The organism is Enterococcus sp. S86.2, from assembly GCF_059834485.2.
On the sequence record NZ_CM206813.1, the window covers coordinates 634,384 to 749,726 of the forward strand.

The window sequence follows — 115,343 nt, forward strand, 5'->3', positions numbered from 1 at the left end:
GCCCAATTGGCACAAGTTTCGAATATGCTGCAATCTATGGCAGCCGCAGCTGAACGTGTTTTTGAATTCTTAGGTGAAGAAGAAGAAGCACAAACAGTCGAAAATCCAGTGAAGATCGGTAAAGTTAAAGGTGAAGTGGACTTTGAACATGTACACTTTGGTTACACACCAGATAAAATCATCATTAACGATTTCAGCAGTCATGTTGATCCTGGGCAAACTGTTGCCATTGTTGGACCAACTGGTGCTGGTAAAACAACAATGGTCAAATTGTTGATGCGTTTTTACGATGTGAATTCAGGTGCCATTAAAATTGATGGGCATGATATTCGCGATTTCAATCGTGCCGACTTACGGGAAAATATCGGGATGGTCCTACAAGATACGTGGTTGTTTAAAGGAACCATTATGGACAACTTACGTTATGGGAACTTAGATGCAACAGATGAAGAAGTTTACGCAGCAGCAAAAGCAGCTCATGTTCATCACTTTATTGAAACATTGCCTGGTGGCTACAACATGGAGTTAAACGAAGAATCTTCTAACATCTCCCAAGGACAAAAACAATTGTTAACCATTGCCCGAGCAATCTTAGCCGATAAACCAATTTTGATTTTAGATGAAGCGACATCTTCTGTTGATACACGGACAGAAGTCTTAATTCAAAATGCTATGAACAATTTAATGGCCGGACGAACTTCCTTTGTTATCGCCCACCGCTTATCGACAATTAAAGATGCCGATAAAATTCTTTACATGCAAGATGGGGATATCAAAGAACAAGGTACCCACGAAGAATTATTAGCCAAAGGTGGCTACTACGCACAACTTTACAATTCTCAATTTGAAGAGTTGGCAGGCTAGATTAAAATTTATTTAGAAATACAATGACGCCCCACACTTAACTTAATTGTTTAAGTGTGGGACGTTTTTTTATGACAAGGATCGTTTAAATCAATTTTTCTAAAATGATTTATAAAACACGAAACAAAATTTAGCGTTAGTATAGTTAATCAGGAAAGTGATGACTAGAATAAAATAATCACGAAAGTTCAGAAAATAAGTCTACAAAATTATTTGGTATAATAAAATAGTACAAAATACTGATGAATAGAGAGAAAATATGAAGACTGCAATTGTTTACACGACAAAACAGGGGACGACAAAACAAGTTGCCACACAACTTGCTGCAAAGATTCCTGATGCTGTTGCACTCCCTTTAAAAGGAACTGATTTCAATGAATTGAAAATGTATCAGACAATCATTATCGGCTCGCCTGTAACTGCCGGCATGATTAGTAAAGAAATGAAAACTTTTATGACAACCTATCAAGAAGAATTGAAACAATATAGACTGGGATTATTTCTTTGTGGGCTACAGCCAGAAAAGGCGACAGAAGTTTTTGAGCAAAATTTTCCTACAGAATTATTACAACACGCCACTATAAAAACATTTGTGGGTGGTATTTATGATCCGAAACAATGTCCTTTTTTTAGTAGACTTATTATAAAAAAGGTAGCGGGATTAACCAATTATACTAATCTGCTTAAGCATGAAAAAATTGACGAATTAGCTAAGATATTTAGTTAAGTCTGCAATCGAATATTGTTAAAAAAAATTTAAAAAATTTATGTTATACTGAACTCATCTATCACGAGAAGCTGAGAGAACAGGCTCTATGATGCTTCAGCAACCTGCTAAAAGCAAGGTGCTCCATCCTGCCCAAAGGAAAGATAGGAGGAATTTAAGATGAAAAAAAGATTTACAGGACAGTATGCAACGTATTTGAAAATTGTCGCATGTGGTGGCCCGAAGTGTTTTGCTGAAGCCATGGCTTTTCATCACCTTAAGGAAAAGTATCAGCATTTAACGATTGATCCCGCTGATATAGTTGCGATTAAAGAACAAATGGCAGAAGAAAAAGAAGAAGGAAAACGAGAACTTGAACAAATGAAGGCGCGGCTACTTCAACCGGAGAAAAGTGCTAACAATTTTCTCTCAAGTAATAACAGAACGCCAATTCCGCCAGAGCATTTGCCGGATAATGTAGTTCCCTTTAGACCTAGAAAATAAAGCAATCTATCAAAAAAGTTCAAAAAGACATGGATTTTAGTCTTTTTGAACTTTTTTATTTTCATCTTCAGTGACAACTTGCCGAATTAATGCCAATAATTCCTCCATAATTGGCGTTACGATACTGCTGTTGCGATGGACGAGAGAAATCAGAAATTGCGGCTGTGTTAAATCCGATAAGTCAATCGTTACTAAGTTATCATCAGGACTAACGGCAAGTTCAGCTAAAAAGCCGATTCCCATGCCAGACTTAATCATACCTTTTAAGATATCCAAATCATCACTTTGATAAATAATTTTTGGATCTGTGTTACTACTTTTGCTTAAGCGAGCAAAGGCATGGTGATGTACATATTGTTCACTTAGTAATAAAAATTTTTCATCCCCCAAGTCAGCGAAAGCTACTGTTTTCTTGGTAGCTAGTGGGTGTGTTGGTGCAGCCACAATCTTGAATTTTTTCTTAGTTAAGATTTCGGTATTTAAAGAATCTTCATGAATGGCATCTAAAGAGCCGATTAAGCCAACATCCAGACGGCCTAATTTGATTTGGCGTAATAAGTTTTCAGAACCTTCTCGTTGAATAATGAGATGGGGAAGGATATCTGCTTGTAAAAGTTTCGGAGATAATTTTGGAAAATAATAATTGCCGATAATCGGTGGCAATCCCAAAGGCAATTTTTTTGCCGTGAAATGTGTCATCTCTTGTTTGGCAATTCGCAACTCCCGCAAAATACTATTTACATGTAATAAAAATTGGCGACCGGCTGAGGTCAAGGTGATATTTTTGTGAGCCTGATTGCGATTGACCAAACTGACATTTAGCTCAGTTTCTAAGCGTTTAACGGCATAAGTAATCGTCGGTTGGCTAACATGGTAAAAGTCGGCTACTTTAGAATAATTTTTTTCTAAAGCTAGGCGTTGAAAGTATTCTAAGTCACGAATATTCATGATAAAGCCTCCTATTTGCTTGGAATGGATAGTTCTTGATAGTCTTATCATATAAATTAAATTTATCATAACTGCAGCTTTTGACTATAGCAAGGAATAAGGATTAACCTTGTCATTGTCAACGAGGGATAACCGCAAAATTAAGAGGAGGCTTTCAAAATGAAAGGTATGGAAATTTTAAACAATCCATTTTTAAACAAAGGAACAGCTTTTACTAAAGTTGAGCGTGAAAAATTAGGTTTAACTGGGATGCTGCCAAGTCGTATTCAAACGCTAGAAGAGCAAGCAGTTCAAACTTATGCACAATATTTAAGTAAACCTAGTGATTTGGAAAAGCGGATTTTTCTAATGAACATTTTTAATACGAACCGCACATTGTTTTACAAATTGATGGGACAACATATCGTGGAATTTATGCCAATTGTTTACGATCCAACGGTGGCAGATTCGATTGAACAATACAATGAATTATTCGTTGAACCTCAAGATGCAGCTTTTTTATCGATTGATGCACCAGAAGATATCGAAGCAAGTTTAAAAAATGCTGCTGCAGGCCGCGATATTCGCTTAATCGTTGTAACGGATGCAGAAGGTATTTTGGGCATGGGAGATTGGGGTGTCAATGGTGTGGATATCGCCATTGGTAAATTAATGGTTTACACCGCCGCTGCAGGAATTGATCCAAGCCAAGTATTACCTGTTTCGTTAGATGCGGGAACAAATAATGAAAAATTGTTAAACGATCCTTTGTATCTTGGCAATAAACACCAACGGATTTATGGTGAAAAATATATGGATTTTGTTGATAAATTTGTTCAGGCCGCTACAAAATTATTTCCAGAACTGTTGTTACACTGGGAAGATTTTGGCCGTAGCAATGCTGCCACAATTTTAGAAAAATACCAAGATAAAATCACAACCTTTAACGATGATATTCAAGGTACTGGTATTGTGGTTTTGGCAGGTGTTTTAGGAGCGATGAATATTTCCCAAGAAAAATTAAGCGATCAAATTTTTCTAACCTTTGGTGCTGGTACGGCCGGTGTTGGAATTGCCAACCAATTGTTAGATGAGCTAATGCGGGCAGGTTTAAGTGAAGAACAAGCGCGTGCCCGTTTTTATTTGGTGGATAAACAAGGTCTATTATTTGAAGATACAGCTGATTTAACCAATGGACAAAAAGCTTTTGCCCGTAAACGGAGTGAATTTTCTACTGATTTGGATTTAACCAATTTAGAAAATGTGGTGAAGGCTATTCACCCTACGGTTATGATTGGAACTTCCACACAACCAGGTGCTTTTACCGAAAGTATTGTGAAAGAAATGGCTGCTCACACCAAACGTCCAGTTATTTTTCCATTATCAAATCCAACAAAATTAGCTGAAGCAACTGCAGCAGACTTGATTAAATGGACGGATGGGAAAGCCTTAATTGGAACTGGTATTCCAGCAAAAGACGTGGAATATAATGGTGTTACTTATCAAATTGGTCAAGCCAACAATGCACTAATGTATCCAGGTCTTGGTTTGGGGATCATCGCCTCTACCGCCAGTCGTGTAAATGGAGAAATGTTATCCCAAGCAAGTCATGCTTTAGGCGGAATCGTAGATACGACACGACCTGGCGCACCTGTTTTACCACCAGTAGCAAAATTAGCAGCATTTTCTGAAAAAATCGCCGAAGTAGTTGGTCAAAGTGTTTTAGATCAAAAACTAAATAAAGAAGAAATCAGCGACATTAAAACTGCTGTTAAAGCAACAAAATGGATTCCTGAATATTAAAAGAGAGAAGGGTTTATTGTGGTTTTCTTCCAATCTATTCAAAGTGTCATTAGCATTATTTTGATGATTGCTTTGGGCTATATTTTGAAAAGACAAGGTTGGTTTGACGAGAATTTTGGCAAAAATATTTCAGGACTAATTACAAAAGTAGCCCTGCCTGCTTCAATTTTTGTCTCGGTTTTAAAGTATTTAACTAAAGACAGTTTGATTTCTTTGTCAGGGAGTTTATTATTTCCCCTCTTAGGAGTTGTAATTGGCTATCTTATCGCGTATCTGTTAGTTAAAATTATGAAGATCCGGCCGGGACGACGAGGGATTTTTATGAATGCAGTGGTAAATGCCAACACGATATTTATTGGCTTACCATTAAACATCGCCCTTTTTGGGGAAAAAGCTTTGCCTTACTTTTTGGTTTATTATGTTACCAATACGGTGTCGACTTGGGCCTTTGGTGTGTTCTTAATTTCCAATGATGATCCAACGAAGGAAAAAGGTAGTAGTAAAGCAAAATTGAATTGGAAAAAGTTACTGCCACCACCTTTATTAGGCTTTATTGTGGCACTAATCTTTTTGATCTTTAGCATTCCAGTACCAAGTTTTATAAATGCAACGCTTGGTTACATTGGAGGTATCGTGACACCATTGTCGCTACTTTATATCGGGATTGTCTTATATGATGCTGGATTAAAAAGTATCCGCTTTGACCGCGATACCGTGGTTGCTTTAATTGGTCGCTTTGTTTTGTCACCGATTATTTTAATTGGATTAATCAGCTTGGGGTCTTCTATGTTTGGCATTCACTTGGTCAGCTTGCTGAAACAAACACTAGTCGTTCAATCGGCAACACCAATGTTAGCGGTCTTGCCAATTTTGGCAGCAGATGCCCATGGAGATGTTAAATACGCCACAAATCTAGTCACTACCAGTACCATCTTATTTGTTGTCGTTGTCCCAATTTTAATGACAATCGTGCAATATATCTAGTAAAAGTAAGATCATAAAGTTGAAATAAACTCAAACACAGCGCTATTTTTATGCTTGATTCAGGAGCAGTAAGAAGAGCTTGCGTGTTTGAGTTTTTTTGTTGTTAAAATAGACAGTTCAAATTCAATTATTAAATAATTATTTTATTTTTTGCTTTTATTTTAAAGGATAAGCTACAATGAAATTAAATAAAAAAATAAAGTGAATTGGAGGAGTAAAAAATGAGCGAGTACTATTATATTTTATCGCTATATAAGAATAAAAAACGCTATTTAACAAAACTTATTCTTTTATCTGCGCTTTTATTAGGCGTGGCAAGTTTTATTGCAGCACTGGATATATTTCGAATTAGTCCGTTTATCTGGTACGTAATTGCAATGGGGATTGTTTTATTCCAAATGAAGAAAATGAAGCCAGAAAGTGAATATTATCATCAATTGATCGAATTCTTGCAAAATTATCAGCCTGAAATTTTACAAAATGACGTGCTGGTTTTCTTTGTTGATTATCAATTAAAGCATTACTTTGATTACGAAGCGGGCCAATTATTTGCTAGGTTAAAAAATAAAAATACTACAGATGACGCGCAAGCAATTGCTGATTTGAATGAGATTATTGGCGAAATTACCGCTTACTATAATTATATTGCCTACGACCAACAACTAAAAGAAGATATCGAGATTTCCTTGCAATGGTATCGAAATTCGATTGAAAACCGCAAACAAGACTTGGTGTAAAAAGGGGAAATACATATGAAGTTAAAACGCGATGTTATCGGAGTAGTACTGGCATTTATGAGTGCCGGCTTTGTCGCAACGGGGATGAATGCCAGCGCTTACCAAGAAGTTTATGATACACAGGCTAAACAAGAACAAAAAGTACAAAAAGCGATTGCTTCAGAATTTATTACGCCACAAGATAAAAACGAATTAAAACAAACAGTGGTCGCTTTTGATGAAGCCAAAACTAAAGAAAATCGTGATTCACTACAAGATAAAATTAAGCAACAAAAAAAATTACTCGCAAAAATTAATAGTAGGCTAGAAATAAATGAAGCCAAAACAGCAGCTCACGAATATAACAAGATAATTGACGAATTAGGTATGTTAACGAAAAAAAGTCAGGAAGTTTTCATTGAGAAAGCAGATGAGCAGCAAGTTGAAGTTCTGGCAACAGAGCTTGCTGAAATTGCCGCACCGAAAAAGGTAAAACCAGTGCGGCAACTGGCTAAAAAAACAACAGCATTAGCAGAAAAAATGTCAGATAACCAAACTGAAATGAAAAATTTCGTTGCGAATCTAAAAGTTGATAACCAAGCAGCTGTGGCACTACAAAAAAATAAATTTTTAGCTAAAACAGATAAAAATGAATTAGGAAAACTACAAAAAGAAAACGAAAAATATTTTAAAGATGCTGATGATCTAATAACGCTGCAAAGTCGGCGCGAAGCTTCTAATAGCCTACTTTTTACATTACAAGACCGGGCAAAAGATACCGAACAAGATTTTAGTGAAAATGAAGAAGTCGCACGTAAGTTAATTCAAGCTGCAAATGAATTATTAGCTAAAGGGGACTTAAATCCCACTGAAAAAACAGAATTAAACCAAGTCAGGACAGCACTAAATGACGCACTGGGCCTAAAAAATTACCAACCGGGGGATTTATCCAGTAACTATACAGCCTTAAAAACAAATTATGATAGTTCGTATAAAGTAAGTAATGAGCGCAAAATAGAAGCAAAGCGCAAAGCAGAAGAAGCTGCTAGAAAGAAAGCCGCGAAACGTAAAGAAGCACAAGAAAAGGCAGAGCAACAAAAAGCAGCACAGGTACAAAAAGGGGAAAACGCCGCAGCAAATAATGAAATACCGGCCCCAATTCCAAGCACCACCAGGTTATAAGTTCTTAAAGGTAGAAAGTAGCAAAACTTACGGGCAAGTAAAAAATCCTGGTAATTTTCGTCTAATTACAGAAGCTGAAGCAGCAAATTATACGCCAGGGCATGGAAATGGCTCAGCTAAGCAGTAAAAAAATAAACTTAGGAACACTCTTTGTTCTTAAGTTTATTTTCTATTTCCCGATGTAATCTCTTTCATTAACTGATAAAATTGAAATAAGAGAAAGTAGAAAGAGGTTTACTATGACACAATTTAAAATTGCATTTTTTGATATTGATGGAACACTAGCTGACAATGAATTGCCCCATGAGATGGGAATTTTGCAAAGAATTCCAGCATCAGCTAAAGAAGCATTACGGCAACTAAAGCAAAATGGGATTGAGCCTGTCATTGCGTCAGGGCGAAATCATTTGATGCTGCGGGAATTTGCAGCAGAGTTGGGGGTAGAAAGTTTAGTTGCTTCTAATGGTACACAGGTTTTGTATAAAGGAGCAGAGCTAGCGCTTCATCCAATCGATCAGCAAACATTGAAAGCGACGATGGCGGAATTTGATCGGCAGAAAATTCGTTACATTATTGAAACACCGGAACGTTTTTTAGCAACAAGTATGGAAGTTGCGACAGAAGATGCTGCTGCAAAATATATTGAATATGTTAAAGATATTCAAGAATTACCGCAAGATGTTATTCAGTTAATTGTCCGCATGGAAGATCGTAACTATATCCAAGTGGAAAATAATTTACTGATAGCTGAAAAAGTGGCACCAGTCGTAATGGATGTTCACTTAGCTCAAGTTTCAAAGGCAACGGGTGTACATGAAATATTGGAAAAATTAAACATTCAACCAGAAGAAGCCTTGGCTTTTGGTGATGAGGAAAATGATTTGGCGATGTTTGATGCTGTCGGTTATCCGGTCGCGATGGGAAATGCCTGCCAAGCGCTAAAAGCTAAAGCGAAGTTTGTAACCAAAAGAGTCGGAGATGACGGGATTTGGCATGCGTGTGAGATGCTAGGGCTAGTTAAATAAAGAAAACACCTGCTTGAAGTTTATGTTTTTTGTAGCTACCTCAAAAATTAGACTAAGATCTAATCTTTAGCGGTCGCTACATTTAAGCATAAATATCAGCAGGTGTTTTATATTTTATTCAAACTCTTCGTATTCGTTAGGATCTTGGTCGTTAATCCGACCGTCGGGCTTATTTAAAGCTGTAATTGCCGCGATCTCATTTGGCATTAAAGCAAAATCAAAAATATCAAGATTTAATCGTTGATGAATTAATGAACTTGCTTTGGGAATTGGGATGATCCCTCGTTCATAATGCCAACGTAAGATGATTTGACCGGCATTTTTATTGTATTTTTTCGCTAAATCTTGAATTAAGGGTTCTTTTAAAGAAGTGCTAGCCCGACCTAGCGGACTCCAAGCTTCCGTAATAATACCGCGTTTTTTATTTTCTGCGAGCATTTTTTCTTGTGTCCAATAAGGATGAAGCTCGATTTGATTAACTGCAGGTGTCACTTGTGTATCTGCAATAATTTTGTCCAAATGCTCTGGCTCAAAATTGGAAACCCCGATGGAACGAACTAAGCCCATTTTTTGTGCGGTAACGAGTGCTTGCCAGGCTTCATGATAAAGCCCTCTTTTTGGTAAAGGCCAGTGAATTAGAAAAAGGTCAAAATAATCCAATCCCATCCGACGTAAGGACTCTTGAATTGACAATAAAGCATCTTCGTAATGATGATATTTTCCCGGCAACTTTGAAGTGACAAAAAATTCTGCTCTTGGTATACCAGAGCGTCTAATAGCTTCACCAACAATGCCCTCATTATCATAGTTTGTGGAAGTATCAAGCGCACGATAGCCATCACGAATGGCACTTAGAATTTGTTGCATGCCATGATCGCCACGAATTTTATACGTCCCAAAACCAAGAGCAGGAATATAATTTCCATCGTTTAAAACAAGATTTGGTACTGTCATGATTTTTCCTCCTTAAAATGTGCTTTTTTTTAACTTACCACTAAATTGATTTTGAGTGAAATGATAGGTCGTGGCTGATTAATCTTTTATAGTCAAAGTGATCATCACTTTCCTTGTCATCTTTTTTAATAATCGTTACAATTAGATTAGAAAAAAATGAGTGGAATGAAAGAGAGGGTGCGAAAATGAAGAAGATATTTCTCTTGTTGGGAACGTTACTTGTGTTAGCAAGTGGTGCTTACGGCTACTTTTTGTATCAAAGTAAGCAGCTGTACCATGATTCACTCGCAGCTGCAGAGGCAGCGATTGAAAAAAAGGATTATCGTAATGCAGCGATTAACGTGGAACGGGCTCTTTTTCTTAAAAAAAATGATGAGGAGGCCCTGGCTTATAAAGCGCAGTTAGAGCCTGCGCTGGCACTTAAAGGGCAAGATCTAGACGTTGATTTTGTGACCGCACAAAGTAAAAAGATTTTGCGCATCCCCAAAGGCTCCGCTGAATTAAAAGCACAGGCTAGAGCGATGCAAGAAAAAGTTGCAGAACTTCAGGAGGAGAAAAAGGCCTTTCATAATAATCTGACGGAATTACAAGCAGCTCTGAGACAAAACGATTTGGTAAAAGCTGAAAGTGAATTGGTAATTTTAAATAAAGCTTGTGATCAAGCAGCGCATTTGGTTACTATTTGCCAAGAACGCAATACCTTGGCTTTGGAATTTGAAACGGCAGTAGCTACGAAAGAAGAGTCATTGCAAAAAGAGTTGTTGGCGGCCAAAGAACTCTTGCTGGCTGGAGACTATCTTGCAGCTAAAGAGATTGTTGTGCCGATAGTGGAAATGAAGACCGTCAAAGGATTGACGAATATTCAATTACAAGCAAAGAAATTGCAGGGAATTATTCTTCAACAAGACAAAATTGAAAAGGCGATGTGAGTGTCTGTGATGCTAGTCTATTTTATTTAAAATACTAGCCAGCATGCAAAAATACAGTAACGACTGTTCTATGATTGTCGTTGCTGTATTTTTTTGTGATATTGAGTTGAAAAAAATCAGCGTCGGATTCATTTTTTATTTGCAAAAGCGACGTAATGGAAAATTTAATTAGGGAAATCTCCTAGTGGTTTTCTTCACAATTCACGGTATAATGTCAGTGAGAATCATTCTCAATAGTCTGAGGAGATGGAATAATTTGAAAGAACTTGATTTGACGCGCAGTCTTTTTGATGTGGTAACAGAGTATCCTGAAGTGAAAGCAATTATGGCAAAGATTGGTTTTGCTGCGATTGAAAAACCGGGGATGCTACAAACTGCCGGTCGTTATATGACAATTGAAAAAGGTGCCCGCCTGAAAAAAATACCATTGTCGCAAATTATTACTGCTTTTGAAGCGGCAGGATTTACCGTGACAGGAGGAAAATAAATGGAACGTACACGCGCACAACGCCAAGAGCGAATTGTAGAAATTTTAGCTTTACTACATGAGGGTGGCTCCTTTGCAGAAGCCAAGGATTTGTTTAATCAAGAATTTGATGGAGTCGATGTAACGGAAATTACCGCGGCCGAAAAAGCATTAATTAAATCTGGTTTGAATCCAGCTGAAATACAACGATTATGCAATATTCATGCTGCTGTCTTTAAAGGGGCAATCAATGAGATTCATCGTTCTAATTTGGAGCATGAACAACCAGGACATCCCATTCACACGTTAAAATTGGAAAATCAGGTGTTGCAGTCTTTGCTGACAGATGAAGTGGATGAGCTATTAAAGAAAATGAAAAAAGGTGATTGGTCAAACAAGGAGCGTTTATTGGCTGCTTTAGAAGATTTGGGTCAAATCGAAAAGCATTATGCCCGCAAAGAAACGTTGATTTTTAGCTATATGGAAAAATATGGCATCACTGCACCACCACAAGTTATGTGGGGGGTGGACGACCAAGTACGGGCAATGTTAAAAGATTTGATCCAGTACGCTGGCAGTGAAAAAGCGGCATTTAATCCTTTATCTGAAAAATGGCAAGCACTAAAAGAAGAAATCGAAGAAATGATTTTTAAAGAAGAAGAAATCATGGCGCCGATGACATTAGATGTTTTTAGTTTGAAGGACTGGGAAGAAATCGCCAAAGACAGCTTTGAGATTGGGTTTGCCTTTATTCCTGAGCCACTGGCTTTTAAAGCAAGTCAAAAGGCTTTGGCAGATGAACAAGATCAAAAACCAGCCCGCTTAGCTGCGATTGCGCAGGCCAAAGAGACAACAGCAGAAATTGCTGCAGGATTAGCACACGATGCTATCACCCAAGAAACTCCAACCAAACACTACGATTGGCAAGACCAAAGCTCAGCTGAAAATGTAGTTTTCCCCACCGGAAGTTTAAAACTAGAGCAGCTACTTGCAATCTTTGAAGTGCTACCAGTAGATTTAACTTTTGTAGACAAAGACGATCGGGTACGTTTTTATTCGGAAGGTCAAAAACGCGTCTTTCCACGAACCCGTTCAGTGATTGGTCGGGAAGTGGTGAATTGTCATCCTCCCAAAAGTATGCATGTAGTTGAACAGATTTTAAATGATTTTAAAAGTGGCATACGACAAACTGCCGATTTTTGGATTGATTTAAAAGAGCGAAAAATATACATTCGCTATTTTGCGTTACAAGATGAAGAAGGTAAGTATATGGGATGTTTAGAAGTCACGCAAGATATTACTGAAATTCAAGCTATCAACGGGCAAAATCGTCTACTGGATCAAAAATAATACTAAAAAACCTAGCGTAACTTTTTTATTATGGAAAAGTTACGCTAGGTTTTTTGTTGTTAAGAGATGAAAAAATTTTCAGGCCAATATTTTTGCCAATGTTAGCGCAGTTTTATTTATACAAGAACTTTGAAGATAATAAGCTAAAAGGGTAAAAAGACAACAAGTTTTTAACATGAGCATTTTTTTAAGTAAGCTTAGCTAAATTTCTACGGTTCTTATTTAGCTAAGATAAACCGCAATTTCTTAACAAAATTGATTGTAAGCAAGTTTTGGCTAAATAGGTTGGCTACGCTCAAAGCGTTGGTACAATTTGGCGGCTAGTAGTGCAAATAAGCCTGGTCCTAAAATTAACGTGAGCACATTGTTATATTCACCGGCTTTCAGAGGTTCATAGACTTGAAAAAAAATTGCGACTGCTACACAGAGGCAAACACTGATAGAAAGCAGATGATTGACTCTTTTATCAGAAATTAAAAGTTCTTCTTGTCCGACGATATTTTTTCTAATGAAAAAAGGAAAGCTTGCGGCCACCACAAAATAGGGTAATGCGCGGGAAACATTGGTCATATAGGTAAGTTGATTGAATAGATTTCCGATAATTTGATTGTTAAAAGATAATGCGGCAATACAAATACTAATCACACCTGCTTGTAGCCAGAGGGCATTATCTGGCATTTGTTTGTGGTTGAGTTTAATAAAAGACTTCGGCCATATTTCTTTTGGCGTGCCGGTAATTAAGCTTTTTAAAGGTCCGTAAGTAATGGAAGAAAGCAGCCCTAAGTAAGCTGTTAATAAGGTAAAAGCTGTATAGCGAATATAAAATTGATACAAAAGATTCGTCTGCCAGTAATTAAAACCGAAAGCTTGTGCCAATGATTTTGCTAAGCTACCAGTTAAGCCATACATCAAATTTCCCAAGTGCATTTGATTGGTTTGACGTAAAGCTGTGATATCGTTTGTTCCACTCCATAAAATGATGCCTAAGATGTATAATAAAGCGATAATTCCTGCACTGAAAATAACCGCTTGAGGAAATTTTTTGCGGCTTTCTTTGGTTTTATCTGCTAAACTAGCGACAGTATCTAAACCACCAAATGCTGTGATTGCAAAGATGAAAAAGGGTAATTGGCTAAAAAAGTGGTCATACGTTCCGGCAAAAAAGCTGGGTGCCTGCCAACTTTTAACTAAGTTTGGAATAAAATTGGCAGGTTGTAATACTAATAAAGTCAGGTTACTAAAAAGCGAAAGTAGTAAAAGTGCAACCATGGCCAAGCTACTGATTTTTAAAAAAGATAAAATAGTTTTAAACCCGCGACTTAATAAATAGGTTAAACATAAAACAGCAAGAATAGCTAAAAGTGCTAACCAGACTTGGGCGGGCAAGTTGAACCAATTCATTTGGCCAGTCATATCACTGCCAAACAGCAAAATAGATAAAGGAATCATCAATTTCATAAAGAGACTGACCATCCAAGTGAAATAACTGCAATACCATAAAAAAGCAGTAATAAAGGCAACTTTAGGGGAGAAGGAATCTTTTAACCAATCATAAATAGTGCCTTTTTGATGGGCGTATTTTTTGCTGTATTGCGCTACAATAAGAGCATAGGGGATAAAATAGCAAAGTGCGCTAATAATAAACCATGCCAATGATTTGGTCCCCAGCATAAAAAAGGCAGTCGCCATACTTGAAAATGAATAAACGGTAGTAATAATAAGCAACATTAATGTTGTGATGGACATGTTTTTTTGCATCAAGTGATTGCCTCCTCGTAAGATTACGGTATTATATTAGTGAGTTTTGTAACAAACTACAAGTTGGTTGTTGAAATATAGGGAATTGGAGTAGCAGATGAAAGATATAGTAAATTGGTTGCAAGAAAAAAGAAGTTTATGGCGCTGCGATTTTGTTGGGATTGCGGTGAATTGTGCACCTGCAAATGCCCCACAAACTATTCGTTGGCGTTATGTTAGCGGAAATAAAAGTGAAGCTTATCAGAAGATTCGTTTGAAAGTTGGGCGTGGGATTGCCGGAATGGTTTGGAAAACGGGACGTCCGCAAGCAGATGAAGCTATTTTTAGTCAGCCGGATAAATTATTAGAGTACCCGATTGCCAGAGTGGAAGCATTGGATAGCATGCTGGCCGTTCCAGTCACCGTAAAAAACGAAGTGATCGGTATTTTGGCGATTGGTTTTCGCCATACTCACGCCTTTACCCCCACTGAAATAAAAGCTGTAGTGACAGCCGCTGAAATATTAGCACCAACTTTAAAGGAGTTGGAGTCATGATTATGTTTGAGGAAAATCTTTTTGCTCAATTGTCTGAAGCTATCTGGCTTTTAGCAGACAATAAATGGCACCGGACATTAGCGGCAAAAAAATTAGAAAAAAGCTATCGTCTTGACTTGGCAAAAATAATTGCGATTGCCAAAGGAGAGAATACCACTTCTGAGCTTTTGCCTGAAAAGAAAAGTAATTTTTTTGTTGTAGGTGAAATTACCCCAGCTGGCTTTCCTCTCATTTTACTAGATCAAGATAAAAATCCCCATGAATTTTGGGGGCAAGTTACTTTTGGCAAGCAGGCAACTTTGCTTCAAATTACCTTACAAAAAGCCTCAGATAATGTGAATTCGCTTTTTGGGTATTTAAATGACGCTAGAGAAAGTGAACGGAAAAAAATTGCCAAAGATCTACATGATGGGATTGCCCAGAGTATTTACAGTTTGATGTTGGAAACAAGGGGGTTAAAGTGGATAACACCAGAAATGCAACCTGAAAAGTTGCAAGCCATTGACCGCCATTTTGCTGAGGTACTTGAAGAAGTTCGCGATTTAGCTGGTGAATTGCGTCCCATGTCCTTAGATGCCTTTGGTCTTGTACCAGCATTGGAGCAATTTATTGCCCGCACAGAAGAAATGACGGGATTTGAAATTGACTTAACGGTTACAGGAGAGCAAGCTTCCTTATCTGAAACTGTACGGACGACTTTATATCGCGTGGTACAAGAAGCAGTGGCCAATGCTATGAAGTATGCGGGTGTGAATCAAGTGCAATTAACTTTGACTTTTCAAACTTTTTTAACAATTGAAATTGTTGATTATGGTCGGGGCTTTCATTTACTGCAGGAAAAAAAAGGCTTAGGTTTAATGAACATGCAAGAGCGAATTCACGCCTTAAATGGCAGCTTTAGTTTAGTTACTGAGCCAAATCAAGGTACAAAAATAAAAATTACGGTACCATTAGAGCATAGTGCTGCCGCAAAGAATTAGAGGAGGAGCGCCATGAAAATTTTGATTGCAGACGATCATGCCTTGGTTCGTAACGCATTGGCTTTTATGATTAATGCACAAGCGGACATGGAAGTTATTGGCGATGCTGCCGATGGCAACGAGGTCTTCATGAAAATTGAAAATTTGCCGGTAGATATCGTTTTGCTAGATATCAGTATGCCTCCAGGAGAAAATGGGTTGGTTACGACTAAACGGGTCAAAGAAGCGCATCCTAACGTAAAAGTTATTCTTTTGACAATGCATGATGAAGAATCTTATATACGTGGTGCATTAGCGGCACATGCGGATGGTTTCGTATTAAAAAGTGCCACTGATGAAGAATTATTAACGGGAATTCGTAACGTTTTTTTAGGCAAACGTTATTATGCCGGCTATGATGAAGAGGCATTAAATGAAATTGCTCATGGGCAAGAAGATCGTTTATATGCCAGCTTATCTAAAAGAGAAAAAGAAATATTACCTTTGATTGCATTAGGGTATAACAATAAAGAAATTGCCGAACGACTTTTTATTTCTGTGAAAACAGTAGAAGTCCATAAGGCCAATATTCGGAAAAAGTTGCAGTTGGATAGTTATGCTAGCTTATTGCAATATAGTTTAAAGCACCATTTGATCGATTTTTAGCAGTTTTTTTAAGGAGGAAAAGTTGTGCCAGCAAAAAAAGGGATTATATTTGTTTTACACGGACGCCAAGATCACATTGTCAAAACGAATATTGCTGCCATTGAACAGGCAGCGCGAGCAGTATCAGTTCCTTTTGCCATCGGTTTTTTAGAAGGAGAACGTCAAACGTTAGAAGATAGCATTGCAAAACTTGTTGCAAAAGGCTGCCAGGAATTTATCTTTTTGCCAGTGTTATTGTTTGCAGCTACCCACGTTAAAGTAGAGTTGCCAATGCGCGCGGGAGCTGTTTTGCCCAAAGAGGCTATTGCAACTTATTTAGAACCCCTTGGCACAACCCATGCTGTTTTGCGTTTTTTAGCAGAACAATTAGCAGCACAGCCAAAACTTTTACCACAATCGGTTTTATTAATCGCCCACGGGACGCCTCATTTTTTGGAACCTTATGCGCAGCTAGCAGAGATTGCCCAGAAATTGACGTTAATTTCTGGACGTAAAGTTTATCCTGCCAATTACCATGGTGAGCATCTTTATACAACAGTTTTAAACCAAATCCCGACACCCTTAATTGTTCAACGGCTTTTTCTCACAGAAGGATTTTTACCGACAAAAATTAAACAAGATATTGTAACAAAACGAGGAACTAAAGATACGATTTTACCCACTTTGGCGGATAGTCCAGCAGTGGTCGCAGCGATTTTAGAAAGGTTGGCAGATAGCAATGTTACCGATCATGCTTGATGTTGTCACTATGAAAATTTTAGTTGTCGGGGCAGGGAAAATTGCTACTAGAAAAATTCAAAAACTAGTGGCAGCCGGAAATAGTCCGACGGTAATTGCACCTGTTGCCAGTGATTATGTGCAAAAAGCAGCAGTGGCAAAAAAGATAACGTGGCACAAGCGAATCTACCAAATAGGGGACACTGCTGATTTTCAAATGATTTTCATTTGTACCAATGACGATAGGGTGAATCATGAAATCACAAGAGACATTTTACCAACACAACTTGTGAATGATACGACAAATAAAGCCAACAGTAATTTTTTTAATTTGGCGAGTTTTACGTATCATGATTTTGAAATTGCACTTTCTTCTAAGGGGAAAAGCCCAAGTCAAACAAAAGAGTTAAAAGAAAAATTGCAGCAAATCTTAAGAAATGAAGACAGTCTCAATAGCTGAGGCTGTTTTTTTATCTGACCGAAGGATAAGAAAAAGGTGATGGGCTACTTTGGTGTTTGCAGGAAAAGGCAGCATTTTTTTTGGTTACTTTGTGAAATAAACAACAAATATAGGGGATTCCCCAATAGGTTTCAAGGGTGATTTCTTTTATTGTGAAGCTATTAACAATAAAGGTGGAAAATCCATGAAAGAACGTTTAGTCGTAATCGGAAACGGAATGGCGGGAGTTCGAACGATTGAAGAAATTATCAGTCGTGATCCAGATCGCTATGAAGTAACTATTATTGGTAAAGAAGCTTATCCAAATTACAATCGCATTATGTTATCCAATGTTTTGCAAAATAAAATGACAGTGGAAGAAATTATTACTAATCCAATTGCTTGGTATACAGAAAACCACATTCAATTAATTAATCATGATGAAGCTGTCGGAGTCGATACTGAAAACAAAATTATTACTACCAATTCTGGACAAGTCGTTCCTTTTGACAAACTGCTTTTTGCAACCGGCTCACATCCATTTCTCTTACCGATTCCTGGTGTTGATAAAGAAGGTGTGGTCGCTTTTCGTACGATTGATGATACAGCAGCGATGTTACAAGCTGCTGCAAAATATAAAAAAGCAGTCGTAATCGGTGGTGGATTATTAGGTTTAGAAGCAGCCAAAGGGTTATACGACCAAGGAATGGACGTTACCGTCGTTCACTTAGCAAAGTGGTTAATGGAAACTCAACTAGATGAAAAAGCAGGCAAGTTATTACAAGCTGAGCTTGAAAATCAAGGATTGAAATTTTTGTTAGAACACAACACTAAAGAAATTCTAGGGGATACACGAGTAGAAGGGATGCGCTTTAGTGATGGTAGTGAGATTGCAACCGACTTAATTGTGATGTCGATTGGAATTCGTCCGGCAGTAGAGTTGGCACAAGAAATCGGCTTGACGGTTAATCGTGGAATTGTGGTAAATGACTATATGGAAACCAATTTACCAGATATTTACGCAGTCGGGGAATGCGCTGAACATAATGGTATTTGTTATGGTCTGGTGGCACCTTTATTTGAACAGGGCAAAGTTTTAGCAGATAAATTAACACAACAAGCCGATATTAAGCCTTATCAAGGTTCAACGACGTTTACTTCCTTGAAAGTTTCGGGGGCAGATCTTTATTCTGCGGGCAATGTTGTAAATACAGAAGGTCTAGAAAGTATTGAAGCTTTTGATAGTAGCAGTAAAAAATACAAGAAGATTTTCTTAAAAGACGGAAAAATTGCCGGTATCGTTTTGTACGGCGACACAGAAGACGGCAGTCGCTATTACAACATGATGAAAAAAGGACAATCTTTAGATGAGTTACAAACAATCGCAGTTTTACAAGCGATTGGCGAAGGTGCTGGCACAGGCGATGATGTTTTATCATGGGATGAGGATGAAACGGTTTGTGGCTGTAATGGTGTTTCAAAAGGCGATATTCTCCGTTCAATCCGGGAAAAAGGATTAACCAGTGTCGCTGAAGTTGGGAAAGTTACAAAAGCGGGAACTTCATGTGGTAAATGTAAACCGCAAGTACAAACTTTGTTAGAAGCTGAACTGGGCGATAGTGTTACAGCGGCAACAGGAATCTGTGGTTGTACAGATTTAAATCGAGATCAAGTGGTAACACAAATTTATGCCAAACATTTGTTGAGTACCAAAGAAGTATTTGAAACCCTCGGCTGGAAAAATAAAGAGGGCTGTCCTAAATGTCGTCCGGCGGTCAATTTCTATTTAAATGTAGCCTGGCCAAAAGAGCATGAGGATGAACGTGAATCGCGAGTTGTAAACGAACGGATGCATGCCAATATTCAAAAAGATGGAACTTTTTCGGTTATTCCCCGGATGCGTGGTGGTCAAACAACACCGCAACAATTATTAAAATTGGCACAAGTAGCGGAAAAATACAATGTCCCATTGGTCAAAGTCACCGGTTCTCAGCGCATCGGCCTTTATGGTGTGAAAAAAGCTGACCTGCCAAAAATATGGGAAGAATTAGATATGGTTGCAGCCCAAGCTTATGGCAAAGTATTCCGCTCTGTTAAAACTTGTGTGGGGAAAAACTTCTGTCGTTTTGGTACCCAAGATACAATGGGCTTAGGGGTAAAATTGGAAGAGACATTTGAGTATTTGGATACGCCCCACAAATTTAAAGTCGGTGTTTCGGGTTGTCCCCGCAGCTGTGTCGAATCGGCGGTAAAAGACTTTGGGATTATCGGTGTGGAAAATGGCTTTCAAGTAATGATTGGCGGCAACGGCGGAACAGAACTTGTCGAAGCCAAAATGTTAGGGACTTTTGAAACAGAAGCTGAAGTCATTGAACTTTGTGGTGCAATGTTGCAATATTATCGTGAAACAGGCGTTTACGGTGAACGGACAGCGCCTTGGGTTGAACGGATGGGCTTTGATAATGTGAAGACCGTCTTATTGGATACGAAAAAAAGAGTAGAGCTATGGACAGCATTACGTGAATCATTAGAGGCAAAAGGTCAGCGGGATCCGTGGGGACCAATTACAAAAGATGTTGATTTACGAGAAAAAATGTATACGATTGAAAAACCGGAAAAAGTGGAGGTTTCGTAATGAAAGTTTTAGCCACCAAAAAAAGTAAACTCATTCCACGAGTGGGGCGTTCGGTCACCCTTAAGGATGAAAAAATTGCGATTTTTACGACTTCTGAAGGGAAAATTTACGCTTTAGCTGATTACTGTCCCTTAACAAAAGGACCGATTTTAGAAGGCATGGTTGCAGGGGATTACCTCTATGAACCGATGCGGGATTACAAAATCTCCCTTATTGACGGTAGGATTCAAGAACCTGATGAAGGTCAGATCAAGACTTTTCCAGTTATGATTGACGAAGATGAAGTTTACGTTGAAATCTAAATTTGGCGTGTGTAACTCAAAATGACAAAAATACCCAAACTTAAGCTTAGGTGGCGACAATTTTAACTTTTGTGACCTAAAAAATGGTTTGGGTATTTATTTTAGAAAGGAAACATCATGAAAAAAGCGTGCATTTTGCTAACTCGTTTAGCTGGCTTAAATGAATTGGATCAAGCTTTTTTTATAGCCAAGGGTTATCAGACGCAAATTTTACCTTTAACTAAAATTTCTTTACGAAAATTATCCGCTAACGAAATTGCAGAAATTAAAGCAACCCAGTGGCTTTTTTTTACAAGTCAAGTCCCGGTTGAAAGTATTTTAAAGCATGCCCAATCTAGTGTGAAAATCGCTGTAATTGGACAAAAAACTGCCCAAGCAGTGATAAATGCAGGTTTTACCCCTACTTTTATTAGTCCCAAAGAGACAAAGGAAATGCTGTTAACGACTTGGCAAAAAGCCTACCCTAAAAAAACACGTATTTTATATCCGAAAAGTCAATTGGCAGATAATAATGTGGAAAAGATGCTGGCAAATTACGAGGTACAGAGTTTTATTGCGTATGACAACCTTTTTCCACTGACGAGTCAAAAAAAGTTAGAAAAGGTGTTGGAGACAAAAAAAATCACCGCCGTATATTTTACGAGTCCTTCTGCTTGGAGACGTTTTATTAAGGTTTATAAAAATTATTCGGCTTTGCCGTTACAGTTTGTTGCTATTGGCGAAACAACAAAAAAAGCAATTGAAAAAGCCGGGTATACTGCACGATTGAAAAGTGACGTAGAAAAGATTGATTAAAATAATTGTTAGAATTTTCTTGACAATTAAAAAGTAGCTGTATACAATAAATGCAATAAATAAAAGTGATGACAAGAAATAGTAAGTAAAAATAAGAAGACAGGAAGTTGCCGGTAATTGAGAGGCGCGCAATTATTTTTACTGAATTCCTCTTTGAACTTCGCACCGAATCAAGTAGGCTGCGACGGATGGTGTGCCTTCGTTAAATTTGCCAGGGTATAAGTATTTTTGTACCTAATGAGGTAGTTTTGCGCAAGCAGACTATAAAAAAAGGTGGTAACACGAGTCTATTTCAAGACCCGTCCTTTCAAATTGAAAGGATGAGGTCTTTTTCTTTGTATTTAAATCTTAAAATAAAGGGGTAAAAGGACATGTTTAAAGCAATCAGTAAAAAAATTAACGCAGAGTCAGTAAAGTCATTAGCAAAATTATCAGAAGCAGAGGCGGCGCAAAAAAAAGCACGTGATTTGGAATTAGAAAAAATTATTACCGGTGAAGATCAACGTATTTTGTTAATCATTGGTCCGTGTTCAGCCCATGAAGAAGAAGCTGTGATGGAATATGTACATCGTTTAGCAAAATTGCAAGCAGAAGTCGCTGATAAAGTATTCATGGTACCACGCATTTACACGAATAAGCCCCGAACCAATGGCGATGGCTACAAAGGCCTGTTGCATCAGCAAAATCCCAATGGAGAAAGTAATTTAATTCGCGGGATTGTTTCCGTACGTAAATTACACAAACGTGTTTTAACTGAAACAGGTTTAACGACTGCTGATGAAATGCTTTACCCTGAAAACTTAGAGTTCGTTGAAGACTTGGTAAGTTATATTGCAGTTGGTGCCCGCTCTGTAGAAGATCAGCAACATCGTTTTGTGGCCAGTGGTATCAATCAGCCAACGGGGATGAAAAATCCTACGAGTGGAAATTTAACTGTTCTATTCAATTCACTATATGCTGCGCAACAAAAACAAGAGTTCATTTATAATGGCGCAGAAGTGGAGTCTTCTTCTAACCCATTAGCCCACGTTGTTTTACGAGGGGGACTAAATGAAGTAGGGAAAAATATTCCCAATTATCACTATGAAGATTTAATCGAAGTTACAAATCGTTATGAAGCAGGAAACTTTAAAAATCCTTTTGTGGTAGTGGACACCAATCACGATAATTCTGGTAAACAGTATTTCGAACAAATTCGAATTGTCAAAGAAACCTTAGAAAACCGCAAGTACAATCAAAAAATTAAAAAAATGGTTCGTGGCTTTATGATTGAAAGTTTCATAGAAGATGGTCGTCAAGAACCAGATGGAACCGTTTTTGGTCAATCGATCACCGATCCTTGTCTCGGCTGGGAAAAAACAGAAGAGTTAGTTCGCTACATTGCAAAACATGTCGAATAAATTTTTGAAGTAACAAATTGATGCAGGAAACAGGCAATAAAATAACCCAAGATAAAAAATAAAATTTATCTTGGGCTATTCTTTTGCCTAAAAAGGTGGGAATTATCACCCCTTAATTTTTTATTATTATTTTATAGCTATCATTTATTTTGTATAAGATAACTTTACCCAATTAATTAAAATAAGGAAAAAGCATCATTGTTAGCGGTAATAATTTGAATTTTCAGAAATTAAAAACTTTTAAAATCGCGTTCTATCAAGGTATTGCTGTAAAAGGAATTTCAATAATTATTCAGCTTATCTAAAAAAAATTACAAAAGAAACGTATGATTTTTGACTAGAATAACTTATAATATTGTTATCGTATAAAGAGAGGATAGAGATATGAAGAACAAGAAAAAACGTGATTTAACAAAAATGCGTACGCCCCATACTTATGTCATTATTTTTATGGTTGTTATCGCGGCGTGGCTATTGACGTTTATTGTACCAGCAGGTAAGTTTTCTACCACTGAAGTTGAGTACAAAGATGCCAATGGGGAAGTAGCAACACGGACGGTCTTGGAGCAAGATACCTTCCGCTATGATTATCCGTTAAATAAAGAGTTTGTTTTTGATAAACTAGAAGATTTAGCGGGCAATCAAAATGAATTAGAAAAATTAGATGTTGCCAAAGAAGATGTTGAAGGTGTCATAAAAGACGGGGAAAGTAAACTTTCTCAAGAAACACTAGATGGCATTAATCTGACCGATGATGCGCTGTATAAATTATACGGTGACAAAATTTATGATAAGTCAGAAAAGCTTCACAAGACAGCTAAGATTTGGGGAACCGATGATTTTAATGGTTTTGGTTTCTTGAACTTTGTTTTTGAAGGATTAGTTTCTGGTGACAAGTACGGTTCAGCTGTTGGGATTGTTGCTTTAATTCTCGTCGTCGGTGGTGCCTTTGGGATTATTATGCGTACAGGCGCGATTGATGCTGGTATTTTTGCCTTTATTTCCAAAACGCGTGGTCTAGAACGGCTAGCGATTCCGTTATTATTCTTTGCCTTTTCTTTTGGTGGTGCCACTTTTGGGATGGCCGAAGAAGTTATTCCGTTTTCAATGGTGATGGTGCCTTTTGTCATAGCGCTGGGGTATGACTCTATTGTGGCGGTCACCGTGACTTATGTTGCCTCGCAGGTGGGGAATGCCGCTTCTTGGATGAGTCCATTTAGTGTGGCAGTTGCCCAAGGGATTGCCGGAATTCCAGTCTTATCTGGTGCAACCTTCCGTTTAGTTATGTGGTTTGTTATTACCGCACTTTCTGCACTTTACTTATCATTATATGCAGAACGTATTCGTAAAAATCCAATGAAATCAGAAGTTTATGAATCAGATGCGCATTTCCGTGATCAAATTCAAAAAACGACAGATGAAAAGAAACCTTTCTTATTAGGTCACAAATTAATTTTGTTGGAAATGTTAGTTGTTTTAATTTGGATCGTTTGGGGAGTAACCCAAGAAGGATATTATATTCCTGAAATTGCATCTCAATTCTTTGTAATGGGCTTAGTTGCCGGTATTATTGCAGTATTGTTCAAACTGGACGAAATGGGTTGGAATGATATTGCCAAAAGTTTCCAAAGCGGTGCGGCTGATTTAGCTGGCACAGCGATCGTTGTAGGGATGGCAAAAGGAATTCTACTTGTCTTAGGTGGTTCTGATGCGAACATGCCATCTGCATTAAACACAATGTTACACGGCGTTGGTGGTTTATTAAGCGGTGTTCCCGCGATGGTTGGTGCTTGGGCAATGTATGTTTTCCAAAGTTTATTCAACTTAGTCGTAACATCAAATTCAGGACAAGCAGCTTTAACAATGCCAATTATGGCGCCATTGGCTGACCTTGTGGGCGTTTCTCGCCAAGTTGCAGTTTTAGCTTATCAATTAGGTGCAGGGTTTGTTGATGCCTTCACACCAGTTTCAGCAAGTTTAATTGGGGTTTTAGGTGTCGCACATATTGAATGGGCCAAATGGGCGAAATTCCAAATCAAGATGCAAGGTTTCTTCTTTGTATTAGGGTCAATTTTCATCGTGATCGCAATTGCAATTGGTCTACAATAGCACGCAATTAACTTCCTCTTTTTAGAGGGAGTTTTTTTGTTGTAGGGTATAATGGATAGGATAAAAAAAACGACTTTCAAAATCAAATTTTGAAAGTCGTATTGTTTTGTATTAGATAATTTTTTTATTTTTATAACGACGGCGGAATAAGTTGATATCCACTACTTTATCGGTTTTATCCGTCTTTTTTTCGGCTGGGGTATCAGTCGGTGTTTCAGCTGGCTCTTTTGGAACAGTTGTCCGATCGGGTGTAAGATAGTCATTTTTTTCTTCTTGTTGCACAACTTCATTTTTTTCGACCGTAATTTGTTTTTCAAAATTAAAATTGCCATCAAAATTTTCAAAGATTTGGCGTTTATTGGAAAGATGATAATAAACAATTTCTGGTGGCACACCAACACGAGCAGGGATCATTGTGGTGCCAATACCGGTGTTCACAGATAAAATTGTATTTTTCGTTGGTAAGTACAGGCTGTCAGTATAGTGCTTTGCGCCTTCTGTTTTGATGTATAAATACGGTAGTCGGATTTGACCACCATGACTGTGACCAGATAAAACCAAATCGTATTGTTCCAAATTATTAATAGCATCAATTTGATCAGGCTGGTGGGCTAATAAAATATGCCATTCAGCTAATGTTGATTCAAAATTATAGTTGGGTTTCCCACCACTTAAATCATCAATTCCGACGATATTCATGGAAATCTTCGCATCAGAACCAAAAACTTCTTCATTAACTAAGGTAGTAAAACCAGCTTCTTTTAATACTTCTTTGACAAAGTATTGGCCACCGTGCTTGTAATCATGATTGCCTAATACTGCAATTTTTCCCATCGGAGCTTTTAGACGTTTTAATTTTTCAATTAAGCGATCGGTTTGTTTTTTTGGCCAATGCTTATAATCATCAATTAAGTCACCTGTAAAAACAATGATATCTGGTTGCATCTCCATGACAGAACGAATGATTTTATTCATCTTGCGTGGCTTGAACCAGCGAGAAAAGTGAAGATCGCTAATATGAGCAATTGTTACATCGCCTTCATGGGCGAACATGTCATAAGCATCTGAAATATCCAATACCCGTTGTTTATTTTTGCGAATGAGGTAATGCCGTTGTTTGAGCCTGCTAGGTTCAATGAAAAATGCATAAATTGAAAATACTAGTAAAATAGCGATGATACCTAGAATTAACTGCACAAAACGGCCCCCTTTAAAATTCTGCTAACTAGTATAGAATATAAGATAGTTTGAGAAAAAGCAATCGAACATCAGATAAGATTTTGCTAAATTTAGATGAAAATTATTTCGTTTTTGTTACAAATAAAATAAACGTCTCCGAAACGTTGACAGGAGACGCTGTAAATGATTTAAAATCTAAAAAAGCACAGTCTCACTTTAATTTTCGAAGTTTTTTTGAAGGATTGTGACGCAAACGGCTGTTCTTTTTTGGAATGATAAATAACAACATTTCATAAGGTGCGGCAATGAGAAACCACATTAGGGACCAACTTGTGAAATCTTGACGATAGAAGTTTTGCAATAGGAAATGAAGCGTAAATATCCCGATTAGTAACAAACTATTTTTTAACCAAAAAGGATTGCCAAAATCAAACGTTAATAAGAGCGTCGTAAGTAACGGCAGTCCGTAAAAGAAAAAAGCGGTGAGGTTCAACTGCCAATTGCGTTTTAATTCCAGGAAGGATAAAACGAATAAAACAGTCGATAAGAGAATTCCTAGTGGCGGAAATAAACTTGTTAAAAAGAGATAAATTGAACTATATAAAAGCATCAGGGGGCCTTTAACAAGTGCTGCAATGGCGATAAAGCTAAAAATTAACAGCAGTTGTCCAGTAAAACTAAATTTTAATAAGAGACCAAATAAAGCTAAAATAGCAAAATGGCTCCAAGTCAAAACTTGATCTTTGGTATTTTTTTTATACTTTTGGCGCAGATATTGTGCCAACTGTGGATACTTATGGTTGAAATTTTCCATGTTTTAACTCCTTTATATAAAAAATCAAACGTTGGTGTAAGAGAGTGCTTAAAGCAAGGTTGTAAGTGATAAAAAATCGATGAAATGATTTTTACGATACCTTTGTTTGGTAACTTGTGAAGCGGGGAAATCATTTTTGGTAAGCTTAATTTCTAACAAAAAAGCTACTTTAATTATAAAGAGTAAGGAGAATTATAAATCGGACTAAAGGCGGATTTATTGCAGGAGACAATGTTACAACCGCTCCTACTAAAAAGATGGAATTGCTAAAAATCAGAAGGTTGGCAGTCATTTTATCCCTAATTTAAGAATTGTGGGCATTTACTTAATCTTTTGTGGTGTGGGAGATTTTTTTCTTTTCAGCCGAGTAAACTAAATTTTTACAAAAGTCATTTTTTTGCGGGGCCTTTACTTTAGACACAAGCGGTTTTGTGCTAAAGTTACTAATGAAATGACAACAAGTGGTAAATTTTTACAGTAGACTGTCACCACTTGTGTTTGTTTAGCGTAATGTTACGAAATGATATTAATGAAGGATGTGAACTTGGTGATTTTTGATTCTCATACACACTTAAATGCCGAACAATTTAATGAAGATATCCCAGAAACGATTCAACGAGCCAAAGAACTTGGCGTCACTGAAATGGCAGTCGTGGGATTTGATACGCCAACAATTGACAAAAGCTTAGCTTTAAGTCAAGAATATACTGACATATATAGCATTATTGGCTGGCATCCAACTGAGGCAGGTAGCTATACAAAAGAAATTGAAGAAAAATTGCAAACACAGCTAACCTTACCTAAAGTGGTAGCTTTAGGGGAAATTGGATTGGATTATTATTGGATGGAAGATCCAAAAGAAGTGCAAGAAAGAATCTTTCGCCGCCAAATTGCCATCGCCAGAGAAATGCATTTACCAATCAGCATTCATACCCGGGACGCCATTGAAGACACGTATCGTATTTTAAAAGATGAAAAAATAGCAGACATCGGCGGGATTATGCATAGTTTCAGCGGTAGTGGCGAGTGGGCAAAACGCTTTTTGGATCTGGGAATGCATGTTTCCTTCAGTGGTGTCGTGACGTTCAAAAAGGCGCTTGATGTGCAAGAAGCGGCAACGGTTGTACCCCTTGATCGTCTTTTGGTCGAAACGGATGCTCCTTATTTAGCACCGGTACCTTATCGGGGTAAACGCAATGAACCGGGCTATACCCGTTATGTCGTAGAAAAAATTGCAGAACTGCGAGAAATGCCCTTTGAAGAAGTCGCAGCACTTACACGGACTAATGCCCATCGCCTCTTTGGGATTAATCGATGAAAAAGCCAGTCATTGAAGAGATTATTGTCGTTGAAGGAAAAGACGATACAAGACGCCTGCAAGAAGTTGTCAAAGCAGACACCATTGAAACGATTGGCTCGGCCATCAATGAGGACATTTTAACCCAGATTGAACATGCCCAAGAAACACGCGGAGTCATTATTTTCACGGACCCAGATTTTTCCGGTGAGAAAATTCGCAAAACGATTATGGAAGTCGTGCCAGCTGCCAAGCATGCTTTTTTACCACGCAAAGAAGCGACACCTAATCGCAGTCATGGTTCTTTAGGAGTAGAACATGCGAGTGATGCCGCAATTTTGGAGGCGTTAAAAAAAGTTGTGACGCCTGTAACTACAAGTGAAGAAATTCCATTAATCAGTAGACAAAGTTTAATAGACTATGGTTTAATAGCGGGAGCTTCTGCCAAATTATTACGGGAAAAACTCGGCGATAAATTGCGAATTGGCTATACAAACAGTAAACAATTAACCAAACGGCTGGCAATGTTTCGCATTACCGCCGCAGAATTAGACACAGCGATGCTAGAAATCAAAAAAGAGCTGGAGGACGACCTTGAAAGACACACGTGATATTGCAACACCATCGAAGACCAAAGAAATTTTACAAAAACACGGCTTTACCTTCAAAAAAAGTTTAGGCCAAAATTTTTTAACGGAACCAAATATTTTAAGGAAAATTGTTGCCACTGCTGAAATTGACGATCGGACAAACGTCATTGAAGTAGGACCTGGGATTGGGGCTTTGACAGAGCAATTAGCCAAGTCTGCCAAAGAAGTTTTAGCTTTTGAAATTGATGAGCGACTAATTCCGGTTTTAGCAGATACCTTGCATACCTATAAAAATGTTAACGTCATTCACCAAGATGTTTTAAAAGCGGACTTGCTGAAATTGACAGCAGAAAACTTTACGGATAATTCGCTGCCGCTAAAAGTTGTCGCAAATTTACCTTATTACATTACGACGCCAATTATGATGCACTTTTTGGAAAGTGATTTACCTGTAGCTGAAATGGTTGTGATGATGCAAAAAGAAGTGGCAGATCGTATCTCAGCTGAGCCGGGCACAAAAGCCTATGGTTCTTTATCGATTGCGGTGCAATACTTTATGGAAGCCAAATTAGCCTTCATCGTTCCCAAAACCGTCTTTGTACCACAACCAAATGTTGATTCCGCAATTTTAAAATTAACGCGTCGCAGTCAACCAGCAGTAGAGGTTATTAGCGAAAAAGAATTTTTCAAATTAACGAAGGCTGCTTTTCAATTGCGCCGTAAGACATTATGGAATAACTTACTGCACGCTTATGGAAAAGATGATGCCACCAAAGCTTGGTTGACAAAAAGCTTAGAGAGTGCAGCCATTGATCCAAAACGCCGTGGGGAAACATTATCGTTAGCTGAATTTGCAGCTTTAAGCAATGCCATGATGACAATCAGTAGATAAAAAACAAAATTTGAAATTAGAATAAATGTATCTTAATCAGAGGTTATGACAGAAAAATTGTCGTAGCCTCTGATTTTGTTTTGTTTAGCGAAAAAAATAAAGGTAATAGAATAGAGCAGTGGTCTTTTTTTGAGGAGAATTTTAATAAAGGTGTACATAACTATCACCTGAATTTAACTGCATTTAAAAAATAAGTGAAATTTTTCAGACTCTTTTCGTAAAAACAAAATATATGTCTTGACACTTAAAATAAATACCACTAAAATGAAAAAGACTTAAGTGTCTTGACACGTTGGTTAGGTACGAAAAAATAAATGTTAGAGTTTTTTGAGGAGGAAAAAATGAGAAATAATTCTGTGCGTCATTTAACGATTGCTGCTTTACTAATTGGCCTTGGGATCATGATTCCAATGGTAATGCCTAAAATTGTGATTGGACCAGCATCTTTTACATTAGCTAGCCATGTGCCATTATTTATTGCGATGTTCTTTTCGCCAGCTGTAGCGATTGCAGTTGCGTTGGGAACAACTTTTGGGTTTTTAGTTTCTGGGTTACCTGTTGTAATTGCATTACGGGCCTTAACTCATGTAATTTTTGCTACAATTGGGGCATTATATCTGCAAAAAAATCCTCAAATCGTGTTGCAAAATGGCCAGTTTACTTTAGCCAATGTCCGTTTTCAAATGTATAACGTCGTTTTAGGTTTAATTCATGCGGCAGCAGAAGTGGTGGTCGTTTTAGCTTTTAACATGATTAATTTGAGTACACCAGGAACATATGATGGGGGTGTCTTTTACTTCTACTTTGTCTTATTAGGATTTGGTGGCGTAATTCACAGTTTGGTGGATTACAATATTGCGTACTTTGTTGCGGGGACTTTAAGTAAACACTTTGACATTCCGGTCTTTACCAAAGCTCTGAAATTACAAAAAGAAGTTGTTGGCAATGTGAAAACTGCCCGATAATAGCTAAAAATATTTTCCTGCCGTAAACTTACGGCAGGATTTTTTTATTTTTTTATGAGCTGAGCTCAGTTTTTAAATATCTAGCTTTACGCACTAACTCTTATTGTGAAAGAGTTGCCCCAGTGCTCTCAGTTTTTAAATATCTAGCTTCATAAACTAGCACGTCAAGAAATAAAACAAAATTTCCAAAAATTTGAGGAACAATTTCCGGAAATTTATTATTTATTTTTTACGAGCTGAGCGCAGTTTATTCAGTTTTTAATACTGCAAGCGGTTAGATTCCTAACGTTCGTTATAAAATTTTAAGCACAAAAGCTCGTTAGCTTGTTGTAGCAGTTTATTCGTGCTATATTTTAGGCGAGGTTTTTAAACCTCAAATATGACAGAGTAGGAAATAAAGCGTTAAGTGTCTGAGGGATGGGATGTTGCCCTTGGGACGAAGGATTGCATGCAATTCGCGGTTTTATTTTCGCATTCGCTGCATTATTTTATGTGGCAGCTCTATTAAGGAGATGCTGAGTTATGAAAAGAAAACTAGATGCCTATAAGATTGCGGTCATGGCAATGTTAATTGCTTTGATGGTTGTTTTATCGCAAGTTTTCGGGTTTGAAACCCAATTATTAAAAATCACTTTTAGCTTTGTACCAGAAGTGGTGATGGCGACTTTATTTGGTCCATTTTGGACTGGGATTGGGGCAGTAGTCGCCGATGTTATCGGAAATACTTTATTGGCTAAAGCACCATTTTTTATTGGCTTTACGTTTAATGCCTTTTTAGGTGGACTTATTTATGGTTTTTTCTTTTACAAAAAAGAAATTACGTTAAAAAATTCTTTTCTGTGTGTCTTAGTTAACACCGTGGTCTTTAGCTTTTGCTTAACACCACTGTGGTTATCTTTGATGTACGGCATTGATTTAACTAATCCGGGATTATGGACAACCCGCTTGATTAAAGCGGTGATCATGATTCCTTTAGAAACGATGATTATCTATATCGTAGGCCGAGCATTACCTTATCAACGTTTGGCAAAAAAACTACACTCAAATTAATCACTAACGTCCTCCATCCCAGGGCGCAGACTGTAAGACTAGTAAATATTCTAGTTTTACAGTTTTTTTGATGGTTATAAATGCTACTAAAGCAAAATCGTTTAAGCATTATCAATGCAACATGTCATGTTACAAATATACTCTCTTTATTGCTACCAAGATTTACTGCTAAGGATAAAAACGAAGATTTTATGCATATTTCACCAAAAATTTTTCGCTAACATGTTAAAATGAAAGATGACATTATACGTATCCTTTGGAGGAAATTATGAAACGATTTTTGATCATTCTTTTAGTTGCAATTATTTTAGTATTAGGTGGTTTTTTTATTTTGAATTTATTCTTTGGTTTTACAAATTATCAAACAAATGAGAAAACTTCCGTTAGTTCTACAGCTGTGGATGAAAGTGTTGCAACAACTTCAAGTAGTGAGAAAAAAGATCCGATAAAAGAAGTAGTGGCAAACATGACTTTGGAAGAAAAAGTAGGGCAATTATTTTTCGTTCGCGTGCCAGAAGTCAATCAGGTAGAAGATATAACAACCTATCATTTAGGTGGCTATGTTCTTTTTGGCCGCGATATGGAAAATGAAAGCCAAACAAGTCTGACACAAAAAATTGCAAGTTATCAAGCTGCTAGCAAAATACCATTGTTAATTGGGTCAGATGAAGAAGGAGGTTCTGTCACGCGGGTAAGTCAGAATGCTAATTTAGTCGCTGAACCTTTCGCCTCACCCCAAGCACTTTATGCCGCAGGTGGTTTTGCAGCGATTAAGTCAGATACAATTAACAAGGCAAAAGTTTTGCACGACTTTGGCATTAATGCAGGACTATTTCCTATTGCTGACGTTGCGACAGATCAGAATGCTTTTATTTATGATCGGACGATTGGGCTAGATGCACAGGGAACAAGTGAGTATGTCGAGACAGTGGTAAAGGCGCTTAAGGGAGAAAAAAGTGGTTCAACGTTAAAACATTTTCCCGGTTATGGGAATAATCGTGATTCCCATGTGGAAATTGTCCGTGATACAAGAAGCTTAAAAGAATTGCGTGAGACTGATTTTAAGCCCTTTAAAGCTGGAATTAAAGCTGGAGCAGATAGTGTGCTAGTTTCCCATAATATTATTGATGGGATTGATAAAACCAAGCCCGCTTCAATTTCAAAGGCAGTTCATGATGTTTTACGAAATGAATTACGTTTTGACGGTGTGATTATGACTGATGATATGGATATGGCCGGGCTAGCAGATTTTATTTCCCAAGCAGATGCTGGACTTGCTGCTCTAAAAGCAGGCAATGATTTAATCATGTCCTCTAGCTATCAAGTACAAATTCCAAGAATATTAACTGCTGTTAAAAGTGGGGAATATTCCGAAGAGGCGTTGGATACTGCCGTTATGCACGTATTAACCTGGAAGAAAAATTTAGGACTAATCTCATAAAAAAATTGGCACAGCTACCTTCAAAAAAATGTAGCTGTGCCAGTTTTTATTATTTTAGGATTGTTCAAATTGTGCTTGATAAAGTTCAGCGTAATAGCCATTATTTTTTAGTAAACTTTCATGAGTACCTTGTTCAACAATTTGACCGTGATCCATTACAAGAATTTTATCAGCAGCTTGGATAGTAGCAAGGCGGTGAGCAATTACGAAACTGGTTTTTCCTTTCATCATGGCTAAAAAAGCTGCTTGAATTTTTCGTTCCGTTAAAGTATCGACAGAACTTGTTGCCTCATCCAAGATTAAAAGATGCGGTTTGGAAATCATGGTCCGGGCAATGGTTAACAATTGGCGTTGACCATCGGAAATTTTCACACCACTTGTTCCAATAACTGTATCGAGCTTTTGTGGCAGACGCGCGACATAATCATACATATAAGTTTTCTTTAATGCTTCATAAATCAATTCATCTTCTGCCTTGGGATTACCATAAGTGAGGTTTTCCCGTAAGCTTGCATCAAAAAGCCACGTATCTTGTAATACCATACCGAAACTTTGTCGTAAACTATCCCGAGTCAAATGACGAATATCATAACCATCTAACGTTATTTTTCCGTGATCCACTTCATAAAAGCGCATTAATAAGTTAACCAGTGTTGATTTACCAGCACCGGTTTTTCCTACGATGGCGACCGTTTCACCAGGAGCGGCCTCAAAGTTGAAATCGTGAATTAGCGGTTGATCTTTCGTATAGCTAAAATCCACTTGAGAAAAACGAACAGCACCTTTGACGTTTTTTAAAGTAATTGCATCAGGAGCGTCAGGTGTTTCAATTTTTTGATCTAAAATTTCAAAAGTCCGGTTTAAACCGGCAATGGCCGTTTGAATTTGAGTTGTAATTCCAGAAAGTTCAATAAATGGTTTGGTAAATTGACTCGCGTAAATTGTAAAGCTGGAAATGACACCAATTGTCACCAACTGACTACCATTTAAAACTAATAGACCGCCTACAAAACCGACCGCCAAATAGGCTAAATGATCGACAAAACGTGACATGGGGTTTGTTAAAGAAGAAGAAAATTGTGCTTTTTGGCCCCGTACATTTAATTCTTGGTTAATGGCTTCAAATTTTTGTTGATTGACGTCTTCTTGCTGGAAGGCTTTAACGATTTTTTGATTTCCTACCATTTCTGTGACAAAACCGGAAATTTCCCCCACGATTTCTTGTTGGCGGGCAAAATTAGCTTGCGAGTATGTCGCAACCAGCCAACTAACGAAAAATATAATAGGTGTGGCGACTAAAACAACAATTGTCAAAACAATGCTTAAACGTAACATTACAACTAGCGCAATTAACACAATGGCAACGCCTGAGAAAAGCTGATTAAAAACCGCCGCCGCGGCAATCGCAATATTGTCCATATCGTTAGTGAAACGACTCACGATATTTCCATGGAGTGTTTGATCGTAATAACTCAACGGAAGTTTGTTTAAATGCGTAAAAGCATCTTTACGTAATTGTCCGGCGGAAAAATAAGCAATTTTATTAGACAGACGTTGAATGAAAAGTTGGCTAATGACGGTAATGAAAACAACGCTGGCAAAGAGTAAAAGGATATGATACAAAGCACTGAAATTCACTTCGTTTTTCCCTAACATTTGATCGACTGCTTGACCGATTTGATAAGTAATATAGACACTGGTGCCCCCTGAGGCAATACCTAAAATAATTGCCCCACTAATTTCTTTTTTGAAGGCTGATAAGTATGGAAGATAGCGTTTTAAAACAGACCAGTCAATTTTTTTAGGCTTCATGGGACACCTCCGCTTGTGAAGCAACAATGGCTTGATATTCTGGGCAATTCACTAATAACTCTTCATGTCTGCCTAGGCCGACTTGTTTGCCAGCATCTAAAACTAAAATTTGCTGGGCATCTTGAATAGAGCGTACCCGTTGAGAAATGATAATCAAAGTACCGTCTAATTTATTTTGGAGCGCCTGTCGTAAATTTAAATCAGTTTTGTAATCCAGCGCGCTAAGAGAATCATCTAAGATTAAAATACGTGGTTTTGCAATCACAGCTCGCGCAATCGTCAATCGTTGCTTTTGCCCGCCTGAAAAGTTCTTACCCCCTTCAAAAATTGGAGTTTGTAAGCCTTTAGGTAATGCGGCTACGAATTCTTTGGCTTGCGCTAATTCAAGGGCGGCCCAGCACTCTTGGTCGGTGGCGTCTTTTTTGCCCCATTGTAGATTTTCTTTGATCGTCCCGCTGAATAAAACTGCTGTTTGGGGGACCATAGCAATTTCACTGCGCAATTTTGTCAAAGACCACTTGCGCACATCGCGCCCGTCAATGGTAACACTGCCGGTTGTGACGTCATAAAAACGCGGAATAAGCTGAGATAAAGTTGACTTGCCACTACCGGTGGGGCCAATAATACCAAGGGTTGTTCCAGCAGCTACTTTAAAATCAATATTTTCTAGAACCAGTCCAAATTCAGGCGCAAAGCGAAAAGCAACTTGTTGAAAAGCAATCGCGCCTTTTTTACTGCTTAAAGAAGAATCTCCTGCAATTGGGAGATTACCTGCTTTAGTATCACTAAATGTAGTGATACTGGGTTTGGTTTCCAATACTTCGTTTACGCGGTTAGCAGAAGCGGCTGCCCGGGTAAAAATGATAACCAAATTTGAAACGACAATTAAAGCCAAGAGCATCTGATTCATGTAATTTACTAAGGCTAAAATTTGTCCCGGTGCCAAGTGGCCAGTGTTTACTTTAAAGCCGCCTAAATAAAAGAGAGCTAAAATTCCAATATTCATAATCAAGGTGGTCGCCGGTGTCAGAAGAGCTGAAATATTTGTTACCCGTACATAAACACTGGAAAGCTCATCTGTACGGTTTGAAAAGCGCGTGATTTCAGTGTTACGCCGCGAAAAAGCACGAATAACCCGCACACCACTTAGATTTTGGTTCACAAGTTCATTTAAGACGTCTAGTTTTTGTTGTACTTTTTGATAGAGGGGGACAGTGGTTTTAATGATAAAAAATAATATTAAACAAAATAGTGGCAATGTCACCAAAAAGATGATTCCAGCCTGCCAGTCAATGGTAAAAGCCATAATAACTGCGCCAATACTTAAAAAAGGTGCCCGTATCACCAAGCGAATGAGCATCGCTAAGGCCAGTTGTAACTGATTAATATCACTTGTCATGCGCGTGATCAGTGTATCTGTACCAAATAAATTCAATTCAGCGTGGGAAAAACTATTAATTTTTTTCATAACCTGATTGCGCAGCTCTGTCCCAAAATTTTGGGAAGCCACAGAGGCATAATATTGGCAAATCACGGCACATAGCAATCCAACTACCGACATCAAAACCATCCAACCCGTCATTTGCCAGACAACCTGGCTATCATTTTCGCGAATGCCCATATCCACTAACTGTGCCATTAGTAAGGGCAAAATTAATTCAAAAACGGCTTCTAAAAATTTAAAAAAAGGACCCAAAATAATTTGTTTGCGGTATTTTTTTGCATAAACCAATAACTTAAACATGGATAAACTCCTATTCTTTTTGTAAATGATTGCTATAAAATAATAATTAAAAAATAAAATCAGGCGGGATGATACCACTAATTGTTAGAAAAAAATTGGAAGTATAAGCTGATAATTAACAAAAACAAAAAAGTATTCCCACTTTCAAAATTCAATTTATGTTTATTATTGTAACCTAGGATAGATATTGAGAAAAGGCAGGCCCTTTAGTTTTAGAAAAGCTGGCGAAGTTTGGTACAATGAGGGTAATTACCAATGAAAATGAGTAGAGGTGAAGAAATGAACGAATTTATTACAGTGGTATTATTATTTTTTTGTTATTCTTTTATCGGCTGGTTATGGGAAACAATATTTTGTTCGCTTAAGGCCAAAAAATTTGTCTATCGCGGCTTTTTAATGGGGCCGATAACCCCAATTTACGGGTTTGGTATTTTAATGGTTTTGTACTTTTTACGACCGTTTCATGATAATTTACTACTATTATATATCTTCGCAGCAGTGCTGGTGACAATTTTAGAGTATGTCACCAGTTATGGATTAGAAAAATTGTTCCATGCTTCATGGTGGGACTATCATGATGTACCGTTAAATATTAATGGTCGGGTGGCAATTCCTGTCTCTTTATTTTGGGGCGTTGGATGTGTATTGATTGTAAAAGTAGTTCAGCCCCAAGTCATGCTCGGCGTTAATTGGCTAGCGGCACATTTTGGTTTTTATCTACCGGTTGTCTTAATTGGTGTGATGATGTTTGATTTAGGCTATACCCTAGCAAACTTAGCCTCATTCCAAAGTATGACCAAAAAAATCGCTTCAGAGTTAGATCAGCGTAAAGAAGAATTAAAAGACAGTTTTGACACAAAAAAAGATACGGTACAGCAGCGTCTGGCCTTATCCCAATACTTTAAAGAGCATCCTGAAGCGGAAAATGCCTTTCCCCACTTGAATTTTCACCAAAGAAGACTGTTAAAAAACTTTAAAGGGTTGAAATTAGACAATGTAAAAAGTTTAGAAGATGTCCGTCATTACGTGGCAAATCGTAAAAAAAATTAGTTTTATGTTACGAAAATATTACGAAAAATGTAAGCGAGGAGAAGCTAGTATTTTCCTCGCTTTTTCGTTGCTAAAAACTTTTAAGAAATGGTTAAATTCGATTTACCTTCATAGCATCTGTAACAAAATGTAATCTAACTGAAATGATACATACACCTTTCCTTTGTATAATAAGTGGCATTGGAGATTAGAAAAGAAAGGTGTGGATTTTGTGAAGGCAAAAAAATTGGTGACAGTTTTGACAGCTGTTGTAGCCATCAATCTTGTCAGCCCGGTATTTGCAGCTGCGGAATCAATGGACTCTTTAAATGAGCAAGAGTCTGCAATCACACGTCAAAGTAATCAAATCAGCGCCGAGGTACAACTGGCCTTAAACGACGTGAATGACAAATACGATCAGGTAGAAAAGACAAAAGCAAAAATTGCTGAAAATGAAGCAACATTAAAAAAAGCGCAACAAGATATTGCAACCACGCAAAAAAGTATTGAGAAAAGAAAAGAAATCATGGCAGAACGCTTAAAAGAAATTCAAGTAAACGGTGGGGCAGAGCGTGATTGGTCCGTCTTATTAGACGCAGACAATCTACAAGAATTCATCAACCGTGCTTATGCCATGACGTTATTGCAGAATGCGCAAAAACAAAAAGTTGCCGACTTAAACACAGAAAAAGAAAAATTGGAAAACTTAGAGCTTACGGCGCAGAAAACCTCTGCAAGCCTAAAAGAAAATAAGACCAGTTTAGAAGCTGAAGCAGGGGAATTGGATAGTAAAATTGCTAATTTGAAAAATCAATTAGCTGAAAATCAAAGCACCCTACAAAAAATTGCCCAAAGTAAAGAAGTTGAACAAGCCCGCCTAGCAGCGCAAAAAGCAGCAGAAGAAAAGGCAGCAGCGCAAAAAGCTGCCGCCGAAAAAGCAGCAAAAGAAGCTGAAGTTGCTAAACAAAAAGAAGCGGCTGAAAATGCCGCAAGCTCATCTACTGGTAATAATACCAATAGTAGCTCTGAAACAAACACTAATAATACTACGAATAATTCAAGCTCCACTAATAATTCTAATAATGATGCTACCAATAATAATGATAATAACAACACTGGCAGTTCCACTAGTGGTGGTCGTACCATGATGATGGAATCAACTGCTTATTCCTATGCCGAACCAGGTGCTAGTTATCTAACGGCCAGTGGGACAGATTTACGTCAAAATCCACAAGCAGTCGCCGTTGATCCAAGCGTGATTCCCTTGGGTACTGTAGTTGAAGTTCAAGGCTACGGCGTTGCGTTAGCGCTAGATACAGGTGGTGCAATTAAAGGAAACATTATTGATGTGCATTTTCCGACAGTTGCCCAATGTACAAAATGGGGCCGTCGTCAGGTACAAGTGACGATTCGAGGTTAGTTTTTTAGTGACAAACCGAAAATCGTAAATAAAAATGTAAGAACTGGTATCAACGGGTGTTGGTACCTTTTTTTACGATTTATTAACTGGTGACTTGCTTGTTTTGATAGAATTATGATGAAATTTATAAATTTTTTATAAAAAAATCTAAATTTGTTTAAACTGAAAAAACGTTTTCTTTATAAAGGTATAGAAAATTTGATTTTATTGAAATGTTATCCAATTTCATCTTTGTAAGAAAAAAATAGTTTCACGTGGCGCATTTCTGGGAATCATTATTTAGTTGAATTATTGCAAATTTATAGTATTTGTTATTAAAAAAAATAAGCTAGTCTCTTTTTTGTTAAAAAAGAATTTTTTTATTCTAGATTGTGAAGAGAGGCAACATTTTAAATAGCCCTTTAAAATGTTGCCTTCTTAACGTATAATAAGCTAGAGATTTTGCGAAAAAAAGTGTTATATAATAGAAAAGTTAGTTAGGAGTGTGTATCAATGGGTAACCCCCTTATTAAAACGATCGCAGTCGCAGCTGTGGGAATCGGTGCAGTCGCGATTTGTTTTGTCGGTTATCGTGAAAACAACAACAAACAATATCAGCAAAAAGTAAGTTATGCTGAAACTGCCGTTGAAAAAGATCAAGAACGATTAAAAGAAGTGGATAGTGATCTTACATCACTTTATTCAAACAAGGACAAAGTTTTTTTGAAGAAGGACTTGAAAGACGCTGAATTAACCCAAGTTGGTGCTAAGTTGGACGGTGTTAAAGTTTCAGCAGATGATTTCGGTATCGAAGAAACCGATGTGCCAAAAAACATGAAAACTATTGCTAAAGAAAAAGAAACATTAAACAAGCAAATGTCAGATGCCGAAAGTAAGTTTGCCATTCAAAATAATGTGAATGACTTATTTGAAAAACCAGTTACCGATTGGCAAAAAGCACAAAATAATGTCGTTATTAAAGCTAAAGTAAAAGATACAGATGTCGGTGCCGTGCGAGAACGGCTAGGTTTTGTTCAAGAAAGTGATTGGACGAAGCTAGTAAAAGAGTATCTTTCTTATGCAGACGCCCAGATAAAACGAGTAACAAGCATTAATAAGTCCCTTGATAGTATGTTAAAAGACGGTAAAGTGACAGATAATGCCACATATGAAAAATATCTTAGTCTGGTGAACAGCATCAGTCAAGTTCGCAATAAAACATTAAAAGCAGAATTTACTGAACAAGCAGATAAAATTTCAACACAGCTAGGCTTAGGAAAGACAGATTATGGTGAGGCTAACGTAGCAAGTGACACATCAACTTATTCTGAAGCTACGACGCAATCTAGTAATGTAGGTGAAACAAACGAAACGGGCACTGGAGAATTATATTCTGAAACTGGCTATTAAAGGAGAACAATATGTCTAAAGGAAAAAAGATTGTCTTAGGAATTGTTGGCTTTATCTTAATTCTAACTCTTGCGGTAGTAGGGATTGGGGCCAAAGTCTACATGGATTTAAGTGGTTCGGTTCAAAAAACATACGAATCGGTTGAACGACAACTCGATACAAAACGCAAAGCGGAACAAAAAAATGTGATTGCAGAAAAAAAACCATTTTCTGTGTTACTACTTGGAATAGATACGGGCGATTTAGGGCGAACTGAAATTGGTCGTTCTGATACCATGATGGTTGCTGCTGTGAATCCAAATGCTGAAAAAACATTAATCACAAGTATTCCCCGCGATACATATGTCGACATTGTCGGCAGAGGGACAAAAGATAAAATTAACCACGCCTATGCCTTTGGTGGTGCAGGAATGTCAATGGATACAGTCGAAAAGTACCTTGATATTCCAATTGATCACTATGTTGCCATTAATATGAAGGGCCTAAAAGAATTAGTCGATGCTGTTGGCGGTATTACGGTTACGAATGATCAAAAATTTAGTCAAGATAGTTATACTTTTGAGTATGGCAAAATTCAATTGAACGGCGATCAAGCACTATCATTTTCACGCATGCGACATGAAGATCCAAGAGGCGATTATGGTCGGCAAGAACGGCAACGCAAGATTGTTGAAGGTGTGGCAAAAAAATTATTAACCTTTGACGGTGTAACCCGTTATAAAGAAGTGCTTGATGCAATGGAGACCAACGTTAAAACGGATATGAGTTTTGATGATATGAAGAAAATTGCAGCCGATTATCGTAGCGCCTTTGGCAAAATTCAGCAAGATCAAATGCAAGGTGACGGTTTTATGCAAGACGGCATTTCTTACCAACGAGTTAGCCAAACCGAATTAGATCGCGTCCAAACCGAACTTAAAAAGACATTAGCAGTAAATAACTAAAGAAAGTGGCGAAAAAATGGAAGAGACAATCAGTCTGAAACAAATTTTTGATATTTTACGAAAACATTTAGCTTCAATTTTCATCTGTAGCTTTATTGGACTTGCACTAGCTGGAGTGGCAACATTCTTTATTATCACTCCCAAATATAGCTCGCAGGCACAATTAATTGTAACCTTACCTCAAGGGGATACAGCAACAGCAAACCCCAATGACGTAAATACGAATTTGCAAATGATTAATACGTATAAAGAACTTGTTACCGGGGACTTGGTAATTGACCAAGTTAAAGACCGTTTAGAATCAGAATACAACTTAGATATGAACACAAATGAAATTAAAGGTGCATTGGAAGTTACGCAACAACAAAATTCATTAATGTTTTCGATTAAAGCGACAGATAGTAGTGCAATTAATGCGGAGCATATTGCCAACACAACGGCGCAAATTTTCCAAGAAACGGCCAAAGATGTGCTAGAAGTTAATAAAATCTCAATCATCTCAAAAGCATCTGCAAGTATGACACCAGTTTCACCAAATAATAAATTGAATTTGGCAATTGGTCTAGTATTAGGTTTGATGATTGGCGTTGGTCTAGCTTTTGTATTAGAACTTTTGGACAGAACTGTGAAGGATGATAAGTTTGTTTCAGAAGATTTAGGCTTTACGATTTTAGGTACCGTACCACAAATGAGTCAAAAAGAATTAGATGCTACTATTCAGAAGAAACCATTAATTCCATCATTTAAAAAATCAAACGAAAATCAAAATAAAAATGCAGAAGCTGCTTCAAGACGCAGTCGTTCACGTGTATAAGGAGGAGCAAAAATGTCAAAAAAACATACAGAACGTAAAGGAGCTCAAACTCATCCTGTAAGTTTGATTACTTTAGTTGACCCATCCTCACCAATTTCAGAACAATTTAGAACGATTCGTACCAACATTCAATTTGCTTCTTCCGCAGATCGTCAAATTAAGACAATCGTTGTAACATCATCTGGACCGGGAGAAGGCAAATCGACAAGTTCAGCGAATCTAGCAGTTGTATTTGCAAAATCAGGGCAGCGGGTACTTCTAGTGGATGCCGATATGCGTAACCCAACTGTCTACAAAACTTTCAATTTAAGTAATGAGATTGGTTTAAGTACAGTGTTGAGTACACAAAAAAGTGTTTTAGAAGCTGCCCAGCCGTCGGGTATTGAGAATTTATCAATTTTAACCAGTGGTCCTAAAGCACCAAACCCATCCGAGTTATTAGGCTCTGCCCGGATGGATCAAGTGATTGATGAAGCCCGGAATTTATACGATATCGTTATTTTTGATATGCCACCAGTAGTAGCGGTGACAGATGCGCAAATCATGGCATCAAAAGCAGATGGAACGGTGCTTGTAATCCGGGAAAATGTTTCACGAAAAGAATCACTGCTAAAAGCACGGGATTTATTAAAAATGGTTGGCGCGCGTGTATTGGGCGTTGTCTATAATGGTGCACAACATACAAAAGATCAAGGTTATTATTATTACTACGGTAGTTAAAAATTTTTAGGAGTGAGGAACGATGATTGATTTACATTGTCATATTTTACCCGGGGTAGATGATGGAGCTGAAGATTTAGCTGCTAGTATTGCAATGGCTGAAAAAGCGATTAGCCAAGGAATCACCCATATTCTTTGTACGCCACATCATAATAATGGAAAATATTCAAATCCTAAATCAACTGTTGTTTCTCGTGTCCTAGCTCTGCAAACAGAGCTGGACAAACGAAATTTGTCATTAACGGTTCTAGAAGGACAGGAAGTGCGAATTACCGGCGAACTAATCGAAGCCATTAAAAATAATGAGATTCTATTTACAGATTTAGATGATACATATATTTTAATCGAATTTCCGACGATGGATGTACCCGCATACACAGAAGATATTTTCTTTCAACTTCGTGGCATGGGGAAAATACCGGTCATTGTCCATCCTGAGCGAAATGCTAAATTTCGTGAAGACCCTAATCGTTTAATTGAATATTTAGATATGGGATGCTTAGCTCAATTGACAGCACCAAGTTATGTTGGCACTTTTGGTAAATCTATTCAGAAAACAGCTAAAGAAATGGTGGAACATAACTTAGTCCAAATGGTAGCTTCGGATGCTCACGGGGTGAAGAAGCGTAACTTTTACATGAAAGAAGCTTATGAAGCAATCGCAAAGGATTTTGGTGAAGCCAAAGTTGTTGCGATGAAACAAGTTGCAAAGGATTTGTTAAATGGGGATCAAATCGTATTGCCAAATTATACTGCAGTGAAAAAGAAAAAATTTGGGTTATTTTAGGGGGAGTAAGTGTGTTTGCATTAACACGAAGAAGAAAAATTGCAATATTGGTTGTGGTTGACTGTATTTTAATTGCAATTGCTAATTTATTAGCGTATGTATTTATGAAACCTTTCGTACCAATTTCAGAAAAGTTTGTACTATCCTCTACGCTACTTTCAATAGGCTTATACTTAGTTTTTGGTTTTGTCTTTCACGTTTTTACACGAATTAATCGTTATACCAATCTAAGAGAAATGATTGCTATTTTTTTAGCGACAACCTCACAATCCTTTTTTAGTATTATCTTGCTATCTGTTTTTTCAGATAATGTTTTTAGTCGCCGTTTAGAGTTATTTACATATATTTTATCGACATTTTTGATTATCAGTAGTCGTTTAATTTGGCGCTTATTTGTGGAATGGCGGAATATGCGGGGAACAAATCAAAATACTGATGAAGTGAAACGTACCATAATCGTTGGCGCTGGCGAAGGTGGTCGTATTCTGCTAAATAGTTTCTTGGGATCAAAAACGGCGGGTGACATTGATGTTGTCGGTTTTGTTGATGATGACCCCAACAAACAAAAAATTTACCTTTCAGGTAGACGCGTATTAGGTAAAATTAACGATTTACCAGAACTTGTACAACAGAATGATATTGACATGGTGACAATTGCTATCCCGTCTTTATCGCGAAAAAAACTGCGTGAAATTTTTCAACTGCTGGAATCAACTGAAGTAAAAGTTAACACGATGCCTTCAATGGAAGAAGTTGCAGCAGGAAAAGTTAGTTTGTCACGCTTAAAAGAAATTGATGTCGTTGATTTATTAGGAAGAGAAGAAGTTAAGCTTGACATTGCAGCTATTAAAGATCAATTAACGGGGAAAACGATTTTAGTGACCGGTGCTGGTGGCTCAATTGGTTCGGAAATTTGTCGACAAGTTTCTAATTTTAACCCAAAACGAATTTTATTACTTGGTCATGGGGAAAATTCCATTTACCAGATTCATCGTGAGTTGACTACAAAGTATAAAGAAAAAGTAACCGAGTATGTTCCTGTTATTGCCGATGTGCAAGATCGTAAATTAATTTTTGAATTAATGGAGCGTTACCATCCGGATATCGTCTATCATGCCGCCGCTCATAAACACGTTCCTTTGATGGAGTATAATCCTAGAGAGTCTGTAAAAAACAATGTCTATGGGACAAAAAACGTAGCAGAAGCAGCTAAGGCAAGTAACGTAAAGAACTTTGTCATGATCTCAACAGATAAAGCTAACAATCCACCAAATGTGATGGGTTCAACAAAGCGAATAGCAGAAATGATTGTCACAAGCTTGAATGAAGCCGGAAAAACTAAATTTTCAGCGGTCCGCTTTGGCAATGTACTAGGTTCTCGTGGCAGTGTTATTCCGCTATTTAGAGAACAAATCGCAAAAGGTGGTCCCGTGACAGTTACGGATTTTCGGATGACCCGATATTTTATGACAATCCCAGAAGCAAGCCGGTTGGTAATCCAATCTGGTGCCTTAGCAAAAGGTGGGGAAATATTTGTGCTAGATATGGGTGAGCCTGTGAAAATTCTGGATTTAGCCAAAAACATGATCCGTTTGAGTGGTTACAGTGAAGATGACATTGAAATTGTGGAAGCAGGAATTCGTCCTGGTGAAAAATTGTATGAAGAATTGCTTTTAGACAAAGAGCGTAATGATGAAGAAGTTTACGAAAAAATATTTGTTGGTAATATCAAGGGATTTGATTTAACACAGGTAATGACTTTTGTTAAAAGCTTAGCTGATGTGGATGATAAAGAATTGGCTAGAGAGGTTGTGAAATTTGCAAATGCCTCGAATAAATAGAAAAATCATTATTGTCGGAACTGGTGGATTTGCGAAGGAAGTAACATTCTTACTTTCACGTATTGAAAATTATCAATTAATAGGTTACGTCGATGATAATAGTGATTTACACGGGAACGTGCTTTTAGACTACCCAGTAATAGGAAATACAGATTATTTATTATCTTTAGATGAAGAGTGTGCTATTGCTATCGGAATTGCCAATCCACAGGCTAAAAAAAATATCTATAAAAAACTGAAAACTAAATCAAATTTAATATTCCCTAATTTGATAGATCCAAGTGCTTTATTAGGTCTTGAGATTGAGATGGGGATTGGAAATATTATTATGGCCAACACTACTTTTACTAGCTCAATCAGACTAGGTAATTTTAATATGATAAATATTGCTACAACAATCGGTCATGATGTTGAAATAGGTAGTTACAACTCGTTGTTTCCAAGCATTAATGTTTCGGGGAATGTTAGGATTGGAAATGAAACTAGTATTGGTGTAGGTAGTAAAATTATTCAGGGACTAGCAGTAGGAGAAGCATCAATTATCGGAGCTGGTAGTGTTGTGATAAGAGATATCGAGAGTAAGACAAAAAATGTTGGAGTACCAACTAGAGTAATAGAAAGCTGGGAATAAAATGGAAAATGAACGTATATTGTTGTCTTCACCACATATGAGTGATCAAGGATATGAACAAGAATATGTACAAGAGGCATTTGATACAAACTGGATTGCTCCCTTGGGTGCAAATGTTACAGGTTTTGAAAATGAGTTAGCTGAACTCGTAGGTGCGGGACATGCAGCCGCTTTAGTTTCAGGAACTTCGGCAATCCATATGGCTTTAAAGGCAGTTGGTGTTGGAAAAGGTGATGTAGTGATTTGTCAGTCATTGACTTTTTCGGCCACAGCTAATCCTATTATTTATCAAGATGCTACACCGGTATTTGTTGATAGTGATAAAGATTCATGGAATATGAATCCTGCATATTTACGGAAAGCTTTAGAAAAATATCCAGATGCCAAAGCTGTTATTGTTGTTCATCTTTATGGACTATCTGCGAAATTAGATGAAATTATGGAAATATGTAAAGAATTTAATGTACCATTGATTGAAGATGCTGCAGAATCATTGGGTACGACATATAAGGGGAAATATACTGGCACTTTTGGAGATTATGGTATTTATTCTTTTAATGGTAATAAAATCATCACAACGTCTGGCGGGGGCATGTTGGTTTCTAACAACGAAGAGAGAATTGCGAAAGTCCGTTTTTGGGCAACGCAAGCGCGGGATCAAGCAAGACATTATCAACATAGTGAGATTGGCTATAACTATCGTATGAGCAACATTGTTGCTGGTATTGGCAGAGGTCAGTTGAAAGTCTTGAAGGACCGTATTGCCAAAAAACGCTATATACATGATTTTTATAAAGAAGAATTGAAAGAATTATCGCAGATTTCATTTATGCCAGAAAATGATTGGGATTTTTCAAACTATTGGCTATCAGCTATTACCTTAAAAGACGTGAATCCAACCTACTTGATGGACGAGTTGGAAAAAGAAAATATCGAGTCTCGACCTATTTGGAAGCCAATGCATCTGCAGCCTGTATTTGAAAAGTACGATTATATTGGGGAAACCGTTGCTCAACGACTTTTTGAAACAGGTGTATGTTTACCTACAGACTCAAAAATGTCCGATGAGGATCTTAACCGGGTAGTAACTGTTATAAAGCGAGTGTTGTCCAATGAAAAAGGCTAGTTTTTATAGAAAATATGTAAAACGTTGCTTGGATATTTTGCTTTCCGGTCTAGCTTTGATTATTTTGAGCCCAGCTTTTCTCATTGTGGCCATTTTAGTAAGAACTAAGTTAGGCTCCCCAGTATTGTTTAAACAACTTCGGCCAGGGAAGAATGAACATATTTTTCCAATGTATAAATTTCGAACGATGACTGATGAGAAAGATAGTACAGGCAATTTGTTGCCAGATGAAATACGGCTAACCAAATTTGGAAAACTACTGAGATCTACAAGTCTTGATGAATTGCCTGAACTCTGGAATATACTTAAAGGAGATATGAGTATTATTGGTCCACGACCGCTACTCATCGAATATCTGCCGCTTTATAATTCAGAACAAAAGAGGCGACATGATGTTAGGCCAGGACTAACTGGCTTGGCTCAAGTAAATGGTCGAAATGCGATAAGCTGGGAAGAAAAATTTAATTTGGATTGTAAATATGTGGATAATATTACGTTTATTGGTGATGTGAAGATATTTTTCTTAACGATAAAAAAAGTATTTATCAGAGAAGGAATATCTTCGAGTACACATATTACTAATGAAAAATTTCAAGGTAGTAAAAATTAAACTTAAGGAAAATTTTTAGTGAGGGAAAATGGAGAGTAAATTGAGAAATATTTGGATATTTAATCATTATGCAAACGAAATGTGGAAAAATATGGGTGGAAGACATTATAGCTTTGCTGAAAATTTGACTAATTTAGGCTATAACGTTACAATTTTTTGCGCTAGTTCATTTCATAATCAAAATAACAGTATTGAAATGGAAAATAGAAAGTATAAGATAGATTCATCGAGAAAATTTTCTTTTGTATTTATAAAAACACCAGTAGCAATTGGAAATGGATTGAAACGAATAAAAAATATGTACTCCTTTTATCATAATTTGTTATTGGAATATAAGTTAATTGCTCATCAGATTGGTGTGCCTGATTTAATTATTGCGTCTAGTGTACATCCTTTGACTTTGGTTGCAGGAATAAAAATTGCTAAAAAGTTTAAAATTCCATGTATTTGTGAAATAAGGGATCTCTGGCCAGAAGCCATCTTTTCTATAGGAAAAACTAAAGAAAACAGTTTAATTGGCAAATTGTTAATTAAAGGAGAACACTGGATTTATAAAAATGCTGATGCATTAATCTTTACTAAAGAAGGTGATATTGACTATTTAAATGAAAAAGGATGGCTTTCAAATCAAGGGGGAGACGTATCAAGAGATAAGTGTTTTTACATCAATAATGGTGTAAATATACATAAATTTAATGAACAAATTGTTAATGAGATTACTGTTGATTCAGACTTAGATTCAGAAAAATTTAAAGTTGTTTATTGTGGTGCAATTAGACCAGTAAATAATGTTGAAAAAATTGTTAATGCGGCAAAAGTGTTGAAAGATAATAAAAAAATTATCTTTTTAATTTATGGTGAAGGAAATGAAAAGAAACACTTGGAGAATCTTGTGAAAAATTATGGACTTACAAATATAAAATTCAAAGGGTTTATTGAAAAATCTAAGATACCTTATATACTTCATAAGTCGGATTTAAACATTCTCAATTATTCACAGACACAATATAATTGGAGTAGGGGCAATAGTTCTAATAAGCTATTTGAATATTTAGCTTCGGGAAAACCAGTACTATCTACTGTAGAAATGGGTTATTCAATAATTGAAAAGTATCAATGTGGTACGGAAATTTATGACGCTTCGAGTGAAGAGATTGCTTCAGAAATTATATCGTATATGAATTTGAGTAAGGTTGATTATGAACAGAAGTGTGAGAATGCAAAAAATGCTGCTGAAGAGTTTGATTACTCTAAACGACTTACACCAAAGTTACTTGATGTAATGAGCTTTTCTTTAAAAAATAAACTGGAGGTGTAATAAACTTGAAAGTTTTGTTTCTTTCATCTGCAAAAGATATTCATACATGTCGATGGGTTAACGAATTAGTAAATCAAGGTATATCAGTTGATTTAGTATATTGTAGCAATCACGATGTGGGAATCCATTATATTGACGAGCGTGTTATATGTCATAGATTACCATTTCAATCAGGTTTGGGTTATTATCTTAATGTCGCAAGTCTAAAAAGAATAATAAAGAATATTAATCCTGATATAATAAATGCTCATTATGCGAGTGGATATGGGACTTTATTAAGATATGCCAAATTCAATAAGAATGTTCTATCTGTTTGGGGAGCAGATGTCTACGATTTTCCGTATAATAGTAAAATTTCTATGAGAATAATAAAAAAAAATTTAAGATATGCTGATGTAATTTGCTCGACAAGCAAGTCAATGGCAAAACAAGTTCATTCTTTAATTGGTGAAAATAAAAAAATTTATATAACACCTTTTGGAGTAGATGTAGAAAAGTTCAAAGAAAAGATTAATTATTTTGATAACCCAAAAGGTATAACTATTGGTATTGTAAAAAGACTTGAGCCTAAATATGGGGTGCGGTATCTTATAGAGGCAATGAAAATAATTGTTCATGACTTCGGTTACCATAATGTATTTTTAGAAATTTATGGCGAGGGAAGTGAAAAAAATGAATTGATTAAGTTGTCTAAAAAAATGGATTTAGATAGGCATGTTTTTTTCAAAGGTGTTGTAGAAAATTCAGCAATTCCTAAAATATTAAGTGGTTTTGATTTGTTTGCGGTTTCTAGTATATTAGATTCTGAAAGTTTTGGTGTTTCCGTCGTTGAAGCCATGGCGACAGCGCTACCCATTGTCGCAACAGATGTCTCAGGTTTCGTGGAAGTTATTAACAATTCCGTTAACGGGATAATAGTTCCTAAAAAACAGCCTACTTTTATGGCAGAAGCCATAAAAGAGTTGATAGACAATAAAACGAGAGCTATTCGACTTGGAAAGAATGCTAGAAAAAAAGTTTTAAAAGAATATAATTTTAGTAACAACGTTGAAGACATGATAAGGATTTATAGAAAGGTTTGTAATGAATAAACAAATAAGAAGCATAATTCTTTTTATAATTGTTTCTCTAACTTGGGTTTTATTAATGATTGGGAATACTGTGCCTGTAATAGGTAGAATAACAGTATTATCGCTTTTTCTTTTATTTTTAGTTTTTAAATTACTCTTAAATCCAAATCTATCAATTAAAAAATATAATAATTTAAAAATCGTAGCCGGGGTACTGTTAATATATTTCTTTTTGATTATTTTGTTTAAATATACAGGAAGCTTATCTGTATATAATGGAATTCTTAGTATTGCGAGTGTTCTCTTTTTTGTTAGTTTAATTGACATAGAGATTGATGCAGATCTTTTTTCAAAAATAATTTCAACTATGAGCAATATTGGCGAAATTACGATAGTAATTTTTTTTATTCTTTCGGTTTTGAGATATTCAGTAAATTGGGTGTCTAGCTCATCACTAACAATTTGTGCGTTGTACTTTGTTTTAAGTTCTAAGAGATCTAAGAGAAAAAAGTTTTTTATTTCTCTGATTTGGATTTTTGGGGCATATTTTAACGGAGAAAGAACCTTAGTTTTTATTTCTATTTTGACACCAATAATATATTTTCTTTTTGTAAAAATTGAGTCTAAGAAATTAAAAAAATTCATTTTTGTGACTTTGTTGGGTGCGACTATACTAATTCCGATAGTGTATGTTAATTTATCAGTTTCTCAGTATCGATTTCAGTTAGATGCATTGAGTGTGAAATATACGACATCACGGTTTTTTTCAGGAAGAGATGTTGCATGGTCATATCTTCTCAATAATATGAGTCACACGAATAGTTATATTTTTGGTTTGGGTCACGGATTAACATTGATGGATATCTCTGATTTGGGAATTTCATCACATAATCTGTATTTATCCGTATTATCGCGTACGGGCTTTGTGGGATTAATATTATTTTATATGTTTTTATATCAAATTTATTCCTGTTATTTAAAATTTACTGGTGATATAAGCGAAATTGGAGTAGTTTTTCTTGTAGTAACAGTACTAAAACAATCATCTGAGTATGGATTGTTAGGAAATAATATGGTTTTATCCTTGGTGGTATGGTTTATTTTAGCAGTACCATTTATGAACAATAATAAGAAGATACGGAGATAGTAAAGATATGAAACAAACTTATGTTTTCGCAGCAGATGAGCGCTATGCGAGCAAATTGATGGTATCAATAACCTCATTAATTGAGTCACAAAGAAAATTTACTAATGATAATGTGGAAGTATATGTATTATCTAATGGTATAGGGGAATCAAGTATCAGACTGCTAAAAAAAATTTCTGACAGTTATAGAAACTTCGAGATAATTGTTTATGATATTGCTAATCTGAATGACCTTCTTCCAGATAATATCTATATTGGAAATCTTAGTATTGCAGCATATTCAAGACTTTTTATCCCTAAATTATTTGAGAATAAACATAGAGTCTTATATCTAGATACGGATATTCTAATTGATGATAATTTAGAATTTCTTTTTGAAATGGATTTGAAAAAGAACTATATTGCAGGTGTACAAGCCGTACTTGAAAAAGGGAGACAGGGATTCGCTGTAAATTCTGGAGTTACTTTATGGAATATTCCAGAATGCAAAAAAGTTAACTTATTTCAAAAATTTATGGATTTTCTAGAGAAAAATGGTGATAAAGTTGAATTTCACGATCAAACTGTGATTAACCAAGTAGCATCAGGCAAGATGTTGAAATTACCATTGAAATATAATACTACCACACCTATATTGTTATATTCTTACCAAAGATTTATTAATATGTTTAATTTATCAAGTTTTTATTCTGAAAAAGAGTATAACGATGCATCCAACAATCCTGCCATAATACACTTGACTGCATGGACCACTGGTAGACCTTGGCAAAGAGGTAATATTCATCCATACTCCAGTTTGTATGAAAAATATGCCAATATGATTAATGTAAATGTAATAGATGAGAATGCTTTTTATAATAAAAAGGTTAATTTTATTAGAGATAGATTCTACAAGTTAGCTCCTATTAAAATTGTTAAAATGTATAGGAAAGGGAGATAATATGGAAATTCAAAAGGAGACAATTGGAATTTTAACATACCACAATACTCAGAATTTTGGTGCCGCACTACAATGTTTTGCACTATATTCAGCTTGTTCCAATGCTGGCAAATATGTTGAAATTATTAATTACAGAAATCAGTATATTGAGCAATCCAAAGGGAAAAAAAATAGGTCACTCATCAAGGATTTAGTACAAAAACCATTATTTTGTCAAAGAAAGAAAGCTTTTGAAAATTTTAATTCTCTGATGACATTTAGTTATAAGTGCTATGATCGTAAAAAAATTTTGGCTGATCCTCCCAAATATGATAAATATATTGTTGGAAGCGATCAAGTTTGGAGTTATAAAATAAATGGTGGTGATACCACTTATTTATTGGATTTTGTTGAAAGCCCGAATAAGTTTACTTTTGCGTCTAGTTTTGGTGTCAGCACACTTCCTAAAGATTTAGTAAGGGAATTTAAAGAAAACTTAAAAGGGTTCCAGTATATTTCGGTCAGAGAAAGTACGGGGGTAAACTTGCTGAGAGAAATTGATGTGAAGGGGGCGGTTGTCGTTAACGACCCAGTATTTTTATTATCGAAAAGTGAGTGGATCAAAGCTCTGAATTTGAAAAATAATTCTACCAATAAAAAAGTGTTTAGTTATTTTCTTGATCACCATACAAGACAAATGTTTGAAAATAACTTTAATTATAAGAATAAAATGATGACAAAGCTGTCTGGTGGAATAAAACTGAAAGATTTTATATCTCCAAATGTCAGTGTTGATTTTAGTCGTGGACCGGCTGAGTTTTTAGAAGAATTAAATTCAGCGGATATAATTTATACAGACTCGTTTCACGCTACTGTTTTTTCTATAATTATGGAAAAGCCGTTTATTGTGTTTTTAAGAGGAGATGAAGGAAAAGATTCAAGAATAATCAATGTTTTAAAAATGTTTGGCTTAGAAAAATGTATTTATAAGGAAGGCATTGATATTAATTATATACCTAACTTGGATTATAATGTTATAAGATCTAGCGTAGATGAGGCTAGAGAACATAACGTCAGTAGTTTATATAATAATATTTTAAATGTTAAAGTGAAATGAAAAAAAATATAGTATACGTTGCAATTTATCAAATCCTTATACTAATAGTCCCTTTTTTAACGCTTCCATATATTTCGCGGGTTTTAAAACCTGAAGGTGTGGGGATTTATTCGTTTACAAATTCTATAACAATGTATTTTTGTTTGTTTTGTATGTTAGGTATACAACTTTATGGTAGAAGAGAAGTTGCTAAAGTTCGTGATGATAAAGAAAAATTATCAGCTAGCTTTTACCAAATTTATTCTGTTCAAATTGTATCATCAATTTTGTCTATTACTAGTTACCTTCTTTTTTTATTAAGTAGTGAATATAGAATTCAATTACTATTTCAATTACCACTTATTTTATCTTATGCTATTGATATTAGTTGGTTATATTTCGGTTTAGAACAAGTAAAGTTTACAGTCACAAGAAACTTTGTTCTAAAGATTGTAACATTAATTTTAGTTTTTTTATTAGTTAAAAAGCAATCAGATATAAACGTTTATATATCTATAAATGCATTAGGGACTTTATTAAGTCAATTAGTTTTATGGCTAGGGTTAAATAAATTTATCTTTTCACCAAACCAGAGTTATTTCAAGGGATTCAATTTTAAAAAACAATTTATCAATTCTTGGAAGTTATTTATTCCAGTACTGTCCGTCCAACTGTATGTAATTGTTGGGAAAACCTTGTTAGGATATTTTTCAACTTCATCACAAGTAGGTTTATTTGAAAGTGCAGATAAGTTGACAAGAATTCCAATTACGATAATTTCAGCGATAAGCCAAATTATGCTTCCAAGAATGACCTATTTGTATTCAAAGAAGGTATCGAATGAATTTGAGAATACAATTAAACAATCTTTTCTGGGGACCATGATTTTTGCTATAGGATGCTATTTTGGAATATTTTCTGTTTCAAATTCGTTAGTACCAATATTTCTAGGGAATGATTTTCAATCTGCTATAGTTATTGTTAGAGTTTTGGCACCAATCATTTTGTTCATAAGTTGGGGGAATGTATTTAGAATGCAATATATTTTGCCTAAAGGCATGGATTCTCTTTATACTAATACCGTCCTAATTGCATGCGTGTTAAATATCATTCTTAATATAGTACTTTCTCCATTACTAGGAGCATTAGGTGCAGCAATATCATCATGTGCGTCTGAGGGAATAATTTGCTTATATCAGAGTTACTATCTAAGAAAAGAATTCAATTATGGAGAATATTTTCTTTTGATCTTTCCTTATATTTTATGTGGAGCTTTAATGGGAGGAATTGTTTTTCTATTTGAAGTACTTTTAGGTCAATCGGTGTTAATACTTATTTTAGGAGTAATTTTAGGAATAGTAGTTTACATATCATCTATTCTAATTTATGAAAAAATTGCAAAGAAAGAGTTTTTATTAAAAGAATTAAGAAAGTTGTGTGAAAAATGATTAACATTATCGGATTAGGCTATATTGGACTACCAACAGCTTTAATGTTGGCAGCGTCAGGAAATGAAGTAGTGGGTACAGATTACAACAAGGAATTGGTGCAAACACTTAACAAGAACATGCTGACTTTTGAAGAGCCTGGTTTAGAAGAACTTTTTGAAAAGGCTAATAATAAGGGGATAACATACACAAATGAATATCAGAATACTGATTTTTATATAGTTACAGTTCCGACACCTTATGATAAAGAAGACAAAAAAATAGATCCATCTTATGTGATTGCGGCAACAAACAAAGTTTTGGAAGTATGTAAAAAAGGCACGATATTAGTGATTGAATCAACAATTTCTCCAGGAACAATTGATAAGTTTGTCCGTCCTTTAGTAAAAAAAGCTGGATTGAAAATTAATGAAGATATTTATCTAGTTCATGCTCCAGAACGAATTTTACCAGGACAAATGATTAAAGAATTGAAGCATAACTCACGAACTATTGGGGCTGATTCTCCTGAAGCTGCACAAAAGGTGAAAGATGTATATGCGACTTTTTGTGAGGGAGAAATTGTTTGTACGGATATTCGAACTGCAGAAATGACGAAGGTTGTGGAAAATACATATCGTGGTATTAACATTGCTTTTGCCAATGAACTTACAAAAATTGCACGCCATGACAATTTGGATGTACATGAAATTATTAAGATTGCAAATATGCATCCACGGGTTAACATTTTAAGTCCGGGACCTGGCGTTGGTGGGCATTGCATACCGGTCGATCCTTGGTTTTTAGTAGGAGATTATCCAAGACTAACGAATTTGATTTCAACAGCATTAGAGATTAATGAATCTATGCCTGAAATGGTTTTGGACCGTATTACAGATATCATGAAAGAAAACAACATTACTGATAAAAATAAAATTGGAATCTATGGTTTGACGTATAAAGCTGATGTTGATGATATTCGTGAAAGCCCCACATTACAGTTGTTTGAAAAGATGGAAGCACATTTTGCAGAACCATTCAGAGTTTTTGATCCGATGGTTAAAAAGAAAATATTAAGTAATCAACAAATGAATTTTGAAAATTTTGTTGAAGAATCGGAATTAATTGTATTGATGGTTGAACATTCACATTTGAAGGAAAATATTGATTTACTTAACGGAAAATATATTTTGGATACACATAATTTGGTTGATGATGCTTACAAATTATAGGAAATAAGGCTGAAAAAATGAATGATAAACTGAAAATAATGACAGTATTCGGAACTAGACCTGAAGCAATCAAAATGGCTCCTTTAGTAAAAGCTATTGAAAACGATGATCGATTTAAATCAATAGTAGCAGTGACCGCACAACATCGAGAGATGCTGGATCAAGTATTGAGTATTTTTGACATTGTTCCTGATTATGATTTAGACATAATGAAAAACGGCCAAACTTTGACTGATATCACAGCAAGAGTTCTCAGAGAACTTGATTCTGTTATTAACGAATCGAAACCAGATATTATTCTAGTTCATGGTGACACAACGACAACCTTTGCGGCATCAATGGCGGCATTTTATCATCAAATTAAAATTGGCCATGTGGAGGCAGGACTAAGAACTTGGAATAAATATTCGCCTTTTCCAGAGGAAATGAATCGACAACTAACAGATGTATTGGCAGATATTTATTTTGCGCCGACTAAAGAAAGTAAACAAAATTTACTGATTGAAAATCACGATGAAAGTAAAGTATTTATCACTGGCAATACAGCAATCGATGCAATGAAATATACTGTTGATAAAGAGTATAGAAGTGAAATATTATCTGAAAATGAAGATAAGAAAATCATCTTAGTTACAATGCATCGTCGAGAAAATTTAGGAACTCCAATGGAAAATGTGTTTAAAGCAATTAATCGTTTAATTGAAAAATTTGATGATATAGTTGTTGTTTTTCCAATTCATAAGAATCCTAAAGTTAGAGATTTAGCTAATAAGATATTAAAAAAATCTGATCGCATTAAACTTATTGAACCACTCGATGTTGTTGACTTTCATAATTTTGCTAGCCATAGCTATATGATATTGTCAGATTCAGGCGGTGTACAAGAAGAGGCTCCTTCACTAGGCGTGCCCGTCCTAGTTTTGAGAGATACAACGGAACGTCCAGAAGGTGTTGCTGCTGGCACATTAAAATTGGTAGGAACTGATGAAGATACAGTGTTTACGGAAGCTGAAAAATTGATTGTTGATTCTGCTGAATACGAAAAGATGTCAAAAGCGTCTAATCCCTATGGTGACGGGAACGCTTCTAAAAGAATATTAGATTCTATAGCTTTTGATTTTGGTATTACGTCTGATAGACCTAATGAATTTGAATAGAATAGTGAGTAATCCTGAAACGTCCTGAAAGAGTTGTTTATACTTTTTTAGGACGTTTTGATAAAAGCATATAACATAACCTAGGAGGTGATTCCCATCTACAAAAACGCAATTCGCCTAATAGCACTACTTATCATCGCTATAATGTATACGACAAAATTTTATTTTCTATCACTCAATACTTTGTTGGCCTATATTCCATTAGAGTTATCTTTTCATATAAAAGATGCCCGTTCGCCGGTGATACAAGTTATTTTAGGCTGTGCTTGGTTACTATTTTTTCCAAACATTCCCTATTTAGTGACCGATATTGTGCACTCGGATATGTTGCAGCTATATAATTATGCTGATGGTAGCAGTTTACCAAGTGTGCGGTTGTGGGCGTTGTTAATTGCTTTGTTTTTAGTAATTTTTGCTTTTAATTTGTGGGGATTCTCTGAGTTATTAAAGCTGGCCCGTTATTTCAAAGATAGACTGAACTTGCACCGGTATGTGATTCGTTTTATCGTTGGTGCGATTTGTTTTCTTTCTTCGATGGGAATTTATGCGGGGAGATTTCCGCCGCGCTTACATTCTATCTATTTTCTGACCGATCCATTAAAAGTTTTCGATATTGTTTTTTTGCAGTGGTCACAGAAAAAATTGGAATTTGTTTTATTATTCTTTGTTCTTCATTTGGGAATTTTGACTGTATTGTATATTCAAAATTTGTTAATGGGGCGTAAAGGCGAAAATATTTAAAAAAATAATTGGCTAGAGTTGTATTTTGTACTGATTTCCAAAAGTTAGATCAAAAATCTAACTTTTGGGTGTCAGTATTTTTATGGCTTTAGCCAATTCCTATTTTCTGGCTTCTTGTTGGTTTTATAGCCGCTTTTATGGTACTTTTGAATTAAAGAAAAGGGTTTTATATGGATGCTTTTTTATTTAAGAGTGCTTAGGAGGGGATAAAATGACTCATTACCAAAATATTTTAGTAGCGATTGACGGTTCAAAAAATGCGGAGAAGGCTTTTACTGAAGCTGTTGCTTTAGCCAAAGCAAATAATAGTAAGTTGTATCTGGCTTGGATTATTGATGAGGCATCGCTGTCTACGAGTTCATTTGCTGTTTCGAAAATTTTAAAAGAAGAGCAAAGCAAGGCAAAGATGGTATTAGCTGATTTAGTGGAGCAGGCTCGCAATGCTGGGATTGAAAATGTTGAAGAGATTTTAGAAGTGGGTGAGCCAAAAACCTACATTACCCAAACAATCCCGAAAAATTATGAGCTTGATTTAATCGTTGCTGGTGCGACAGGAAAAGGCTCCTTAACGCGAGAAAAAGTGGGCTCAACCATTCAATATATTGTGAATCACGCGCCCTGTACGGTACTCATGGTGAAGTAATTTTAAAAAGTAAAAGCGACTGTTGGTGGCGTCTTTTAGACGTGCCAACAGTCGCTTTTTATATGCTTCATTTTTTGTTAGCCAGTTGAAGAGGGGGGCACAACTGGCTAACAAAAAAATTAACAACTTATTTTGTTTCTAGATCATGTAAGAAGAGACCACTTAATAATTTTGGTTCAAACCAGGTTGATTTTGGCGGCATGATTTTCCCAGCGTCAGCAACATCTAAAAGATCTGTCATAGCTGTCGGATATAAGGAGAAGGCGACTTGCCAAGCACCACTGTCGACTAATTTGACTAATTCTTCAGGGCCGCGAATACCGCCGATAAAGTCAATTCGTTTATCGACTCTAACATCTTTAATTCCAAAGATTGGGTCAAAAACATTGTCTTGCAACAAAGATACGTCTAAGCGTTTTACCGGATCGGTGTTTTTGATTGTCTCTTTTGCACTTAGCGTATACCATTGTCTAGCTAAATACATTTGAATTTGACCTGGTGCATCGGGTTTTGTTTTCGTTGTTTTTTCAATTGTAAAACTAGACTTGAGCTGATCTAAAAAAGTATCTGTAACAGGAACATTGACAACACGATTGTACTCCCAAATGGCGAGTTCATTTTCTGGAAAGACGATAGCTAAAAAGTGATCACTTTCAGGATTACTATTTTTTTGCGCCCGTTTTTCTAAACCAACTTTAACTGCTGATTCGGTTCGGTGATGACCGTCTGCAATATAAAGGGCCGGGACTGCTGCAAATAATTTGGTTAAGGCTGCAACTTTGTCTGTATCATCAATTACCCAAACTTTATGATTTACATCGTGGTAGCTGTCAAAATTATAAGTAGGCTCGTGATTTTCCTGCCAAGCTTTCATAATTTTTTGAATTTCGTCTTCATGACGATAAGCTAAGAAAATAGGGCTGGTATTGGCATCACAAGCTTTGATGTGGTTAATCCGATCGACTTCTTTTTCTGGGCGGGTAAATTCGTGTTTTTTAATTTTACCTGCAACATAATCATCAATTGAAGCACATAGGGCTAAACCTGTTTGGCTGCGACCATTCATTGTTAGTTGATAGAGATAAAAATAAGGTGCGTCGTCTTTTTTTAGCCAGCCTTTCTTTAAAAAGTCGGCTAAACTAGTGGCAGCTTTTTGATAGACGGCTGGATCATAAGGTGACAGTTCTGGTGGCAAGTCAATTTCAGCGCGATCGATATGAAAATAGCTATAAGGATTTCCTAAAGCCATTACCCGGGCTTCTTCACTATTAATGACATCATAAGGTAAGGCGGCAACTTTTGCACTTAAGTTTTCCGCCGGACGAATTGCTTTAAAGGGACGAATATCAACCATTAATACCCCACCCCCGGGTTTTTAATCACCCGCACGCGAATAATATCGGGATTTTCTTCTAAGCGCGCGGCAACAGCTTGCGCATTTTCTTGCTCGTCACAATTAATGTCCACCAAAGTATAGGCATAATCATCTCGACCACGATTGACCATATTGTCGATATTGATATTCATATCCGCGATGATTGAAGAGATTTGACCTAGCATATTTGGAATATTTTTGTTAATAATCGTGATCCGATATGGAGAGTGAAAGGCCATCTCAACGGTTGGAAAGTTAACAGAGCGTTTGATAGTGCCTTCTTCTAAAAAGCGTTTTAGTGTTCTAGCAGCCATTTTGGCACAGTTCACTTCAGCTTCTTGGGTTGAAGCACCCAAATGTGGCAAGACTAAAACTTTGTCGTTGTGTAATAATTTTTCATCCGCAAAGTCGGTTGTATAACCAGTCAGCTGTCCTGCTTTCAATGCGTTTAAGACGGCAGTATCATCAACAATACCACCGCGAGCAAAGTTAAATAGTTTGGCACAACTTTTCATTTTTGCCAACTGTGCTTCACCAATCATGCCTTTGGTTTGCTCGGTTAACGGCACATGGACGGTGACAAAATCACAAGTTGTCAACACATCTGCCAATTCATTGGCACGGGTCACGCGTCGTGAAATACTCCAAGCGGTATCAACAGAAACGTAAGGGTCATAACCCACAACTTCCATGCCTAATCGGTAAGCGTCGTTTGCAATCATAGCACCAATAGCCCCAAGGCCGATGACACCTAATTTTTTTCCTTCTAATTCATGGCCCGCAAATTGCTTTTTATTTGCTTCGGCTTGTTCTTCCACATCATCACCGGTTAAGGTTTGAACCCACTGGGCACCTTGTAAAATTGGGCGCACGGATAACAATAAGCTGGCGATAACCAATTCTTTGACAGCATTGGCATTTGCGCCTGGGGTATTGAAGACCACAATCCCTTGTTTGGTACATTGTGTAACCGGCACATTGTTGGTACCCGCACCTGCTCTGGCAACAGCGACGACACTTTCAGGAAAAGCGTAATCGTGTAATTTTTGACTGCGTAAAATAATACCATCCGGAGTTTTGCTTTCGTTAATGGCGTAATTATCTTTATCAAAGCGATTCATGCCTTCAGGGGCAATCGCGTTAAATGTTTTAATATGGAACATCTTACAGTCCTCCATTTTCTTTTTCGAATTTTTCCATGAAAGTCACGAGCGCTTGTACGCCTTCTTTTGGAAAGGCATTGTATAGGCTTGCCCGCATACCGCCAACTGAGCGATGGCCTTTTAAGTTTTCAAAGCCTGCTGCTAATGCTTCTACATTAAATTTTTGATCTAATTTGGCATTGCCGGTTACAAACGGAATGTTTGTTAGAGAACGGCTATCTGGGCGCACTGGACTGGTAAATAAATTCGATTTTTCGATTGCATCGTAAAGTAATTGAGCCTTTTCTTGATCTTGTTTTAAGATTTCAGGTAGGCCACCAAGTTCTTGCAACCATTTGAAAACCAATTGTGCAATGTAAATGGCAAAGGTTGGGGGCGTATTGTATAAAGAGTTTGCCGCTGCTTGCGTTTTATAATCTAACATGGGCTCGTTTACTTCATACAAACCTAACAAATCATCGCGAATAATTACAACGGTTAAACCAGCAGGGCCGATATTTTTTTGTGCGCCGGCGTAGATGATACCAAAGTCTTTTACATCATAGTCGTTGGCTAAAATATTTGAGGACATGTCGGCTACAATCGGGACATTCCCGGCATTGGGAATACTTTTATAAGCTGTTCCGACAATGGTATTGTTGGTTGTAATGTGCAAGTAAGCAGCATCTTGATCAATCATGTCAGGGGTAATTTCTGGAATATAGGTAAAGTTGTCTTTTGCTGAAGAAGCAATCACTTCAACTTCAACGTTGCCTAATTCTTTGGCAGCTGCAATTGCTTTTTTAGACCATGAGCCGGTATTAACATACAGGGCTTTTTTATTTTGCGCTAAATTTAATGGCACCATTGAAAACTGTAAGCTTGCACCACCTTGTAAGAATAAAACATGGTAGTTGTCCGGAATATTCATTAATTCCCGCAAGCGTTTTTCGGCGTCTTTAATTATCGCATCAAAAAGGGAGGAACGATGACTCAACTCCATCACGGACATGCCGCTACCTTTGTAATCCGTAAATTCGGATTGGGCCTGCTCCAAAACGGGTGTAGGTAATACGGCAGGACCGGCTGAAAAATTGTAAACAGTCATAACTATTCTCTCCTTTGAAAAAGTAATTTTAACTCTAAATGAGTTATCGCCTATTGTAACAGATGAATTTCAGCTTTTAAAGTGATTTTTCAGAAAATTGCAAATAAACAACACGCAATTGTTAACTTAAAAAAATACTAACAAAGTAGATAAGTGAAGATAATCACAAATGTTTAAAATGAAATAACGAAAAAATTATTTAAAATTCTTTTCAAAAGCCTTTGACATTTTCCCGTGAAGTTTCGTTGTTAAAGTGTAAGGGCGCTACTTACGATACTAAATCAAAAAACTACTTTTGAAACGGCCGTAAAAAGGTAGTTTGCCAATCAAATTATTAATTATAAGGAGGCAACAAAATGAAAACACATGTTAGCACAAATTTGACAGTTACATTTTTAGAACCGGGAAAAGAAAGTCTGACAAAACAGAAGTTTTCAAATAGCGTGGAAAATCCCCTTGAAGTTGACGTGTTAGCTTTCGGGCGCGCCTTTAGTCAGTTGTTACCAACTGATGTTAGTTATAACAGTGTCGTAGAGACAAAAGAAATCGAATATACCGCGTAATAATAGTAGGCAAGAAAGTCTAGAAAATTGAAATTTTGAAAGGTGGAAAACAAGATGAAAAAACTGCATTTGACTTTTTTTAATAGTGAGGGAAAAAAACACAAAATGATTCCCCGGGTTGCAAATGAAAATTTGGATGCCACAAAAATTCAGCAAGTAATGGAAGAAATCAGTGGATCGGCTTTGTTTGTCAAAAAAGGAGTAACATTGTTTGTTGCCCCAGCTAGTGCAAAATATGTTGAAACCATTGAAACAGAGCTTTTTGATACAGAAGGATAAACATCGTTAGGTAAAAGACTGCACTAAAAAGTAAAGGATAGCTGAAGTTATGTCCCAGCCTAGGCCTTAGTAAAACTTTGGTGCAGTCTTTTTTACATTTTTTTACAAGAAGGAGGCTATTATGATTTTAAAACCAGTGATCATTGACATTAGTGAATGGCAATTACCAGAGGCGATTGATTACAACATCTTAGCAAAAAATATTGCCGGAGCGATTGTTCGGGTACAATACGGTTCATTACATCGGGATGTGCATTTTGAAACACATCTTAAAAAATTGCAGGAATACAAAGTTCCGGTGGCAGTTTATGCATGGGTGAGAGGTACTAGTATCTCCGACATGAAACAAGAAGCCCGCGATTTCTATCAACGCGCTAAGAAGTTTCAACCAACTTTTTGGTGGTTAGATGTAGAAGAAAAATCATATTCGGATATGCGTAATGGCTGTGAAAGTTACCGTCAAGAGTTGAAGCGTTTGGGAGCAAAAAAGGTGGGTGTCTATATTGCCAATCACTTATATCATCAATTTAATTTAGCTGTCGAAAAATTCGATGCTATTTGGATTCCAACTTATGGTCAGAATAATGGCCGTTATGAAGGCTTTAACCCGACTTGTACCACGCGGTATGATCTGCATCAATATACGTCAAATGGTCGCATTTCTGGCTACAAAGGAGCAATGGATTTAAATCGGCTAACTGGCAGTAAAGATTTTGGAGTACTTTTTGATACAAAATTACTTGAAGACCAAAAGCCAACCTTACCACCAACTAATTCAGTTTCAGGAGGATTAAAAAAATTGAAAACATTTACTTTAAATACGGCTGTCTACTTGCGAGAAAAAGCAGACACTAAAGCTGGTGTGATTGCCTTACTTCAAAAAGGCGACCAGATAAAATTTGATGATATTATTTTAAACCAAGGTTATTTATGGGGCGTGCAACCGCGAGCTAAAGGAAAAAAAGGCTATCTAGCTTTAGGAAAAATAACAGCACACGGTGGAATAAAATAAAAAAATAAGACTTGGATGAATTCATCCAAGTCTTATTTTTGCTAAGATTCTAGCCATAATAACGTAAGGAATAACACTCTCCCCTACACGCTGTCGGAAATCTTCCCCAAAATTTCCTTTAAATTTATTATAGTATAGGATGAAGAGAAAGTTAAATAAAGTGACTTTCCGAAAAAGAATAAAATAATTGAAGGAAATGAATTTATTTGCTACTATACTTACAAATAGTAAGTTGTAAACACTTTGAGATTTATTGCAATTTTTTTGAGTCTAATTAGAAAAAACAACTGGTTATAGGCCAGCTATAAGGCAGAATTTTGCTAAAGGGATTTTTAGATTTGTTCAAAATTTGACTTATTGTGCCGCAAGGTCCTTTATGATGCTAGACATGCAAAAAAACTTTTAAGGTAAAGCGTTATTCATTATGAGCGGTTAATCGAATGCTTCAGGTGATTTTTGCTGGATACGACACAAATAGAATTTTTTATCTTAAACTTATTTTTAAGCACGCTATTAAAATGGCTAAAACGGAGGGAGAATAATGAAATACTTATACGATGCTGGAACTGCAGGTAGTAAGAAGTTATTATTATTACATGGTACGGGCGGAGATGAAAATTCTTTAGTGGATATTGCCCGTTTTTTAGATGGGGGATGTGCGGTTTTATCTTTTCGCGGGGAAGTAGAAGAAGACGGGATGAATCGCTTTTTCAAGCGCAATGGCTTAAATCAATTTGATTTAGCTAGTTTGGAAAAAGAAACAGATAATTTATATGAAGAAATCAAACGAATTAGCGCAGAGAAAAATGTGCCTTTAAGTGACTGGGTTTTAGTAGGGTATTCCAATGGTGCTAATATTGCGGCCCATCTGTTATTAGAGCGGCAAACGCCATTAACCCAAGGCTTATTTTTTCATCCCATGTCACTGGGAGTGCATGAAAAACAATTTGAGCTAAAAGATAAACGAATCTGGCTTTCTTTTGGTCAGGGCGATCCAATTGTTTCGCCTGAATCTTTTAACGAACTTGCAGAAGCATTTGATAGTCGGGGGGCAGATTTAACGATCAAGCAAACCAAACAAGGACATCAATTAACTGCAGATGAAGTAAACCAGGCCCGAAATTGGCTTCACCAGCTCCCAATGTAAAAAAATTTTGAAATAAGAATAGTCAGCCTTACGTCATAAGACGAAATTTTAAAGAAATGTTTGAATAGTTGTAGGTAAATTTCGACGGATTGACTGCGGGCTGTTTTTTTATATTCAAAGGGAGAATAAATTTTTTTTGCAGGAGTTCTTGTGATTTAAGATCATGATTGCCAGCTGTTTTTTGAATCAGCTCTTTTGTGCATGAAGCTAAAAGCGAAAAACAATTTCTAGAAATTTCCTCCTTATTTTTTGGTGTCAATAGAGTTTGGACAGCTTTACATCGTTTAACTTTATTCAGTTTTTTTTGATAATTGTCGTAATTTTCTGAATCATTTTCTAGTATTTACTGAAATTTATTTCAGATTGTGCTAAAATAGCAAAAATATCAAATTCTTGTCGCAGACAGGTTCAAATTTAGTCATAGGGGTGTAGATGATGGAAAAAGGGTATCGCATTGCTGTTGTGGGCGCAACAGGAGCTGTAGGAACAAAAATGATCGAGATGTTGGAAGAAACCACTTTACCAATTGAAAGTATCAAACTGCTGGCTTCAAAACGTTCGGCTGGAAAAACCAGAGTATTTAATGGTGTAACCTTAACAATTGAAGAATTAGTGCCTGATTCTTTTAACGATGTAGATATTGCTTTGTTTTCTGCGGGTGGGGGGATTTCAAAAATTTACGCGCCAGAAGCGGTGAAACGCGGAGCAGTTGTGGTGGATAATACGAGTTATTTTCGCATGGATAAAGAAGTGCCATTGGTGGTACCAGAAGTAAATCCGGCTGCTTTAAAACGGCACAAAGGAATAATCGCAAATCCCAATTGTTCAACAATTCAAATGATGGTAGCATTAGAGCCAATTCGCAAAGAAGCCGGGCTAAACCGGATCATCGTATCCACCTATCAAGCAGTTTCAGGGGCAGGGGCAAAAGCGGTTGAAGAATTAAAACGAGAAGCCAAAGAATTCTTAGCCGGAAAATCAAAAGATGAATTGGATCCACAAATTTTGCCAGCCGGAAGTGATAAAAAACACTATCCAATCGCTTTTAATGCGCTGCCACAAATCGACGTTTTTGCTGAGGATGATTACACGTATGAAGAGTGGAAAATGATCAATGAAACCCATAAAATTATGGAAGACGATGCTATAAAAGTTGCTGCAACTTGTGTTCGGATTCCTGTAGTCAGTGGACATTCTGAATCTGTTTATATTGAAACAAAAAAAGAAATGTCACCCCAAGCAGTTAAAGATCTATTAGCAAAATCACCCGGTGTGACACTAGAAGATGATCCAAGCCAACAAATTTATCCCCAAGCGTTAAACAGCGTTGATAAAAAAGATACATTTGTCGGTCGGATTCGCCGCGATTTAGATGTCAAAACTGGGTTACACATGTGGGTCGTATCGGATAACTTGCTAAAAGGTGCGGCCTGGAATTCCGTACAAATTGCAGAAACCTTGCATGAGATGGACTTAGTTCGCATACCCAAATAAAGTTGTTTTGAAAAATTTAAAAAACGTTGCAAGTAACTGATAACGTGTTAAAGCTTTTTGCTTTTAGACTTTATGCAGGTAAACTTGGAACGTTTTTTTGTGTACTTTTTATTGAGCCTTAAAATGCAGTGCGTGTTTTAAAAATCGTACTTTCATTTTTAGGAGTGTGTAGCTTATCTAACTTTTTTATAGTCAGCCTTTTAAATAATGCGCTGTGCAATAAGTCAAAGGAAAACGATTTATTGCAATTCTACCTTAATGCTTAAAAGTAAACCGAGTTCGTGCAGTTTTTTTATAGCGGGCACTTAAATTCGTTAATTTTACTAAAAGATTTTTTGCTGCAAACCGCTTCCATGATAAATTAGCAGTTCGTCGCCGCTTTTTGCCACTTTTTAGTGTATAATGGACAGTGGCTAGTTGGGCACAGAAAAGAAAATATTATATTTATATAGAAAAAATTTGAGAGGTGAATGTTTTTGAGTAACATCAAAATCATTCCATTAGGCGGCGTCCGTGAAAACGGTAAAAACATGTACATCGCTGAAGTGGAAGATGATATTTATGTATTAGATTGTGGGTTGAAATACCCAGAAAATGAATTATTGGGAATTGACACAGTTATTCCTGATTTTACTTATTTAGTAGAAAATGCAGATCGTGTTGTCGGTGTCTTTTTGACCCACGGACATGCGGATGCCATTGGGGCGTTACCTTACTTTTTGGAAAAAGTTGATGTACCTGTCTTTGGAACAAAGCTAACAATTGAGTTGGCAAAAATTGGCGTTCATAAAAATGATGCCACCAAAAAATTCCGGGATTTTCATATTATTGATGAACATACGGAGATTGATTTTGGGACAACGACAGTCGGCTTTTTTAGAACTACCCACTCAATTCCAGATTCGGTAGGGATCACTTTGAAAACCAAAGTAGGCAATATTGTCTATACTGGTGATTTTAAGTTTGATCAGGCTGCTGTGCCAATGTATCAAACCGATTTTGCGCGGATTGCTGAAATTGGTAAAGAAGGTGTCTTAGCGCTATTAAGTACTTCTAGTAATGCTGAAAATCCGACGCCAGTCGCTTCAGAACGGCAAATTGCCGATGAAGTTTACGATACCATTAAGTATTGGGAAGGCCGCATTATTGTCGCCGGGGTAGCAAGTAATTTACAACGGGTGCAGCAAGTTTTAAATGCTGCATATCGTTGCAACCGGAAAGTCGTTTTAACTGGGCAAGATTTTGGCCGAATTATTCGGACGGCAATGAAATTAAACAAATTAGAATTGCCAGATGAAGATTTATTCATCACACAAAAAGAAATGAAAAACTATCCACCAGAAGAAATTATCGTTTTAGAGACAGGTCGAATGGGTGAACCGATTAAATCACTACAACGGATGGCTAATGGTTCCCACCGCACATTGCGCATTCAAGAAGGGGATTTAGTGTATATCACGACTACGCCAACTACCGCCATGGAAACCACGGTTGCCAAAACCGAAGATATTGTCTTTCGTGCTGGTGGCGTCGTAAAACAAATTTCTGATAATATGCGGGTTTCAGGTCATGCCAATCCCGATGATTTACAATTAATGTTAAATTTATTAAAACCAAAATATTTAATTCCAATTCAGGGGGAATACCGTCAATTAGCGGCCCATGCGCAACTGGCTCAATTAACCGGAATTCCGTTGAAGAATATCTTTATCACAGCTCGTGGTGATATTTTGGAATATAAAAACGGTCAAATGTCTCAAGCTGGTTCTGTACCGGCGGAAAATGTTTTGATTGATGGTATTGGTGTTGGCGATATCGGCAATATCGTGTTGCGAGATCGCAAAGTTTTATCAGAAGATGGCATTTTCATCGCAGTGGTTACAATTAATCGCCGTGAGAAAAAGATTGTATCTCCGCCACAAATCACTTCCCGTGGTTTCGTTTATGTAAAGGCGAGCCGTGATTTAATTCGGGAAAGTGCTGAAATGGTGAGTGAGATTGTTGAAAAACATTTACAAGACGAAGAGTTTGAATGGAGTAAATTAAAACAAGATATCCGCGATCGTTTAAGCCGCTACTTGTTTGAACAAACAAAGCGTCGACCGGTTATTTTGCCAGTTATTATGGAGTCATCCCAACGACAAAAAAGAAAATAGGCCAAAGACACCAAGACGAAAACTTTTCGTTTTGGTGTCTTTTTTTGTAATAAATAAATTTTAGCTATTTGCGCCCACGGATTTTTGACAATTTTTTGCCTTTAGCAGGTGATCGCTTTGAAAAAAGTGTCATACAAGTTAAGCTGTAGTCTATTTTATATTTTTTAAACAAAACATATGAAATCTTTCTGAAAAACGATTATACTATTTTAGTGTCTATTTTTGGCAAAGGACAATCGCAATAAGGACTTGTCAAAATGGAAAATAAAATAGAATAATGGTTTATTAAAAGAGTTTTTATTCTTTTACGAAAGGAAGTTTTGTATGCATACATACCAAGAAGATAAGGTTGTTCAAAAAAATCGTTGGTGGATATTGGTTGCAGTTTCGATGTTTACGTTTATGTCTACTTTAGATGGTAGTATTGTAAATATCGCGTTGCCAACTATTTCAAAGGATATGCAAGTACCAATGAATCAGTCAGAATGGATCGTCTCCATTTATTTAATGATGGTCTGTGCGTGTTTGTTATTATTTGGGAAAATTGGCGATAGCTGGGGAAAAATTAAAATTTATCGCATTGGAACCTTGATTTTTGTGATTGGATCTTTACTTTGTGGTTTTAATCACTCGTTAACTTTTCTACTGTTTGCCCGCGTTATCCAAGCTTTAGGAGCTGCGATGACGATGGCGACCAACACAGGTATTATTACCGAAGTTTTCCCTATGAATGAAAGAGGACGGGCGCTTGGGATGATTGGTGCCTTTGTGTCTTTAGGTTCAATTGCCGGCCCTGGTTTAGGCGGCTTGATCTTGGCGCATTTTTCATGGGCGTATATTTTTTGGATCAATGTCCCAGTTGGGATTATCACCATGTTAATTAGTGAAAAATTCTTACCAAAAGATATTACACTAAGCGCAGAAAAAATTGATATGGGTGGCTTTGCCGCGGTTGCAGCGACGATTATGACCTTTTTTGGTGGTGTCTTTTTAGGGCAAGAACACGGCTTTTTAACCCCAATTCCGTTAGCCTTGTTTGTCTTAGCCGTCATTAGTTTTTTCATCTTTTTATATGTGGAAAAGAAAGTGAAATTGCCTTTAATTACCTTTAGTATTTTCAAAAATAAAGTTTTTACTATGAGTTTAGTTACGGCTTTATTGATTTTTTCTTCTAACTTTTTTGTCAATGTCGTTATTCCGTTTTATCTTCAAAGTGCCCGTGGCCTTTCACCTAGTTATGCTGGCCTTTTAATGATGGTCTTTCCATTTTTAATGGTAATCGGCTCGCCTTTAAGCGGCTATTTAACTGACAGAGTGGGCCCAGAAATCTTAGTTTTAATCGGGCTTGTGATGTTATCAGTGACCCAATTAATGTATATGTTTATGCACGCGGATTCGCCTTTGTGGTATTACGTTGTGGCAACTGCTATCATGGGTTTAGGCAATTCATTATTTCAATCACCCAACAATACAATGGTTATGAGTAGTGTTACCAAAGAAAATCTGGGGGTTGCTGGCAGTTTGAACTCTTTTGCTCGTAATTTGGGCATGGTCGTAGGGATTTCGCTAGCGACAACTATCTTGTATGACGCCATGAGTTCGAAAATGGGAGAACGGGTGACAACGTACATTGCCAAGCGGCCAGATGTTTTCATTTATGGAATGAAAATTACTTTTTTAGGTTCGTTTTTACTTTGTTTAGCGGCATTACTTTTAACGCTTTATCGGGTGAAAAAACAAGGAGGCATCAGAAAACATGTCTAATGCAGTGGAAGAATATTTAACAAAAAACCAGATGCAATTTGAAAGTTTTACTTTTGATGTAAGTGATGAAGATGAAGGACGCGCCCAAGCAGAAAAATTACAATTAGCTGTTACCACCATTTATAAGACCTTGGTTTTAAAAGGCAATAAAACGGGAACGGTGATTGCCTTAGTTCCCCTTGACGGACGCCTAGATTATAAAAAGACGGCGAAAGCTTCTGGTAACCGCAAAGTCGGCTTTCCCCCGATGGAATATGTAATGGATGCAACTGGTTATCCCCATGGTGCCAATACGCCAATCGGGATTTTCATGCAACATAAGGAATATAGCCAAGTTTTTGATACGAGTATTTTGAATCACGAAGAAGTTATTGTCTCAAGTGGCGAGTTGGGTCATAGTGTTAAAGTTAAAGTTGCAGATTTAATTGCATTGATTCAACCAATTCAAGCAGATATTTTGGCTGTGTAAGCCTAAAAAAGCAGATACAAAAGTAGTCGTTTTTAAACTACCTTTGTATCTGCTTTTTTTATAAGGAAAGTATCACGTTTTGACATGAACAAAGCGTTTTAAATCAGGGCGGCTCAAATTAGCTACACAAACTAGCTCTCCAAAAAATAAGGCGAAATTTCTAAAAATTTGCTAAACACCAAGTAAAAACACGCATAAGCGCAATAAACGTTGTGTTTTTTAGTTATTTGGCTGTTCGCAGAGCGTATGAATCTAACAGTATCCTAGCCATAATCGATAAAGGTAAACGAGAGCGCACTTCGTAATCAGGAAAGAAGGAGCCTTCTGATTTAAAGCCAATAAAAGGAATTTCGATATACTCCATAATAGAAGAGTATCGGCTAGCGGTTAGTAAAACCGTACCAATTTCGGCTTCATAACAGTTTTTAGCAGCCACCACTAATTCTTCTGTTTCGCCATTTAATGAAACGAAAATTACGACGTCGTCTTTTGTAAGTTTACGGGAGATGTTGCGAATGATATTCGGATCGGTATGAAGTTCGCAATATTTATTTGTTAATTGCAATTTCACCATCATCTCTTGTGCAATTAATTCAGAAAACCCCCGTGCAAAAATCATGATGCGTTTGGCTGCATGAATACGTTGAATGGCATCTTCAATATTGCCAATTTCAATCATATTAATGGTTCGAATCACTTCTTGTTCGTTTTTTAAAATCGCCATTTTAATGCCTTCATCAATTTTATCTAAATGAGAGAAGTTGATGTTGGTATTTTCTTTTTCCTTTAAGGAGTGTTTAAACGCAGTAAAGCCCTCATACCCTTTCTTTTTCATTGTTCGAACGATCGTAGCAGTGGAAACATTCGCCAACTCACTTAATTTAACGATGGAATAATGTGGGATACTCGTAATGTTTTTTTGTATGAAATCCCATAGATATTGTTCTGACTCGCTTAATTTTACATCCATGATGTTATCCTTTCCAACTGATATTTGTTATTATTGTAACTTTTTACCAATTTGATGTACAGAGGGTTCAGAAAGTGAAAAAATTTTCAACTATTTTGCTCTCATTTGAAAACATTTACATAAATTATTCGTGCATAATAAAAATGAAAGGAGGGGACAAGATGATTTATACCTGTACCTTAAACTTAGCTATTGATTTGTTTATCGAAACGGATACAATGCAGCCACAAGTAGTAAATAGAACCAAAGATGATGATATCCAAGCCAATGGAAAAGGTGTTAATGTTTCATTGATTTTAAAACAGTTGGGAATAGACAATACAGCGTTAGGTTTTCAAGCTGGTTTTACGGGCCAATATATTAACGATTTTTTAACGAAAAAGGCAATTAGCACTCATTTTATCGAAGTTCCCGGTATGACACGTATCAATGTCTTCACCCAAGTTAATGAAACAAAAGAAGAATTTAAATTAGTCAATAAAGGACCTGAAATTCCAGCTGAAAAAACAACTGAATTTTTGACTGAATTAGAAAAGTTATTGCAAGAAGATGATTATTTATGTGTTTCTGGTAGTTTACCCCAAGGTGTTGCACCAGAAATTTTAGTAGCCATTAGTAAAATCTGTCATGAAAAGCAAGTGAAACTGATTATTGACAGCAGTTATAAGGAAGTTTTGGATTGTCTTTTTTACAAACCGTTTTTGCTAAAGCCAAATGAAGAAGAATTAGCAGCTTGGTATGGTGTCACACTAAAGACAAAAAAAGATTATCTAGCCTATGGCAAGCGTCTTTTGGCAGAAGGTGCACAAAATGTTTTACTTTCTTTAGGTGGTGAGGGGGCAATCTTTATTAGTGAAGATATTGTCTTAGTTGGCAATTCACCAAAAGGACAAGTGGTGAATACAGCTTGTGCGGGGGATACTTTATTGGGCACTTTTATTGCGGGAATACTAAAAGAACAACCCTTAGCCGAAAGCTTAAAGTTAGCTATTGCAGCTGGCAGTTCAACTGCTTTTCGTAAAGGTTTAACAGATTTTTCTGATGTTAGTGATCTTAAAGAGCAAATCAATATTGAAGAACAGCGCAACAAAGACGAAATTTTAGCTTAATGATCGATTCAAAACAAATTCAAAGAAATGAGGAGTGTCAAAATGGCAAAATATCAAATTATTGCAGCAACGGGTTGTCCGACCGGTATTGCCCACACGTATATGGCTCAAGAGGCATTGGAACAAGCGGCAAAGCGCAAAGGAATTACGATTAAAGTCGAAACTCATGGACAAGTTGGGGTAGAAAATGAGTTATCAAAAGAAGAAATCAAAGATGCGGATGCGGTTATTATCGCAGCAGACAAAGACGTGCATGCAGAACGTTTTGCGGGTAAACGAATTATTGACGTATCGGTAAGTAAAGGGATTAAAGAAGCAGATCAATTAATTGAAGATGCCCTAGCAGGTAAAGGTCAAGTTGCAGCAGTCGCCAATACTGTCGAAGAAGTTACACCAGAAGCATCACAAATGAATATCGGACGTAGTATTTATAAGAATTTGATGAATGGTGTTTCCCACATGTTACCTTTTGTAGTAGCAGGCGGGGTTATCATTGCCGTTTCTTTTGCCATTTGGGGTGTTTATTCTTTTGATCCAAACGATGCGACATATAATGCCACTTCGGCGATGTTCAAATCAATTGGCGATGCGGCGATGGGAATGATGGTTCCGGTAATGGCAGCTTATATTGCAGAAGGAATCGCCAAACGTCCTGGTTTAGTCGTTGGTTTTGTCGGGGGCTTATTAGCAAATTCTGGTGGTGCTGGTTTCTTAGGTGGTATTTTTGCCGGTTTCTTAGCCGGTTACTTCGTTTTACTTTTACAACGTTTGTTAAAAGTTTTACCAAAACAATTGGATGGTCTAAAGGCAATTTTCTTATATCCAGTAATCGGAGTAGCGGTTGTGGGGACAATCATGTCCTTGATTGCAGGGCCAATGAAAACGGTCAATGAAGGCATGATGAGTTTCTTATCTGGTTTTGAAAATTCTTCACCATTAGTATTAGGAATTATTGTTGGTTGTATGTGTGCCTTTGATATGGGTGGTCCAGTGAACAAGGCTGCATATGTGACAGGGACAGCATTATTAGCGCAAGGTAATAGTAGTTTTATGGCAGGCGTTTCAGCAGCTTGTATCGCGCCGCCACTAATTACAGGTTTTGCTACATTATTCTTTGGTAAATATTTCGAAACAAATGATCGCAATGCTGGTTTAGTTAACTTTATCTTAGGTTCAACCCATATTACAGAAGGCGCGATTCCATTTGCGGCAAAAGATCCATTACGGGTTTTACCAACAATGATGTTGGGCTCATCTATCGCAGCTGTTTTAACGTATATGTTTGGCGTAAAAGTACCAGCGCCTCATGGTGGCTTTTTGGTCTTACCAGTGGTGGATGGTAAATTACAATGGGTCTTTGCTATTTTAGTTGGTTCCATTGTCGGTGGTGTCATTTTAGGGTTCATTCAGAAAAATCGTGTGACAAAAGCCGCAACAAAAGAAACGACTGAAACAAAAATCGAAGTACAAGCATAAAAAGTAAAAGCTGTAGTAAGTAAAAAATACTGCTGCAGCTTTTTTTAAGAAAGGTGAAAACCATGGCACTAATTAAAACAGACCATATTTTTTTAAAAGAAAATTTTACATCCCAAGATGAAGTCATGCACTTTTTAGCTGATCAGGCAGTTTCTCTTGGTCTTTCAAATGATGAAAACAAAGTTTATGCTAAATTATTAGAACGTGAAGCAGAAGGAACAACTGGTATGATGGATGGTTTTGCGATTCCCCATGCTAAAGATACGACTATTACAGCCGCGGATATTATAATTGTCAGCTTAGTTAATCCTGTTGACTGGCAAAGTTTAGATGGCAGTCCGACAGATTTTATTATTGCCTTATTTATTCCAGATTCTGAAGCTGGAACCACGCATTTAAAACTTTTATCCAGTGTCGCGCGTCTTTTGATGCATCAAGATGTAACCAAAGGATTAAAAGCAGCGGCAACACCTGAAGAAATTGCCAATCTCTTAAATAGTAAATTAGCCGAAAATTAAGGAGCGTATTTCATGACAACAGAAGCAAAAAAAGCCTTTATCAAACAATTAAGTGACAAAAATGGTGTGATCTCTGCCCTTGCGATTGACCAACGTGGTGCTTTAAAGAAAATGATTAATAAATACCAAGATACACAAGCGCAAGCAGTTCAAATCGAAGACTTTAAAAAAATCGTGTCTTCTGAATTAACCCAATATGCTTCATCTATTTTATTAGACCCAGAATATGGCTTACCAGCTGCTAAAGTTCGCGACGAAAACGCAGGGTTATTGTTGGCCTATGAAAAAACAGGCTACGATGCTTCAACCCCAGGACGCTTGCCAGACATTTTGTCTATCTGGTCAGTGAAACGTCTAAAAGAAGCAGGCGCAGACGCATGTAAATTCTTACTTTACTACGATGTAGATGAAAATGATGAAATCAACGATCAAAAGAAAGCCTTCATGGAACGAATTGGCTCTGAATGTGCCGCAGAAGATTTGCCTTTCTTCTTGGAATTGGTTTCTTATGATGCCAATGATGCGGATGCCAGCACCAAAGAATACGCGGTTAAAAAACCACATAAAGTAATTGAAATGATGAAAGAATTTTCAAAACCACGTTATGGCGTTGATGTTTTAAAAATGGAAGTTCCGGTTAATATGAACTATGTAGAAGGTTATGCAAAAGGTGAAGTGGCGTATACAAAAGCAGAAGCTATGGCTTACTTCAAAGAACAATCAGAAGCAACTGACTTACCATTTATCTTCTTATCAGCTGGTGTTACAGCTGAATTGTTCCAAGAAACATTGAAATTCGCCAAAGAAGCAGGCTCAACATTTAATGGTGTTTTATGTGGTCGCGCGACTTGGGCAAACGGCGTAGAACCTTTTATCACAGGTGGAGAAGATGCAGCTAGAGAATGGATGCAAACACAAGGCCGTAAAAATATTGAAGAATTAAACGAAGTACTCCAAGCAACTGCAACACCGGTTAAATTGTAAAAAGGTTAGCTGTCTAAAAATATCCGAGAGAAGTATGCAGCTACAAGTAAAAGACCAGAAATTTCGAAAGCTTGAAAAATGACTTTCGGATTTTCTGGTCTTTTTGACATCTAGAAAGGAAGTATAAATTTCCCTAAGAAAAACACTGATTTGACTGCTTTAATATTGCCTGCCACTTTCTAAGTGCCATACTTTACGCATAAGCTCTTCATGACATGAGCCAAAATCTTAGTCTGATGTCTAGGACTGAAAGATTCCTTTAGCTTTTCTTTTTTCTTATAGTAGCTAGTTTTGTTGCACAAATTGATTTCTATTTAGCTACACAAAATTGATTATCCCGTCTATTTTTTTGGAAGTTTAAAAATCAATTTCGTGACGCAACTTTTTTAGGCAAATGTGCCCAATAGCTCGGTGCTGGAAGTGACGAGGCTTATTTTGGGATAAAGTTTTGTCATGAAGATGCGGTGTAATTCTTCATCGCGGCTACTGCAAGCATCCTCCACTACAATGACACGATAGCCGAATTGATACGCATCTAAAGCGGTAGCGTAAACACCATTTTCTGTTGCCACGCCAGTTAGAATTAAGGTATCAATGCCCCGTCGGCGTAATTGCAAGTCCAAATCTGTGCCAAAAAATGCCCCCGGATTGTGTTTGGTAATGGTAACGACATTTGCTTTAGTTGAATTTTCTATTTTAAGAGCAAGTTCGTCATAATCTTTGGCTAATGTTAAAGGTTGGCGCTTTTTTAAATCAAAATTCAAGTAACCAAAAGTAGTGGCGTCTACTTTAACCAAAGCGACCAAGCCAAGTTTTTCAAGCAACGCAGCTACTAGTTGCTCATTTTTTTGAAGAACTTCACTAGCCAAATAAGGAGTTAAAGTGCCGCTGTTTAAAATTCCTTTTTGCAAATCAATCGCGACAAAAGCGCATTTTTTTAAATTGAGGGTTTCAATCATATTAATACCTGCTTTCTTTTAATTGGGGGAAATTTGTTGCATAGTTCAAAATATTTAAAACGATGAATAAGGCAGATACAAAAAAGACATAGCGATAATCAAAGTAAGCTGATACAGTCGAACCGATTAAAGGTCCGCCAATAGCGCCAATGGACTGCATCGTTTGGTTATAACTAAAAATCCGTCCGGTTGCTTCTTGGGGGCTATTTTGCGACAAAATAATTTGCACACTAGGGGCTAGTGCCGAATCGCTCACACCGATAAACAGCCGCAGCAAGATAACTTGCCAAATTGCGTGGCTAAAACCTAATGTCAAATAGATGGTAAAAGATAAGACAAGGCCAAAAAGTAAAATTTTATATTGGCCAATTTTGTCACCTAAACGCCCGAATAAAGGGGCAAAAAACAACATGACGACCCCTGGAGCAGAGGCAACGATACCGCTGTAAATGGTAACAAGTTGTGGATTATGTACGAGCTGACGAACATAAAGACTTAAAATTGGGCTAATGGATTTATCGGTTAATTGCAAAATCGTCGTAGTCAAAAGCATGGCAATGATTACTTTAGGATGGTCAATCACTTGGGTTAACGCTTTAGCACTTAAAACTTTGTCTTTTGGTTTTGGCGTAAAATGTTCTTTGACAAAAAAGACGGTCAATAAGAAAACAAAAAACATAATGATACCAGTAATCCAAAAAGTCATCTTATAACCGGCATGGGCAACCACAACACCACCAAACAACGGACCTAACAAGGTGCCGGCTACAGTCCCGGTAGAAAGAGTACCAAGTACACGACCAGAATGCTCTTTTGGGGTAATAATAGCCATTAAGGCAACTGAATTACTGGTGTATCCAGAAAAAGCACCTAATAAAAGGCGTAAAATAAGTAATTGCCAAGCCTTCGTGACAAAGCCCATGGAAAAAATCATAATGGCCATACCTAAGCTAGCGCGAAGTAACATGGGTTTGCGCCCTTTTTGATCGGCTAGCTTGCCCCATAAAGGTGAAACAATCGCCATGGTAATAAACGTGCTAGCAAAAATTAAACCAGATTGGAAACTTAATTCCTTTTTTGTGAAGACTCCTAGAGTATCTACGTATAATGATAAAAAAGGTGAAATTAAACTAGAGCCAATTCCAGTCATAAAACTACCAAACCATAAAATAAGGAGGTTGCGTTGCCAGAGCTCACCACTGGCAAAATAATTTTTAAATTTTGTCAAAACAGTCACTTCACTTTCGTTCCATAGATTAAACTACGATTCATAGTTTGTCAACTATCGTTAGTAGTTTAAACAGCTTTATGGTAAAATAGCCGCGAGGAGGGGCTTTTATGAAACGGCGGGATTTAACACCGGAAAAAATCATTTTGAGCTATATTGCATTAGCAGAAAAAATGGGCTTAGCCCAAGTAACATTTCCCCGCTTAGCTGAAGCGTTAGGGATTAAACCACCATCTTTATACAATCATTTTAAGAATTTAACGGACTTAAAAGTTCATACTGCGATTTTTCTCCATGAAAAATTACATGAATATTTGACCACACAATTGATGGGCAAGACAAAAGAAGTAGCCTTATTAACCTATGGTGAGTCTTATCGAACTTTTGCTTTGAAGTATCAAGCGGTTTATGAATTGTTAAATACGATTCCAAGCTTCAATAATGACGCACTCCTTTTAGCAGGGCGGAAAAATACAGTCTTATTGTCCCAGCTCCTTTTCTCTTTTGGATTATCTGAAGAAGAAGTTTTGATGGAAAGTCGAGGATTTCGTAGTCTTCTTCATGGCTATGTTAGTTTGAGCCAGTTGGGTTATTTTCAAAATGCGATGCTGGATGCAGATGAAAGTTTTGTCGCAGTATTGGTACAATTTGTTGAAACGATTGAAAAAAAAGCTGAAAATAGCCATCATTAAGTTGAAATACTTTCGTAAAGTTTGCGGCATAATTTGGCTAGAGGAATAAGCTAGGTAGAAAATTACTTGCTCATGCAGTTGGGTAATTTTTAGCTTGAAGGATTAATTAGGGGTAATTTTACATTAGCGCAGCAATACAGCAGATAATAAAATGATGACGTATATTTTTTATTGGTTTTGCGATTAGAGTGGTACTTTTTTATAAGCCAGATAAAATTTTTTATCTCTTTTAAGGGGCAAGAAGGCTTTGGTCATAGAGCTGATCTTTTCTCAGTTTAAAAAATCGGGATGCAAAAGGACTATTTCTGCTAATTCCGATTTTTTTTCATGCCTTTTTCTGTTTAAGTCTGTTACAATAGAAAAGTAAAAACTGTATTAGTTTTATTTTACAAAGTAAGGGGGAGAAACGATGAAAATCACCTATCACGGTCATTCCGTAATCGCTGTCAAACTAGAGGATGGTACGGATTTATTATTTGACCCATTTATTACTGGTAATCCTAAAACAGATTTAGTAGCAGAAAAAGTACAAACAGATTATATTTTGGTAACTCATGGACACGAAGATCACGTCGGAGATATGGTACCAATAGCCAAAAATTCAGATGCGACTATTATTGGCATGGTGGAGTTATGTGCTTTTGCCAAAAAGAATGGCGTAAAGCACACGCACGGTATGAATATTGGTGGCAAATTTGATTTTCCTTTTGGTCGGGTGAAGATGGTCCACGCCCAACATAGTTCCGGTTATGAAGTTGACGGCCAAATGCTTTACTTGGGGGAAGCGTCAGGCTTTATTGTTCAAGCAGAAGGTAAAACAATCTATCATGCAGGAGATACTTCAAACTTTGGCGATATGGCACTTTTTGGGGCCGCTTTTTCAATAGATGTCGCTTTTTTACCCATTGGGGACAATTTCACGATGGGGCCTACTGAGGCAGCGTCGGCGGCGAAACGATTAAATGCCAAACAAGTAGTGCCGATTCATTACAATACTTTTCCGTTGATTGAACAAGATCCTAAAGCCTTTGCAGCTCTTTTACCAGCTGGCGTGGGCAAGGTGCTTGAAGTGGGAGAAAGTATGACTTTATAAGAAATGACAAAGAGGTTAATAAGCGCTGTGTAGAAAATTTTACACCGTAACTAGGAGTGGGAAAATGGCGACAAAACATGATTTAATTTTGGCTCATATTGAAAGCTTGCCAGTGGGGGACAGAATTTCTGTCCGTGGGATTGCCAAAGCACTAAATGTTAGTGAAGGAACTGCCTATCGGGCGATCAAAGATGCTGAAAATATCGGTTTAGTTTCAACGATTCAACGAGTTGGTACCATTAGAATTGAACGAAAATTAAAGAAAAACATTGAGCGCTTAACCTTTGGTGAAGTTGTCCAAATTATTGAAGGGGATGTTTTAGGCGGTAAAGCCGGTTTAAATAAGGTTTTACATAAGTTTGTGATTGGTGCCATGAAAGAAGATGCGATGGCCCGTTATATCACACCGGGTTCTTTGATGATTGTTGGTAATCGCGAAGGTGTGCATCGTTTGGCCTTAAAAGAAGGTGCGGCCGTTTTAATTACCGGTGGCTTTGATACTACAAGTGAGATTTGTCGGCTAGCTGATGAGGTGGAAATGCCAATCTTGCGGACAACTTATGATACTTTTACTGTGGCAGCGATGATTAATCGTGCTTTAAGTGATCAATTGATTAAAAAAGATATTATGTTAGTGAGTGATATTTTCACACCACTAGAAAAAACATCTTATTTAGATATCACTGCGACGGTTAAAGATTATAAGCGTCTAGCCGAAAGTACAACGCATTCTCGTTTTCCAGTCGTTAATAAAAATATGCGCTTGGTGGGGATTGTTACGCCAAAAGATATCTTGGAAAAACAAGATAATCAAGCGATTGAACGGGTCATGACAAAAGAAATCAGTTACGTTAAGCGGGAGATGAGTGTGGCTTCTGTCAGTCATCAAATGATTTGGGACGGCCTAGAAGTTATGCCGGTTGTATCTGATGACTTAGGGTTAGTAGGGCTTGTTTCCCGCCAAGATGTCATGAAGGCGATGCAACTTGTGCAGCGGCAACCACAAATCGCAGATACCATTTCGGATCAAATTACCGGCGATATTCAGTTGATAGACCAAGATAGTGAAGGCCATAAATTGGATAAACCCTATTATACTTTTACAGTTACGCCGCAAATGGTCAATGAGGTAGGAACGATTTCTTTTGGTGTTTTAAATGAAATTGTTGCTAATACAGCAAAGCGTGCCTTACTGCAACAACAACGGCGCAATACCTGGATTGAACAAGTGAATATGCATTATTTGCGTCTGATTCAACTGGAGAGTAAAATAGCAATTCATACCCGCATGTTAGAGTTGGGGCGGCGGAGCGCGAAGTTGGAAATTGAAGTTTATTTAGAAAATACATTGGCGGCCTTGGCGATCGTTACTTGCCAAGTTTTAGAGCGACCATAAGTTAAGGTGAGAAAATGAATATCAGACATGAAATTTTAAAAGCAATTGAAGAATACGATCGAATTATTATTCATCGTCATATGCGACCAGATCCCGATGCATTAGGGTCACAAGTTGGTTTGGCGGAAGTTCTGCGTGCCAGTTTTCCGACAAAAGAAATTTATCAAGCCGGTGGTCCGGTTGAAGGGTTGAACTATTTGGCAGAAATGGATGAAGTAGCAGATGCGCTTTATGAAGAGGCATTGGTAATCGTCACTGATACGGCCAATTCTCTGCGAGTTAGTGATCAGCGTTATGCCAATGGTGCTAAATTAATTAAAATCGATCATCATCCTAATGATGAGCCTTATGGAGATTTAGTTTGGGTCAATACCAAGGCCAGCAGTTGTAGTGAAATGATTGCAGATTTTGCTTTTTCATTTCCTGACGTTTTAAAAATTAGTGTGGCAGCGGCACGATTATTGTATGCTGGAATCGTTGGCGATACTGGGCGCTTTTTATATCCAGCGACCACTTCTTATACGTTAGAAATTGCCGGTAAATTACTGGATTTTGGTTTTGATGCAGCCAAGCTAAATCGTGAGTTGCAACAAATTTCCCTGAAGGTAGCGAAGCTTTCTGGCTATGTTTATGAAAATATTGAAGTGGATGAAAACGGCGCAGGACGGGTTATTTTACCCCAAGAATTATTAGATAAATTTAGTGTGGTAGACTCAGAAACTTCCCATGTTGTATCTTTACCTGGAACAATTGATGTCACGCTAGCTTGGGGGATTTTCGTCCAACAACCAGAAGGCTATTACCGGGTACGTTTACGTTCAAAAGGTCCAGTAATTAATGAAATCGCTAAACGCCATCACGGTGGCGGGCATCCTCTAGCTAGCGGTGCCAACGCCAAAGACTTAGCGGAAGTTGCTGAAATTTATCAAGAAATTCAGGCTGCTTGTCGTAAGTATATCAAACAGTAAGAATCATCTTCATTTTTAGTACAAATAAAAAATACACCTGCTGATTATCGCTACGTACCAAATGGCCGAGTGATAAAAGTTGCAGGTGTATTTTTTTCCTGTTTAAAATTTTGGGGAAGTTTTTTTACTGGTTAAAGGAATTTGCTTTTTGTAGGGCTGTGAAATTAATATAATCACATCCCTTATTTTTGAAGAAAAAGAACACTTCTGTCCCAACCTCGTTTACTTAGTCTAAATCTAAACCTAAGACGGTGTTATAAGCTTGCTCGTTGTGTTCACATTGATCCATTCCCTGCAACTCGTCTAATTCAGAAACCCGCAATGGGATTAATTTTTTGATAATACTGATGATGATAAAGCTCATCGTACCTGCAAAGGCAATGGTGATAACAATACTAAGAAGTTGTGCTACGAATAAATCTGTTTGGCCAAAAATTAAACCGCTGCGTCCGCCAACACTAGGGTCAGCAAATATACCTGTTATAATTCCACCGAAAATTCCTCCGATACCATGACAGCCAAAAGCATCTAAGGCATCGTCAAAGCCAAGTTTTTCTTTCACAAAACGAATACCATAATAACAAACCGGGCTAACTAACACGCCAGTTAGTAATGCCGATTGCATGGAGATAAAACCTGCACCTGGGGTAATAGCCACAAGCCCGACAACAGCCCCGGTACATGCACCTACGATTGATGGTTTGCCATTCACTAATTTTTCTAATCCCATCCATGAAAGCATGGCAGCGGCAGCTGCCGTGTTGGTGGTTAATAAAGCGTGAATTGCTAGGCCGTCTGCTGCTAAAGCACTACCGGCGTTAAAGCCAAACCAGCCTAACCATAACAAGCCGGTACCTAAAACAATAAATGGAATGTTATGGGGAATATGTTCGACTTCCTTTCGTTTACCTAAAACAATTGCTAAAACTAAACCAGAAATACCAGAACTGATATGAACAACATTCCCACCAGCAAAATCAACAGAGCCAATTTGATCTAAGAATCCACCGCCCCAGACCATATGAGCCATTGGTGCGTAAACAACAACTAACCAAACAGCTAAAAATAAGAAGATAGCGGAAAAACGCATTCTGCCTGCGACGGAACCTGTTAAAATGGCTGAAGTAATCAGAGCAAACATCATTTGAAACGCAGCGAAAAGACCCTCTGGAATACCGTCACCTTTTGTCATGGAGACATGTTGGAAAAATAGTTTATCTAAATTTCCAATAAAAAGGCCAGTGCCGCTAAAAGAAAGGCTGTAACCAATTAAAATCCAAATGACTGAAGCTAGTCCCAATGTACAAATCGACATCATCATTGTGTTTAAAATATTCTTCTGACGGGAAAGCCCACCATAAAAAAAGGCTAAAGCGGGGGTCATAATGAAAACTAAACCGGTACAAATAATGATAAAAGCAATATTTCCTGTATTCATTTGCATTCCTCCATTTCTTTATGTTAGAAATCGTAACACGTCATTTTACTGATTTCCAGTATTTTGCGGCAATTTTAGAAATTTTCTGAAAATTAATCACTGTTTGTGTTAGGAAATATTACATTGACGAAGGATTTTTAAGTATAAAACAAGATAAGCACACAAAAAGACACTTTATTATCAAACTAACGTGTCTTTTTGATAATAAAGTGCAGAAATTTTTATTGCAGTAAAACAGGGCGATTTATCCCCGTAAATCATCGAGAAATTCGGTTTTACTGACAGTTTTTTCGTCTTTTGTTTTAATGACTTTTGCAGGCGAACCAGCAACAACGCTCATAGCTGGAACATCTGCTGTTACGACTGAACCAGCTGCCACAACCGCCCCTTTGCCAACGCGAACGCCTTCTAAGACAACGGCGTTTGCGCCAATCAAAACATCGTCTTCAATTACAACTGGATCTGCTGAAGGTGGTTCTAAAACACCAGCTAAGACAGCTCCAGCTCCAATATGCGCGCGTTTTCCTACAGTTGCGCGGGCACCTAAGATTGCGCCCATATCAATCATAGTTTCTTCGCCGACCACAGCTCCAATATTAATTACAGCCCCCATCATGACTACCGCATTTCTTTCAATTACCGCCTCATCGCGAATAAAAGCACCAGGTTCGATTCGGGCATCGACTTTGGTTAAGTCGAGTAATGGGACTGCAGAATTGCGCCGATCGTTTTCAATGTAGAGATCTTCAATCTTTTCAGGATATTTTTTCAAGAATTCCTGAATGTCTTGATTATCCCCAATGAGTACCCAAGAATTATAATCACCAAATATTTTTATTTTGTCGTGGCTTAAACCACCAAAATTACCGCGAACATAAGCTTTTACCGGCGTTTTTTTCTCGGCATCTTTAATATATTTAGCTAGTGCATAAGGATCAGTAAAGTGTAAATCTGACATTTGTTAACCTCCTAATAAATTTTTTTTAGGCCAATAAATCTTGCATATTATATAAGCCCGCACTTTGCTTTAATAAAAATTCCGCTGCTTTTAGGGCACCGTTAGCAAAAATGTCGCGGGATAAGGCAGTATGTGTAAACTCTAAAATCTCATCTGAACCGGCAAAAATTACCGTATGCTCACCTGGAATACTGCCACCTCTGATAGCGTGAATTCCCATTTGACTTAAAGGATTTTCTAAATCATTGCCAGCTCTGCCAAAAAGATAGTCCTTTGGTTTAGTTAAGGAATCATTAATACTATCGGCGAGTAACAGTGCTGTACCACTAGGAGCATCTTTTTTCTGGTTATGATGTTTTTCGATGATTTCAATATTAAAATCGTTTTCTAAAGCAGGGGCCACAGACTGTAAGGCTTTAATTAAAACATTGATCCCTAACGACATATTGGCAGAATAAAACACCGGAATAATTTGACTTGCTACAGGCAACATGGCTTTTGTATCATCTGTTAGCCCGGTTGTAGCAATAACGATGGGCAAATTTTTAGCAACACAGCTGTTGATTAAAGCAGGCACGGCGCTGTAATGGGAAAAATCAATCACGATATCTATTTTTTCGACTACATCAGCTGCAGCAGCATAAACGGGAAAATCGGCCTCTTTATCTAAGGTGTGGTCAAGACCTGCGACAACTTGTAAATCTGGATGTGCTGTAATTAATTTTTGCAAAACTTGACCCATTTTGCCATGACAGCCACTCAATAACACATTTTTCATGGAAAACTCCCTTCAACATTTAATCTTAAAGCTTGAAATAAGAAAAGCTGAACCAAAAGGCACAGCTTTTTTAATTGGTAATCGACATGTTAAAGTAAACCGTAGTTTTTCATTTCGGTCTTTAATAATTGTAACGTGTCTGGTTCGGGTTTGTCTAATGGAAGGCGATAATTCAGGTCACATTTTCCTAAAAGGTTAACGGCGGCCTTAACAGGGACAGGATTCACTTCTTTAAAAATAGCTTGGATTAAAGGAAGTTGCTCGATTTGGGTTTTTTTAGCAGCTGTTATATCCCCATTTAAGAAGTCATGTACCATTTGGGAAGTTTCGGCAGGTAAAATATTGGCGATAGTTGAAATGACACCTAAACCGCCAACCGATAAAAACGGTAAGACTTGATCGTCATTGCCCGAATAAACGGCAAAGTTATCATCGGCCAGACTACAAATTTCCACCACCTGAGAGATGTTGCCACTGGCTTCTTTAATGCCGACAACATTCGGAAGTTCTTTTAGTTTTGCTACCATAGCAGGGTTTAAATTTAATCCTGTTCTTGCCGCGATGGAATATAGAATAATCGGAATGTCGACGCTGTTGCAAATTGCTTCATAATGTTTTATTAGGCTACTGTCTGTGGCTTTGTTGTAATAGGGCGTAACGACAAGCAGTCCATCTGCGCCTACACGCTGGGCTTCTTTTGATAAGTGAATGCCATGTTGCGTATTATTTGAGCCAGTCCCACCAATAACAGGGACGCGTCCGGCAGCCTGTTTTACAACTGTTTCAATTACTGCAATATGTTCTTCATCTACCAGAGTAGAGGCTTCACCGGTTGTGCCACAGGCAATGATCGCGTCAATTCCCTGTGCAATTTGCCAATCCACGAGTTGTTTTAACTTATCGAAATCTACCGTTTGATCTGCTTTCATTGGGGTAACAAGGGCAACGCCAGCTCCTGTAAAAATTGCCATATTAACACATCCTTTTTTTTAAAATATTTACTTTCTAGTTTTTTCTAGGTAAAATAGAGAGAAATTAAGAAAATATTCAGAAAATATTTTTTATACGGAATTTTCAACTATTTACAAAATAATATACTATAATAGCAAGAAATAGCCAAGTTTATTCTGTAAATAATGAATATTTTTGCAAATGTAAATAATGAGAAAATTGACAGAAAAACAATTTCTTTAAAAAAAGAGAGAATAAAAGTTGCTATGACGTGAATTTTTACCAAATAAAAAAACAGCGATCAAAATTAAGCTGTTAGACCATTTTTGATAAAAATTGCAAAAATGATTCATACAGTTAAAAATGTGAACGAGTAAGTTGATCATGAAAAACTACCTGTGGAATTGATTTGATTAAAAGTCAGGTTTAAAACTTCAAAAGAGGGTGAGTCAAAATGGAAATCCGTAAAGAAATCACAGCGTTATTGCCAGAAGTAACGAAATTCCGTCAAGATCTACATCAAATCCCTGAATTGGGCTTACAGGAATTTAAAACCTGTCAATATTTAAAAGGGGCACTAGCTAGTCTTGGTGTGAGGGAAGTCCATGAAGTTTTAGATACGGGCTTAGTGGCTGTTTTTCGTAGCGGCAAGCCAGGAAAAACTTTAGCTTTTCGGACAGACATTGATGCATTGCCGATAACAGAAGAAAGCGGCGTCGCATTTTATTCCCAACACGAAGGACGAATGCACGCGTGTGGCCATGATGGTCATATGGCGACGATGTTAGGCTTTGCAAAGTATTTAAGTGAACATCCAGATGAAATAATCGGAACGATTGTTTTGATTTTTCAACCGGCTGAAGAAGGCCCTGGTGGTGCGCAGCTGATGATTGACGCGGGTGTTTTGGAAAAATTTAAAGTGGAACAAATTGTAGGTTTACACGTTTTTCCAGATTTTGAAGAAGGCGTTATTGCATGTAAAAAAGGTGGTATGATGGCCCGCAATGGTGAAGTTAATATCACAGTCTATGGTAAAAGTGCCCATGGTGCTCAGCCGCAACAAGGAGCTGATGCAATTTTAGCAGCTTCGGCAATCATTCAAGGCCTGCATTCAATTGTTTCACGTAATTTAAGTCCACTTGATTCAGCTGTCTTAACGTTTGGCGAAATTCACGGTGGGGACGCAATGAATATTATTCCCGGGAAAGTAGAACTTCATGGTACAACCCGCGCATTTTCAGATACAGTCTATGACAAATTAACCAATCGGGTCACGACTTTAGCGACCGATATCGCACAAGCTTATGATTGCCAAGCTGAAGTTGATTTTAATCATATGTATCGCGTCGTAGATAATGACGCCAAAATGGTGGATGCTTTAAAAGTGGTGGCAGGAGATAGTTATCTTGAATCTGCGCCTTATTTATTAGCAGAAGATTTCTCAATGTTCCAACAAAAAATTCCCGGTCTCTTTTTCTTTGTCGGTATTCGCAATGAAGCCACAGATGCTATATATCCGCTGCATAGTAACAAATTGCGTTTTGATGAAAAGAATTTATTAGGCGGTATTCAATGTTACGTGGATTTAATCAATGTTTTAAATGAAAAAGGGGCGTGAAAAGATGTTTCTAGGTACAAGTAAAAATGGTCATCTTTATTGGGATGGCTGTGACATGGTTAAATTGGCTGAAAAGTATGGCACACCATTATATGTTTATTCCGAAAATCTAATTCTAAAAGAATGCCAGGCCCTAAAAGAACAGTTTTTAGATAAATATCCCCATACGCGGGTAGCCTACGCGAGTAAAGCCTTCAATACGATTGCGATGTTGCAATTAATCAATCAAGAAAATTTGTCTTTAGATGTGGTTTCTGGGGGGGAATTATACACGGCAATCGCTGCTGATTTTCCAGCAGAAAAAATTGAATTTAACGGAAACAATAAGTCAGTGGCAGAATTAGAAATGGCGATTGATTATGGCGTGGGTCGAATTATTGTGGATAGTTTACAAGAAGTGGACTTGATTCAAAGTATTTGCCGCAAGCTGCATAAGAAAGCACAGATCATGTTTCGCATTACCCCAGAGGTCAATGTTAAGACCCACGCTTTTATTTCAACTGGGCAAAAAGATTCTAAATTTGGGATTCCCTTAGCACCAGAAATTTTATACCCACAAATTGAAAAGGTGTTTGCTTCAGAAGAGTTGGAATTTTACGGGTTTCATTTTCACGTGGGAAGTCAATTAAGTGATAATAGTGCTCATATCGCAGCTTGCAAAGTTGCCTTGAATTTAATGCTTGAAGTGAAAAAACGCTACGATTATCAAATTAAAGAGTTGAACTATGGCGGCGGGTTTGGCGTTTGTTATACCAAAAAAGATGTGCGCAAACCCTATCATTACTTTTTAGATCCAGTCATGGCATTGACCAAAGAATTTTGTCAGGAAAATAATTTAATCGTCCCAGAAATCGTAATTGAACCCGGTCGTAGCATTGTCGCCGAAGCGGGGATAACATTGCATACGATTGGCGCGATTAAAGAATTACCTGGTTTAAGAAAATATGTCAGTATCGATGGCGGTATGACCGACAATATCCGCCCAGGACTTTATGAAGCGGAGTATACGGGGATTGTAGCCAATAAAGTTGACGAAAAACTGAGCCAAAAAGTAACAATTTCTGGTAAAGCCTGTGAAAGTACAGATTTATTGGTGAAAGATTTATCCCTTCCAGAAGTTGTTGCAGGTGACATTTTTGCAACCTTTACAACCGGAGCTTACGGGTATTCAATGGCGAGTAATTACAATAAATTACCATTACCCGCAGTCGTTTTTGTTAAAGATGGCCACGAACAGGTGGTCGTAAAACGACAAACTTATGCTCAAATGATTCAAAATGAAGTGAAAAGATAACTAAGGGGGCAAGCAGATGGAAATTCCTTTTGTCAAAATGCAAGGAGCGGGCAATGATTTTATCATCATCAATAACCTTGCGCTAAACTTAAGTAAAAACGAATTAAGCCAACTTGCTAAAGGCGCATGTCGTGCGCATCTTTCATTAGGAGCAGATGCGCTCATGGCAGTAGACAAAGCCAAAGCAGGGGGCGATTTTCGCATGCGTTTTTACAATGCTGATGGTACTGAAGCAGAAATGTGTGGCAATGGTGCCCGGTGTATTGCCCGATATGCTTATGAAGAAAATTTAGCTCCAGCAGAAATGAAAATTGAAACGATGGCCGGAATGGTACCCGCTTGGCACTTAAATAAAACGACCTATAAAGTGCAATTAAATGATGTAACGAGATTTGAAGAAAAAAACTTTGCTAAAAAGACGGTATATTATGTTGAATTAGGCAATCCTGCTATTCCTCATTTGGTGATGGCTGTTTCTAATTTAGCTGAAAAAGACTTAGCTGATTTGCGACCATTAGCCAAACAACTGCGTAACTGGCAAGAATTGCCCAAAGGTGCGAATGTTAATTTTTATGAGATTGTAGAAGATGTGGTAATTGTTCGTACTTATGAACGAGGGGTAGAGGATTTTACTTTAGCCTGCGGCACAGGTTCAGCTTCTGTAGCCTACGTTGTAAAACAGCGGCAAAATCAGTTTAAAAATCCGGTTGCATTAAGAACATTAGGTGGTAAGCTAGAAGTGCAGGTACAAGCCAAGCAACTTTTTCTAACCGGTGGTGCAGCTTGGATCGCAAAAGGAGAATTAAGTGAAGAAGCGCTTTGTTCGGATAAAATTTAAACAGAAATTTGGTGGAATATGTTAGAAGCAATTATTTTTGATATGGATGGCGTACTGATTGATTCAGAATATAGCTATTTTGAAGCCAAAGACAGTATTTTAAAAGATGAAGGAATCACTGTTCCCAGCAGCTATCACAGTAAATTCATGGGAACTTCTTACCAATACACTTGGGAAACTATGAAAAAGGAACTAGCACTGCCACAAAGCCCAGCTTATTATAGCGCTGAAATGGTGAAGCGCCGGCAAGAAATAGTAAAACGAGATGGTACTAAGCCAATTAAAGGAGCTGCGGCCTTCGTTAAAGGATTAAAAACGGCAAAAGTGAAGTTAGCAGTGGCCTCTTCCTCACCGTTAAGTGAGATAGAAAAATCGTTGACAGAAATTGGGATTTATCAGGACTTTGAAGTAATTACAAGTGGCGAAGAAGTTGAATATTCTAAGCCTGAACCAGATGTTTACTTACTAGCAGCAAAACGCTTAGCCGTCACACCACAAAATTGTGTAGCGCTAGAAGACTCACCAAATGGCAGCATTGCTGTAAAAAAAGCTGGAATGGTGGGAATTGGGTTTGCCAATCCAGATTATCCCCAATTGGACTTAGCTTCTGATTTTATCGTCACGACATTTTCAGACTTGGATTATGAGAAGTGTCAAAAAATTTATCAAAAATTCCATAAATAAACAACCGTATCACCACAGGATGTAAAAAAACGTAAAAATCAGCTAAGCAGCCGATTCTTACGTTTTTTATTTTTGTCGTTCTTGTTTAATAGATACGGTGTTATTTTTATTTGTATTTTCTGCAGCAGCATAGTTTTCAAAGCGTTTGAAAAGACGTGCTTCAAATTCATTTCGAGGCGTGAAAGTTTTGCATTGTTTTTCTTTGCTAGTTTTTGTTTGTTTCAAAAAAATCAACTCCTATATAAATTTATGAAAAAATAATTTCCTTTGTTGTTGTTATCTTAGCAAGAACCCTTGTTATATAAAAAGGTTATGCTCAAAAATTATAGTTTTATTTAAAAAAGTAAGATAACTTGATTGTCATCAAGTACGCGGGTGATTTTAACCGTTAAACTAAGGGCAAGTTAAGAAAATAAATTTTACTTTTTTGTCAATTAGGGCCACTTTTATAATTTCGCTTGTAACAAGCTATCATCAGAAAATTTGGCGGAAGTTGTTTAGCTTTTGCTGACAAAAGACAAAATAGGAGGAGAGAGTATGAAATATCAACAAAAGGTTTTGCAGCATAAAAACCAACTCGCTTTTTTAGGTGGCGTTTTGATTAGTCTGGCTTTTATTAGTAAGCTCGCACATTTTACAACCGCTTATAGTCTTTTCATGGCACTAGCTGCGATTATAGGCAGTTTGCCAATTTTTATCCTTGCGTATCAAGCATTGCGGGTAAAAGTCATTAGCATCGATTTATTGGTGTCAATAGCAGTTATCGGTGCTTTTTTGATTGGAGAATATAATGAGTCGGCTATTGTGACGTTTTTATTCTTATTTGGCAGTTGGCTGGAACAAAAAACGTTGGCTAAGACCCGTTTGGCGATTAAAACACTCACGCAAATGGCACCTACGACAGCTTTTGTCATTAAAAATGATGAAATTAGCGAAGTGGATGTGGATGACGTTGAAATTTTTGATCAGTTATTGGTTAAAACAGGAGGTCAAGTACCTGTTGACGGCATTATCACCTCAGGAGAGGGCTATTTAAATGAAGCTAGTGTCACCGGCGAAGCTAAATTTGTGCACAAAGAAGCTGGAGCTACTGTTTTTGCCGGCACCTTTTTAGAAAATGGTACGTTGCAAATAGAAGCACAAAAAATTGGTGAAGATACGACCTTTGGCAAAATTATTGAATTAGTCGAAGAAGCCCAAGATTCCAAGTCAAAGGCCGAACGCTTTATTGATCGTTTTGCGAAGTTTTATACACCATTTGTTTTACTTTTGGCTCTAGTTGTAGGACTGATTAGCTGGAATTTATCCTTGGCTATTACCATTTTAGTACTCGGCTGCCCGGGAGCATTAGTCATTGGCGTACCTGTTTCCAATGTGGCTGGAATTGGCAATGGGGCCAAATTTGGGGTCTTGTTAAAAGGCGGCGAAGTTTTAGATACCTTTAGCAAAGTAGATACTTTTGTTTTTGATAAAACCGGCACGTTAACGGCAGGAAAACCCACAGTTAGTGGGATTTACAACTATTATGGTGATAAAGCAGAAAATTTGCGCCTATTAGCTAGCGTTGAAAGACAATCAGATCACCCGCTAGGACAAGCTGTTATTCAGTTTGCAGCTCTTGCAAGTTATTTACCGGTGGAAAAAACAGTTGTCCTAAAGGGTCGTGGTATTAAAGCTCGGATAAACAATCATGAGGTGTTAGTCGGCAACGCCCAACTACTACAAGAAGCAGGGATAAGGATTGATGCAGCCGCAAAAGATCAAAGTTATTTACAAGAAAGTGGCCATTCATTAGTTTATTTGGCACAAGATGGAAAGTTATCACAGCTATTAGGTATTAAAGATCAAGTGCGTCCGAAAGCCCAAAAAACACTTGCACAGCTAACACAAATGGGGGTAAAAAATTTAGTCATGTTGACCGGTGATAATAAAAAAGCGGCTGAGATTGTCGGAAGACAATTGGGAATCACTGAAGTTCACGGCGAGCTCTTACCAGCCGAAAAAGCAGATTTTATCACCAAATTGCAAAAAAATGGTCATAAGGTGGCGTTTGTTGGGGACGGGGTTAATGACAGTCCTTCTATCGCCCTAGCAGATATTGGAATTGCAATGGGGAATGGGACCGATGTTGCTGTTGAAACTTCGGATGTGGTTTTAATGAACTCTGATTTTACCAAACTAGTTCATGCGTATGCTTTAACGAAAAAAACAGTTTGGAATATGAAGGAAAATATTGCCATTGCGATTGGAACGGTAGCTTTTTTATTAGTCGGTTTAATCTTTGGGTACATTTACATGGCCAGTGGTATGTTGGCTCACGAATTAAGTATTTTAGTCGTGATTGCAAATGGTATGCGCCTATTACCATTTAAAGTGGGAAAACTTGATAGCTATCAAGTTTCTAATCCAACAGAAGTTTTACAATAAGTACCATAAAACATAAAAAGGAGAATGTCTGATGGAAAAAGTAATTATTCAATTAGGGGCGCTAACTTGCCCATCTTGTCTACAAAAAATCGAAAGTGCGGTCAGTCAAAAGTCAGGAGTAAGAAAAGTAAAAGTTTTATTTAACGCCAGCAAAGTTAAAGCAGAAATTGATCCAAATGCAGTAAGTGGCAAAGCACTAGCAGATACAATCGAAAAATTAGGCTATGAAGTGCAATCTATTAAAGTGAAGGAAGACTAAATTATGAATGCAGCAGAAAAATATCAAGCAGAATTAATTCAAAGTGAAAAAGACCACCATACACCAACAGCAGGGGCCATGAGTGGACACATCTTAGCTAACTTGTTTATCCAACGTAATAAATTACGTCAAATAAATTACTATTTAAAGGGGCCTGGCAAAGCTTTTAGTGTTGAAATTGCCGCTATTATCAAAAAAGAAGACGAATTATTTGACCGTTTAAATCAATTGTTGTTAGATGAAGGTCAAGTCATTCCCACGACAACAGCCGAATTTACGCAATATACGATGTTAGAAGAAAGCGGACAATTAAAATATGAAGAAATAGATTCCATTTTATTTTCCGCAGTGCAAGATTTTAATACTCAAAATTTATTTGTGGTACGTGGGATAAAATTGGCTGAAAAAGAAGAAAAATTTGCTTTAATGCAATTTTTGCAAGATTTATACGGTTGGTTAAAAGGACAGAGTCGTCTTTTTCAAAGTTTTATCGGTCATGACGCATTAGAAGGTTTACTGCTAGAAGATGACGATGACGACGACTAACGTTTAATTAGCTCCAAAAAGGAGGAGAGCTCGTGGTTTTTGATCACTTATGTGTTACACTGGTGCCTTTATTTAATCATTTAGATAAAGAAGATCAGGCTAGAATTAATCAACTCCTGCATCATCAAGTTTTTCAAAAAGGCGAACAAATCACAACGCCGACTGGTGAAGCGCAACTGGTGATTGTTGCCAGTGGTAATTTAAAAGTTTATCAACTATCAGCAGCTGGAAGAGAACAATTATTGCGCGTGGTAGAACCTGGGGGCTATGAAGGTGAGAACTTGCTTTTTGGAGCTAGCAATGACAACTTGTTTAGCGAAGCACTGCAAGAAACAGAAGTTTGCATCTTGAAACAAGCCGATTTTAAACAGTTACTGATAGATTATCCAAAGCTCAGCTTGAAACTTTTAGAAATTAATGCCAAGAAAATGACAAAAGTAGAACAGCAAAGTCAATTTTTAACGATGGAGAAAATTGAAGAACGCTTGGCTGTCTACTTGTTGGATTTGAGCATTGCCGAAAATAGTGATGAGGTTACAATTCCTATGAAAATGAAAGAATTGGCGGCTTTTTTGGGAACTACGCCAGAAACTCTTTCCCGCAAAATGAAGTTGCTTGAAAAAAGACAGCTGATTTTGCGAAAAGGCTATCAGATTAAGCTTTTGAATAAAGACGGATTAGAAGACTTATAAAAAAAGCTAGGTCATCACAGATAACTTTAAATTAAGCAGGCACTTTTACAAAATTGCTGCTAAAATTTTTACAAGTGAAAACGGCGATTGCCAATTTTAGCACGGGCCAGCTTCAGGGCTGAAGGATTCGTTTCGCCTTTCTTATTTATAAGAAATAAAACACTGAATAAAACGGGGGATGTCCTCTTTTATTCAGTGTTTTTTAGTGAAGAAAATACTTTAGAAGGTTATGCTGTTTTTATAAAAACGACAGATCACCAACTAAAAAAATGCAAAAGTCTTCTACTCGATGTGTTTTTGTGCTACCAAACTATCAACAGCCTCTAAGACCGCAGTTTTGCTATCTGCCAGTGGTTGCCAACCTAATTGTTTTTTTGCTTTATCATTTTTTACATTGCGATTCATCTGTAAGAACAAAGCCCCTTCTTGGGCGGTTGTGTTAAAGTGAGACGCTAACTTGATTAAAAAATTTGGAATTTGCTTTTGTGGGACTTTTGCTGCTAATGCAGGCCGTTCCTTTTTTATTAGTGCAGCTATTTCAGCCATAGTGATTATCCCATTTGCAGATGCAATAAAACGTTGTCCGCCAGCTTCTGGTGTTAGCATTGCCAGAATGTGAATTGCTGCAACATCGCGAACATCAACAACATTTAAAGGTAAATTAGGATAGCGTTTTGTAGACCCAGCCAATAACATTTTTAATAAGTCGAAACTACCGGAGACATGGCCATTTAATGATGGACCAAAAATAGCGACCGGATTAATGGCAACTAAATCAAAATTGGGTTTTTCACGTTTCATAAACTGCCAAGCAGCTTTTTCAGCTAATAATTTTGATTTTTCATATAAAGAGAGACCGGCTTGATTTTCGTCAGTCCAATTTTCTTCGGTGGTCCAACTATTTTTATCCAAATTACTAAAACCCACTGCACCAAAATTTGAGGTCATAACAACGCGTTTGACTCCGGTTTTGCTGGCGGCTTTTAAAATCCGCAATATCCCATCACGGGCTGGTTTCATCACTTCTTGTTCGTTGGAAACTTTACCAAAAAAGACAGGTGATGCGACACTAATCACACCATCGCAATCTGCCATAATCTCTTCCCAATGGGCATCTTGATTTAAGTCTGCTACTGCAAAGGACAGTTGTGAGGTATCGTAAATACCGTTTGCTTTTATAGTAGCAAGAATAGCTGCTTGGCTGTTATTTTGACGGATTGTCGTTTTGACGGCAAAACCTTGTTGCAATAGTTGAAAAATAATGTGAGAGGCTAAAAAGCCAGTCCCCCCTGTAACGAGAATCTTTTTTGACATGTGTATTCCTCCTAAGTTGAATGACTTGCATCTGTTTTAACTTGTTACTATAGTGAGTGTAAACCCTAGAGTCCACTCTAGGGAAAGTAAGTTGCACAAAAAAGGAGTAAAAATAATGTATTCCATTAAAGAAGTCGCAGAACTATTTGGTTTATCTGTTTACACCTTGCGTTATTATGACAAAGCAGGCTTGTTACCTTTTGTTTCAAAAAATGAAGCGGGATACCGTGTGTTTACTGAATCGGATTTAGGTTTTATTCAAACTATTTGTTGTTTAAAAGATACTGGTATGCCAGTTAAAACGATTAAAGTCTACATTGATTATTGCATGGAAGGGACAAAAAGTATTCCCAAACGACGCGCCCTTTTAGCACAACATCGGCAAAATGTTTTAGCTGAAATTGAAAGTTTGCAGCAAAATCTAAAAGAAGTAGATGAAAAATTGGCTACTTACACGAGCCCTGAGGCAGTTAAAGTAGTTGCTGCTATGCGGCAATTTTCCAGTGCTGAAAAAGAACGCTATGGTTTATATAATCCATACCGCTAAAAAGTTTAAAAGTTAAAAATGAAGTGGCCTTCTAAAGTGACATTCTCCAGATGAGATAATTTTCATGAAGTCTTTTCACCACCAGTTTTTTTAGGTAAAATAAAGGCTACGAAAAAATTTTAAAGGAGAAATGAAATGTCACAATTACCGAAATGTCCAGAATGCGGGTCTGAGTACACCTATGAAGATCGCGGCCTATTTGTTTGTCCTGAATGTGGTCATGAATGGAGCGCAGCAAAAGAAACACAGTCACCAGCAGAGGGCGTAGTTGCAAAAGATGCAAACGGCAATTTATTACAAGATGGCGACAGTGTCACTGTTATTAAAGATTTAAAAGTCAAAGGGGCTTCAAATCCCATTAAACAAGGTACAAAAGTAAAAAATATCCGCTTAGTTGAAGGGGATCATAATATTGACTGTAAAGTGGATGGTTTTGGTCCAATGAAATTAAAGTCAGAATTCGTCAAAAAATTATAAAATTCCTTCTGATTCTCTTCACAATATTTTCATGAGTAAAATGGTAAAATAAAGATAGACAAGTCTTATTTGATTCTGTGAGGGAGGAAACAAAGATGCATGGAATGGGTTATGGCTTTATGCCGTTTTTTGATCCAACAATGATTTTAGTGATTATCGGGTTGGTGTTATCAGGGATCGCATCAGCTTATGTAAATAGTACCTTTAGAAAGTACGATGAAGTGAAAAGCCGCAATAATGTTACAGGGACACAAGCTGCCCAGTATATTTTGAATGATCAAGACATTAACGACGTCGGGGTGCAAAAAATTGCCGGAAATTTGACCGATAATTATAATTCTCAAACAAAAATGTTAAGTCTATCAGAAGTGACGGCGCAATCTACCTCGGTAGCCGCGATTGCTGTAGCCGCCCATGAATGTGGGCATGCGGTTCAAGATGCAAAAAGTTATGTACCGTTGCGTTTACGCGCTGCCATTGTACCAGTAGCAAATTTTGGTTCAACTTTGGCATTTCCGATTATTTTAATTGGCTTTTTCTTAAGTGCGCCAAAACTGGTTACGATTGGACTTTGGGCTTTTTCATTGGCACTGATTTTCCAATTGGTAACATTACCAGTAGAATTCAATGCTTCAGCTCGAGCGTTGAAAATTTTGAGTAACGGGAATTTGTTAACAGAAGAAGAGCTGCCGATGGCGCGGAAAGTTTTATTTGCCGCTGCTTTAACGTATGTTGCTGCCGCTGTAGCAACGTTCTTGCAACTCTTGCGCTTGATTTTAATTTTTGGTGGTAATCGGCGGGATTAAGATTGCTAAATTTAAATGCGTAACCGACTTTGATTGGTTGCGTATTTTTTATGCGCTTTTACCCGATAAGATACTTGATATAAGGCAAATCTTTGCACTTTTGCGATAATTTTGACAAAATAATAACTAAATGAAACGATTGCTATTTTAAAATCAGGCTGGAGGCACGACATGAATAAAAAGGAAATTGGTATCCGCTCTCTTGTAGCGCTAATAGGTGTTGCGATACTAGCATTAGGGGCGACCACTTTACGCATGGGAAAAGTTGGTTTAGATCCTTATACGTCCGCAAATATTGCACTCGGGGGCAAACTTGGTTTATCACTAGGCGTCTATCAACTGATGGTAAATATTATCATTTTGGTATTGATCTTTATTTTCGGAAAAAAATACATCGGCATCGGTACCGTCATCAATATGGTGCTGGCAGGTTTTTTCATTGATTTTTACACGGAAATTTTTACCAGTCTAAATTTAGTTGCCCACAATATTTTGATGCAATTGCTCTTTTTGGTAATTGGTATTTTGCTTTTTAGTTTTGGTGCATCATTATATATGGGGGCAGAATTAGGCAATGCGCCATACGATGCAATTGCACCAGTAATTGTGGACAAAACAGGAGCCCCTTACCGGGTTATTCGAGTGATCCAAGATGTTGCGTTCAGTGTAGTGGCCTTTGTTTTTGGCGGACCAATTGGTATTGGAACATTTATTAGTGCCTTTTTAACAGGTCCGTTTATCAGTTTCTTTGACCAAAAAATCACCCATCCCATCGTCAATTCTTTAACCAAAAAATAAGAAGGTAACAAAGGAGACTAGCTTTTGCAATCATTTTTCAAAAAAATATTGTTTAAGTCTTTCTCGTTTTTGACTTTTATGTATCTAGTCAAGGCACCTAACTTTTACAAGAAATAAACAAGAGACAGAAAAGGTAAAAGAGCTACCTTGTCAGTCTTTGTATTATTTTTGAAAAGTTGCCCGAGGTGTTTTTGACTTTTATGTATCTAGTCAAAGCACCTAACTTTTACAAGAAATAAACAAGAGACAGAAAAGGTAAAAGAGCTACCTTGTCAGTCTTTGTATTATTTTTGAAAAGTTACCCGAGGTGTTTTGACTTTTATGTATCTAGTTAAGGCACCTAACTTTTACAAGGGTGAAAGCCCTTTTGGTTTTGCTATTTTTTTCTCTGTGCTATGATGAAGTAGTAGAAAAAGTTCTTAAAAGAGGGGCTGAAAAAGGATGAAAAATAAGACAAAAGTAACGATTGGACTAAGTATTGCGGCGGTGGCTGGTATTACAACAGCTGTAATTGCTTCGGATGCGGTAATTAATAAAATTCGCCATAAAAAAGATCGCTGCAAGGTAAAACGATTTGTTGATGATAAGTTTGACGGCAACGAAAAGTTAATGTCAGTGGTGGATAATTTGTCAGACGATGAATTGGATTCATTAATGAATGTTATGAAAAAAATCAAATCCGGTCGCAAACAAATTTCTGTCTATGGCGATTCTTTAAAGGAAACAACCGAAAGTTTAAAAGACAAATTAAGTGGTTTGATTGATCAAATTGTCTAAAAAGTAAAAAGAAAGGCACGTCAGAATGACGTGTCTTTCTTTTGGTAAATTTTTGGAATAAAAAAACGAAACCGAAGTCTCGTTTAAGGTCTTTTTAATCAGACACATGGCAGATCCCGCTTAGTGCTGCTTCCTTCCAGATCTGACACAATTCACAAGCCTGCCATTGTCCTAGCCTTGCGGCAAGAACTAGTATAGCGTATTTCGTCAAATTTGGCTAGTCTTTTTCTAAAGTTTTATTCCGTCGGAAGATCTAATGTAAGTTTACGCATTTTTTTCTCGGCTTTGTTTTTTGCCCGCAATGCCCGGAAAAAGTCAGTTAAGATCTGACCACAGTCCGCTTGTAAAATGCCGCCTTCAACATAAGACCAATGGTTAAAGCGTTCATCAGTTAAAATTGTCAATAATGAACCAGCTGCGCCACCTTTTGGATCATAAGCACCAAAATAAACTTCTTCCACGCGGGCTAATTGCATCGCCCCGCTACACATGGGGCAGGGTTCTAATGTGACAAATAGTTGACTGCGTTCTAAACGCCAACTGTCGATATTTTGACACGCCTCGCGAATGGCAAACATTTCTGCATGTGCAGTTGCATCTTGATCTGCCTCGCGGCGGTTGTATCCATAACCGATAACTTTACCGTCTAAAACAACTACGGCACCAATCGGTACTTCTCCGATAGCTTGCGCTTTTTTTGCCTGTTCTAAGGCCAAGAGCATATATTTTTCTTTTGTTAAAGTATCCAAGCTACTGCTTTTTTCCACATTTTTCACCTCGCCAAATTTTAGCATTTTTTGACAAGAGACAAAAGAGGTACCCTAGTAAAATTGGCAGTTTTACTAGGGTATCGAAAAAGAAGAAATGAAAAAAATTATTGGGTATGGCAAAACTATAATTCTGCAAGCTTAATAACAGCTTAAAGTACCGTATTCTTTTACACCGTTTTTGAAGTCAGCTACAATCAAAGTAGGAGGTGGTGACGATGGAGAAAAAAACCAGTCGCTGGATAAAATTTTTAGGTGGTAAAAATTTAATTTTTACTTTAGTAGCGTTACTTTTATTAGGCGCTGTTTTGTGGCTCTTTGCCCAGCTGGATTTCTTATTTGATCCGTTTGTGACAATTTTTAAAGCCATTAGTGGCCCGCTTATTCTAACGATGGTCTTATATTATTTATTTAATCCCATTATTGATTGGCTGGAAGGTAAAGGGGTGAAGCGGGTAATTAGTGTAGCAGCTTTATTTATTGTTTTGATTAGTTTAGTCGTAGTTGCTGTTGTTTTAATTAGTCCGATTATTCAAAAACAAGTTCTCTCTTTAGTCTCTTCTTTTCCAGATTACATGGATAAGACGATAAAAATGATCACGAAGCTTTTTGATAATTCACCATTTGAAGAACCGTTGGATCAAACAATGGAAAAATTGCAGAATTGGTCTGAGGGACTTTCTAGCCAAGTAACCGATTATTTATCAGGGGTTATTAAAGGGGCTTCCAATGTTGTTTCAACTATTACCAGCACAGTATTAATTATTGGGACGGCACCAATCATTACTTTTTTCTTATTAAAAGATGATCGCAAATTTTTTAGTTATGTTACCAAGTTGATTCCTCCTCGTTTTCGTAAAGATGCCAAAGCGATTGCAGGGAGCATGAATACGCAAGTAGGAGCATATTTGAAAGGACAAGTTTTAGTTAGTATTGCGATTGGCTTGTTGACCTTTATTGGCTTTTTAATTATTGGTATGCCATTTGCCGGGTCGTTATCCTTACTAACTGGTGTGACGGCTATCATTCCATATATTGGGCCATTTATTGCCTTTATCCCAGCTTTTATTGTCGCATTGATGTCTTCTTTTGGCATGTTAGTAAAAATGTGTCTGGTTTGGGTAATTGTCCAAATGTCCAATGGGCATCTGATTGAACCAGCAGTGATGGGCAAACATCTTTTAGTACATCCAATTACGATTGTTTTAGTCTTATTGGTAATGGGAGATTTAATGGGGATGTTTGGTCTGATTTTTGGGATTCCTATTTACGCTGTGATAAAGGTTTTATGTATTTATTTCTTCCGCAAACTAAAAGGGCGGTATAATCGCTTTTATGGTGAGTATGGGAAATATGAAGAGACTGATTTTGAAGAATAAAAAAGCTATGCTTGTAGATGTTTTGAATCTACCAGCATAGCTTTTTTTACTAGCGCAAAGAATTATTCGTGGTAGTCTTCGTAACGAGGGGCGTTAGCTTTTAATTCATTTTGTTCGGCTAAACTTAGTTCGCTGAAGACGTCGTTGCCATCTAAGAAGGATTCCCAATCAGAAGTCATTAATTCATTTAGACCGTCTTCATCATGCTTTTCCCAGACTTCGGTTTTGACGCCATCTGGTGTAATAAAGTGTCCTTTTTCGTTTTTATTAAGGTTTTTTAATTGGGATAAGTCGTGTTTTTTGTTAAATAATTTTTCCCATTCGGTTTTTAATGCGTGTTTCATCTGCCTTCCTCCTTTTTTACTGCTAGCTTTATTTTAGCAAATGCATGTGATTGGGTAAAAGATTTCAAACCCGGGTATCAAAATAAGACGCTGTGAAAAAAATGTGCTAGTCTAAGTTTAGCTTATTTACCTATCTTTAGAAATGAGGCCTCATTATGGAAAAAATTACCATTATGCATACCAATGATTTACACTCCCATTTAGAAAACTGGCCGAAAATCAGACGCTATTTGGAACAACGCCAGCGAGAATTAGCCCAAAAAGGTCATGGGGCTATTACAGTTGATTTAGGTGATTTCGTCGATCGTTGGCATCCTTTGTCAGAAGCGACAAATGGCAAAGCAAACGTTGCTTTAATGAATGCCGTTCATTATGATGCGGCTACAATCGGAAATAATGAAGGGGTCGGAAATTCCCAATACGATTTAAATCACCTGTATGATGAAGCCAATTTTGATGTTTTGTTAGCCAATTTATTTGATAAAAAAACTTTACAACCACCTAAATGGAGCAAAGAATATAAAATTATCACCACAAAAGCTGGGAGTAAAGTTGGCCTAATTGCACTGACAGCACCATTTCCCCTTACCTATAGTCCTAATGGTTGGGATATTCGGTACCCATTAGAAATTTTGCCTAATTTAGTTGCCCATTTAAGACCGCAAGTTGATGTTTTGGTATTAATGAGTCATTTGGGAATTGAAGACGATCAGTTAATTGCCAGCGAAATGCCGGAAATCGATGTGATTTTAGGGTCCCATACCCACCATTTATTTCCAGCCGGTAAAGTGGTCAATGGCGTACAATTAGCTGCCGCTGGAAAGTTTGGCTATTATATTGGAGAGGTTCGGCTGGAATTGGACGAAAATCATAAAATTATTTCCAAAATGGCGCGTACCATTGAAACTGCAACTTTAACGACGTTTCCAGAAGATGAAGAAGAAATTAAGGGCTATTTGCAAAAAGGGCATGACTTACTAAAAGCGCAAAAGGTCGCGAACTTACCTTATGATTTAACGCTGGATTTAAATGGTGAGCACCGCCTAATCGATGCAACTTTAAAAGCGGTAGAAAAAAGAGGGCAGACAGATGTGGCTATTTTAAATAGTGGTTTATTTTTGCAAGAATTGCCAAAAGGTGAAGTGAATCAAGATCAACTCCATACGACTTTGCCCCACCCAATGCACCTTTTAAAGGTCACGTTAAAAGGTGCTGACGTCCGCCGTTTAGTTTTAGAGATGGAAAAAAATCGTAACTTTTTACGGAATTTTCCCATGCTGGGGATGGGATTTCGCGGGAAGATCTTTGGTGTAATCACGTATGATGGTATTTTTTATGACAGTGTGAATCATGAAGTTTATTGGTTAAAAGAAAAACTGCAAGATGATAAAGACTACACATTTACGACAGTGGATCATTTTATGTTTGTCCCGTTTTTTCCTACAATTGAGATTGCTGGTAAATACGAATTTTTATTTCCAGAGTTTATCCGTAGCGTGTTAGGGACGTATTTGCAAACTCACTATCCAAGCAAATAAAAACAAGGTATAATGAAAAACAGGTGGTGAAAGAATGACAAAAGAGAACAAAAATCTAACCGAAGAATTAACGACGGTTTTAGAGGAAGTCGCAACCGAAGAAGTGGCAAAACCGCAAAAAGGTGAGCTTGTGACACCGATTAATGAGACTGATTTTATGATCGGACAACGTCAGTATAAGCTTGTTTATGACCACCGGGAAGGCTTTGACGCAGAAAAATTAGGGGAACGTTTCAGCGAGGTTTTGGCTCGTTATGATTATATTGTTGGCGACTGGGGCTATGAGCAGCTACGCTTAAAAGGCTTTTTCAGTGCTGCTGATAAAAAAGCACAACCAGAACAGCGCATTGATACTTTAGAAGATTATTTATATGAATACTGTAATTTTGGCTGTGCCTATTTTGTGATCCAGCGCGTAGGAAATAAGCGGGAGAAAACACAAAATCGTAAACGCCGTAAGAAAAATTACACGAATCAGCCGGCACAAGCACATATTGCCGAAAAGAAAACAGAGGTAAAGAAAAAAACAAAGCCGGTATTAAAGAAAAAAGTTGAAAAACAGCCGACTAAGAAAACAGAAGCTGCTGCAAAACCTGTCAAAAAAGATGGAAGAAAAGGCGGCTTTACCATTAGGAAGCGAGAAGATTAATGTACAAAGGATACTTAATTGATTTAGATGGCACGATTTATCGTGGTCAAGAACCAATTCCAGCAGGAAAACGCTTTGTAGATGAATTAAAACGCCGTAATTTACCGTTTTTATTTGTCACAAATAATACAACCCGTAGCCCTGAGACAGTTTCAGAGCGCTTGGAAAATGAATTTGATATCAAAGTCGCGCCCGCAACAATTTATACAGCAAGTTTGGCTACCATTGATTTTATGAAAGCTGATAATGCCGGTAATAAAGTCTTTGTCATTGGTGAAGCAGGCCTGATTGACTTAATACTAGCGGCCGGTTTTACTTGGGAAGAAGAAAACCCAGATTATGTTGTGGTAGGGTTGGATAATCATGTAACGTATGAAAAATTTGTATTGGCAACTTTAGCCATTCAAAAAGGTGCTACTTTTATTGGGACTAATCCAGATAAAAACATTCCGACTGAACGCGGTTTGTTACCTGGAGCGGGCTCATTGATTTCATTAGTTGAAACAGCCACGCAAACAAAACCAATTTACATTGGAAAACCAGAAGCGATTATTATGGATAAAGCGCTGGAAAAAATTGGCTTAGCTAAAAAAGATGTGATTATGGTCGGCGACAATTACGAAACGGATATTTGCTCTGGGCTAAATAATGGCATCGATACCTTATTGGTGCTGTCAGGTTTTACTCAAAAAGCAGAGGTTGCTACCTTACCTGAGGCACCGACTTTTGTATTGGATTCATTAGATGAGTGGGATTTTGAGGTTCAAAAAAGATGATGACAGCTTGGCAAAGACGGTTAGGTTTTTTCAGCCTTTTTTTAACGATTATCACGTTGGTTATCACAGTAGCGATTAACTTTCGGCCTTTATATGTCTTTGATATTCATTATTTGAATATCCTCGATTATACAGTTGTTGATAAAACGACATTGTTAAAAAATTTTGACAAACTAATGGCTTTTTTAAACAATCCCTTTGCAAGTCAATTGGCTTTGCCGGACTTTCCGATGTCTGAAGCTGGTCGGGGACATTTTATCGATGTTAAAAAGTTATTTATGCTAAATTATGCTGTTTTACTTGTGACCTTCATTCCTTCTTTGATCTTTTTAGTAAAGTTGAAAAGACAACAAAGTTTATGGCGCTTAATCTTGCCCTTTGAACTGGGGATGGTAATTCCAGTGGTTTTTGGCTTTGTGATGGCAACCGGGTTTGATCGTTTTTTTGTGACATTTCACAAATTGTTTTTCCAAAATGATGACTGGTTATTTGACCCCAGAACAGATCCAATCATTAATGTTTTACCGGAAAGCTTTTTTATGCACTGCTTTATTTTAGCGTTTGTTTTATTGGAATTGTGCTTTTTAGCTTTCGTTTTATGGGGACGGACAAGTTTCAAGCAAAAAAACAACGATCCTAACTAAGGGTCGTTGTTTTTTTGACTATAAGAAAAGAATAAATTTTTCAGCGAAATAAACGCCTGATAGCAAGAATATCCACGCCTGATTTTCCGAACTAACTTGCCTTATTGCTGGCGAGTTGACCGAGTGCGTTCAGCCTTTCATATTGTCTAGCTTCATGCACTAACTCGCGGCGACAATAAGGCAAAAATCTTAAGAAATTTGAAGAACAATTTATCAAGCTTTTCGTCTTATTGCTGGCGAGTTGACCGAGTGCATTCAGCTTTTCTTATTGGGTGATGTAATGGGACTTACCGGGATTTTGGTGAGCTAAACGACTAGCAGCAGAAGCCGCAATAGCTCCGACAATATCATCTAAAAAGGTATGGACATGTTTGCCATCGTGGCTGTTTAATTCTTTTAAAATGCCAGGCTTTACTTTGTCGATATAGCCGTAATTCGTGAAACCGATGGAACCATAGACGTTAACAATCGACAGCGCCAAGATTTCATCAATACCATAAAGGCCTTCGTCATCTGCCACAATTTCTTGTAAAGGATCAAGTAATTTTCCTTCTTCAGCTAAAATATCCAATTGAATACCTGTGATAATCGCATTGTGGACTTCTCGTTTGGTTAAGACACTATTGACGCTTTCAACACATTTTTCCAAGGTGATATCTTTGATATAATCTTTTTGTAAAAACATTACCAACTCGCCAATTTCATCTAGGGAAACACCACGAGTTGTCAATAATTCACGGGCTTTTTCTTCGAGTGTTTTTGTTTCAATTACCATTCAAATCCCTCCAATTCTTCTTGCTAAGGTTAGCTCATCTTTTATGTTATACTATCTGAAAGCATCAAGCAAAGAAAAGGAAGACCGTCATGAAACCTTTAATCGAATTTTGTGAACAAAACCTAAGCCGGCAGGGCAACCTTTTATTAGAAGATGAAGAACTAAAGGAAAAGGCAGATTTTTTAATTACCAGTTGTTTAAGTATGTGTGAATTATGTGCCAAAAAATTATTTGTTGTAGTTGAAGGAGAAGTCATTGTAGCTGATACGATGTCAGAGCTTTTAAGTAAAGTCAAAGGTGCTATTTCGGAGTGGGATGATTTTTAAATAGCTAAATAAGAAAAGCTAAAGGAAACCTTCAGCTCTAAGGCATAAGTCCAAAATTTGTACTTTCTGATATAAATGAGACCTAAAAATTTTTACTGCTTTATACTAGCTTAGCAACTAGTATAAAGGCAGTAAAATTTTTAGGTCTTTTGAGTTTAAAATAAACTTGTACTATGAGCAGGTTGGGTTCGATTTTTAGGGTCGATAAAATGCAAAGCGTTGTTCACAGCAGTTGGGGCTTCGCCAAAACCGGTTGCGATCAGTTTTACTTTGCCTTCATAACCGGCAATATCACCACAGGCGTAAATTCCCGGAATAGAAGTACTCATGTCAGAATTGACTGTGATGGTTTGTCTTGTTCCAGCCAAATTCCAATCTTTCACATTTAGGTTAGAAGTAAAGCCGTAGTTTACCAGAAGGTGATCCACCGCTAACTCAATTTTTTCTTTAGTCTTAACGTGTTGCAGACTTACGCCATCTAAAAAGTCGGTGCCGTGTACGTCGTTAATCACATAAGGCGTCATAATATTAACCGATGATTGGTAAAGATTTTCAACACTGTGTTCTAAAGCACGAAATTTGTCGCGGCGATGAATCAAATGAACTTCAGCGGCAATGGGTTCTAACATTAAGGCCCAGTCAATGGCAGAATCGCCACCGCCGGCTAACGCGACTTTTTTACCAGCATATTTCATTAAATCATTGACATAATAATCCAAACCACGCTTTTCAAAGGTCTTGGCATTTGGCACGGTTAGTTTACGAGGCTGAAACGAGCCGTTTCCTAATGCTAAAATAGCGGCTTTGGTGTAGTGGGTATCTTTATCTGTTGTAATGACAATGACATCGTCTTGTTTTTCAAGGTGAATCACTTCTTCACCTAAACAATAAGTATGGGGAAATGTTTGTAACTTCTTTTCCAAAACTTGCACCAAGTCATTGGCCTTTATTTGAACGTAACCGGGAATATCGTATATATTTTTTTCAGGATAAAGCGTGGATAACTGGCCGCCTAATTGGGGGAGACTGTCGATAATTTTTGTTTTTGCATTGCGCATCCCTGCATAAAAACCCGCGAACATCCCCGCTGGACCAGCACCGATAATGGTAATATCATAGACTTCCATCTTGTTTCCTCCTTGCATGTTGTCGCAGTAAACCACTGCAATAGCTCCTAGTATAAGGGCAAAGAGTTGTTTTTTCTATTAAAAGGCATTATAGCTTTCACACCTTTAAATCTTTTAAAGTTCTCTTAGTAAAAAGCAATCCATTGCATTGTGAGCAGTGGGAAGTAAGGGTGTTTTAAGCATTTTGAAATCAAATTTTTGATAGAGGCTTAATGCTGCTTGTAAACTGTGGTGGCTCTCTAAATAGATTGCTCGATACCCAGCCTTTGTTGCAAAGGCTAAAGCGGCAACCATTAATTCATTGCTGTAGCCTTTTCCTTGTGCTTTTTTGGTTAAGTATAACTTTTGCAGCTCGCAAATATTTTTTTCAGGATAAAATTCGGCAATCCCGACACCTCCGAGAATTTCATCCTTTTCTGTGATAACAAAATAATTTCGTTTAGGTGAAGCAGCATAGTAAGTAGACAGTTGGTCTAGTTCGGAATCAAAATAAGCAGTTCCTGGGATTGCTAAGTTGCAGTCTTCAAGACTTGTACGAATAATCTTGGCGATTGTTTTATCATCTGTTTTTTCGATTAGACGAATTTTCATTGGTGCACCCCCTGGTAGAGCGTTTAGTTTCCAGCAAGTATAGCAAATATCGCAAAATAAAATCAAGAATACGTGGCAAAATAGGCGAAGTCTGCTATCATGAAATTAATCCATTAAATAGAAGGAGGAATTATCGTGAGCGATTTTCCACAATTAACATTAGAAAACCAAACTGGCCACAAAGCACTAATCAAAACAAACCGTGGCAACATTTTAGTACAACTATTTCCAGAATTAGCCCCAAAAACAGTCCAAAACTTTGAAGCATTAGCCAATAAAGGCTATTATGATGGTGTTATTTTCCACCGTGTCATTCCAGATTTCATGATTCAAGGCGGCGATCCAACCGGTACTGGTATGGGTGGTGAAAGTAGTTTTGGTGGGAATTTTGAAGACGAATTTTCAAAAGAATTGTTTAACGTTCGGGGTGCGTTGTCTATGGCCAATGCCGGACCAAATACTAATGGTAGCCAATTCTTTATTGTGAACAACCAAAATGTTCCAGGGAATATGCTGGGACAATTAGAAGGTGCGGGTTATCCTTCTGAAATTATTGAAGCATATAAACAAGGCGGCACACCGTGGTTAGACTTCCGTCATACTGTCTTTGGTCATGTGGTTGAAGGCATGGATGTCGTAGATGAAATTGCGAATGTTCAAAGAGGCCCGCAAGATAAACCAGTTCATGATGTGGTCATTGAAACGGTTGAAATTTTAGCCGACTAATTTAAAATAGTTAAAACAATACCCGAATAAGCCAATGTTTTTTTTAACAGTGTCTTATTCGGGTATTTGTTTGTCTGTTAAGGCGTTTTAACATCACTTGGGTCATCGGGGGCTACCATTTGCGCATATTCGTCGGTTTCTTCAATTGGATGTTTGGAGGTTTTTACTTCGATAAAATGAATGAGACGTCCAACACATAAAAGAGCTGTGAGTGTCCCAAAGCCAATCCCGTTTGGTTGGCCCAAAAAAATCATTCCCAATAAAAAGGCGAGGGTAATCATCGTTAAATCAAAATAGAACTTGACTTGACCAAAGCGCTTTTCTTTTTTTAACGCAATAATTTCTACTAAACCATCAGGTGGGTTTAAGATCAGTTTGGAGTTCACCATCAAAAAGGCTCCCACACTAGTAGCGATTACGGCTGCAATTAAAAGTGCAATTTTGCCAATTAGACTTGTCACGACAAAATCTTTCAAACCTAAACCGACATTGTAAAAATCTACCACTGCACCAAAAAGAAATGAAAAAGGTAATTGCAAAAGAATTTTTAATGGCAAACTTTTGACCAGGATAATCTCAACGATAACCAATAAGCCAAAGACTAAACTCGTGGCATTACCTAGGGATAGATCAGTAATGGTCGCTGTCGTAAAAGGTACTGAAACTAAAGAACTGACACCTAGTTGGCAACTTGAAAAAAGCACAGTTCCCAAGGCTAAAATGAAAATCCCAGGGACATATTGAATGAAACGTTTTGCAAAATCAGGCATCTTTGTCCTCCTTTTTTATTTTACAGAGAAATTTTTTTAAAAAAAGTCTGTAAAATACTATTTTTAATCATTGTCTTATTTTAGTGTAACAAAATTTTCATGGCAAATGTAATAAAAACAAGAAAGAAAAAGAAAAGACCGCATCAAAAGATACGGTCAAAATGTTTTTATTATTTAAATGCCCGTGCTATTTGCTCTAATCCTTGTTGTAATGTGGATTTAGGACAAGCAATGTTTAGACGCACATGTTGTTTTCCATTAGGTCCAAATGTAAAACCTCCATTTAAAACAACACCAGCCTCATCAATCATCTTCTTGTTTAACGCAGTATCCGTTAAATTATAAGCAGAAAAGTCTAACCAGAAAAGATAAGTACCTTCTGGGGGCATGATCTTTACTTGCGGCAGATTTTTTTGGAGAAATTCAATGGTAAAGGCGCTGTTTTTTTGTAAATAGTCTAACAGTTCAGTTAACCATGTTTCGCCACCTTCATAGGCAGCTTTAGTACCAATCAGTCCAAATGTATTAATCGTATCTTGTTCACTTTTTGCTTGAACAGCGGTAAAAGCGGCTTTTAATTCGGGATTTTTCACAAAAATCATCGAGTTTTTAATGCCGGCCAAATTAAAAGTTTTTGTAGCAGCAGTTAACACAATAGAAAAATCAGCAAAACTTGGATCGATATTATGGAAAGTTTCATGTTGATAAGGCGCAAATATCAGATCTTGATGAATTTCATCACTTACAACCAAACAATGATGTTTTTTACATAAGTCACCTAATTGTTTTAATTCGGTCTTGCTCCAAACGCGTCCACCTGGATTATGGGGATTACATAAAATAAAAAGTTTGACATCTTCTTTAATCATTTGCGCTTCCATTGTGGTAAAGTCCATTTCAAAGTGCCCATTGACTACTTTAAGTGGACTTCGAACTAATTTTCGTTTGTTTTCTTCTACCATTTGGGCAAAAGGGGGATAGACAGGATCTTGTATCATCACGCTGTCACCTTTGGATGTGAAAGCCTCAATACTGACAGCAATACTTGGTACGACACCAGGGGAAAATAAGATATCCTCTTTTTTTATATCATAATTATGACGTTTTTTTTGCCAATTTATAATAGCAGCATATAGATCATCTCCAAAAAGTGTATAGCCGTAAATTCCCTGTTCTACATAAGAAAGCAGTGCTTGTTTAACAGAAGGTGGTGCAGTAAAATCCATATCTGCTACCCACAACGGCAATAGATCATCTTTGTGGTAAGTTGTTGCAATACTATCCCATTTGACGCTATTTGTGTGACGGCGTTCGTTGCGTTGATCAAAACTTGACATAAAAAGACCTCCTAAATTTCTAAACTTCTTTTTTAACTCTAATTACAGTATAATGAATAAAGCAAGGAGTGGAAACCAAATGTCTTATAAAATCGGCGATATTCTTGAAGGTCAAGTTACAGGTATTCAGCCTTATGGTGCCTTCGTTTCTTTGGATGATAAAACCCAAGGACTGATACATATTTCTGAAGTACAGTCTGGTTATACTAAAAATATCCATGATATTTTGTCCGTTGGGGAAAAAGTAAAGGTCCAAATTATTGATATTGATGAATATTCACAAAAAATCAGTTTATCTAAACGAACGCTAGAAAAAAATTATGTTCCAAATCGCAATTACAAAAAACGCTACTTTACAAATAAAAATAAAAAAATTGGTTTTACCTCAATTAAAAAAGTATTACCAGACTGGATTGATGAGGCTGTAGCCTATTTGCATTCTGAAAATCGTGCGAAATAATTATGCATGTTTTCTGAAAATGTGCTATCATAAAAGCAGATAAAACAGCCGAGGTGGTATCGTGACTAATAAAAAAGTTGCTGGAACAGTAATGTTGCATTTACAAAATGGCTCTAAACGATTTTTAGTTCATACTGTAGGAGATACAATGGAGTTGGCGTCTACTGATTTTTCAAACGAACGTACTGGTTTGGCTAATATTTTGAGCTTATTAAAAGAAAGCGTTAAGCTCGATGTGAAAAATATTGACTTAGTAGAATTGACGAATGGTCAAATTGAAAAAGAGAACGTTCCACTGTTTGTTTTTGAAACGAGTGAAGAAAAGTTAGTTGGTGATTTACCTGAAGATTTTCGTTGGGAAGAACCCCAAAGATTTCGGGAAATTATTAGGCATTATGATATTGAAGGTGTACCTTATTTTTAAATGACCAAAAGGAGATTATCAAAATCTCCTTTTTTTGTACAAAAAAATAAATACTCAAAAAAATATTTAACGGATAAAATAGTAATAAGGTGGATTTTAATTCGTAAATAATATCAATATAATAATTTTTTTTGTGAAATTCACTTTTTGATATTTGAAATACGAATGATTGAATTGTTTGATGGAAATTGTATGTTAGTCTTCCTTTATTTTTCTAAACTTTTTGGTTGACCTGAACTTCTTAAAGTGGTAAATTAATCAACGTTGGCAAGGCAGTCACACGATTGAAAACAACTTGAAACATTTTTGAAAAAAGTTGTTGACAGTTGCTACAACGACTGTTAAACTAACGAAGTTGCTTGATGAGCGGCGAACTTCTGAAATATCATTTCAAAAAGCTTTTAAAACTTTTTGAAAAAAACAGTTGACAGAAATTAAGTCAACTGATAAGATATAAGAGTTGCCGAAACATTTCAAAAAGCAACCAACTGCAAGTTAGATAAATACATTTAACTTCGCAAGTAGACCTTTGAAAACTGAACAAAGCAAGCAAACGAACCAATGTGTAGGGCGCTTCTTTTATAGAAGCAAACAACATGCAAGCAATAGCTAGCAAAGTTAATTTTTATTTGAGCTTAACAGTCTATGACTGTTCAAACACTTTTTATGAGAGTTTGATCCTGGCTCAGGACGAACGCTGGCGGCGTGCCTAATACATGCAAGTCGAACGCTTCTTTTTCCACCGGAGCTTGCTCCACCGGAAAAAGAGGAGTGGCGAACGGGTGAGTAACACGTGGGTAACCTACCCTCAAGCGGGGGATAACACTTGGAAACAGGTGCTAATACCGCATAACAATACCAAACACATGTTTAGTATTTGAAAGGCGCTTTTGCGTCACTTGAGGATGGACCCGCGGTGCATTAGCTAGTTGGTGAGGTAACGGCTCACCAAGGCCACGATGCATAGCCGACCTGAGAGGGTGATCGGCCACACTGGGACTGAGACACGGCCCAGACTCCTACGGGAGGCAGCAGTAGGGAATCTTCGGCAATGGACGAAAGTCTGACCGAGCAACGCCGCGTGAGTGAAGAAGGTTTTCGGATCGTAAAACTCTGTTGTTAGAGAAGAACAAGGATGAGAGTAAAATGTTCATCCCTTGACGGTATCTAACCAGAAAGCCACGGCTAACTACGTGCCAGCAGCCGCGGTAATACGTAGGTGGCAAGCGTTGTCCGGATTTATTGGGCGTAAAGCGAGCGCAGGCGGTTTCTTAAGTCTGATGTGAAAGCCCCCGGCTCAACCGGGGAGGGTCATTGGAAACTGGGAGACTTGAGTGCAGAAGAGGAGAGTGGAATTCCATGTGTAGCGGTGAAATGCGTAGATATATGGAGGAACACCAGTGGCGAAGGCGGCTCTCTGGTCTGTAACTGACGCTGAGGCTCGAAAGCGTGGGGAGCAAACAGGATTAGATACCCTGGTAGTCCACGCCGTAAACGATGAGTGCTAAGTGTTGGAGGGTTTCCGCCCTTCAGTGCTGCAGCAAACGCATTAAGCACTCCGCCTGGGGAGTACGACCGCAAGGTTGAAACTCAAAGGAATTGACGGGGGCCCGCACAAGCGGTGGAGCATGTGGTTTAATTCGAAGCAACGCGAAGAACCTTACCAGGTCTTGACATCCTTTGACCACTCTAGAGATAGAGCTTCCCCTTCGGGGGCAAAGTGACAGGTGGTGCATGGTTGTCGTCAGCTCGTGTCGTGAGATGTTGGGTTAAGTCCCGCAACGAGCGCAACCCTTATTGTTAGTTGCCATCATTTAGTTGGGCACTCTAGCGAGACTGCCGGTGACAAACCGGAGGAAGGTGGGGATGACGTCAAATCATCATGCCCCTTATGACCTGGGCTACACACGTGCTACAATGGGAAGTACAACGAGTTGCGAAGTCGCGAGGCTAAGCTAATCTCTTAAAGCTTCTCTCAGTTCGGATTGTAGGCTGCAACTCGCCTACATGAAGCCGGAATCGCTAGTAATCGCGGATCAGCACGCCGCGGTGAATACGTTCCCGGGCCTTGTACACACCGCCCGTCACACCACGAGAGTTTGTAACACCCGAAGTCGGTGAGGTAACCTTTATGGAGCCAGCCGCCTAAGGTGGGATAGATGATTGGGGTGAAGTCGTAACAAGGTAGCCGTATCGGAAGGTGCGGCTGGATCACCTCCTTTCTAAGGAATATTACGGAAACTACACAGTTTGTAACTTGTCTTTGTTCAGTTTTGAGAGGTCTACTCTCAAACATTTTATTTTGTTCATTGAAAACTGGATACTTGAAGAAAAAATCAAAACAAACCGAGAACACCGCGTTGAATGAGTTTTTTAATAAGTTCAATTGCTTATTTTCTTGAGTAAGCTTCTATCGCTAGAAGAACTGCTCAAAACCAGACCGTAAGGTCTTATAAGGTTAAGTGAATAAGGGCGCACGGTGGATGCCTTGGCACTAGGAGCCGATGAAGGACGGGACTAACACCGATATGCTTTGGGGAGCTGTAAGTAAGCTATGATCCAGAGATTTCCGAATGGGGGAACCCAACATCTTTTATAGGATGTTACGTATACGTGAATACATAGCGTATACGAGGTAGACGCAGAGAACTGAAACATCTAAGTACCTGCAGGAAGAGAAAGAAAAATCGATTCCCCAAGTAGCGGCGAGCGAAAAGGGAACAGCCCAAACCAAGATGCTTGCATCTTGGGGTTGTAGGACTCCAATATGGTAGTTCTTTCAGATAGTCGAATGACTTGGAAAAGTCAGTCAAAGAGGGTAAAAACCCCGTAGGCGAAATTTGGAAGGCACCTAGGAGGATCCTGAGTACGGCGGAACACGAGGAATTCCGTCGGAATCCGGGAGGACCATCTCCCAAGGCTAAATACTCCCTAGTGACCGATAGTGAACCAGTACCGTGAGGGAAAGGTGAAAAGCACCCCGGAAGGGGAGTGAAATAGATCCTGAAACCGTGTGCCTACAACAAGTTAGAGCCC

At 37.3% G+C, this 115,343-nt stretch carries 111 protein-coding genes, 2 rRNA genes, 1 other RNA gene, 1 pseudogene and 2 riboswitches (2 of these 117 only partly in view); of the genes and pseudogenes, 88 read left to right on the forward strand and 27 right to left on the reverse strand.

The genetic code is table 11. From position 1 onward, the window contains the following. The 3 genes from AC6R0T_RS02810 to AC6R0T_RS02820 all read left to right on the forward strand — a co-directional run. On the forward strand, window positions 1-864 hold the 3' end of the coding sequence (locus AC6R0T_RS02810; RefSeq protein ID WP_206902335.1) for an ABC transporter ATP-binding protein. Its footprint begins 984 nt before the window's first position; 864 of the gene's 1,848 nt are visible here — the last part of the coding sequence; the start codon falls outside the window, past its left edge; the stop codon is at window positions 862-864. Window positions 865-1,123: 259 nt separating this feature from the next. Next, window positions 1,124-1,591: a flavodoxin domain-containing protein gene (locus tag AC6R0T_RS02815; RefSeq protein ID WP_303753845.1), complete on the forward strand. Its 468-nt coding sequence runs from the start codon at window positions 1,124-1,126 to the stop codon at window positions 1,589-1,591. Between the two features lie 55 nt (window positions 1,592-1,646). Beyond that, window positions 1,647-1,741: riboswitch (SAM riboswitch) on the forward strand. A gap of 9 nt (window positions 1,742-1,750) precedes the next feature. Next, on the forward strand, window positions 1,751-2,074 hold the full coding sequence (locus AC6R0T_RS02820; protein ID WP_206902337.1) for a hypothetical protein: 324 nt from the start codon (window positions 1,751-1,753) through the stop codon (window positions 2,072-2,074). Between the two features lie 36 nt (window positions 2,075-2,110). Here AC6R0T_RS02820 and AC6R0T_RS02825 read toward each other — a convergent pair whose 3' ends face one another. Then, on the reverse strand, window positions 2,111-3,022 hold the full coding sequence (locus tag AC6R0T_RS02825) for a LysR family transcriptional regulator (protein ID WP_303753846.1): 912 nt from the start codon (window positions 3,020-3,022) through the stop codon (window positions 2,111-2,113). A gap of 159 nt (window positions 3,023-3,181) precedes the next feature. Between AC6R0T_RS02825 and AC6R0T_RS02830 the strand changes: the two genes are divergently transcribed. From AC6R0T_RS02830 to AC6R0T_RS02850, 5 genes are all read left to right on the forward strand, one after another. Further along, window positions 3,182-4,804: a malolactic enzyme gene (locus tag AC6R0T_RS02830; RefSeq protein ID WP_303753847.1), complete on the forward strand. Its 1,623-nt coding sequence runs from the start codon at window positions 3,182-3,184 to the stop codon at window positions 4,802-4,804. A gap of 18 nt (window positions 4,805-4,822) precedes the next feature. Continuing rightward, the gene (locus tag AC6R0T_RS02835; protein WP_206902340.1) at window positions 4,823-5,788 is read left to right on the forward strand and encodes an AEC family transporter; all 966 of its coding nucleotides are present in this window, start codon (window positions 4,823-4,825) and stop codon (window positions 5,786-5,788) included. A 221-nt stretch (window positions 5,789-6,009) separates the two neighbouring features. Next, window positions 6,010-6,525 carry a hypothetical protein gene (locus AC6R0T_RS02840; protein ID WP_230710142.1) on the forward strand — a complete coding sequence of 172 codons (516 nt, stop codon included), beginning with the start codon at window positions 6,010-6,012 and terminating at the stop codon, window positions 6,523-6,525. Between the two features lie 15 nt (window positions 6,526-6,540). Continuing rightward, entirely contained in the window at window positions 6,541-7,686 is a 1,146-nt protein-coding gene (locus AC6R0T_RS02845; RefSeq protein ID WP_303753848.1) for a hypothetical protein, read from the forward strand. A gap of 239 nt (window positions 7,687-7,925) precedes the next feature. Continuing rightward, window positions 7,926-8,711, forward strand: a complete 786-nt coding sequence (locus AC6R0T_RS02850) for a Cof-type HAD-IIB family hydrolase (RefSeq protein WP_230710138.1) — start codon at window positions 7,926-7,928, stop codon at window positions 8,709-8,711. A 114-nt stretch (window positions 8,712-8,825) separates the two neighbouring features. Here AC6R0T_RS02850 and AC6R0T_RS02855 read toward each other — a convergent pair whose 3' ends face one another. Next, window positions 8,826-9,665, reverse strand: a complete 840-nt coding sequence (locus tag AC6R0T_RS02855; protein WP_303753849.1) for an aldo/keto reductase — start codon at window positions 9,663-9,665, stop codon at window positions 8,826-8,828. A 185-nt stretch (window positions 9,666-9,850) separates the two neighbouring features. On the opposite strand from AC6R0T_RS02855, the gene AC6R0T_RS02860 reads away from it, so the two are divergent. The 3 genes from AC6R0T_RS02860 (at window position 9,851) to AC6R0T_RS02870 (ending at window position 12,410) form a co-directional block, all read left to right on the forward strand. After that, window positions 9,851-10,594, forward strand: coding sequence for an oxidoreductase (locus tag AC6R0T_RS02860; RefSeq protein WP_303753850.1), 744 nt, complete (start codon window positions 9,851-9,853; stop codon window positions 10,592-10,594). Between the two features lie 256 nt (window positions 10,595-10,850). After that, window positions 10,851-11,081 (forward strand): DUF1858 domain-containing protein, encoded by a 231-nt coding sequence (locus AC6R0T_RS02865; protein WP_303753851.1) that lies wholly within the window; start codon window positions 10,851-10,853, stop codon window positions 11,079-11,081. Next, window positions 11,082-12,410 carry a DUF438 domain-containing protein gene (locus tag AC6R0T_RS02870; protein WP_303753852.1) on the forward strand — a complete coding sequence of 443 codons (1,329 nt, stop codon included), beginning with the start codon at window positions 11,082-11,084 and terminating at the stop codon, window positions 12,408-12,410. A 276-nt stretch (window positions 12,411-12,686) separates the two neighbouring features. On the opposite strand, the gene AC6R0T_RS02875 is transcribed toward AC6R0T_RS02870, so the two are convergent. Next, a complete protein-coding gene (locus AC6R0T_RS02875; RefSeq protein WP_206902349.1) occupies window positions 12,687-14,168 on the reverse strand; it encodes an amino acid permease in 1,482 nt (493 codons plus the stop codon). A 97-nt stretch (window positions 14,169-14,265) separates the two neighbouring features. On the opposite strand from AC6R0T_RS02875, the gene AC6R0T_RS02880 reads away from it, so the two are divergent. From AC6R0T_RS02880 to yfcC, 10 genes are all read left to right on the forward strand, one after another. Next, window positions 14,266-14,703, forward strand: a complete 438-nt coding sequence (locus AC6R0T_RS02880) for a GAF domain-containing protein (protein ID WP_230710124.1) — start codon at window positions 14,266-14,268, stop codon at window positions 14,701-14,703. Then, complete coding sequence (locus AC6R0T_RS02885) at window positions 14,700-15,683, forward strand: sensor histidine kinase (protein ID WP_303753853.1); 984 nt, start codon at window positions 14,700-14,702, stop codon at window positions 15,681-15,683. The genes AC6R0T_RS02880 and AC6R0T_RS02885 overlap by 4 nt, the downstream gene beginning before the upstream one ends. Before the next feature lie 12 nt (window positions 15,684-15,695). Then, window positions 15,696-16,328: a response regulator transcription factor gene (locus AC6R0T_RS02890; RefSeq protein ID WP_206902352.1), complete on the forward strand. Its 633-nt coding sequence runs from the start codon at window positions 15,696-15,698 to the stop codon at window positions 16,326-16,328. A gap of 24 nt (window positions 16,329-16,352) precedes the next feature. Continuing rightward, complete coding sequence (locus AC6R0T_RS02895; RefSeq protein ID WP_303753854.1) at window positions 16,353-17,066, forward strand: sirohydrochlorin chelatase; 714 nt, start codon at window positions 16,353-16,355, stop codon at window positions 17,064-17,066. Beyond that, window positions 17,059-17,505 carry a precorrin-2 dehydrogenase/sirohydrochlorin ferrochelatase family protein gene (locus AC6R0T_RS02900; protein WP_526159661.1) on the forward strand — a complete coding sequence of 149 codons (447 nt, stop codon included), beginning with the start codon at window positions 17,059-17,061 and terminating at the stop codon, window positions 17,503-17,505. The genes AC6R0T_RS02895 and AC6R0T_RS02900 overlap by 8 nt, the downstream gene beginning before the upstream one ends. 184 nt (window positions 17,506-17,689) lie before the next feature. Then, window positions 17,690-20,119 (forward strand): nitrite reductase large subunit NirB, encoded by a 2,430-nt coding sequence (gene nirB / locus AC6R0T_RS02905; RefSeq protein WP_303753855.1) that lies wholly within the window; start codon window positions 17,690-17,692, stop codon window positions 20,117-20,119. Then, a complete protein-coding gene (locus tag AC6R0T_RS02910; protein ID WP_206902356.1) occupies window positions 20,119-20,421 on the forward strand; it encodes a nitrite reductase (NAD(P)H) small subunit in 303 nt (100 codons plus the stop codon). Before nirB ends, AC6R0T_RS02910 begins: the two co-directional genes overlap by 1 nt. 117 nt (window positions 20,422-20,538) lie before the next feature. Beyond that, window positions 20,539-21,216: a uroporphyrinogen-III synthase gene (locus AC6R0T_RS02915; RefSeq protein ID WP_303753856.1), complete on the forward strand. Its 678-nt coding sequence runs from the start codon at window positions 20,539-20,541 to the stop codon at window positions 21,214-21,216. A gap of 371 nt (window positions 21,217-21,587) precedes the next feature. Next, on the forward strand, window positions 21,588-22,616 hold the full coding sequence (locus tag AC6R0T_RS02920) for a 3-deoxy-7-phosphoheptulonate synthase (protein ID WP_303753857.1): 1,029 nt from the start codon (window positions 21,588-21,590) through the stop codon (window positions 22,614-22,616). A gap of 384 nt (window positions 22,617-23,000) precedes the next feature. Then, entirely contained in the window at window positions 23,001-24,725 is a 1,725-nt protein-coding gene (gene yfcC / locus AC6R0T_RS02925; protein ID WP_303753858.1) for a putative basic amino acid antiporter YfcC, read from the forward strand. A 345-nt stretch (window positions 24,726-25,070) separates the two neighbouring features. On the opposite strand, the pseudogene AC6R0T_RS02930 reads toward yfcC, so the two are convergent. Together AC6R0T_RS02930 and AC6R0T_RS02935 are read right to left on the reverse strand one after the other, a co-directional pair. Then, window positions 25,071-25,922: pseudogene (locus tag AC6R0T_RS02930) on the reverse strand (metallophosphoesterase); the annotation flags it as partial. Window positions 25,923-26,115: 193 nt separating this feature from the next. After that, window positions 26,116-26,718: a hypothetical protein gene (locus AC6R0T_RS02935; protein ID WP_303753860.1), complete on the reverse strand. Its 603-nt coding sequence runs from the start codon at window positions 26,716-26,718 to the stop codon at window positions 26,116-26,118. A gap of 547 nt (window positions 26,719-27,265) precedes the next feature. On the opposite strand from AC6R0T_RS02935, the gene AC6R0T_RS02940 reads away from it, so the two are divergent. The 6 genes from AC6R0T_RS02940 to AC6R0T_RS02965 all read left to right on the forward strand — a co-directional run bounded on the left by AC6R0T_RS02940 (window position 27,266) and on the right by AC6R0T_RS02965 (window position 32,953). After that, window positions 27,266-28,036 carry a TatD family hydrolase gene (locus tag AC6R0T_RS02940; protein ID WP_303753861.1) on the forward strand — a complete coding sequence of 257 codons (771 nt, stop codon included), beginning with the start codon at window positions 27,266-27,268 and terminating at the stop codon, window positions 28,034-28,036. Further along, on the forward strand, window positions 28,033-28,626 hold the full coding sequence (gene rnmV, locus AC6R0T_RS02945) for a ribonuclease M5 (RefSeq protein WP_206902362.1): 594 nt from the start codon (window positions 28,033-28,035) through the stop codon (window positions 28,624-28,626). Before AC6R0T_RS02940 ends, rnmV begins: the two co-directional genes overlap by 4 nt. Further along, entirely contained in the window at window positions 28,610-29,497 is an 888-nt protein-coding gene (gene rsmA, locus AC6R0T_RS02950; RefSeq protein ID WP_303753862.1) for a 16S rRNA (adenine(1518)-N(6)/adenine(1519)-N(6))-dimethyltransferase RsmA, read from the forward strand. Before rnmV ends, rsmA begins: the two co-directional genes overlap by 17 nt. A 341-nt stretch (window positions 29,498-29,838) precedes the next feature. After that, entirely contained in the window at window positions 29,839-30,462 is a 624-nt protein-coding gene (locus AC6R0T_RS02955) for a hypothetical protein (RefSeq protein WP_303753863.1), read from the forward strand. A gap of 381 nt (window positions 30,463-30,843) precedes the next feature. Further along, window positions 30,844-30,945: riboswitch (THF riboswitch) on the forward strand. Window positions 30,946-30,984: 39 nt separating this feature from the next. Continuing rightward, entirely contained in the window at window positions 30,985-31,512 is a 528-nt protein-coding gene (locus tag AC6R0T_RS02960) for a folate family ECF transporter S component (protein WP_282461532.1), read from the forward strand. 268 nt (window positions 31,513-31,780) lie between these two features. After that, window positions 31,781-32,953 (forward strand): glycoside hydrolase family 3 protein, encoded by a 1,173-nt coding sequence (locus tag AC6R0T_RS02965; RefSeq protein WP_303753864.1) that lies wholly within the window; start codon window positions 31,781-31,783, stop codon window positions 32,951-32,953. Between the two features lie 54 nt (window positions 32,954-33,007). Here AC6R0T_RS02965 and AC6R0T_RS02970 read toward each other — a convergent pair whose 3' ends face one another. Both AC6R0T_RS02970 and AC6R0T_RS02975 read right to left on the reverse strand, forming a co-directional pair. Continuing rightward, a complete protein-coding gene (locus AC6R0T_RS02970; protein WP_303753865.1) occupies window positions 33,008-34,765 on the reverse strand; it encodes an ABC transporter ATP-binding protein in 1,758 nt (585 codons plus the stop codon). Further along, window positions 34,755-36,509 (reverse strand): ABC transporter ATP-binding protein, encoded by a 1,755-nt coding sequence (locus AC6R0T_RS02975; RefSeq protein ID WP_303753866.1) that lies wholly within the window; start codon window positions 36,507-36,509, stop codon window positions 34,755-34,757. The genes AC6R0T_RS02970 and AC6R0T_RS02975 overlap by 11 nt, the downstream gene beginning before the upstream one ends. A 279-nt stretch (window positions 36,510-36,788) precedes the next feature. Here AC6R0T_RS02975 and AC6R0T_RS02980 point away from each other — a divergent pair, with 279 nt between their 5' ends. The 21 genes from AC6R0T_RS02980 to AC6R0T_RS03080 all read left to right on the forward strand — a co-directional run bounded on the left by AC6R0T_RS02980 (window position 36,789) and on the right by AC6R0T_RS03080 (window position 58,570). Further along, complete coding sequence (locus AC6R0T_RS02980) at window positions 36,789-37,559, forward strand: putative ABC transporter permease (RefSeq protein ID WP_303753896.1); 771 nt, start codon at window positions 36,789-36,791, stop codon at window positions 37,557-37,559. 211 nt (window positions 37,560-37,770) lie between these two features. After that, a complete protein-coding gene (locus AC6R0T_RS02985; RefSeq protein WP_303753867.1) occupies window positions 37,771-38,958 on the forward strand; it encodes a 3D domain-containing protein in 1,188 nt (395 codons plus the stop codon). A 492-nt stretch (window positions 38,959-39,450) separates the two neighbouring features. Next, the gene (locus AC6R0T_RS02990; protein WP_303753868.1) at window positions 39,451-40,347 is read left to right on the forward strand and encodes a hypothetical protein; all 897 of its coding nucleotides are present in this window, start codon (window positions 39,451-39,453) and stop codon (window positions 40,345-40,347) included. A gap of 11 nt (window positions 40,348-40,358) precedes the next feature. Continuing rightward, window positions 40,359-41,291 carry an LCP family glycopolymer transferase gene (locus AC6R0T_RS02995; protein ID WP_230710080.1) on the forward strand — a complete coding sequence of 311 codons (933 nt, stop codon included), beginning with the start codon at window positions 40,359-40,361 and terminating at the stop codon, window positions 41,289-41,291. Between the two features lie 16 nt (window positions 41,292-41,307). Beyond that, a complete protein-coding gene (locus AC6R0T_RS03000; RefSeq protein ID WP_303753869.1) occupies window positions 41,308-42,105 on the forward strand; it encodes a YveK family protein in 798 nt (265 codons plus the stop codon). Between the two features lie 12 nt (window positions 42,106-42,117). Further along, complete coding sequence (locus AC6R0T_RS03005) at window positions 42,118-42,825, forward strand: CpsD/CapB family tyrosine-protein kinase (RefSeq protein WP_303753870.1); 708 nt, start codon at window positions 42,118-42,120, stop codon at window positions 42,823-42,825. Between the two features lie 22 nt (window positions 42,826-42,847). Beyond that, window positions 42,848-43,612 (forward strand): tyrosine-protein phosphatase, encoded by a 765-nt coding sequence (locus tag AC6R0T_RS03010; protein WP_303753871.1) that lies wholly within the window; start codon window positions 42,848-42,850, stop codon window positions 43,610-43,612. Window positions 43,613-43,623: 11 nt separating this feature from the next. After that, complete coding sequence (locus AC6R0T_RS03015; RefSeq protein WP_303753872.1) at window positions 43,624-45,453, forward strand: polysaccharide biosynthesis protein; 1,830 nt, start codon at window positions 43,624-43,626, stop codon at window positions 45,451-45,453. Continuing rightward, the gene (locus AC6R0T_RS03020) at window positions 45,437-46,084 is read left to right on the forward strand and encodes an acetyltransferase (protein WP_303753897.1); all 648 of its coding nucleotides are present in this window, start codon (window positions 45,437-45,439) and stop codon (window positions 46,082-46,084) included. The genes AC6R0T_RS03015 and AC6R0T_RS03020 overlap by 17 nt, the downstream gene beginning before the upstream one ends. 1 nt (window position 46,085) lies before the next feature. After that, on the forward strand, window positions 46,086-47,210 hold the full coding sequence (locus tag AC6R0T_RS03025) for a DegT/DnrJ/EryC1/StrS family aminotransferase (RefSeq protein ID WP_303753873.1): 1,125 nt from the start codon (window positions 46,086-46,088) through the stop codon (window positions 47,208-47,210). Beyond that, window positions 47,197-47,820 carry a sugar transferase gene (locus AC6R0T_RS03030; RefSeq protein ID WP_303753874.1) on the forward strand — a complete coding sequence of 208 codons (624 nt, stop codon included), beginning with the start codon at window positions 47,197-47,199 and terminating at the stop codon, window positions 47,818-47,820. The genes AC6R0T_RS03025 and AC6R0T_RS03030 overlap by 14 nt, the downstream gene beginning before the upstream one ends. A 28-nt stretch (window positions 47,821-47,848) precedes the next feature. Next, window positions 47,849-49,138, forward strand: a complete 1,290-nt coding sequence (locus AC6R0T_RS03035; RefSeq protein WP_303753875.1) for a glycosyltransferase family 4 protein — start codon at window positions 47,849-47,851, stop codon at window positions 49,136-49,138. 5 nt (window positions 49,139-49,143) lie between these two features. Next, window positions 49,144-50,229 carry a glycosyltransferase gene (locus AC6R0T_RS03040; RefSeq protein WP_303753876.1) on the forward strand — a complete coding sequence of 362 codons (1,086 nt, stop codon included), beginning with the start codon at window positions 49,144-49,146 and terminating at the stop codon, window positions 50,227-50,229. After that, complete coding sequence (locus AC6R0T_RS03045; protein WP_303753877.1) at window positions 50,222-51,355, forward strand: O-antigen ligase family protein; 1,134 nt, start codon at window positions 50,222-50,224, stop codon at window positions 51,353-51,355. Before AC6R0T_RS03040 ends, AC6R0T_RS03045 begins: the two co-directional genes overlap by 8 nt. 7 nt (window positions 51,356-51,362) lie before the next feature. Next, complete coding sequence (locus AC6R0T_RS03050) at window positions 51,363-52,295, forward strand: glycosyltransferase family 8 protein (RefSeq protein WP_303753878.1); 933 nt, start codon at window positions 51,363-51,365, stop codon at window positions 52,293-52,295. A 1-nt stretch (window position 52,296) separates the two neighbouring features. Beyond that, window positions 52,297-53,391, forward strand: a complete 1,095-nt coding sequence (locus AC6R0T_RS03055) for a polysaccharide pyruvyl transferase family protein (protein ID WP_303753879.1) — start codon at window positions 52,297-52,299, stop codon at window positions 53,389-53,391. Then, window positions 53,388-54,818, forward strand: coding sequence for a flippase (locus tag AC6R0T_RS03060; RefSeq protein ID WP_303753880.1), 1,431 nt, complete (start codon window positions 53,388-53,390; stop codon window positions 54,816-54,818). Before AC6R0T_RS03055 ends, AC6R0T_RS03060 begins: the two co-directional genes overlap by 4 nt. After that, complete coding sequence (locus AC6R0T_RS03065; RefSeq protein WP_303753881.1) at window positions 54,815-56,029, forward strand: nucleotide sugar dehydrogenase; 1,215 nt, start codon at window positions 54,815-54,817, stop codon at window positions 56,027-56,029. Before AC6R0T_RS03060 ends, AC6R0T_RS03065 begins: the two co-directional genes overlap by 4 nt. Before the next feature lie 17 nt (window positions 56,030-56,046). Continuing rightward, window positions 56,047-57,186 carry a non-hydrolyzing UDP-N-acetylglucosamine 2-epimerase gene (gene wecB, locus AC6R0T_RS03070; protein ID WP_303753882.1) on the forward strand — a complete coding sequence of 380 codons (1,140 nt, stop codon included), beginning with the start codon at window positions 56,047-56,049 and terminating at the stop codon, window positions 57,184-57,186. Between the two features lie 144 nt (window positions 57,187-57,330). Continuing rightward, window positions 57,331-57,927, forward strand: a complete 597-nt coding sequence (locus AC6R0T_RS03075; RefSeq protein WP_303753883.1) for a DUF1361 domain-containing protein — start codon at window positions 57,331-57,333, stop codon at window positions 57,925-57,927. A 211-nt stretch (window positions 57,928-58,138) separates the two neighbouring features. Beyond that, window positions 58,139-58,570 (forward strand): universal stress protein, encoded by a 432-nt coding sequence (locus AC6R0T_RS03080; protein WP_303753884.1) that lies wholly within the window; start codon window positions 58,139-58,141, stop codon window positions 58,568-58,570. Between the two features lie 127 nt (window positions 58,571-58,697). Here the strand turns inward: AC6R0T_RS03080 and AC6R0T_RS03085 are convergent, their stop codons facing one another. From AC6R0T_RS03085 to serC, 3 genes are read right to left on the reverse strand one after another with little or no spacing between them, the layout of a single operon-like run. After that, window positions 58,698-59,924: a DUF1015 domain-containing protein gene (locus AC6R0T_RS03085; protein WP_303753885.1), complete on the reverse strand. Its 1,227-nt coding sequence runs from the start codon at window positions 59,922-59,924 to the stop codon at window positions 58,698-58,700. Beyond that, complete coding sequence (locus tag AC6R0T_RS03090; RefSeq protein WP_303753886.1) at window positions 59,924-61,108, reverse strand: phosphoglycerate dehydrogenase; 1,185 nt, start codon at window positions 61,106-61,108, stop codon at window positions 59,924-59,926. The genes AC6R0T_RS03085 and AC6R0T_RS03090 overlap by 1 nt, the downstream gene beginning before the upstream one ends. A gap of 1 nt (window position 61,109) precedes the next feature. Beyond that, window positions 61,110-62,195 (reverse strand): 3-phosphoserine/phosphohydroxythreonine transaminase, encoded by a 1,086-nt coding sequence (serC, locus tag AC6R0T_RS03095; RefSeq protein WP_303753887.1) that lies wholly within the window; start codon window positions 62,193-62,195, stop codon window positions 61,110-61,112. A 356-nt stretch (window positions 62,196-62,551) separates the two neighbouring features. On the opposite strand from serC, the gene AC6R0T_RS03100 reads away from it, so the two are divergent. From AC6R0T_RS03100 to AC6R0T_RS03135, 8 genes are all read left to right on the forward strand, one after another. Next, complete coding sequence (locus AC6R0T_RS03100; protein WP_206902390.1) at window positions 62,552-62,758, forward strand: DUF1659 domain-containing protein; 207 nt, start codon at window positions 62,552-62,554, stop codon at window positions 62,756-62,758. A 54-nt stretch (window positions 62,759-62,812) separates the two neighbouring features. Beyond that, complete coding sequence (locus tag AC6R0T_RS03105; protein ID WP_206902391.1) at window positions 62,813-63,037, forward strand: DUF2922 domain-containing protein; 225 nt, start codon at window positions 62,813-62,815, stop codon at window positions 63,035-63,037. Between the two features lie 121 nt (window positions 63,038-63,158). Continuing rightward, entirely contained in the window at window positions 63,159-64,049 is an 891-nt protein-coding gene (locus tag AC6R0T_RS03110) for a GH25 family lysozyme (RefSeq protein ID WP_206902392.1), read from the forward strand. Window positions 64,050-64,590: 541 nt separating this feature from the next. After that, window positions 64,591-65,196, forward strand: coding sequence for an alpha/beta hydrolase (locus tag AC6R0T_RS03115; RefSeq protein WP_230710034.1), 606 nt, complete (start codon window positions 64,591-64,593; stop codon window positions 65,194-65,196). A gap of 435 nt (window positions 65,197-65,631) precedes the next feature. After that, window positions 65,632-66,690 (forward strand): aspartate-semialdehyde dehydrogenase, encoded by a 1,059-nt coding sequence (locus tag AC6R0T_RS03120; RefSeq protein ID WP_282461521.1) that lies wholly within the window; start codon window positions 65,632-65,634, stop codon window positions 66,688-66,690. 476 nt (window positions 66,691-67,166) lie between these two features. Then, window positions 67,167-68,846: a ribonuclease J gene (locus AC6R0T_RS03125; protein WP_282461520.1), complete on the forward strand. Its 1,680-nt coding sequence runs from the start codon at window positions 67,167-67,169 to the stop codon at window positions 68,844-68,846. 324 nt (window positions 68,847-69,170) lie between these two features. Next, window positions 69,171-70,610, forward strand: a complete 1,440-nt coding sequence (locus AC6R0T_RS03130) for an MFS transporter (protein ID WP_206902397.1) — start codon at window positions 69,171-69,173, stop codon at window positions 70,608-70,610. Beyond that, window positions 70,603-71,079 carry a YbaK/EbsC family protein gene (locus AC6R0T_RS03135; RefSeq protein WP_282461518.1) on the forward strand — a complete coding sequence of 159 codons (477 nt, stop codon included), beginning with the start codon at window positions 70,603-70,605 and terminating at the stop codon, window positions 71,077-71,079. Before AC6R0T_RS03130 ends, AC6R0T_RS03135 begins: the two co-directional genes overlap by 8 nt. Window positions 71,080-71,302: 223 nt before the next feature. Here the strand turns inward: AC6R0T_RS03135 and AC6R0T_RS03140 are convergent, their stop codons facing one another. Beyond that, window positions 71,303-72,049, reverse strand: a complete 747-nt coding sequence (locus AC6R0T_RS03140; RefSeq protein WP_206902399.1) for a MurR/RpiR family transcriptional regulator — start codon at window positions 72,047-72,049, stop codon at window positions 71,303-71,305. A 161-nt stretch (window positions 72,050-72,210) separates the two neighbouring features. Between AC6R0T_RS03140 and pfkB the strand changes: the two genes are divergently transcribed. From pfkB to lacD, 4 genes are all read left to right on the forward strand, one after another. Next, window positions 72,211-73,158: a 1-phosphofructokinase gene (gene pfkB / locus AC6R0T_RS03145; protein WP_303753888.1), complete on the forward strand. Its 948-nt coding sequence runs from the start codon at window positions 72,211-72,213 to the stop codon at window positions 73,156-73,158. Window positions 73,159-73,200: 42 nt separating this feature from the next. Next, entirely contained in the window at window positions 73,201-74,634 is a 1,434-nt protein-coding gene (locus tag AC6R0T_RS03150; protein ID WP_206902401.1) for a PTS fructose transporter subunit IIC, read from the forward strand. 62 nt (window positions 74,635-74,696) lie between these two features. Then, entirely contained in the window at window positions 74,697-75,152 is a 456-nt protein-coding gene (locus tag AC6R0T_RS03155; RefSeq protein WP_282461515.1) for a fructose PTS transporter subunit IIA, read from the forward strand. Between the two features lie 12 nt (window positions 75,153-75,164). Continuing rightward, a complete protein-coding gene (gene lacD, locus AC6R0T_RS03160; RefSeq protein ID WP_526159674.1) occupies window positions 75,165-76,136 on the forward strand; it encodes a tagatose-bisphosphate aldolase in 972 nt (323 codons plus the stop codon). A 386-nt stretch (window positions 76,137-76,522) separates the two neighbouring features. On the opposite strand, the gene AC6R0T_RS03165 is transcribed toward lacD, so the two are convergent. Further along, a complete protein-coding gene (locus AC6R0T_RS03165; RefSeq protein ID WP_303753272.1) occupies window positions 76,523-77,095 on the reverse strand; it encodes an isochorismatase family protein in 573 nt (190 codons plus the stop codon). Window position 77,096: 1 nt separating this feature from the next. Next, window positions 77,097-78,323, reverse strand: coding sequence for an MFS transporter (locus AC6R0T_RS03170; RefSeq protein WP_242595915.1), 1,227 nt, complete (start codon window positions 78,321-78,323; stop codon window positions 77,097-77,099). Between the two features lie 110 nt (window positions 78,324-78,433). Between AC6R0T_RS03170 and AC6R0T_RS03175 the strand changes: the two genes are divergently transcribed. The 4 genes from AC6R0T_RS03175 to AC6R0T_RS03190 all read left to right on the forward strand — a co-directional run bounded on the left by AC6R0T_RS03175 (window position 78,434) and on the right by AC6R0T_RS03190 (window position 82,472). Next, on the forward strand, window positions 78,434-79,015 hold the full coding sequence (locus tag AC6R0T_RS03175; RefSeq protein WP_303753271.1) for a TetR/AcrR family transcriptional regulator: 582 nt from the start codon (window positions 78,434-78,436) through the stop codon (window positions 79,013-79,015). 409 nt (window positions 79,016-79,424) lie between these two features. Further along, entirely contained in the window at window positions 79,425-80,108 is a 684-nt protein-coding gene (locus AC6R0T_RS03180; RefSeq protein WP_303753270.1) for a metal-dependent hydrolase, read from the forward strand. 64 nt (window positions 80,109-80,172) lie between these two features. Further along, complete coding sequence (locus AC6R0T_RS03185) at window positions 80,173-81,504, forward strand: DRTGG domain-containing protein (protein WP_206905799.1); 1,332 nt, start codon at window positions 80,173-80,175, stop codon at window positions 81,502-81,504. 14 nt (window positions 81,505-81,518) lie between these two features. Continuing rightward, a complete protein-coding gene (locus AC6R0T_RS03190) occupies window positions 81,519-82,472 on the forward strand; it encodes a DHH family phosphoesterase (RefSeq protein WP_303753269.1) in 954 nt (317 codons plus the stop codon). A gap of 226 nt (window positions 82,473-82,698) precedes the next feature. On the opposite strand, the gene AC6R0T_RS03195 is transcribed toward AC6R0T_RS03190, so the two are convergent. The 4 genes from AC6R0T_RS03195 to dapA form a co-directional block, all read right to left on the reverse strand. Further along, window positions 82,699-83,910: an ammonium transporter gene (locus AC6R0T_RS03195; RefSeq protein ID WP_303753268.1), complete on the reverse strand. Its 1,212-nt coding sequence runs from the start codon at window positions 83,908-83,910 to the stop codon at window positions 82,699-82,701. A gap of 244 nt (window positions 83,911-84,154) precedes the next feature. Next, window positions 84,155-84,868: a 2,3,4,5-tetrahydropyridine-2,6-dicarboxylate N-acetyltransferase gene (gene dapD, locus AC6R0T_RS03200; protein WP_303753267.1), complete on the reverse strand. Its 714-nt coding sequence runs from the start codon at window positions 84,866-84,868 to the stop codon at window positions 84,155-84,157. Window positions 84,869-84,893: 25 nt separating this feature from the next. Further along, window positions 84,894-85,646 carry a 4-hydroxy-tetrahydrodipicolinate reductase gene (gene dapB, locus AC6R0T_RS03205; protein ID WP_206905810.1) on the reverse strand — a complete coding sequence of 251 codons (753 nt, stop codon included), beginning with the start codon at window positions 85,644-85,646 and terminating at the stop codon, window positions 84,894-84,896. Between the two features lie 89 nt (window positions 85,647-85,735). Then, window positions 85,736-86,617, reverse strand: a complete 882-nt coding sequence (dapA, locus tag AC6R0T_RS03210) for a 4-hydroxy-tetrahydrodipicolinate synthase (protein ID WP_303753266.1) — start codon at window positions 86,615-86,617, stop codon at window positions 85,736-85,738. A gap of 434 nt (window positions 86,618-87,051) precedes the next feature. On the opposite strand from dapA, the gene AC6R0T_RS03215 reads away from it, so the two are divergent. From AC6R0T_RS03215 to AC6R0T_RS03230, 4 genes are read left to right on the forward strand one after another with little or no spacing between them, the layout of a single operon-like run. Continuing rightward, window positions 87,052-88,215, forward strand: coding sequence for a M20 metallopeptidase family protein (locus AC6R0T_RS03215; RefSeq protein ID WP_303753265.1), 1,164 nt, complete (start codon window positions 87,052-87,054; stop codon window positions 88,213-88,215). Then, on the forward strand, window positions 88,199-89,509 hold the full coding sequence (gene lysA / locus AC6R0T_RS03220) for a diaminopimelate decarboxylase (RefSeq protein WP_526159679.1): 1,311 nt from the start codon (window positions 88,199-88,201) through the stop codon (window positions 89,507-89,509). The genes AC6R0T_RS03215 and lysA overlap by 17 nt, the downstream gene beginning before the upstream one ends. 16 nt (window positions 89,510-89,525) lie before the next feature. Further along, entirely contained in the window at window positions 89,526-90,347 is an 822-nt protein-coding gene (dapF, locus tag AC6R0T_RS03225; protein ID WP_303753263.1) for a diaminopimelate epimerase, read from the forward strand. Window positions 90,348-90,365: 18 nt separating this feature from the next. Further along, the gene (locus AC6R0T_RS03230) at window positions 90,366-91,031 is read left to right on the forward strand and encodes an HAD family hydrolase (protein ID WP_206905826.1); all 666 of its coding nucleotides are present in this window, start codon (window positions 90,366-90,368) and stop codon (window positions 91,029-91,031) included. A gap of 66 nt (window positions 91,032-91,097) precedes the next feature. On the opposite strand, the gene AC6R0T_RS03235 is transcribed toward AC6R0T_RS03230, so the two are convergent. After that, on the reverse strand, window positions 91,098-91,256 hold the full coding sequence (locus AC6R0T_RS03235; RefSeq protein WP_282461503.1) for a hypothetical protein: 159 nt from the start codon (window positions 91,254-91,256) through the stop codon (window positions 91,098-91,100). 312 nt (window positions 91,257-91,568) lie between these two features. On the opposite strand from AC6R0T_RS03235, the gene AC6R0T_RS03240 reads away from it, so the two are divergent. The 4 genes from AC6R0T_RS03240 to AC6R0T_RS03255 are packed head-to-tail and all read left to right on the forward strand — an operon-like array spanning window position 91,569 to window position 94,955. Beyond that, on the forward strand, window positions 91,569-93,458 hold the full coding sequence (locus AC6R0T_RS03240) for a heavy metal translocating P-type ATPase (protein WP_282461502.1): 1,890 nt from the start codon (window positions 91,569-91,571) through the stop codon (window positions 93,456-93,458). A 31-nt stretch (window positions 93,459-93,489) separates the two neighbouring features. Further along, complete coding sequence (locus AC6R0T_RS03245; RefSeq protein WP_303753262.1) at window positions 93,490-93,717, forward strand: heavy-metal-associated domain-containing protein; 228 nt, start codon at window positions 93,490-93,492, stop codon at window positions 93,715-93,717. Window positions 93,718-93,720: 3 nt separating this feature from the next. Next, on the forward strand, window positions 93,721-94,263 hold the full coding sequence (locus tag AC6R0T_RS03250; protein WP_282461501.1) for a ferritin-like domain-containing protein: 543 nt from the start codon (window positions 93,721-93,723) through the stop codon (window positions 94,261-94,263). A 32-nt stretch (window positions 94,264-94,295) separates the two neighbouring features. Then, a complete protein-coding gene (locus AC6R0T_RS03255) occupies window positions 94,296-94,955 on the forward strand; it encodes a Crp/Fnr family transcriptional regulator (RefSeq protein WP_206905839.1) in 660 nt (219 codons plus the stop codon). A 282-nt stretch (window positions 94,956-95,237) separates the two neighbouring features. Here the strand turns inward: AC6R0T_RS03255 and AC6R0T_RS03260 are convergent, their stop codons facing one another. After that, window positions 95,238-96,269: an SDR family oxidoreductase gene (locus AC6R0T_RS03260; protein WP_303753261.1), complete on the reverse strand. Its 1,032-nt coding sequence runs from the start codon at window positions 96,267-96,269 to the stop codon at window positions 95,238-95,240. A 112-nt stretch (window positions 96,270-96,381) separates the two neighbouring features. On the opposite strand from AC6R0T_RS03260, the gene AC6R0T_RS03265 reads away from it, so the two are divergent. From AC6R0T_RS03265 to AC6R0T_RS03285, 5 genes are all read left to right on the forward strand, one after another. Further along, window positions 96,382-96,816, forward strand: coding sequence for a MerR family transcriptional regulator (locus AC6R0T_RS03265; RefSeq protein ID WP_282462596.1), 435 nt, complete (start codon window positions 96,382-96,384; stop codon window positions 96,814-96,816). Between the two features lie 135 nt (window positions 96,817-96,951). After that, a complete protein-coding gene (locus tag AC6R0T_RS03270; RefSeq protein WP_230709972.1) occupies window positions 96,952-97,293 on the forward strand; it encodes a zinc ribbon domain-containing protein YjdM in 342 nt (113 codons plus the stop codon). Between the two features lie 95 nt (window positions 97,294-97,388). After that, a complete protein-coding gene (locus AC6R0T_RS03275) occupies window positions 97,389-98,099 on the forward strand; it encodes a zinc metallopeptidase (protein ID WP_303753260.1) in 711 nt (236 codons plus the stop codon). Between the two features lie 171 nt (window positions 98,100-98,270). Continuing rightward, window positions 98,271-98,897, forward strand: coding sequence for a YczE/YyaS/YitT family protein (locus AC6R0T_RS03280; protein ID WP_303753259.1), 627 nt, complete (start codon window positions 98,271-98,273; stop codon window positions 98,895-98,897). 441 nt (window positions 98,898-99,338) lie between these two features. Continuing rightward, on the forward strand, window positions 99,339-99,674 hold the full coding sequence (locus AC6R0T_RS03285; RefSeq protein WP_206905849.1) for a hypothetical protein: 336 nt from the start codon (window positions 99,339-99,341) through the stop codon (window positions 99,672-99,674). A 91-nt stretch (window positions 99,675-99,765) separates the two neighbouring features. Here AC6R0T_RS03285 and ffs read toward each other — a convergent pair. Continuing rightward, an RNA gene (gene ffs, locus AC6R0T_RS03290) (signal recognition particle sRNA small type) lies at window positions 99,766-99,852 on the reverse strand. A gap of 58 nt (window positions 99,853-99,910) precedes the next feature. Then, window positions 99,911-100,468, reverse strand: a complete 558-nt coding sequence (gene tadA, locus AC6R0T_RS03295; RefSeq protein WP_206905851.1) for a tRNA adenosine(34) deaminase TadA — start codon at window positions 100,466-100,468, stop codon at window positions 99,911-99,913. A gap of 191 nt (window positions 100,469-100,659) precedes the next feature. On the opposite strand from tadA, the gene AC6R0T_RS03300 reads away from it, so the two are divergent. Continuing rightward, window positions 100,660-101,820, forward strand: a complete 1,161-nt coding sequence (locus tag AC6R0T_RS03300; protein WP_206905852.1) for an AI-2E family transporter — start codon at window positions 100,660-100,662, stop codon at window positions 101,818-101,820. A 62-nt stretch (window positions 101,821-101,882) separates the two neighbouring features. On the opposite strand, the gene AC6R0T_RS03305 is transcribed toward AC6R0T_RS03300, so the two are convergent. Continuing rightward, window positions 101,883-102,164 (reverse strand): hypothetical protein, encoded by a 282-nt coding sequence (locus AC6R0T_RS03305; RefSeq protein WP_206905854.1) that lies wholly within the window; start codon window positions 102,162-102,164, stop codon window positions 101,883-101,885. Window positions 102,165-102,319: 155 nt separating this feature from the next. On the opposite strand from AC6R0T_RS03305, the gene AC6R0T_RS03310 reads away from it, so the two are divergent. The 4 genes from AC6R0T_RS03310 to AC6R0T_RS03325 are packed head-to-tail and all read left to right on the forward strand — an operon-like array spanning window position 102,320 to window position 105,771. Further along, window positions 102,320-103,702 (forward strand): bifunctional metallophosphatase/5'-nucleotidase, encoded by a 1,383-nt coding sequence (locus AC6R0T_RS03310; protein WP_282461496.1) that lies wholly within the window; start codon window positions 102,320-102,322, stop codon window positions 103,700-103,702. 34 nt (window positions 103,703-103,736) lie between these two features. Further along, on the forward strand, window positions 103,737-104,351 hold the full coding sequence (locus tag AC6R0T_RS03315) for a YutD family protein (RefSeq protein WP_303753258.1): 615 nt from the start codon (window positions 103,737-103,739) through the stop codon (window positions 104,349-104,351). Beyond that, window positions 104,351-105,127: a TIGR01457 family HAD-type hydrolase gene (locus AC6R0T_RS03320; RefSeq protein ID WP_206905858.1), complete on the forward strand. Its 777-nt coding sequence runs from the start codon at window positions 104,351-104,353 to the stop codon at window positions 105,125-105,127. Before AC6R0T_RS03315 ends, AC6R0T_RS03320 begins: the two co-directional genes overlap by 1 nt. Next, a complete protein-coding gene (locus tag AC6R0T_RS03325; RefSeq protein WP_303753257.1) occupies window positions 105,124-105,771 on the forward strand; it encodes a TIGR01906 family membrane protein in 648 nt (215 codons plus the stop codon). The genes AC6R0T_RS03320 and AC6R0T_RS03325 overlap by 4 nt, the downstream gene beginning before the upstream one ends. Before the next feature lie 265 nt (window positions 105,772-106,036). Here AC6R0T_RS03325 and AC6R0T_RS03330 read toward each other — a convergent pair whose 3' ends face one another. Beyond that, window positions 106,037-106,546, reverse strand: coding sequence for a phosphatidylglycerophosphatase A family protein (locus AC6R0T_RS03330; protein ID WP_230709957.1), 510 nt, complete (start codon window positions 106,544-106,546; stop codon window positions 106,037-106,039). A gap of 89 nt (window positions 106,547-106,635) precedes the next feature. Between AC6R0T_RS03330 and AC6R0T_RS03335 the strand changes: the two genes are divergently transcribed. Next, the gene (locus AC6R0T_RS03335) at window positions 106,636-106,872 is read left to right on the forward strand and encodes a DUF1450 domain-containing protein (protein WP_303753256.1); all 237 of its coding nucleotides are present in this window, start codon (window positions 106,636-106,638) and stop codon (window positions 106,870-106,872) included. Between the two features lie 155 nt (window positions 106,873-107,027). On the opposite strand, the gene AC6R0T_RS03340 is transcribed toward AC6R0T_RS03335, so the two are convergent. Together AC6R0T_RS03340 and AC6R0T_RS03345 are read right to left on the reverse strand one after the other, a co-directional pair. Further along, window positions 107,028-107,999 (reverse strand): NAD(P)/FAD-dependent oxidoreductase, encoded by a 972-nt coding sequence (locus AC6R0T_RS03340; RefSeq protein ID WP_303753255.1) that lies wholly within the window; start codon window positions 107,997-107,999, stop codon window positions 107,028-107,030. A gap of 114 nt (window positions 108,000-108,113) precedes the next feature. Then, entirely contained in the window at window positions 108,114-108,590 is a 477-nt protein-coding gene (locus AC6R0T_RS03345; RefSeq protein ID WP_282461492.1) for a GNAT family N-acetyltransferase, read from the reverse strand. Window positions 108,591-108,725: 135 nt separating this feature from the next. Between AC6R0T_RS03345 and AC6R0T_RS03350 the strand changes: the two genes are divergently transcribed. Further along, window positions 108,726-109,316, forward strand: a complete 591-nt coding sequence (locus tag AC6R0T_RS03350; protein WP_206905870.1) for a peptidylprolyl isomerase — start codon at window positions 108,726-108,728, stop codon at window positions 109,314-109,316. Window positions 109,317-109,393: 77 nt separating this feature from the next. Here AC6R0T_RS03350 and AC6R0T_RS03355 read toward each other — a convergent pair whose 3' ends face one another. Then, on the reverse strand, window positions 109,394-110,086 hold the full coding sequence (locus tag AC6R0T_RS03355; RefSeq protein ID WP_303753254.1) for a YczE/YyaS/YitT family protein: 693 nt from the start codon (window positions 110,084-110,086) through the stop codon (window positions 109,394-109,396). A gap of 170 nt (window positions 110,087-110,256) precedes the next feature. Next, window positions 110,257-111,423 carry a MalY/PatB family protein gene (locus tag AC6R0T_RS03360; protein WP_303753253.1) on the reverse strand — a complete coding sequence of 389 codons (1,167 nt, stop codon included), beginning with the start codon at window positions 111,421-111,423 and terminating at the stop codon, window positions 110,257-110,259. Window positions 111,424-111,502: 79 nt separating this feature from the next. On the opposite strand from AC6R0T_RS03360, the gene AC6R0T_RS03365 reads away from it, so the two are divergent. The 4 genes from AC6R0T_RS03365 to AC6R0T_RS03380 form a co-directional block, all read left to right on the forward strand. Then, on the forward strand, window positions 111,503-111,883 hold the full coding sequence (locus tag AC6R0T_RS03365; protein ID WP_230709946.1) for a CvfD/Ygs/GSP13 family RNA-binding post-transcriptional regulator: 381 nt from the start codon (window positions 111,503-111,505) through the stop codon (window positions 111,881-111,883). A 61-nt stretch (window positions 111,884-111,944) separates the two neighbouring features. Next, a complete protein-coding gene (locus tag AC6R0T_RS03370) occupies window positions 111,945-112,307 on the forward strand; it encodes a hypothetical protein (protein WP_206905881.1) in 363 nt (120 codons plus the stop codon). Between the two features lie 662 nt (window positions 112,308-112,969). Then, a 16S ribosomal RNA gene (locus tag AC6R0T_RS03375) occupies window positions 112,970-114,529 on the forward strand. Window positions 114,530-114,763: 234 nt separating this feature from the next. After that, window positions 114,764-115,343, forward strand: a 23S ribosomal RNA gene (locus AC6R0T_RS03380) (it continues 2,334 nt past the right edge of the window). Together the 16S and 23S rRNA genes form the textbook arrangement of a ribosomal RNA operon.

Bases quoted from the DNA above. Each gene is read 5' to 3' on its own strand.
- AC6R0T_RS02850 (WP_230710138.1), top strand. From the start codon at position 7,926: ATGACACAATTTAAAATTGCATTTTTTGATATTGATGGAACACTAGCT.
- AC6R0T_RS03130 (WP_206902397.1), top strand. From the start codon at position 69,171: ATGCATACATACCAAGAAGATAAGGTTGTTCAAAAAAATCGTTGGTGG.
- AC6R0T_RS02935 (WP_303753860.1), bottom strand. From the start codon at position 26,718: ATGGAAAATTTCAACCATAAGTATCCACAGTTGGCACAATATCTGCGC.
- dapD (WP_303753267.1), bottom strand. From the start codon at position 84,868: ATGTCAGATTTACACTTTACTGATCCTTATGCACTAGCTAAATATATT.
- AC6R0T_RS03165 (WP_303753272.1), bottom strand. From the start codon at position 77,095: ATGATTGAAACCCTCAATTTAAAAAAATGCGCTTTTGTCGCGATTGAT.
- AC6R0T_RS02885 (WP_303753853.1), top strand. From the start codon at position 14,700: ATGATTATGTTTGAGGAAAATCTTTTTGCTCAATTGTCTGAAGCTATC.
- AC6R0T_RS02870 (WP_303753852.1), top strand. From the start codon at position 11,082: ATGGAACGTACACGCGCACAACGCCAAGAGCGAATTGTAGAAATTTTA.
- AC6R0T_RS03335 (WP_303753256.1), top strand. From the start codon at position 106,636: ATGAAACCTTTAATCGAATTTTGTGAACAAAACCTAAGCCGGCAGGGC.
- AC6R0T_RS03230 (WP_206905826.1), top strand. From the start codon at position 90,366: ATGTTAGAAGCAATTATTTTTGATATGGATGGCGTACTGATTGATTCA.
- AC6R0T_RS03045 (WP_303753877.1), top strand. From the start codon at position 50,222: ATGAATAAACAAATAAGAAGCATAATTCTTTTTATAATTGTTTCTCTA.
- AC6R0T_RS02840 (WP_230710142.1), top strand. From the start codon at position 6,010: ATGAGCGAGTACTATTATATTTTATCGCTATATAAGAATAAAAAACGC.
- AC6R0T_RS03140 (WP_206902399.1), bottom strand. From the start codon at position 72,049: ATGGATGTAAAATTAAGCGAGTCAGAACAATATCTATGGGATTTCATA.
- AC6R0T_RS03060 (WP_303753880.1), top strand. From the start codon at position 53,388: ATGAAAAAAAATATAGTATACGTTGCAATTTATCAAATCCTTATACTA.
- AC6R0T_RS03340 (WP_303753255.1), bottom strand. From the start codon at position 107,999: ATGGAAGTCTATGATATTACCATTATCGGTGCTGGTCCAGCGGGGATG.
- AC6R0T_RS03195 (WP_303753268.1), bottom strand. From the start codon at position 83,910: ATGAATACAGGAAATATTGCTTTTATCATTATTTGTACCGGTTTAGTT.
- AC6R0T_RS02860 (WP_303753850.1), top strand. From the start codon at position 9,851: ATGAAGAAGATATTTCTCTTGTTGGGAACGTTACTTGTGTTAGCAAGT.
- AC6R0T_RS03280 (WP_303753259.1), top strand. From the start codon at position 98,271: ATGAATAAAAAGGAAATTGGTATCCGCTCTCTTGTAGCGCTAATAGGT.
- serC (WP_303753887.1), bottom strand. From the start codon at position 62,195: ATGACTGTTTACAATTTTTCAGCCGGTCCTGCCGTATTACCTACACCC.
- AC6R0T_RS03285 (WP_206905849.1), top strand. From the start codon at position 99,339: ATGAAAAATAAGACAAAAGTAACGATTGGACTAAGTATTGCGGCGGTG.
- AC6R0T_RS02855 (WP_303753849.1), bottom strand. From the start codon at position 9,665: ATGACAGTACCAAATCTTGTTTTAAACGATGGAAATTATATTCCTGCT.
- AC6R0T_RS03325 (WP_303753257.1), top strand. From the start codon at position 105,124: ATGATGACAGCTTGGCAAAGACGGTTAGGTTTTTTCAGCCTTTTTTTA.
- AC6R0T_RS03245 (WP_303753262.1), top strand. From the start codon at position 93,490: ATGGAAAAAGTAATTATTCAATTAGGGGCGCTAACTTGCCCATCTTGT.
- AC6R0T_RS02830 (WP_303753847.1), top strand. From the start codon at position 3,182: ATGAAAGGTATGGAAATTTTAAACAATCCATTTTTAAACAAAGGAACA.
- AC6R0T_RS02970 (WP_303753865.1), bottom strand. From the start codon at position 34,765: ATGAAGCCTAAAAAAATTGACTGGTCTGTTTTAAAACGCTATCTTCCA.
- AC6R0T_RS03270 (WP_230709972.1), top strand. From the start codon at position 96,952: ATGTCACAATTACCGAAATGTCCAGAATGCGGGTCTGAGTACACCTAT.
- lacD (WP_526159674.1), top strand. From the start codon at position 75,165: ATGACAACAGAAGCAAAAAAAGCCTTTATCAAACAATTAAGTGACAAA.
- AC6R0T_RS02890 (WP_206902352.1), top strand. From the start codon at position 15,696: ATGAAAATTTTGATTGCAGACGATCATGCCTTGGTTCGTAACGCATTG.
- AC6R0T_RS02880 (WP_230710124.1), top strand. From the start codon at position 14,266: ATGAAAGATATAGTAAATTGGTTGCAAGAAAAAAGAAGTTTATGGCGC.
- AC6R0T_RS03050 (WP_303753878.1), top strand. From the start codon at position 51,363: ATGAAACAAACTTATGTTTTCGCAGCAGATGAGCGCTATGCGAGCAAA.
- AC6R0T_RS03180 (WP_303753270.1), top strand. From the start codon at position 79,425: ATGAAAATCACCTATCACGGTCATTCCGTAATCGCTGTCAAACTAGAG.
- AC6R0T_RS03020 (WP_303753897.1), top strand. From the start codon at position 45,437: ATGCCTCGAATAAATAGAAAAATCATTATTGTCGGAACTGGTGGATTT.
- AC6R0T_RS03275 (WP_303753260.1), top strand. From the start codon at position 97,389: ATGCATGGAATGGGTTATGGCTTTATGCCGTTTTTTGATCCAACAATG.
- AC6R0T_RS03155 (WP_282461515.1), top strand. From the start codon at position 74,697: ATGGCACTAATTAAAACAGACCATATTTTTTTAAAAGAAAATTTTACA.
- lysA (WP_526159679.1), top strand. From the start codon at position 88,199: ATGAAAAAGGGGCGTGAAAAGATGTTTCTAGGTACAAGTAAAAATGGT.
- AC6R0T_RS02820 (WP_206902337.1), top strand. From the start codon at position 1,751: ATGAAAAAAAGATTTACAGGACAGTATGCAACGTATTTGAAAATTGTC.
- nirB (WP_303753855.1), top strand. From the start codon at position 17,690: ATGAAAGAACGTTTAGTCGTAATCGGAAACGGAATGGCGGGAGTTCGA.
- AC6R0T_RS03105 (WP_206902391.1), top strand. From the start codon at position 62,813: ATGAAAAAACTGCATTTGACTTTTTTTAATAGTGAGGGAAAAAAACAC.
- AC6R0T_RS03175 (WP_303753271.1), top strand. From the start codon at position 78,434: ATGAAACGGCGGGATTTAACACCGGAAAAAATCATTTTGAGCTATATT.
- AC6R0T_RS03185 (WP_206905799.1), top strand. From the start codon at position 80,173: ATGGCGACAAAACATGATTTAATTTTGGCTCATATTGAAAGCTTGCCA.
- AC6R0T_RS03010 (WP_303753871.1), top strand. From the start codon at position 42,848: ATGATTGATTTACATTGTCATATTTTACCCGGGGTAGATGATGGAGCT.
- AC6R0T_RS03300 (WP_206905852.1), top strand. From the start codon at position 100,660: ATGGAGAAAAAAACCAGTCGCTGGATAAAATTTTTAGGTGGTAAAAAT.
- AC6R0T_RS02920 (WP_303753857.1), top strand. From the start codon at position 21,588: ATGTTTAAAGCAATCAGTAAAAAAATTAACGCAGAGTCAGTAAAGTCA.
- AC6R0T_RS03260 (WP_303753261.1), bottom strand. From the start codon at position 96,269: ATGTCAAAAAAGATTCTCGTTACAGGGGGGACTGGCTTTTTAGCCTCT.
- AC6R0T_RS03310 (WP_282461496.1), top strand. From the start codon at position 102,320: ATGGAAAAAATTACCATTATGCATACCAATGATTTACACTCCCATTTA.
- AC6R0T_RS03215 (WP_303753265.1), top strand. From the start codon at position 87,052: ATGGAAATCCGTAAAGAAATCACAGCGTTATTGCCAGAAGTAACGAAA.
- AC6R0T_RS03365 (WP_230709946.1), top strand. From the start codon at position 111,503: ATGTCTTATAAAATCGGCGATATTCTTGAAGGTCAAGTTACAGGTATT.
- AC6R0T_RS02975 (WP_303753866.1), bottom strand. From the start codon at position 36,509: ATGTTTAAGTTATTGGTTTATGCAAAAAAATACCGCAAACAAATTATT.
- AC6R0T_RS03090 (WP_303753886.1), bottom strand. From the start codon at position 61,108: ATGTTCCATATTAAAACATTTAACGCGATTGCCCCTGAAGGCATGAAT.
- AC6R0T_RS03025 (WP_303753873.1), top strand. From the start codon at position 46,086: ATGGAAAATGAACGTATATTGTTGTCTTCACCACATATGAGTGATCAA.
- AC6R0T_RS03240 (WP_282461502.1), top strand. From the start codon at position 91,569: ATGAAATATCAACAAAAGGTTTTGCAGCATAAAAACCAACTCGCTTTT.
- AC6R0T_RS02965 (WP_303753864.1), top strand. From the start codon at position 31,781: ATGAAACGATTTTTGATCATTCTTTTAGTTGCAATTATTTTAGTATTA.
- AC6R0T_RS03190 (WP_303753269.1), top strand. From the start codon at position 81,519: ATGAATATCAGACATGAAATTTTAAAAGCAATTGAAGAATACGATCGA.
- AC6R0T_RS03030 (WP_303753874.1), top strand. From the start codon at position 47,197: ATGAAAAAGGCTAGTTTTTATAGAAAATATGTAAAACGTTGCTTGGAT.
- AC6R0T_RS03005 (WP_303753870.1), top strand. From the start codon at position 42,118: ATGTCAAAAAAACATACAGAACGTAAAGGAGCTCAAACTCATCCTGTA.
- rnmV (WP_206902362.1), top strand. From the start codon at position 28,033: ATGAAAAAGCCAGTCATTGAAGAGATTATTGTCGTTGAAGGAAAAGAC.
- pfkB (WP_303753888.1), top strand. From the start codon at position 72,211: ATGATTTATACCTGTACCTTAAACTTAGCTATTGATTTGTTTATCGAA.
- dapA (WP_303753266.1), bottom strand. From the start codon at position 86,617: ATGGCAATTTTTACAGGAGCTGGCGTTGCCCTTGTTACCCCAATGAAA.
- AC6R0T_RS02960 (WP_282461532.1), top strand. From the start codon at position 30,985: ATGAAAAGAAAACTAGATGCCTATAAGATTGCGGTCATGGCAATGTTA.
- AC6R0T_RS03315 (WP_303753258.1), top strand. From the start codon at position 103,737: ATGACAAAAGAGAACAAAAATCTAACCGAAGAATTAACGACGGTTTTA.
- AC6R0T_RS03120 (WP_282461521.1), top strand. From the start codon at position 65,632: ATGGAAAAAGGGTATCGCATTGCTGTTGTGGGCGCAACAGGAGCTGTA.
- AC6R0T_RS03355 (WP_303753254.1), bottom strand. From the start codon at position 110,086: ATGCCTGATTTTGCAAAACGTTTCATTCAATATGTCCCTGGGATTTTC.
- AC6R0T_RS03305 (WP_206905854.1), bottom strand. From the start codon at position 102,164: ATGAAACACGCATTAAAAACCGAATGGGAAAAATTATTTAACAAAAAA.
- AC6R0T_RS02815 (WP_303753845.1), top strand. From the start codon at position 1,124: ATGAAGACTGCAATTGTTTACACGACAAAACAGGGGACGACAAAACAA.
- AC6R0T_RS03085 (WP_303753885.1), bottom strand. From the start codon at position 59,924: ATGGTTGATATTCGTCCCTTTAAAGCAATTCGTCCGGCGGAAAACTTA.
- AC6R0T_RS02955 (WP_303753863.1), top strand. From the start codon at position 29,839: ATGAGAAATAATTCTGTGCGTCATTTAACGATTGCTGCTTTACTAATT.
- AC6R0T_RS03250 (WP_282461501.1), top strand. From the start codon at position 93,721: ATGAATGCAGCAGAAAAATATCAAGCAGAATTAATTCAAAGTGAAAAA.
- AC6R0T_RS03100 (WP_206902390.1), top strand. From the start codon at position 62,552: ATGAAAACACATGTTAGCACAAATTTGACAGTTACATTTTTAGAACCG.
- AC6R0T_RS03110 (WP_206902392.1), top strand. From the start codon at position 63,159: ATGATTTTAAAACCAGTGATCATTGACATTAGTGAATGGCAATTACCA.
- dapF (WP_303753263.1), top strand. From the start codon at position 89,526: ATGGAAATTCCTTTTGTCAAAATGCAAGGAGCGGGCAATGATTTTATC.
- AC6R0T_RS02995 (WP_230710080.1), top strand. From the start codon at position 40,359: ATGTCTAAAGGAAAAAAGATTGTCTTAGGAATTGTTGGCTTTATCTTA.
- tadA (WP_206905851.1), bottom strand. From the start codon at position 100,468: ATGCTAAAATTTGGCGAGGTGAAAAATGTGGAAAAAAGCAGTAGCTTG.
- AC6R0T_RS03075 (WP_303753883.1), top strand. From the start codon at position 57,331: ATGTATACGACAAAATTTTATTTTCTATCACTCAATACTTTGTTGGCC.
- AC6R0T_RS03320 (WP_206905858.1), top strand. From the start codon at position 104,351: ATGTACAAAGGATACTTAATTGATTTAGATGGCACGATTTATCGTGGT.
- AC6R0T_RS03360 (WP_303753253.1), bottom strand. From the start codon at position 111,423: ATGTCAAGTTTTGATCAACGCAACGAACGCCGTCACACAAATAGCGTC.
- AC6R0T_RS02825 (WP_303753846.1), bottom strand. From the start codon at position 3,022: ATGAATATTCGTGACTTAGAATACTTTCAACGCCTAGCTTTAGAAAAA.
- AC6R0T_RS03065 (WP_303753881.1), top strand. From the start codon at position 54,815: ATGATTAACATTATCGGATTAGGCTATATTGGACTACCAACAGCTTTA.
- AC6R0T_RS03055 (WP_303753879.1), top strand. From the start codon at position 52,297: ATGGAAATTCAAAAGGAGACAATTGGAATTTTAACATACCACAATACT.
- AC6R0T_RS03000 (WP_303753869.1), top strand. From the start codon at position 41,308: ATGGAAGAGACAATCAGTCTGAAACAAATTTTTGATATTTTACGAAAA.
- AC6R0T_RS02990 (WP_303753868.1), top strand. From the start codon at position 39,451: ATGGGTAACCCCCTTATTAAAACGATCGCAGTCGCAGCTGTGGGAATC.
- AC6R0T_RS03035 (WP_303753875.1), top strand. From the start codon at position 47,849: ATGGAGAGTAAATTGAGAAATATTTGGATATTTAATCATTATGCAAAC.
- AC6R0T_RS02980 (WP_303753896.1), top strand. From the start codon at position 36,789: ATGAACGAATTTATTACAGTGGTATTATTATTTTTTTGTTATTCTTTT.
- AC6R0T_RS03080 (WP_303753884.1), top strand. From the start codon at position 58,139: ATGACTCATTACCAAAATATTTTAGTAGCGATTGACGGTTCAAAAAAT.
- AC6R0T_RS02875 (WP_206902349.1), bottom strand. From the start codon at position 14,168: ATGCAAAAAAACATGTCCATCACAACATTAATGTTGCTTATTATTACT.
- AC6R0T_RS03150 (WP_206902401.1), top strand. From the start codon at position 73,201: ATGGCAAAATATCAAATTATTGCAGCAACGGGTTGTCCGACCGGTATT.
- yfcC (WP_303753858.1), top strand. From the start codon at position 23,001: ATGAAGAACAAGAAAAAACGTGATTTAACAAAAATGCGTACGCCCCAT.
- AC6R0T_RS02900 (WP_526159661.1), top strand. From the start codon at position 17,059: ATGCTTGATGTTGTCACTATGAAAATTTTAGTTGTCGGGGCAGGGAAA.
- wecB (WP_303753882.1), top strand. From the start codon at position 56,047: ATGAATGATAAACTGAAAATAATGACAGTATTCGGAACTAGACCTGAA.
- AC6R0T_RS03135 (WP_282461518.1), top strand. From the start codon at position 70,603: ATGTCTAATGCAGTGGAAGAATATTTAACAAAAAACCAGATGCAATTT.
- AC6R0T_RS03115 (WP_230710034.1), top strand. From the start codon at position 64,591: ATGAAATACTTATACGATGCTGGAACTGCAGGTAGTAAGAAGTTATTA.
- AC6R0T_RS02845 (WP_303753848.1), top strand. From the start codon at position 6,541: ATGAAGTTAAAACGCGATGTTATCGGAGTAGTACTGGCATTTATGAGT.
- AC6R0T_RS02915 (WP_303753856.1), top strand. From the start codon at position 20,539: ATGAAAAAAGCGTGCATTTTGCTAACTCGTTTAGCTGGCTTAAATGAA.
- AC6R0T_RS03345 (WP_282461492.1), bottom strand. From the start codon at position 108,590: ATGAAAATTCGTCTAATCGAAAAAACAGATGATAAAACAATCGCCAAG.
- dapB (WP_206905810.1), bottom strand. From the start codon at position 85,646: ATGAAAAATGTGTTATTGAGTGGCTGTCATGGCAAAATGGGTCAAGTT.
- AC6R0T_RS03330 (WP_230709957.1), bottom strand. From the start codon at position 106,546: ATGGTAATTGAAACAAAAACACTCGAAGAAAAAGCCCGTGAATTATTG.
- AC6R0T_RS02910 (WP_206902356.1), top strand. From the start codon at position 20,119: ATGAAAGTTTTAGCCACCAAAAAAAGTAAACTCATTCCACGAGTGGGG.